The organism is Streptomyces sp. NPDC020490 (assembly GCF_044335305.1).
Taxonomy (GTDB): Bacteria; Actinomycetota; Actinomycetes; order Streptomycetales; family Streptomycetaceae; genus Streptomyces.
This window is the reverse complement of sequence record NZ_JBIRUY010000019.1, coordinates 5,230-109,445: the sequence shown is the minus strand read 5'-3', so window position 1 is coordinate 109,445 and position 104,216 is coordinate 5,230. Positions and strand designations below refer to the sequence as shown.

General features: G+C 71.8%; 85 protein-coding genes, 2 tRNA genes and 5 pseudogenes. 48 read left to right on the top strand and 44 right to left on the bottom strand.

The window, feature by feature from the left end:
- Positions 1–168 precede the first annotated feature (168 nt).
- Positions 169–501, bottom strand: a pseudogene (locus ACH4ZX_RS21005) (SsgA family sporulation/cell division regulator); the annotation flags it as partial.
- A gap of 196 nt (positions 502–697) precedes the next feature.
- Between ACH4ZX_RS21005 and ACH4ZX_RS21000 the strand changes: the two are divergent.
- The 4 genes from ACH4ZX_RS21000 to ACH4ZX_RS20985 all read left to right on the top strand — a co-directional run bounded on the left by ACH4ZX_RS21000 (position 698) and on the right by ACH4ZX_RS20985 (position 4,646).
- Positions 698–1,753, top strand: a complete 1,056-nt coding sequence (locus tag ACH4ZX_RS21000; RefSeq protein WP_398274656.1) for an energy-coupling factor ABC transporter permease — start codon at positions 698–700, stop codon at positions 1,751–1,753.
- Between the two features lies 1 nt (position 1,754).
- The gene (cbiQ, locus tag ACH4ZX_RS20995; RefSeq protein ID WP_398274653.1) at positions 1,755–2,516 is read left to right on the top strand and encodes a cobalt ECF transporter T component CbiQ; all 762 of its coding nucleotides are present in this window, start codon (positions 1,755–1,757) and stop codon (positions 2,514–2,516) included.
- Positions 2,504–3,271 (top strand): energy-coupling factor ABC transporter ATP-binding protein, encoded by a 768-nt coding sequence (locus ACH4ZX_RS20990; RefSeq protein WP_398274650.1) that lies wholly within the window; start codon positions 2,504–2,506, stop codon positions 3,269–3,271. The genes cbiQ and ACH4ZX_RS20990 overlap by 13 nt, the downstream gene beginning before the upstream one ends.
- Positions 3,272–3,479: 208 nt before the next feature.
- Positions 3,480–4,646 carry a serine hydrolase domain-containing protein gene (locus ACH4ZX_RS20985; protein ID WP_398274647.1) on the top strand — a complete coding sequence of 389 codons (1,167 nt, stop codon included), beginning with the start codon at positions 3,480–3,482 and terminating at the stop codon, positions 4,644–4,646.
- A 57-nt stretch (positions 4,647–4,703) separates the two neighbouring features.
- Here ACH4ZX_RS20985 and ACH4ZX_RS20980 read toward each other — a convergent pair whose 3' ends face one another.
- From ACH4ZX_RS20980 to ACH4ZX_RS20955, 6 genes and pseudogenes are all read right to left on the bottom strand, one after another.
- Positions 4,704–4,979 (bottom strand): DUF1876 domain-containing protein, encoded by a 276-nt coding sequence (locus tag ACH4ZX_RS20980; protein WP_360743599.1) that lies wholly within the window; start codon positions 4,977–4,979, stop codon positions 4,704–4,706.
- Positions 4,980–5,091: 112 nt separating this feature from the next.
- Positions 5,092–5,673 carry a hypothetical protein gene (locus ACH4ZX_RS20975; RefSeq protein ID WP_398274644.1) on the bottom strand — a complete coding sequence of 194 codons (582 nt, stop codon included), beginning with the start codon at positions 5,671–5,673 and terminating at the stop codon, positions 5,092–5,094.
- A 9-nt stretch (positions 5,674–5,682) separates the two neighbouring features.
- Positions 5,683–6,528 (bottom strand): EamA family transporter, encoded by an 846-nt coding sequence (locus tag ACH4ZX_RS20970; RefSeq protein ID WP_398274641.1) that lies wholly within the window; start codon positions 6,526–6,528, stop codon positions 5,683–5,685.
- Positions 6,525–7,033: pseudogene (locus tag ACH4ZX_RS20965) on the bottom strand (YbaK/EbsC family protein). The gene ACH4ZX_RS20970 and the pseudogene ACH4ZX_RS20965 overlap by 4 nt, the downstream one beginning before the upstream one ends.
- A 128-nt stretch (positions 7,034–7,161) precedes the next feature.
- Entirely contained in the window at positions 7,162–9,414 is a 2,253-nt protein-coding gene (locus ACH4ZX_RS20960) for an MMPL family transporter (protein ID WP_398274638.1), read from the bottom strand.
- Positions 9,415–9,623: 209 nt separating this feature from the next.
- Positions 9,624–10,226, bottom strand: a complete 603-nt coding sequence (locus ACH4ZX_RS20955; RefSeq protein ID WP_398274635.1) for a TetR/AcrR family transcriptional regulator — start codon at positions 10,224–10,226, stop codon at positions 9,624–9,626.
- Positions 10,227–10,403: 177 nt separating this feature from the next.
- Between ACH4ZX_RS20955 and ACH4ZX_RS20950 the strand changes: the two are divergent.
- Positions 10,404–13,737: pseudogene (locus ACH4ZX_RS20950) on the top strand (S41 family peptidase).
- Positions 13,738–13,872: 135 nt separating this feature from the next.
- On the opposite strand, the gene ACH4ZX_RS20945 reads toward ACH4ZX_RS20950, so the two are convergent.
- The 4 genes from ACH4ZX_RS20945 to ACH4ZX_RS20930 all read right to left on the bottom strand — a co-directional run bounded on the left by ACH4ZX_RS20945 (position 13,873) and on the right by ACH4ZX_RS20930 (position 17,527).
- Entirely contained in the window at positions 13,873–14,082 is a 210-nt protein-coding gene (locus tag ACH4ZX_RS20945) for a hypothetical protein (protein WP_398274632.1), read from the bottom strand.
- Between the two features lie 87 nt (positions 14,083–14,169).
- On the bottom strand, positions 14,170–15,054 hold the full coding sequence (locus ACH4ZX_RS20940) for an SDR family oxidoreductase (RefSeq protein WP_398274629.1): 885 nt from the start codon (positions 15,052–15,054) through the stop codon (positions 14,170–14,172).
- Positions 15,051–15,968, bottom strand: a complete 918-nt coding sequence (locus ACH4ZX_RS20935) for an alpha/beta fold hydrolase (protein ID WP_398274626.1) — start codon at positions 15,966–15,968, stop codon at positions 15,051–15,053. Before ACH4ZX_RS20935 ends, ACH4ZX_RS20940 begins: the two co-directional genes overlap by 4 nt.
- Positions 15,965–17,527 (bottom strand): flavin-containing monooxygenase, encoded by a 1,563-nt coding sequence (locus ACH4ZX_RS20930; protein WP_398274622.1) that lies wholly within the window; start codon positions 17,525–17,527, stop codon positions 15,965–15,967. The genes ACH4ZX_RS20935 and ACH4ZX_RS20930 overlap by 4 nt, the downstream gene beginning before the upstream one ends.
- 134 nt (positions 17,528–17,661) lie before the next feature.
- Here ACH4ZX_RS20930 and ACH4ZX_RS20925 point away from each other — a divergent pair, with 134 nt between their 5' ends.
- Positions 17,662–18,312, top strand: coding sequence for a MerR family transcriptional regulator (locus ACH4ZX_RS20925; protein WP_398274619.1), 651 nt, complete (start codon positions 17,662–17,664; stop codon positions 18,310–18,312).
- A gap of 105 nt (positions 18,313–18,417) precedes the next feature.
- On the opposite strand, the gene xth is transcribed toward ACH4ZX_RS20925, so the two are convergent.
- Entirely contained in the window at positions 18,418–19,221 is an 804-nt protein-coding gene (xth, locus tag ACH4ZX_RS20920; protein ID WP_398274616.1) for an exodeoxyribonuclease III, read from the bottom strand.
- A gap of 66 nt (positions 19,222–19,287) precedes the next feature.
- Between xth and ACH4ZX_RS20915 the strand changes: the two genes are divergently transcribed.
- Positions 19,288–19,770, top strand: a complete 483-nt coding sequence (locus ACH4ZX_RS20915) for a GNAT family N-acetyltransferase (RefSeq protein ID WP_398274613.1) — start codon at positions 19,288–19,290, stop codon at positions 19,768–19,770.
- On the opposite strand, the gene ACH4ZX_RS20910 is transcribed toward ACH4ZX_RS20915, so the two are convergent.
- A complete protein-coding gene (locus ACH4ZX_RS20910; RefSeq protein ID WP_398274610.1) occupies positions 19,760–20,989 on the bottom strand; it encodes an MFS transporter in 1,230 nt (409 codons plus the stop codon). The genes ACH4ZX_RS20915 and ACH4ZX_RS20910 overlap by 11 nt on opposite strands.
- Positions 20,990–21,298: 309 nt before the next feature.
- On the opposite strand from ACH4ZX_RS20910, the gene ACH4ZX_RS20905 reads away from it, so the two are divergent.
- Entirely contained in the window at positions 21,299–21,637 is a 339-nt protein-coding gene (locus ACH4ZX_RS20905) for a hypothetical protein (RefSeq protein ID WP_398274607.1), read from the top strand.
- Positions 21,638–21,750: 113 nt separating this feature from the next.
- Here the strand turns inward: ACH4ZX_RS20905 and ACH4ZX_RS20900 are convergent.
- The 7 genes from ACH4ZX_RS20900 to galU form a co-directional block, all read right to left on the bottom strand.
- Positions 21,751–21,824: transfer RNA gene (locus tag ACH4ZX_RS20900), tRNA-Ala, on the bottom strand.
- A 112-nt stretch (positions 21,825–21,936) separates the two neighbouring features.
- On the bottom strand, positions 21,937–23,229 hold the full coding sequence (gene glpR, locus ACH4ZX_RS20895) for a gephyrin-like molybdotransferase receptor GlpR (RefSeq protein WP_398274604.1): 1,293 nt from the start codon (positions 23,227–23,229) through the stop codon (positions 21,937–21,939).
- 187 nt (positions 23,230–23,416) lie between these two features.
- Positions 23,417–24,010, bottom strand: a complete 594-nt coding sequence (locus tag ACH4ZX_RS20890; RefSeq protein ID WP_398274601.1) for a GNAT family N-acetyltransferase — start codon at positions 24,008–24,010, stop codon at positions 23,417–23,419.
- Positions 24,011–24,030: 20 nt separating this feature from the next.
- Positions 24,031–24,573, bottom strand: a complete 543-nt coding sequence (locus ACH4ZX_RS20885) for a molybdenum cofactor biosynthesis protein B (protein WP_398274598.1) — start codon at positions 24,571–24,573, stop codon at positions 24,031–24,033.
- On the bottom strand, positions 24,570–25,049 hold the full coding sequence (moaC, locus tag ACH4ZX_RS20880; RefSeq protein WP_398274595.1) for a cyclic pyranopterin monophosphate synthase MoaC: 480 nt from the start codon (positions 25,047–25,049) through the stop codon (positions 24,570–24,572). Before moaC ends, ACH4ZX_RS20885 begins: the two co-directional genes overlap by 4 nt.
- Positions 25,050–25,180: 131 nt before the next feature.
- On the bottom strand, positions 25,181–26,503 hold the full coding sequence (gene glp / locus ACH4ZX_RS20875) for a gephyrin-like molybdotransferase Glp (protein ID WP_398274592.1): 1,323 nt from the start codon (positions 26,501–26,503) through the stop codon (positions 25,181–25,183).
- Between the two features lie 4 nt (positions 26,504–26,507).
- Complete coding sequence (gene galU, locus ACH4ZX_RS20870; protein ID WP_398274589.1) at positions 26,508–27,410, bottom strand: UTP--glucose-1-phosphate uridylyltransferase GalU; 903 nt, start codon at positions 27,408–27,410, stop codon at positions 26,508–26,510.
- A gap of 133 nt (positions 27,411–27,543) precedes the next feature.
- On the opposite strand from galU, the gene ACH4ZX_RS20865 reads away from it, so the two are divergent.
- Positions 27,544–28,146: a 5-formyltetrahydrofolate cyclo-ligase gene (locus tag ACH4ZX_RS20865; protein ID WP_398274767.1), complete on the top strand. Its 603-nt coding sequence runs from the start codon at positions 27,544–27,546 to the stop codon at positions 28,144–28,146.
- A 180-nt stretch (positions 28,147–28,326) separates the two neighbouring features.
- Here ACH4ZX_RS20865 and ACH4ZX_RS20860 read toward each other — a convergent pair whose 3' ends face one another.
- A complete protein-coding gene (locus ACH4ZX_RS20860; protein ID WP_398274586.1) occupies positions 28,327–31,176 on the bottom strand; it encodes a penicillin acylase family protein in 2,850 nt (949 codons plus the stop codon).
- A 228-nt stretch (positions 31,177–31,404) separates the two neighbouring features.
- Between ACH4ZX_RS20860 and ACH4ZX_RS20855 the strand changes: the two genes are divergently transcribed.
- The 6 genes from ACH4ZX_RS20855 to mscL all read left to right on the top strand — a co-directional run bounded on the left by ACH4ZX_RS20855 (position 31,405) and on the right by mscL (position 37,350).
- Complete coding sequence (locus tag ACH4ZX_RS20855; RefSeq protein WP_398274764.1) at positions 31,405–32,940, top strand: potassium/proton antiporter; 1,536 nt, start codon at positions 31,405–31,407, stop codon at positions 32,938–32,940.
- Positions 32,941–33,404: 464 nt separating this feature from the next.
- On the top strand, positions 33,405–34,697 hold the full coding sequence (locus ACH4ZX_RS20850; protein WP_398274583.1) for an MFS transporter: 1,293 nt from the start codon (positions 33,405–33,407) through the stop codon (positions 34,695–34,697).
- Positions 34,698–34,764: 67 nt separating this feature from the next.
- Positions 34,765–35,058, top strand: a complete 294-nt coding sequence (locus ACH4ZX_RS20845) for an FmdB family zinc ribbon protein (protein WP_398274580.1) — start codon at positions 34,765–34,767, stop codon at positions 35,056–35,058.
- A 79-nt stretch (positions 35,059–35,137) separates the two neighbouring features.
- A complete protein-coding gene (locus ACH4ZX_RS20840) occupies positions 35,138–35,980 on the top strand; it encodes an S-methyl-5'-thioadenosine phosphorylase (RefSeq protein ID WP_398274577.1) in 843 nt (280 codons plus the stop codon).
- 209 nt (positions 35,981–36,189) lie between these two features.
- Complete coding sequence (locus tag ACH4ZX_RS20835; RefSeq protein WP_398274574.1) at positions 36,190–36,729, top strand: hypothetical protein; 540 nt, start codon at positions 36,190–36,192, stop codon at positions 36,727–36,729.
- A 138-nt stretch (positions 36,730–36,867) separates the two neighbouring features.
- Complete coding sequence (mscL, locus tag ACH4ZX_RS20830) at positions 36,868–37,350, top strand: large conductance mechanosensitive channel protein MscL (RefSeq protein ID WP_398274571.1); 483 nt, start codon at positions 36,868–36,870, stop codon at positions 37,348–37,350.
- Between the two features lie 43 nt (positions 37,351–37,393).
- Here mscL and ACH4ZX_RS20825 read toward each other — a convergent pair whose 3' ends face one another.
- Genes ACH4ZX_RS20825 through pflB form a run of 3 tightly spaced genes read right to left on the bottom strand, consistent with a single transcriptional unit; the run spans position 37,394 to position 40,766 of the window.
- Complete coding sequence (locus ACH4ZX_RS20825; RefSeq protein WP_398274568.1) at positions 37,394–37,582, bottom strand: hypothetical protein; 189 nt, start codon at positions 37,580–37,582, stop codon at positions 37,394–37,396.
- Between the two features lie 43 nt (positions 37,583–37,625).
- Entirely contained in the window at positions 37,626–38,453 is an 828-nt protein-coding gene (gene pflA / locus ACH4ZX_RS20820) for a pyruvate formate-lyase-activating protein (RefSeq protein WP_360743514.1), read from the bottom strand.
- A gap of 12 nt (positions 38,454–38,465) precedes the next feature.
- Positions 38,466–40,766: a formate C-acetyltransferase gene (gene pflB, locus ACH4ZX_RS20815; protein ID WP_398274565.1), complete on the bottom strand. Its 2,301-nt coding sequence runs from the start codon at positions 40,764–40,766 to the stop codon at positions 38,466–38,468.
- A gap of 24 nt (positions 40,767–40,790) precedes the next feature.
- On the opposite strand from pflB, the gene ACH4ZX_RS20810 reads away from it, so the two are divergent.
- The 4 genes from ACH4ZX_RS20810 to ACH4ZX_RS20795 all read left to right on the top strand — a co-directional run bounded on the left by ACH4ZX_RS20810 (position 40,791) and on the right by ACH4ZX_RS20795 (position 44,710).
- Positions 40,791–41,282, top strand: coding sequence for a low temperature requirement protein A (locus ACH4ZX_RS20810; RefSeq protein WP_398274562.1), 492 nt, complete (start codon positions 40,791–40,793; stop codon positions 41,280–41,282).
- The gene (locus ACH4ZX_RS20805; RefSeq protein WP_398274559.1) at positions 41,272–42,309 is read left to right on the top strand and encodes a P1 family peptidase; all 1,038 of its coding nucleotides are present in this window, start codon (positions 41,272–41,274) and stop codon (positions 42,307–42,309) included. The genes ACH4ZX_RS20810 and ACH4ZX_RS20805 overlap by 11 nt, the downstream gene beginning before the upstream one ends.
- A gap of 232 nt (positions 42,310–42,541) precedes the next feature.
- The gene (locus tag ACH4ZX_RS20800) at positions 42,542–43,765 is read left to right on the top strand and encodes an Ig-like domain-containing protein (protein WP_398274556.1); all 1,224 of its coding nucleotides are present in this window, start codon (positions 42,542–42,544) and stop codon (positions 43,763–43,765) included.
- 198 nt (positions 43,766–43,963) lie between these two features.
- Positions 43,964–44,710, top strand: coding sequence for a DUF6227 family protein (locus ACH4ZX_RS20795; RefSeq protein WP_398274553.1), 747 nt, complete (start codon positions 43,964–43,966; stop codon positions 44,708–44,710).
- A 46-nt stretch (positions 44,711–44,756) separates the two neighbouring features.
- Here ACH4ZX_RS20795 and ACH4ZX_RS20790 read toward each other — a convergent pair whose 3' ends face one another.
- The 4 genes from ACH4ZX_RS20790 to ACH4ZX_RS20775 all read right to left on the bottom strand — a co-directional run bounded on the left by ACH4ZX_RS20790 (position 44,757) and on the right by ACH4ZX_RS20775 (position 49,507).
- Positions 44,757–45,011, bottom strand: a complete 255-nt coding sequence (locus ACH4ZX_RS20790) for a hypothetical protein (protein WP_398274550.1) — start codon at positions 45,009–45,011, stop codon at positions 44,757–44,759.
- A 167-nt stretch (positions 45,012–45,178) separates the two neighbouring features.
- Positions 45,179–47,320: a fructose-specific PTS transporter subunit EIIC gene (locus ACH4ZX_RS20785; protein WP_398274547.1), complete on the bottom strand. Its 2,142-nt coding sequence runs from the start codon at positions 47,318–47,320 to the stop codon at positions 45,179–45,181.
- A 481-nt stretch (positions 47,321–47,801) separates the two neighbouring features.
- Positions 47,802–48,749 carry a 1-phosphofructokinase gene (gene pfkB, locus ACH4ZX_RS20780; RefSeq protein WP_398274544.1) on the bottom strand — a complete coding sequence of 316 codons (948 nt, stop codon included), beginning with the start codon at positions 48,747–48,749 and terminating at the stop codon, positions 47,802–47,804.
- Complete coding sequence (locus ACH4ZX_RS20775; RefSeq protein WP_324783271.1) at positions 48,746–49,507, bottom strand: DeoR/GlpR family DNA-binding transcription regulator; 762 nt, start codon at positions 49,505–49,507, stop codon at positions 48,746–48,748. Before ACH4ZX_RS20775 ends, pfkB begins: the two co-directional genes overlap by 4 nt.
- Before the next feature lie 213 nt (positions 49,508–49,720).
- Between ACH4ZX_RS20775 and ACH4ZX_RS20770 the strand changes: the two genes are divergently transcribed.
- The 4 genes from ACH4ZX_RS20770 (at position 49,721) to fxsT (ending at position 57,347) form a co-directional block, all read left to right on the top strand.
- Positions 49,721–50,629: a toll/interleukin-1 receptor domain-containing protein gene (locus tag ACH4ZX_RS20770; protein WP_398274541.1), complete on the top strand. Its 909-nt coding sequence runs from the start codon at positions 49,721–49,723 to the stop codon at positions 50,627–50,629.
- Complete coding sequence (locus tag ACH4ZX_RS20765; protein WP_398274538.1) at positions 50,626–52,128, top strand: hypothetical protein; 1,503 nt, start codon at positions 50,626–50,628, stop codon at positions 52,126–52,128. The genes ACH4ZX_RS20770 and ACH4ZX_RS20765 overlap by 4 nt, the downstream gene beginning before the upstream one ends.
- 141 nt (positions 52,129–52,269) lie before the next feature.
- Positions 52,270–53,346, top strand: coding sequence for a MoxR family ATPase (locus ACH4ZX_RS20760; protein WP_398274535.1), 1,077 nt, complete (start codon positions 52,270–52,272; stop codon positions 53,344–53,346).
- Positions 53,322–57,347 (top strand): FxSxx-COOH system tetratricopeptide repeat protein, encoded by a 4,026-nt coding sequence (gene fxsT / locus ACH4ZX_RS20755; protein WP_398274533.1) that lies wholly within the window; start codon positions 53,322–53,324, stop codon positions 57,345–57,347. Before ACH4ZX_RS20760 ends, fxsT begins: the two co-directional genes overlap by 25 nt.
- A 101-nt stretch (positions 57,348–57,448) precedes the next feature.
- Here the strand turns inward: fxsT and ACH4ZX_RS20750 are convergent, their stop codons facing one another.
- The 3 genes and pseudogenes from ACH4ZX_RS20750 to ACH4ZX_RS20740 form a co-directional block, all read right to left on the bottom strand.
- A complete protein-coding gene (locus tag ACH4ZX_RS20750; RefSeq protein ID WP_398274529.1) occupies positions 57,449–59,374 on the bottom strand; it encodes an aKG-HExxH-type peptide beta-hydroxylase in 1,926 nt (641 codons plus the stop codon).
- Between the two features lie 263 nt (positions 59,375–59,637).
- Positions 59,638–59,835, bottom strand: a complete 198-nt coding sequence (locus tag ACH4ZX_RS20745) for a hypothetical protein (RefSeq protein ID WP_360743472.1) — start codon at positions 59,833–59,835, stop codon at positions 59,638–59,640.
- 328 nt (positions 59,836–60,163) lie between these two features.
- Positions 60,164–61,582, bottom strand: a pseudogene (locus ACH4ZX_RS20740) (MFS transporter); the annotation flags it as partial.
- Between the two features lie 257 nt (positions 61,583–61,839).
- Here ACH4ZX_RS20740 and ACH4ZX_RS20735 point away from each other — a divergent pair.
- A complete protein-coding gene (locus ACH4ZX_RS20735) occupies positions 61,840–62,841 on the top strand; it encodes a helix-turn-helix transcriptional regulator (protein ID WP_398274525.1) in 1,002 nt (333 codons plus the stop codon).
- A 475-nt stretch (positions 62,842–63,316) separates the two neighbouring features.
- On the opposite strand, the gene ACH4ZX_RS20730 is transcribed toward ACH4ZX_RS20735, so the two are convergent.
- Positions 63,317–64,315: an RNA polymerase sigma factor RpoD/SigA gene (locus ACH4ZX_RS20730; protein WP_398274522.1), complete on the bottom strand. Its 999-nt coding sequence runs from the start codon at positions 64,313–64,315 to the stop codon at positions 63,317–63,319.
- 229 nt (positions 64,316–64,544) lie between these two features.
- On the opposite strand from ACH4ZX_RS20730, the gene ACH4ZX_RS20725 reads away from it, so the two are divergent.
- The gene (locus tag ACH4ZX_RS20725) at positions 64,545–65,093 is read left to right on the top strand and encodes a GNAT family N-acetyltransferase (protein ID WP_398274519.1); all 549 of its coding nucleotides are present in this window, start codon (positions 64,545–64,547) and stop codon (positions 65,091–65,093) included.
- A gap of 17 nt (positions 65,094–65,110) precedes the next feature.
- On the opposite strand, the gene ACH4ZX_RS20720 is transcribed toward ACH4ZX_RS20725, so the two are convergent.
- On the bottom strand, positions 65,111–65,914 hold the full coding sequence (locus tag ACH4ZX_RS20720; RefSeq protein WP_398274516.1) for a dioxygenase: 804 nt from the start codon (positions 65,912–65,914) through the stop codon (positions 65,111–65,113).
- Positions 65,915–66,013: 99 nt separating this feature from the next.
- Between ACH4ZX_RS20720 and ACH4ZX_RS20715 the strand changes: the two genes are divergently transcribed.
- The gene (locus ACH4ZX_RS20715) at positions 66,014–66,619 is read left to right on the top strand and encodes a MarR family winged helix-turn-helix transcriptional regulator (protein WP_398274513.1); all 606 of its coding nucleotides are present in this window, start codon (positions 66,014–66,016) and stop codon (positions 66,617–66,619) included.
- Between the two features lie 161 nt (positions 66,620–66,780).
- On the opposite strand, the gene ACH4ZX_RS20710 is transcribed toward ACH4ZX_RS20715, so the two are convergent.
- Positions 66,781–68,322 (bottom strand): MFS transporter, encoded by a 1,542-nt coding sequence (locus ACH4ZX_RS20710; RefSeq protein WP_398274510.1) that lies wholly within the window; start codon positions 68,320–68,322, stop codon positions 66,781–66,783.
- Positions 68,323–68,631: 309 nt separating this feature from the next.
- Complete coding sequence (locus ACH4ZX_RS20705; RefSeq protein WP_398274761.1) at positions 68,632–69,276, bottom strand: TetR/AcrR family transcriptional regulator; 645 nt, start codon at positions 69,274–69,276, stop codon at positions 68,632–68,634.
- 335 nt (positions 69,277–69,611) lie between these two features.
- Between ACH4ZX_RS20705 and ACH4ZX_RS20700 the strand changes: the two genes are divergently transcribed.
- Both ACH4ZX_RS20700 and ACH4ZX_RS20695 read left to right on the top strand, forming a co-directional pair.
- Complete coding sequence (locus ACH4ZX_RS20700) at positions 69,612–70,916, top strand: M6 family metalloprotease domain-containing protein (protein ID WP_398274507.1); 1,305 nt, start codon at positions 69,612–69,614, stop codon at positions 70,914–70,916.
- 204 nt (positions 70,917–71,120) lie between these two features.
- Complete coding sequence (locus tag ACH4ZX_RS20695) at positions 71,121–72,887, top strand: IclR family transcriptional regulator C-terminal domain-containing protein (protein WP_398274504.1); 1,767 nt, start codon at positions 71,121–71,123, stop codon at positions 72,885–72,887.
- Between the two features lie 351 nt (positions 72,888–73,238).
- On the opposite strand, the gene ACH4ZX_RS20690 is transcribed toward ACH4ZX_RS20695, so the two are convergent.
- The 6 genes from ACH4ZX_RS20690 to ACH4ZX_RS20665 form a co-directional block, all read right to left on the bottom strand.
- On the bottom strand, positions 73,239–74,885 hold the full coding sequence (locus ACH4ZX_RS20690; RefSeq protein ID WP_398274501.1) for an amidohydrolase: 1,647 nt from the start codon (positions 74,883–74,885) through the stop codon (positions 73,239–73,241).
- A gap of 11 nt (positions 74,886–74,896) precedes the next feature.
- On the bottom strand, positions 74,897–75,757 hold the full coding sequence (locus ACH4ZX_RS20685) for a mycofactocin-coupled SDR family oxidoreductase (RefSeq protein WP_398274498.1): 861 nt from the start codon (positions 75,755–75,757) through the stop codon (positions 74,897–74,899).
- Positions 75,758–75,849: 92 nt separating this feature from the next.
- On the bottom strand, positions 75,850–77,349 hold the full coding sequence (locus ACH4ZX_RS20680) for an APC family permease (protein WP_398274495.1): 1,500 nt from the start codon (positions 77,347–77,349) through the stop codon (positions 75,850–75,852).
- Positions 77,350–77,455: 106 nt separating this feature from the next.
- Positions 77,456–78,319 carry an amidohydrolase family protein gene (locus ACH4ZX_RS20675; RefSeq protein ID WP_398274492.1) on the bottom strand — a complete coding sequence of 288 codons (864 nt, stop codon included), beginning with the start codon at positions 78,317–78,319 and terminating at the stop codon, positions 77,456–77,458.
- 116 nt (positions 78,320–78,435) lie between these two features.
- A complete protein-coding gene (locus ACH4ZX_RS20670; RefSeq protein WP_398274490.1) occupies positions 78,436–79,752 on the bottom strand; it encodes a cytochrome P450 in 1,317 nt (438 codons plus the stop codon).
- A 30-nt stretch (positions 79,753–79,782) separates the two neighbouring features.
- Entirely contained in the window at positions 79,783–81,138 is a 1,356-nt protein-coding gene (locus tag ACH4ZX_RS20665) for a glutamine synthetase family protein (RefSeq protein ID WP_398274487.1), read from the bottom strand.
- A 370-nt stretch (positions 81,139–81,508) separates the two neighbouring features.
- Between ACH4ZX_RS20665 and ACH4ZX_RS20660 the strand changes: the two genes are divergently transcribed.
- The 9 genes from ACH4ZX_RS20660 (at position 81,509) to ACH4ZX_RS20620 (ending at position 89,810) form a co-directional block, all read left to right on the top strand.
- On the top strand, positions 81,509–81,697 hold the full coding sequence (locus tag ACH4ZX_RS20660; RefSeq protein WP_398274484.1) for a ferredoxin: 189 nt from the start codon (positions 81,509–81,511) through the stop codon (positions 81,695–81,697).
- A gap of 5 nt (positions 81,698–81,702) precedes the next feature.
- A complete protein-coding gene (locus tag ACH4ZX_RS20655; RefSeq protein ID WP_398274481.1) occupies positions 81,703–82,935 on the top strand; it encodes an NAD(P)/FAD-dependent oxidoreductase in 1,233 nt (410 codons plus the stop codon).
- Positions 82,936–82,946: 11 nt separating this feature from the next.
- Positions 82,947–83,753, top strand: a complete 807-nt coding sequence (locus ACH4ZX_RS20650) for an acetoacetate decarboxylase family protein (protein WP_398274478.1) — start codon at positions 82,947–82,949, stop codon at positions 83,751–83,753.
- Positions 83,754–83,790: 37 nt separating this feature from the next.
- Complete coding sequence (locus ACH4ZX_RS20645; protein ID WP_398274475.1) at positions 83,791–85,254, top strand: aldehyde dehydrogenase; 1,464 nt, start codon at positions 83,791–83,793, stop codon at positions 85,252–85,254.
- Positions 85,247–86,173: a 3,4-dihydroxyphenylacetate 2,3-dioxygenase gene (locus tag ACH4ZX_RS20640; RefSeq protein ID WP_398274472.1), complete on the top strand. Its 927-nt coding sequence runs from the start codon at positions 85,247–85,249 to the stop codon at positions 86,171–86,173. Before ACH4ZX_RS20645 ends, ACH4ZX_RS20640 begins: the two co-directional genes overlap by 8 nt.
- An 11-nt stretch (positions 86,174–86,184) precedes the next feature.
- Positions 86,185–87,030: a fumarylacetoacetate hydrolase family protein gene (locus tag ACH4ZX_RS20635; RefSeq protein WP_398274469.1), complete on the top strand. Its 846-nt coding sequence runs from the start codon at positions 86,185–86,187 to the stop codon at positions 87,028–87,030.
- Positions 87,031–87,165: 135 nt separating this feature from the next.
- Positions 87,166–87,798 carry a TetR/AcrR family transcriptional regulator gene (locus tag ACH4ZX_RS20630; protein WP_398274466.1) on the top strand — a complete coding sequence of 211 codons (633 nt, stop codon included), beginning with the start codon at positions 87,166–87,168 and terminating at the stop codon, positions 87,796–87,798.
- 330 nt (positions 87,799–88,128) lie between these two features.
- Entirely contained in the window at positions 88,129–89,583 is a 1,455-nt protein-coding gene (locus tag ACH4ZX_RS20625; RefSeq protein WP_398274463.1) for an APC family permease, read from the top strand.
- 74 nt (positions 89,584–89,657) lie between these two features.
- The gene (locus ACH4ZX_RS20620; protein WP_398274461.1) at positions 89,658–89,810 is read left to right on the top strand and encodes a hypothetical protein; all 153 of its coding nucleotides are present in this window, start codon (positions 89,658–89,660) and stop codon (positions 89,808–89,810) included.
- A 25-nt stretch (positions 89,811–89,835) separates the two neighbouring features.
- On the opposite strand, the gene ACH4ZX_RS20615 is transcribed toward ACH4ZX_RS20620, so the two are convergent.
- On the bottom strand, positions 89,836–90,546 hold the full coding sequence (locus ACH4ZX_RS20615) for a type 1 glutamine amidotransferase (RefSeq protein ID WP_398274458.1): 711 nt from the start codon (positions 90,544–90,546) through the stop codon (positions 89,836–89,838).
- 117 nt (positions 90,547–90,663) lie between these two features.
- Here ACH4ZX_RS20615 and ACH4ZX_RS20610 point away from each other — a divergent pair, with 117 nt between their 5' ends.
- The 5 genes from ACH4ZX_RS20610 to ACH4ZX_RS20590 are packed head-to-tail and all read left to right on the top strand — an operon-like array spanning position 90,664 to position 96,914.
- Positions 90,664–92,154, top strand: coding sequence for an aldehyde dehydrogenase (locus tag ACH4ZX_RS20610; protein ID WP_398274455.1), 1,491 nt, complete (start codon positions 90,664–90,666; stop codon positions 92,152–92,154).
- Entirely contained in the window at positions 92,151–92,861 is a 711-nt protein-coding gene (locus ACH4ZX_RS20605) for a gamma-glutamyl-gamma-aminobutyrate hydrolase family protein (protein ID WP_398274452.1), read from the top strand. Before ACH4ZX_RS20610 ends, ACH4ZX_RS20605 begins: the two co-directional genes overlap by 4 nt.
- Positions 92,862–92,868: 7 nt before the next feature.
- Complete coding sequence (locus tag ACH4ZX_RS20600) at positions 92,869–93,771, top strand: hypothetical protein (protein ID WP_398274449.1); 903 nt, start codon at positions 92,869–92,871, stop codon at positions 93,769–93,771.
- Between the two features lie 46 nt (positions 93,772–93,817).
- Complete coding sequence (locus ACH4ZX_RS20595; protein ID WP_398274446.1) at positions 93,818–94,417, top strand: TetR/AcrR family transcriptional regulator; 600 nt, start codon at positions 93,818–93,820, stop codon at positions 94,415–94,417.
- A gap of 28 nt (positions 94,418–94,445) precedes the next feature.
- Complete coding sequence (locus tag ACH4ZX_RS20590) at positions 94,446–96,914, top strand: SpoIIE family protein phosphatase (protein WP_398274443.1); 2,469 nt, start codon at positions 94,446–94,448, stop codon at positions 96,912–96,914.
- 36 nt (positions 96,915–96,950) lie between these two features.
- On the opposite strand, the gene ACH4ZX_RS20585 is transcribed toward ACH4ZX_RS20590, so the two are convergent.
- Both ACH4ZX_RS20585 and ACH4ZX_RS20580 read right to left on the bottom strand, forming a co-directional pair.
- Complete coding sequence (locus ACH4ZX_RS20585; protein ID WP_398274441.1) at positions 96,951–97,523, bottom strand: MarR family winged helix-turn-helix transcriptional regulator; 573 nt, start codon at positions 97,521–97,523, stop codon at positions 96,951–96,953.
- A gap of 463 nt (positions 97,524–97,986) precedes the next feature.
- Entirely contained in the window at positions 97,987–98,574 is a 588-nt protein-coding gene (locus ACH4ZX_RS20580) for a CGNR zinc finger domain-containing protein (RefSeq protein ID WP_398274438.1), read from the bottom strand.
- 92 nt (positions 98,575–98,666) lie between these two features.
- Here ACH4ZX_RS20580 and ACH4ZX_RS20575 point away from each other — a divergent pair.
- The 6 genes and pseudogenes from ACH4ZX_RS20575 (at position 98,667) to ACH4ZX_RS20550 (ending at position 103,972) form a co-directional block, all read left to right on the top strand.
- A pseudogene (locus tag ACH4ZX_RS20575) lies at positions 98,667–99,426 on the top strand (MBL fold metallo-hydrolase).
- A gap of 724 nt (positions 99,427–100,150) precedes the next feature.
- A tRNA-Arg gene (locus ACH4ZX_RS20570) sits at positions 100,151–100,226 on the top strand.
- A 335-nt stretch (positions 100,227–100,561) separates the two neighbouring features.
- Positions 100,562–100,702 carry a hypothetical protein gene (locus tag ACH4ZX_RS20565; protein ID WP_398274435.1) on the top strand — a complete coding sequence of 47 codons (141 nt, stop codon included), beginning with the start codon at positions 100,562–100,564 and terminating at the stop codon, positions 100,700–100,702.
- Positions 100,703–100,856: 154 nt separating this feature from the next.
- Entirely contained in the window at positions 100,857–101,135 is a 279-nt protein-coding gene (locus ACH4ZX_RS20560) for a hypothetical protein (RefSeq protein WP_360759593.1), read from the top strand.
- Between the two features lie 414 nt (positions 101,136–101,549).
- Positions 101,550–103,181 (top strand): molybdopterin-dependent oxidoreductase, encoded by a 1,632-nt coding sequence (locus tag ACH4ZX_RS20555; protein ID WP_398274432.1) that lies wholly within the window; start codon positions 101,550–101,552, stop codon positions 103,179–103,181.
- Positions 103,182–103,297: 116 nt separating this feature from the next.
- Complete coding sequence (locus ACH4ZX_RS20550) at positions 103,298–103,972, top strand: fasciclin domain-containing protein (protein ID WP_398274429.1); 675 nt, start codon at positions 103,298–103,300, stop codon at positions 103,970–103,972.
- The last annotated feature ends 244 nt before the right edge of the window (positions 103,973–104,216 follow it).

Sequence of the window (104,216 nt, the reverse complement as noted above, 5' to 3'; positions counted from 1 at the left end):
TTTCCGGCGGGGGGGGGGGGGGGGGGGGGGGGGGGGGGGGGGGGGGGGGGGGGGGGGGGGGGGGGGGGGGGGGGGGCGGGGGGGGGGGGGGGGGGGGGGGGGGGGGGGGGGGGCGGCGGGGCCCGCGGGGGGGGGGGGGCGCCCCGCCCCCCCCCCCCCCCCCCCCCCGGCCAGGTACGTGCGGCGCAGGAACCGCAACAGGGCCTTCGTCTCGAACTGCACCACCGAGACGCCCTGGTCGGAGTGGAGTTCCACCACAGCCTGCACCCGGCCGCACGGCCACACCCGGACGTCCCCGCTGCCGGCGGGGGCGCGCAGGCCCTGTTCGAGCAGCGAGCGCGAGAAGGTCCATTCGTGGGTCCCGGGCAGTCCGACCCGGACCGCGCGCGGGTCGGCCTCGGGGTCGTAGCGCAGGCGGACCGGCACGGCGTCGCGCTCCTCTTCCGGGGGGTCCGCGCCGGTGACGATATGGGCTCGTGCGTACTGCTCGACTACGGACATCGGTCGGCCCTCTCACGCAGCGTGACCTATGCGGAAGCTGTGCGTCCACCCCTCTTCAATGTCGCACATTTTCCGGACAACGCCCCGCGGGGAACGGGAACGCCCCTGCTCCCCGGCGCCCTCGGTACAGGAACCGTTCCTGTTCTCCTCTCTCCGCTCTTGCAAAGCGTTCGCAACAAGCCACTATCATCGAACGGTGCACGTACCTGACGGATTCATTGACGCCCCCACGTCCGCCGCGGCCGGCGCGGTCGCAGCGACCGCCGTCGCGGTGAGCCTGCGCGGTGCGCGGCGTGAGCTCGACGAGCGGACGGCGCCGCTGGCCGGTCTGGTGGCGGCGTTCATCTTCGCCGTGCAGATGCTGAACTTCCCCGTCGCGGCGGGCACCAGCGGCCATCTGCTGGGCGGTGCGCTGGCCGCGATCCTCGTCGGCCCGTTCACCGGGGTGCTGTGCGTGTCCGTGGTCCTGCTCATGCAGGGCATCCTCTTCGCGGACGGCGGCCTGACCGCGCTCGGCGTGAACATCACCGACATGGCCATCGTCACGACGGTCGTCGCGTACGCCCTCTTCCGGTTCCTGGTGAAGGTGCTGCCGCGGCGCCGGCGCTCGGTCACCGTCGCCTCGTTCGTCGCCGCGCTCGTCTCGGTCCCGGCCGCCGCCGTCGCCTTCACGTGCGTCTACGCCGTCGGCGGCACCACCGACGTCTCGATCGGCAAGATCGCCACCGCGATGGTCGGCGTGCACGTACTGATCGGCGTCGGCGAGGCGGCGATCACCGCGCTGACGGTGGGCGCCGTGATCGCCGTACGCCCGGACCTCGTGTACGGCGCACGCGGCCTGCAGCAGCGCCTGAAGCTGCGCGTGAACGGCGTGCTGGTCGACGCGCCGGCGCCCGGCGGGGCGCGCACGGCGCCCGTGGCGGCGCGCACGTCCCGCCGCGCGCTGTGGATCACCGGCCTCACCACCTCGCTGGTCCTCGCCGGGTTCGTCAGCTTCTACGCCTCCTCCAACCCGGACGGCCTGGAGAAGGTCGCCCACGACAAGGGCATCGACCAGAAGACCGGGCGGCACGCCACGGAGGACTCCCCGCTCGCCGGCTACGGCGTGAAGGACATCGCGGACGCCCGGCTGTCCGGTGGCCTGGCGGGCGTGATCGGCGTGGGCGCCACCGTCGTCGCGGGCAGCACGGTGTTCTGGGTTGTGCGCCGGCGTCGCGTCGACGACGCCTCCCCCGTGAGCACGGGGGTCTGACGTGGGCGCCGGTCACGCACACAGGCTCTACGTGCACGGGCACTCGCCCGTGCACGCCCTGCCGCCGCACACCAAGCTCGCCGCCGCGTTCGCGTTCGTCGTGGTCGTGGTGTCGACCCCGCGGGAGGCGATGTGGGCGTTCGGGCTGTACGCCCTGCTGCTCGCGGCCGTCGCGCGGCACGCGTGCGTGCCCGCCGCCTTCCTGCTCAAACGGCTGCTGATCGAGGTGCCGTTCGTCGCGTTCGCCGTGCTGATGCCGTTCGTCGCGGAGGGCGACCGGGTGGACGTCCTGGGCCTGTCGCTGAGCGTGAACGGCCTGTGGGGCGCGTGGAACGTGCTCGCCAAGGGCACCCTCGGCGTCGCCGCGTCCGTGCTGCTGGCCGCCACCACCGAGCTGCGCGAACTGCTGCTCGGCCTGCAGCGGCTGAAGCTCCCGCCGCTGCTCGTGCAGATCGCGTCCTTCATGATCCGCTACGGCGACGTCATCACCGACGAGATGCGGCGCATGCGCATCGCGCGGGAGTCGCGGGGCTTCGAGGCGCGCGGGGTGCGGCACTGGGGGGTGCTCGCCAAGTCCGCGGGCGCCCTGTTCATCCGCTCCTACGAGCGCGGCGAGCGCGTGCACCTGGCCATGGTCAGCCGCGGGTACGCCGGTTCCATGCCGGTCATCGACGAGGTGACCGCCTCCCGGGCGCAGTGGTCGTCCGCCCTCGCCCTCCCCTTCGCCGCCCTCGTCGTCTGCCTGCTGGGATGGATGCTGTGACCGACTCTCTCGAGGTCTCCGGCCTCGCCTTCGCCTACCCGGACGGCCACCAGGCCCTGTTCGGCGTGGACTTCCGCATCTCTCGCGGCGAGCGGGTCGCCCTGCTCGGCCCGAACGGCGCCGGCAAGACGACCCTCGTCCTGCACCTCAACGGCATCCTGGCCGGCGGCGCGGGCACGGTGAAGGTCGCCGGGCTGCCCGTCGGCAAGGAGCACATGGCCGAGATCCGGCGCCGGGTCGGCATCGTCTTCCAGGACCCCGACGACCAGCTGTTCATGCCGACGGTCCGCGAGGACGTGGCGTTCGGACCCGCGGCGGCCGGGCTGAAGGGCGCGGAGCTGGAGGAGCGCGTGGACCGGGCGCTCACGCGGGTGGGCATGGCGGAGTTCAAGGACCGTCCCCCGCACCACCTGTCCTTCGGACAGCGGCGCCGGGTGGCCGTGGCGACCGTGCTGGCCATGGAGCCGGAGATCCTCGTCCTGGACGAGCCGTCCTCCAACCTCGACCCCGCCTCCCGCCGTGAGCTGGCCGACATCCTGCGCTCGCTCGACGTGACCGTCCTGATGGTCACGCACGACCTGCCGTACGCGCTGGAGCTGTGCCCGCGTTCCCTGATCCTGAGCGAGGGCGTGATCGCGGCGGACGGGAAGACGGCCGAGCTGCTGTCGGACGAGGAGCTGATGCGCGCCCACCGTCTGGAGCTGCCCTTCGGCTTCGACCCGCGTTCCGTGGCGGCCCCCGCCGGCCGTCCGTGACACGGGTCCGCCGGTGACGCCGGGCACGTGACGACAGCGCGCGGCGCGCATGCCGACCGCTTTGGGCGCGCACACGGCGCCCGTGATCGACGGCGGCGCGCGGCCACGCCGCCGTAACGATCGCGTCCGGGCCGCGCCGCCGGGGAATCGCACGCCGTGTGCGCGTGTTGGTCCGACCGTCGCAGGTGAGCCGGAGGAGGGCGCGGACGTGGACGTGAACGGCACGGTGGCCGAGGGGTTCGAGCCGGTCGGGGAAGCGTTCGTGCGCAACTTCGAGGTGCTCGGCGAGCGGGGCGCGGCCGTCGCCGTCTACCGGGGCGGCCACAAGGTCGTCGACCTGTGGGGCGGCACGAAGGACGTCGACGGGACCGAGCCGTGGCAGCGGGGCACCGCCCAGATCGTGCGCTCGGCGACCAAGGGCGTCGTCGCCGCCGCGCTCCTGCTGCTGCACCAGCGCGGGGCGCTGGACCTGGACGCGCCGGTGGGCGAGTACTGGCCGCAGTACAAGGCGGCCGGCAAGGAGCGGACGCGGGTGTGGCACCTGCTCGCGCACCGGGCGGGCGTACCCGTGCTGGACCGGCCGCTGACGCCCGCGCAGGCCCTGGACCCGGTGACGGTCGCCGAGGCGGTCGCGGCGCAGGCACCCGTCTGGGAGCCAGGCACGGACCACGGCTACCACGCGCAGACGTACGGCTGGCTGACCGGCGAGCTGGTGCGACGGGTCACCGGCCGGGAGATCGGCGACTGGATCGCCGACGAGATCGCGGGCCCGGTCGGGGCCGAGCTGTGGCTGGGGCTGCCGGCCGGCGAGACGGCGCGGGTGGGCCGGGTGGCGCAAGTCGATCCTCCGGCGGACCCGGCGGCCGCGCTCAGGATCCGCCCCAAGCGCGCGGTCGCCGACGCCTACGCCGACCCGGCCTCGCTCACCCGCCGCGCCTTCGCCGCGATCACCCCGCAGCCCGACGAGAACGACCCGGCGTACCGGGCCGCCGTCCTGCCCGCCTCCAACGGCATCGCCACCGCCGACGGCCTGGCCCGCGTCTACGCGTCGCTGATCGGCGAGGTGGACGGCGGCACCCGGCTGTTCACCCCGGAGACCGCGGAGCTGGCCCGCGCCGAGCGCAGCGCCGGACCGGACCGCGTGCTCGTGGTCAACACCCGGTTCGGCCTCGGCCACATGCTGCACGGGGCGACCTCCCCGCTGCTGTCACCCGCCTCCTTCGGCCACCCGGGCCGCGGCGGGTCCCTCGGCTTCGCCGACCCCGACGCCGGCGTCGCCTTCGGCTACGTGACCAACGGCTTCCGCAAGAGCGTGACGGCGGACCCGCGGGCGCAGGCACTGCTGCGGGCGGTACGGAACGCCGTACTGCCGTAGGCACGTCGTACTGCCGTAGGCACGTCGTACTGCCGTAGGCACGTCGTACTGCCGGTCTCAGACGTGGATCGGGTGCGACGTCCGCCCGGACGCGGAGTCGATCTCGCCGTGCGCCTTGGTGAGCAGTTCCATGGCGAGTTCGTTCAACGCCCGAGCGCCGGCGATCTCCTCGCCGACGCGCGGCTGATTGGAGTCGCTGTAGTGGCGGCTGGCGTGACCGTGCGCCCGCACCTCGCTCCCGTCGGGCAGGCGCAGCAGCGCGACCGCCCGCGTGTGCTGGTCGTCCTCCTGGAACTCCATCTCGACGTGCCATCCCACTGGGGCGTGCATCATGAGGATCACCTCCGGAACTCCTCCTCCCAGAGTGCGCCTGTCCACCCCAGAACGCACCCGCCGCCTGCGCGGCGCAGCGCCCCGGCCCCCCTGCGCGCGCCGGTGCCGGGCCTCAGCCGTCACCGGGCGGTTCCTCCCGCACGGGCGCGCCGCGGCCGACGGTCAGAGACCAGTGGACGGTCGACGGCGCTTCGACGGAGACCACTCCGCTTCGGTCCACCCCCCTCACCGCCACTTGGTGGTAAGTGGTGCTGACTTCGCCCGCGAGGCACTCCAGCGGGAACGAGACGTGCACCGGACGCAGTGCGACATCGATTTCCCCCTTGCCCTGGCACCGCACCGCGACGATCAGCGCGTCGCCCTTCTTCCCCGCGTGGAACTCGATGACGGCGTTCCCGGTGGTCGCCCTCCCCCGCCCGGCGAGCGTCTCGTCATCGTCCAGTTCCGGGGGCGTTCGCACAGAGGGCTGGGAATCTCCGGGGGACACGGCCGCCGTCCGTGGTGCGTCGTCGGAGGAGGCCGCACTGTGGTGTTCCGGCCGCCCGGCACTCTGGTCGTCCGACGCGCAGGCAGCGACTGCCACTGACAGCAGCACGGCAGCGCACGCGATGCTCAATCCCCTGAGGGTCCGGCCGGACATGGTCACGTTCTCCTTGCTGCCCTTGCCGCACGTGACGTACACGTACTGCCGCATCCGCCGCCGCTACGCCGCGTGCAGCATGAGGCCGATGCCGGCCACCAGCAGCCCCGCCGCGACGACGCGCGGCACGCCGAACCGTTCCCTGAAGAAGACGGCGCCGATGGCCGCTCCCACGATGATCGAGGATTCGCGCAGGGCCGCCACCGGGGCCAGTTCCGCCTTCGTCTGCGCCCACAGGACCAGCCCGTAGGCCAGCACGGACAGGGCGGCGCCCAGGAGTCCGACGCCGGCGAAGGGCCGCAGGACGGCAATGAACCGTCCGCGCAGGCGGTACAGCGCGTACGCCGGGATCGCCACGCCCTCGACCGCCATCAGCCAGGCGACGTATCCGAGGGACGAGCCGGAGGCGCGTACGCCCAGCCCGTCGAGGACCGTGTACGCCGCGATGGTCAGGCCGGTTGCCAGGGCCGCGCCGATGGCCGCCCGGTCGGGCCGGTGCCCGTGCAGTCCCCACAGCGCCACTCCGGTCAGGCCCGCGCAGGACAGGGCGATGCCGGCGGCGGCCCAGCCGTCGGGCACCTCGTGCGCGAAGACGGCGGCGAGCAGCGTGACGACCAGGGGCGCGGTGCCGCGCGCGATGGGGTACGCCTGCCCGAAGTCCCCCAGCCGGAAGGACCGCATCAGCAGCACGTAGTAGGCGGCGTGGACGACCGCGGAGGCGATCAGGTACGGCCAGGCGTCCGCCCGCGGGACCGCCGTGAACGGCGTCAGGGCGAGCCCGATCAGCAGGCCGCCGCCCGCGATCAGGGTGAAGCCGGCCAGCTTGTCGGTGATGCGGTGGGCGAGGGCGTTCCAGCCGGCGTGCGTCACCGCGGCCAGCAGTACGGCCACGGTGACCAGCGGGGTCACGAAGACCGCTCGCGCACGTCCGTCACCGTGGCGCCGGCGTGGGCGATCAGCGCCTGCGGCGCCATCGGGAAGACGGTGTAGGGGGTTCCCGCGGCGGCCCACACCGTGTCGTGGACGAGCAGCGAGCGGTCGGCGAGCACCCGGGTCCTGGTGCGGTGCCCGAAGGGCGGCACGCCGCCGATGGCGTACCCGGTGGTCTCCCGTACGACGTCGGCGCTCGCCGGGTCACCTTCGTGGCGCCGAGTTCCGCGCGGACCCGCTCCGGGTCCACCCGCGACGCGCCGTCCATGAGGACGAGCACCGGTTCCCCGTCCGCCGCGAAGACCAGCGACTTGCAGATCTGGCTCAGCTCGCAGCCGATCGCGGCGGCGGCCTCGGCCGCGGTGCGGGTGGCGTCGGGGAAGCGGCGGATGCGCGGAGGCAGGTCGTCGAGGCCCAGCGCGCGCAGGGCCTCGGCGAACCGGGGGTGGGCGGCGGAGTCACCGGTGGTGTCGGCGGTCGTCATGCACGGCACGCTAGCGTCGCGGGCCGGGGGCGGACGACCGGGTTTCCGGTGTCCGCCCCCGGCTGCCCGAGGGCCGGTGCGCGCCGTCGGCCCCGCGAGGGCCGGCCTCCGCCCCCGCCCGCCAGGGCTCAGGCCCTGACCAGTTCCCGGTCCTCGTCGGCGTCCGGGTCCTCGTCCGCGCCCTCGTCCGCGCCCGTGCCCGCGTCGCGGCCGCCTGCCGGGGTGCGCAGGCCCTCGCCCTCGACGTCGACGTTCGGCAGTGCCCGGTCCAGCCACCTCGGCAGCCACCAGGCCCTGCGGCCGAGCAGGACGAGTACCGCCGGCACGATCGCCATGCGCACGAGGAACGCGTCGAAGAAGACAGCGATCGCGAGGCCGAAGCCGATCATCTTCACCATCGACTCGCTGGAGCCGATGAAGCCCGAGAAGACCGCCATCATGATCACCGCGGCGGCCGTGACCACCCGGGCACCGTGCCGGAAGCCCGTCACCACGGCCTGGCTGGGCCTCTCGCCGTGGACGTACGCCTCCCGCATCCGCGTCACGAGGAACACCTCGTAGTCCATCGCGAGGCCGAAGACCACGCCGATCATGAAGATCGGCATCATCGACATCACCGGGCCGGTCTCCTCGACCCCCATCAGGCCGGCCAGCCAGCCCCACTGGAAGACCGCGACGACCGCGCCCAGGGCGGCCGTGACGCTCAGCAGGAAGCCGAGGGCCGCCTTCAGCGGGACCAGGACCGACCGGAAGACCACGATCAGCAGCAGGAAGGCGAGGCCGACCACGAGGGCCAGGTAGGGCAGCAGCGCGTCGTTCAGCTTCTGCGAGACGTCGACGTTCATCGCGGTCGAGCCGGTGACCAGCACCGTCGCGCCGGTGTCGGCCCGCACGCCGGCGCCCGCGCCGCGGATGCCGTGCACCAGGTCCTCGGTGCTGACCGACGACGGCTTGGAGCCTGGGATCACGGTGATCGTGGCGGTGTCGCCGGCCGTGTTGTAGGTCGCGGGGGTGACGGTGACGACGTCCTTCAGGCCCTTGATGCCGTCGGTGACCGCGGCCACCGCGCCCTCGGGGTCGTCGGCGGCAGTGGCGTCGACGACGACCAGCAGGGGGCCGTTGAAGCCCGGGCCGAAGCCCTCGGAGAGCAGGTCGTAGGCGCGGCGCTGCGTCGTCGACGTCGGCTGGGAGCCGTCGTCCGGCAGGCCCAGTTCCAGCGAGGCGGCGGGCACGGCGGCCGCCCCGAGGCCGACCACGCCGAGCAGCAGGACGGCGACCGGCCGCCGTACGACGAAGCTCGCCCAGCGGGTGCCCAGGTTGGGCTTGCCGGAGGCGTTCTTCCGCGCGCCGCCCCGCAGCCCGCGCTGCTCGCCGGCGGGCTTGATCCTGCGGCCCGCGTACCCGAGCAGGGCCGGGATCATGGTCAGCGCGATCAGCACCGCGACGGCCACCGTGCCCGCGGCGGCGACGCCCATCTTCGTCAGCATCGGGATGTCGACCACCGACAGGCCGACCAGCGCGATCACGACCGTCAGGCCCGCGAAGACCACCGCGGACCCGGCCGTTCCGGCGGCCCGGCCGGCCGCCTCCTCGCGCTCGCGGCCCTCGGCGAGTTCGGCGCGGTAGCGCGAGACGATGAACAGGGCGTAGTCGATACCGACCGCCAGGCCGATCATCGTGGCCAGGGTGGAGGTGGTGGAGCCCAGGTCGAGCGTGCTCGCCAGCGCGGTGATCGCCGACACGCCGATGCCGACGCCGATGATCGCCGTCAGCAGCGGCAGGCCGGCCGCGACGAGCGAGCCGAAGGTGATGACGAGGACGACCGCGGCGACCGCGATGCCGATGACCTCGGTGGCGCCGGTCTCCGGTGTGCTCTGCAACGCGTCACCGCCGACCTCGACGGTCAGCCCGGCGTCGCGGGCGTCCTGCGCGGCCTGCTCGAGGGCGTCCCGGGAGGCGTCCTTCACCTCCATGCCGGAGACGTCGTACTTCACCGACGCGTAGGCGATCGTGCCGTCCTTGCTGACGGCGTGGGCCTTGAACGGGTCGGCGACGGAGGCGACCTCGGAGCCGTCGGCGAGTTCCCGCACCGTCTTCTCCACGGTCGCCTTGTTGCCGGGGTCGGTGGTCTTCTCGCCGGCCGGCGCCTTGAAGACGACGCGGGCCGTCGCGCCGTCGGCACTCATGCCGGGGAAGCGCTGTTCCAGCAGGTCGAAAGCTTTCTGCGCCTCGGTTCCGGGGATCGAGAAGGCGGTACTGCCGGCGGCGGGCGCGCTCGCCGCGGCGACTCCCGCCAGTGTCAGCAGGGCCACCCAGAACAGGGCGACGAAGTGCCGTCGCCTGAAGGCGAACCGGCCGAGTCGGTAGAGGAATGTGGCCACGGGGGCGTACTCCCGGTCAGGTCGTGGGGTGTTTCGGGGCAGGGGTCATCGGCCCGACGACGTGAGCGGTCGCGTCAGGTGGTGCGGTGTTTACTGGTGCCTTGCAGGGGATCTCAGGCGGTGCGGATGCCCGGCGGGGATGCCCGGGCGGCGCAGGTGCCCGGCGGGGATGCCCAGACCGCGCAGGTGCCAGTGCCTGGCGGGGAGGTTCAGGCGGTGGGCGCGCCGAGGGCGGGGAGGACCACGGCGTCGATGTACGACAGGAGGAAGGCCTGCGTCGGAGGCTGCTCGTCGATGAGCGTGCGGGCGGCGAACGCGCCGACCATCATGTGCACGATGTAGTCCATCGCGGGACTGTCGGCACGGACCTCGCCGCGGGCCACCGCCCGGTGCAGGATCCGGCGGAACTCCGCCATCTCCGGCTCGATCAGGTGCTCCCGGAACGCCTGGAGGAGATCGGGGTTGCCGTGGACGGCCATGGCCAGACCCCGCATCAGGGCGGAGCTCTGCTCCATCTCGCAGTCGTCCGAGCGCAGCACGATCGCGTGCAGGTCGCCTCTGAGGGACCCGGTGTCGACCTCGTCCGCGGAGCCGCCCGGCTTGCTGTGCCGGACCGCCTTGGCCACCAGCTCGGCCTTGCCGCCCCACTGGCGGTAGAGCGTCGCCTTGCTGGACCGGGTGCGGGCTGCCACGGCGTCCATGGTGAGGGCGTCGTAGCCGACTTCCCGGAGCAGGTCGAGCACGGCCTCGTACAGCTCGGCCGCGCGCTCGGGCGTGATCCGACTGCGACGTGCCGTGGTGGCCGCGGTCATGTCTGTCACCTTCCCGCTTTCCGTTCCGTCCGTCCGGTTGTCGTCCGGCTGTTCCCCGTACTCCATGAAGATACCCCGAGCAGTAGCGAAACGAAACTGTTTCGTACGTGGGGTGGCTCACGTCCGTCAGGGACGCATGAGTTGCCGCCCCCCATTCGGGGGAAAAGCATGGAAAAAGTGAGCTATCTGCGCCTGCCGCATCTGCGCGGCGACCTGTTGTGCTTCGTGGCCGAGGACGACCTGTGGCTCGCCTCCCTCGACGGCGCGGACCGCGCCTGGCGCCTGACCGTGGACCGCACCAAGGCCGGCCACCCCCGCGTCTCCCCCGACGGCCGCCACATCGCCTACACGAGCTGGCGCAGCCTGACGCCGGAGATCCACCTCATGCCGGTGGACGGCGGGCCGGGCCGGCGGCTGACGTACTGGGGCTCGCCGGACACGCGGGTGTGCGGCTGGACCCCCGAGGGGCAGATCCTCGCCGTCGCCTCCCACGGCGAGCCGTTCTCGTACTTCACCTGGGCCTACAAGGTCTCCCCCGACGGCGACCCCGGCCGCAAGCTACCCTGGGGACCCGTCTCCGACATCCAGGTCGGCGAGATCGCCGGGGAGCGCCGCACACTGCTGCTCACCGGCACCCCGCCGCACGAGCCCGCGGCCTGGAAGCGCTACCGCGGCGGCGCCACGGGCCGCCTCTGGCTGCACGGCGAACGCCTGCTCGCCGGCCTGGACGGCCACCTCCACTCGCCCCTGCTCGTCGGCGGCCGGATCGCCTTCCTCTCCGACCACGAGGGCATCGGCAACCTCTACTCCTGCGCCCCCGACGGCTCCGACCTGCGCCGCCACACCGACCACGACGACTTCTACGCCCGCCACGCCGCGAGCGACGGGGTCCGGGTGGTCTACCAGTGCGCGGGCGTCCTGTGGATCGTCGACGACCTGGCCGCGGGCTCCGTCCCGCGCCGGCTGGACGTACGGCTGAGCGGTCCGCGCGCGGGCCGGCGCCCGTACGAGGTGCCGGCCGCCCAGCACGTGGACGGTGTGTCGGTGGACGAGACGGGCCGCGCGAGCGCCGTCGTCGTACGTGGCAGCCTGCACTGGCTGACCCACCGCGACGGCCCGGCCCGCACGATCACCGACACGCCCGGCGTCCGCGTCCGGCTCCCGGAGATGCTCGGCCCGGCCGGCCGGATCGCGTACGTGACGGACGCGGAGGGCGAGGACGCGATCGGGATCGCCGGCCTGCCACGCGCCGGCGGCGGCCGTGAGCCGCGCAGGCTCGCGGCCGGCCGGCTCGGCCGGGTCCTGGAGATGGTGGCCGACCCGCAGGGCGAACGCCTCGCCGTCGCCTCGCACGACGGACGGCTGCTGCTCGTCGACGTGAGCGAGGACGCGAGCGAGAGCGCGGGGGAAGGCACGAGCGAGGGCGCCGGGGAGGCCGGCGGGGACGGAGACGAGGCCGACGGAGTCGCGGACGCGGCCGGTGCGGTCACCGACCGGGTCCGGGAGCTGGTCCTGTCGGCCAACGGGCCGGTGCGGGACCTGGCGTTCTCCCCGGACGGGGGCTGGCTGACCTGGTCGCACCCGGTCATCGGCCGCTCGCTGCGGCAGATCAAGCTGGCCCGGATGAAGGACGGGCTGATCGTCGACGTCACCGACGGCCGCTTCGAGGACGAGAACCCGGTCTTCACGCGGGACGGCCGCTACCTCGCCTTCCTCTCCGGGCGCGGCTTCGACCCGGTGTACGACGTCCACACCGGCGACCTGTCCTTCCCGCTCGGCTGCCGCCCCTACCTCGTCCCCCTCTCCTCGGCGACCCCCTCCCCCTTCGCCCTCAGCCCCGAGGGCCGCCCGGCCGCGGGGGGCCTGGACCCGCTGCCGGACGGCGAGGGCGGCGACGGCACGGTGACCGTGGAGGCGGAGGGACTGGCGAGCCGGGTCACGCCCTTCCCGGTCATCGCCTCCAAGTACTCGGCGCTGCGCCCGGTGGCGGGCGGCGGGCTGGTCTGGCTGCGCTGGCCGATATCGGGCGCGCTCGGCGAGACCTTCGCCAACCCCGACGACACCACCGGCCGTCCGACGCTGGAGCACTTCACCATCGGCAAGGCGAGGAAGTCCGAACTCGTCGGCCACCTCGACTGGTTCGCGGTCAGCGGCGACGGCACCCGGCTGGTCGTGGCCGACGAGGGCGAGCTGCGGGCCGTACCGTCCGACGAGCCCGGCAACGGCGACACGACCGTCTGGATCGACCTGCGCCGCATCCTGCACGAGGCCGACCCGGCCGCCGAGTGGCGCCAGGCGTACGCGGAGGCCGGCCGCCTCATCCGCGCCTACTTCTGGGAGCCGGGGATGTGCGGCATCGACTGGGACGCGGTGCTGGAGCAGTACCGGCCGCTGGTCGAACGGGTCGCCTCCCCCGACGACTTCGCCGACCTGCTGCGCGAGGTCCTCGGCGAGCTCGGCACCTCGCACGCCTACGTCACCCCGGCCCGCCGCAACGAGGGCCCGCCCCACTACCAGCGTCGGCAGGGGCTGCTGGGCGCCAACTTCACACACCGGGACGAGGGATGGACGGTCCGGCGGATCCTGCCCGGCGACTCCTCGGACTCCAGGGCCCGTTCGCCCCTGGCCGGCACGGGCATCCGGGAGGGGGCGGTGCTCACCCACGTCGACGGACGCCCCGTGGACCCGTCGACCGGCCCCTACCCGCTGCTCGCGGGCGCGGGCGGCACGACGGTGGAGCTGACGTTCGCCCCGGCGCCGGGCGGGGCGGGACGGCCCCGGCGGGTGGCCGTCGTCCCGCTGATCGACGAACGGCCGCTGCGCTACCAGGACTGGGTGGCCAAACGGCGCGCCGTGGTAAGGGAGTTGAGCAGCGGCCGGTGCGGCTACCTGCACATCCCCGACATGGGCGGCTCGGGCTGGGCGCAGTTCAACCGGGACCTGCGCATGGAGATGTCCAGGCCCGCCCTGATCGTGGACGTGCGCGGCAACGCGGGCGGCCACATCAGCGAGTTGGTGGTCGAGAAGCTGACGCGCACCGTCCTGGGCTGGGACCTGACCCGCGACGCCCAGCCGGTGTCGTACGCCTCGAACGCGCCGAGGGGCCCGGTCGTGGCGCTGGCGGACGAGGCGACCTCCTCCGACGGCGACATGATCACGGCCGCGTTCAAACTGCTGAAGCTGGGCCCGGTGGTCGGCCGGCGCACCTGGGGCGGAGTGGTCGGCATGACCGGCCGCCACCGGCTCGTGGACGGCACGGTGATCACGGTGCCGATGAACGCGGCCTGGTTCGACGCCTACGGCTGGGGCGTGGAGAACCACGGCGTCGCCCCCCGACCTGGAGGTCCTGCGCACCCCTCTCGACTGGGCGGAGGGCCGCCACGCCCAACTCGACGACGCGGTCCGCCTGGCCCTCGACCTGCTGGAGACCCACCCCCCGGCGGCCCCGCCGGACTACTCCGACACCCCCGACCGCACCCGCCCGAGACTCCCGCCCCGCCCAACTCGCTGAAGGGGGAACTCCCGCCCCGCCCAACTCACTGAAGGGGGCACCAAAGGAACGCGCGCAACCGCGCACCGGGCAGAAGCGCGGGGCGCCCTCCGAAGGAAGGACGCCCCGCGTCACAGCCCAAGCCGAGCGCAGCGGCTACGCGTCGAAGTCCGCCTCGAGGCGGTCCTCCTCCTCGCGCATCCGCTCCGGCTCGTCGCGCATGCGGTCGCGGCCCTGACCCTGCGGTGCCCGCTGCTGGGACTGCGGTCCGCGCTGCTGAGCCTGCTCGCGGCCCTGCTGCGCCTTCCGCCTGGTCTGCTCCTGCCGCTGCTCCGGCTTGTTCTGGAACTGGTCCTTCATACCCATGTGGGTTCACTCCCGTTGTGGGTGGGGAAGCGGCCCGTTACCGGGCCTCGACCAGATTCACACGAGCCGTCACCCTGCGCATGTCGATCAACTACCGTGCGTAGCGCGCGACTCCTCGTCCGCCGCCCCGCCCGCGCCGACGAGCCCGTTGCGCATCCCGTCGAGCCGGGGCCCGAACCGCTTCATCTCCCGCTGCCCGGCCGTGCCGATGAGGGCCGGCAGGTAGCCGCGCACGCTCTGCATCCCGCGCAGCCACCACTGCCCGTACACATGGCTCGACCGCCGCTCGATGCCGGCCACGATCCGGTCGACCGCGGGGCCCAGCGGATAGGTCTTGTTGCACGGCCACGGCAGCCGCTGCCGCAACTCCCGCAGCACGTCGTCCTGGTCGGCCCCGCGCACCATGTCGGTGTCGGTCCACGACAGGTAGCCGACCCCGACCCGGACGCCCCGGTAGCCGACCTCGGCGCGCAGGCTGTGCGCGTACGCCTCCACGCCGGCCTTGGACGCGCAGTACGCGGTCATCATGGGCGCGGGGGTGATGGCCGCGAGGGAGGCGATCTGCAGCAGGTAGCCCCGGCTCTCCATCAGCAGCGGCAGGAAGGCGCGGGCGGTGACCGCCGACCCGACGAGGTTGACCTCGATCACCCGCCGCCAGGCCTCCGGGTCGGAGTCGACGAGGGGCCCACCGGTCGCGACGCCGGCGTTGGCGACCACGATGTCGACCTTCCCGAACCGCTCCTTGACCTCGCGCGCCACCCGGGCCATCGCCTCGTGGTCGGTGACGTCGGCGTACCAGTGGGCGCTGTCGGTGTGCAGCCGTTCGGACACCTGCTTGAGGGCGTCCGGCTCCAGCCCGACCAGCGCCACCTTGACGCCGCGCGCGGACAGCTTGCGTGCGAGCAGCTCCCCGACGCCGCGCGCCGCTCCGGTGACGACGGCGACCTGTCCGTCGAGGCTGACCCTGCTCATGCGCCCTCCTTGATCGTTGCGTACGTGGTCACGAGCTCCCGGATCCGGGCGGTGACCAGCTCGGGTGCCTCGATGGGCGTCATGTGGCCGATCCCCGGCAGTTCGGTGAGGCCGACGCAGTTCGGCAGCGCGGCCACCAGCGCCGCCGCGTGCACGGGCGGCGTCAGACGGTCCGCGGTGCCGACGACCACCGCCGTGGGCACCCGCAGCTCGCGGACGCCGTGGTCGAGGTCGAGCAGGTCCAGCACCTGCGACCAGGCGTGCCGCACCTTGGTCGGACAGGCGTGCACGATGCGCGCGCACGCCTCCACCATGTGCGGCGCCGAACCCGGGCCCATGGTCCCGTACTGCAGGATCTTCCGGGCGAGCGGTGTGACCGGCCCGAGCGGTGCCCGTGACCCGAGGATGTGCTTGGTCAGCCAGGTCCGCAACCGGCCGGCCCGCAGGGGGACGACGGTGGACTCGGCGACCAGCCGCGAGGAGCCGGTGCTGCACAGCAGGACGGCGGCCGCGTGCTCCCGGAAGCCGGGCCGCTCGGCGGCGGCCATCACCGTCATGCCGCCCATCGAGTGACCGGCGACGACGGCCTTCTCGCCGGGCGCCAGGGTCGCCTTCAGCACGGCCTCGAGATCGTCGGCGAGGGCGTCGGTGCCGCAGGCGGCGCTGTGCGGGCTGCGTCCGTGGCCGCGCTGGTCGTAGGCGACGACCCGGTGGTCGACGGCGAGATCGCGGATCTGCGCGGCCCAGAAGGCGGTGGAGCAGGTCCAGCCGTGGGCGAGGATCACGGCGGGCGCCTCGTCGGGTCCGTGCACCTCGACGTGCAGGCGGGCGCCGTCGGCGGAGACGGCGGTGAGTTCCCGGGTGGGGACGGGCGGGGCGTACGGGCCGGAGGCCACGGCGGTCAGCCGGCTCACGCGGTCACCTCCGCGGCCTGCCCGGCCTGCTCGCCCTGTTGCGCCTGATCGCTCTGCTGGGCCTGCTTGTCGGCTGCGGCGGCCGGCGGCCGCAGGACCTGGTACTCCGCCAGGTCCACGCGCCGGGTCGCCCGCCGGAACTCGGAGGTCGTGCCCGGCCAGACGGTGGTGTTGCGGCCGCTCGCGTCGAGGTACCAGCTGGTGCAGCCGCCGGTGTTCCACACCGTGCGCTTCATGCGCTCCTGCACCCGGCGGTTCCAGGTGGAGACCGCGCTCGGGCGGGCGTCGAGGGCGACCCGGCCGCCGAGGACGTCGAGCTGGCGCACGTAGTCGGCCAGGTAGTTCAGCTGGGACTCGATCATGAGGATCATGGAGGAGTTCCCGAGGCCGGTGTTGGGGCCGATGATCGACACCCAGTTGGGGAAGCCGGCCGCGGACGCGCCCCGCAGTGCCTGCATCCCGTCCTTCCAGCTCTCCGCGAGCGTCCTGCCGTCGGCGCCGACGACCCGCTCGGCTATCGGCATGTCCGTGACGTGGAAGCCGGTGCCGAAGACGATCGCGTCGACCTCCGCCTCGGTGCCGTCGGCGGCGACGACGGTCGAGCCGCGGACCTCGCTCAGTCCGCTCGCGACGACGTCCACGTTGGGCTGTGCGAGGGCCGGGTAGTACGCGTTGGACAGCAGGATCCGCTTGCAGCCGATGCGGTAGTCGGGGGTCAGCTTGGCGCGCAGGACCGGGTCCTTGATCGCGCGGGCGATGTTCCGCCTGGCCAGCTGCTCCACGAAGCCGAGCTCGTTCGGGTGCTTGGTGAACGCCTGCACCTGCAGCTCCCGGATGCCCCACAGCAGTCCGCGGCGGGCCTGGGCGGTGAAGGGCAGCGCCCGGTGCAGCGCCCGCTCGACGCCGCTGATGGCCCGGTCCACACGGGGCATCACCCACGCCGGGGTGCGCTGGAAGAGGGTGAGCCTGCCGACCTGCGGCTGGATGCTCGGCACGATCTGGATGGCGGAGGCGCCGGTGCCGACCATCGCCACGCGCTTGCCGCGCAGGTCGTAGTCGTGGTCCCAGCGGGCGGAGTGGAAGACCTTGCCGGGGAAGGAGTCCAGGCCCGGGATGTCGGGGACCTTCGGGTCGGACAGCGGCCCGGTGGCGGACACGACCAGGTCGGCCGACAGGTTCCCGGCGGTGGTCTCGAGGTCCCAGCACAGCCGGTCGCCGTTCCACGTCATCCGCTTCACCTCCGAGTCGAAGCGGATGTGCGGGCGCAGCCGGAAGACGTCCGTGACGTGCTCCAGGTAGGCGCGGATGTGCTCCTGGCCGGAGAAGGTGCGCGGCCAGTCGGGGTTGGGCGCGAAGGAGAACGAGTACAGGTGGCTCGGCACGTCGCAGGCGCACCCCGGATAGCTGTTGTCCCGCCAGGTGCCGCCGACACTGCCGGCCCGCTCCAGGACCACGAAGTCGGTGACGCCTTCGCGCCGCAGCCGTACGGCGGCCCCGAGCCCGCCGAATCCGGACCCGATCACCGCCACCCGCACATGCTCGTGTTCGTGCTCGGCCATCCCGAAGCCTCCACGCATCGCCCGATGGATCCCGCCAGTGAACACTGGCGCAATGGGACTGTAGGGCACTTCCGTACCGATCGGTAGGGGGCCGGGCCGGGAAAGTTACCCCGAGTACGACATAGGGTCGGGGCGTGGCAGACAAGCGTGAATACCGCATGGAGGAGCTGGCCAGGGAGGCCGGGATCACGGTGCGCACCCTGCGCTTCTACCGCGAGCGCAAGCTGATCGGGCCACCGCGCCGCGAGGGCCGCATCGCCTGGTACGACGAGAGCCACCTCAACCGCCTGCGCACCATCGCCGCTCTGCTGGAACGCGGACACACGCTCAGCGGCATCGCCGAACTGGCCGAGGCCTTCGAACACGGCCGTGGCGTCGGCGACGTCCTCGGCCTGGGCACCCCCACCGAGGAGGAACCGGTCCGCCTCACCCCCGAGGAACTCGCCGCCCGCTTCGAGGGCGAGGTCACGCCCGAGAACCTCGCCTCGGCGATGGAACTCGGTTACGTGGGCGCCGACGGCGACGAGATCGTCCACATCAGCCGCCGTCTGCTCGACGTCTCCTCCGCCCTGGTCCGCGAGGGCATCCCGCTGGCCGAGGTGCTCGCCACGGGCGCCCGGGTCCGCGAGCACGCGGAGGCGCTGGCGGACCTCTTCGCCGACCTGGTACTGCGCCACGCGGGCCGGGACGACCTCACCCGGCTGCGACCGCTGGCCCGCAGCGTCGTGGAGGCGGAACTGTCCCTGGCGCTGGACCGGCGGCTGCAGCAGGCGCAGAGGCCGTAAGTTCAGAGCGCGCAGGCTCAGCGGCCGCAGATACAGAGCTCGCAGGCTCAGAGACGTAGATGCAGAGGCCCCGGATACAGAGGCGCAGGCTCAGCGGCCGTAGGCTCAGAGGTCGTAGACGACCGTCACCGGAGCGTGGTCCGACCACCGCTCGGCGTGCGTGGCCGCGCGCTCGACGAACCCCTTGACCGCCCGGCCGGCCAGTCCCGGCGTGGCGACATGGTAGTCGATGCGCCATCCGGTGTCGTTGTCGAAGGCCCGCCCGCGGTAGGACCACCACGAGTACGGCCCCTCCACGTCCGGATGCAGGGCCCGTACGACGTCGACGTAGCCGCCGTCCGCCGGGTCGAGGACCCGTCCGAGCCACTCCCGCTCCTCGGGCAGGAAGCCGGAGTTCTTGACGTTGCCGCGCCAGTTCTTCAGGTCGGCGCGCTGGTGGGCGATGTTCCAGTCGCCGCAGACGACCACCTCACGGCCGTCGGCGGCGGCCCGCTCGCGCAGTTCCTTCAGGTACGCGAGGAACTCGCCCATGAAGCGGACCTTCTCCTCCTGCCGCTCGGTGCCCGCCTCGCCGGAGGGGAGGTAGAGGGAGGCGACCGTGACGCCGGGCAGGTCGGCCTCGACGTACCGCCCGCTCGCGTCGAACTCCGCCGACCCGAAGCCGACCCGGACCCGGTCGGGCTCACGGCGGGCGTAGAGGGAGACGCCGGCGCGCCCCTTGGCGGCGGCGGGCGCGTGCACCGTGTACCAGCCCTCGGGCGCGCGGACCTGCTCGGGCAGCTGCTCCGGCTCGGCCCGCACCTCCTGCAGGCACAGCACATCGGCGGAGGTGCCGGAGAGCCACTCCACGAAGCCCTTCTTCGCGGCGGCGCGCAGTCCATTGACGTTGGCGGAGGTCACAGTGAGCACGCCGGAACGATACCGGCACACTGGACGGCGTCCTGTCCCCTCATGAATTCACATACGGTGTATGACATGCATATTCGCCGCGTCCCGTTCGACCACCCCGACGCCGTCAAGCTCAACGACCAGGTCCAGGCCGAGTACCACGTCCGCTACGGCGACGGCGGCGACGCCACCGAGCTGGCCCCGGAGGACTTCGAGCCGCCGAACGGCGTCTACCTGATCGCCTACGACGCCGGCGACAGCCCCGTCGCCACCGGCGGCTGGCGCGCCCGGGACACCAACGGCGAGGGCAACCGCGACGGGGACGCCGAGCTGAAGCGGATGTACGTGATCGACGGCATGCGCGGCCGCGGCCTCGCCCGCCGCATCCTGGCCGCCCTGGAGGAGGACGCGCGCGCCGCCGGCCGCCTGCGCATGGTCCTGGAGACCGGCACGAAGCAGCCGGAGGCCGTCGCCCTGTACACGTCCTCCGGCTACGAGCCCTGCGAGAAGTTCGGCTACTACCGCTTCCACCCGGAGAGCCTGTGCTACGCCAAGCCGCTCAACCCCTGAGCCGGCCGGCCACGGCCCGGACCTGCCTGTTCTTCGAGCGGTTCGCGCGCGTCACACCGATCGCCCACGCGAGCGCGTAGACAACGGCGAGCCCCGCCGACAGCCGGGTGGTGCCGGGCATGCCGATGGACGCGGCCAGGGGTGCCACCGCGAGAGACGACACGCCCTGGAAAGCTGAGGACAGGCCGAAGACGAGGACCATGACACGGCCGCGGATGTGGTCCGGGGTCGCGAGTTGCAGGCCGTTGACGGCGAGGATGGCGCACGCGCCCACTCCGAGGTGGCCGATCAGTGCCGCGGCCATGGCCGGGCCCAGGGCCGTGACCTGGGCCAGGGCAAGGTAGCCGAACCCGAAGAGCGCCAGGGCGGCGCCGACCGTGTGCAGTCTCCGGCACGTCGACCCGGCGACGAGCCGTCGGCCGAGGAAGGGACCGAGCACGGCGCCGAGTCCCTGGGCGAGATACAGCGCCCCGACGCCGGCGTCACCGGCGTGGAAGCGGTCGAGGGCGTACACCGGCAGCAGGCCCACGATGCCGTAGCAGAGGCGCAGTCCTACAGTCAGCCACAGGAACGCGGACACCACCGGGGTGGCCCGGACGAAGTTCCGGAGTTCGGCCGTATCGGCCCGCATCCGGATCCGACGAGTCGTCATCGTCGCGGACAGCGGCCGCCTGATCCTCGCGACGAGGAGCGCGGAGACGGCGAAGGACACACCGTCGATGACGAGGGTGGCCGTGGCGCCCCATGCCGCACAGACCACGCCTCCGAGGCCGGCTCCCACCAGCAGGCCCGCCGAGTACAGGCTTCCGAGCACGGTCTGGGCCAGGGGGAGTTCGCGCGCGGTGACGAGGTTCGGCAGGGCGGCCTCAGGGATGGGGCTCGCGACGGCGGCGGCGAGGGAGAGCCCCGCCAGACAGCCGAGAGCCAGCGGGACGGACCGGGTGTGAAAGGCGATCAGCAAGCCGACGACCGGGACGACCGCGCCCAGGTCGCACGTGATGCGCAGGCGGCGCCGGTCGAAACGGTCGGTGAGCGGACCGATCAGCGGCAGCAGCACCACCCCGGGCAGCGAGTTGACGGCGAACAGCAGTGCCGTCCAGCCGGGCGAGCCCGTGTGGCGGTAGACAAAGCCGCTGAGGGCGACGAAGGTGAACCAGTCACCCGTCAGGCTGAGAGCGGAAGCGCAGAAGAGGCGCCGGAAGTCGGCGTTGTCACGCATGAGCGCGACAACGCCTCCATGAGAGCGCGGTCGAGCGAAGAACACCAGTGACTCCAGCGGTGCGACGTCCCGGTCGACGGCCGGGACGAACGACGGAAATGACGTCGTGTGCTCCGTGGTTTGAGCAAGGGACCACGGAACGACGGCTGGTCAGTCACAGAGGTGATGCACGACAGGCATCGTACCCGGCAGGCGCCCGCCAACTGCCGGACGTGATCCGGTCGTTCAGCAGGGACGACCGGGATGGCAGGGACGACCGGGATGGCAGGGTTCTCGATCGGGACCCCGGATGGAGGTGTCCGCACAACGATGAGCACTGAGCCGGTGGGACTGCTGCGCGTGTTGATCGTCTACGAGCGTCCTTCGGCGCACCGCGTGCTCTGCCACGCTCGCAGCGTCAGTCGGGAGCGCGGAGTCCTCATCGGCGATTCGGTGCTCCCGGTGGACAGCCCATCGAGAGCCGTGATTTCCCCGGCCCGGGTGGTCCGTATGCACCGGCAGCCGTACGGGGAGTTCACCGAGTTGCCGGCCGCCTGGAGTGCTGTCGTCGAGCTCGAGGGCCCGGACCTGTCCTGGGTAGAGGTCGGGGCGAAACTCCGGGCGGTCCCGTCGGCGACCGGCACGGAGCGGGGACAGGGGCAGGGGTAGGGGCAGGGGCAGGCGGGCTGGGTACCGCCTGCGGCGGCAGCCGAACTTCACTGCCGTACAACGTGCAGGAGCCCCGGTCGGTATTCACCGACCGGGGCTCCGAGCTGCGTGCGTGGACCTGAGGGGATTTGAACCCCTGGCCCCCTCGATGCGAACGAGGTGCGCTACCGGACTGCGCCACAGGCCCTTGCAACGAGTGAAACTCTAGCATCCCGATCGCGGTGCTTGGAAATCCGTTCCCGGGCCCGCCGGCGAAGGCGGCGCAGGTGGGCGTGGTGGGCATGGTGGCCGGTGGCGCGCTACTCGTTGGCGGCACGCGGCCGCTCGCCGTCCTCGTACTGGTCGAACAACGGCGTACGCCCCCGCTCCCGCGCCCGCCGGGCCGAGGCCGCCCGACGGGCGTCACTGCGCACGTCGTCGTCGGCCCGGTCCTCCTCGGCGGCGTCCGCGTGCGAGTCCGCGTCCGGGTGCGCGTGCTCCTGCGCGTGCGTGGCGGCGGGGTCCCCGGGCCGCTCGGTGCCGGGCGCGGCCGCCGCCTCCTGCTCCCGGCCGACGGAACTCGACCGCGCCGAACTCCACGTGTCCGGCGCCCCGAGGTCCACGTCCGTGGCGGCCCGCGGAGCGACCGGCGCGGTCACGTACGTCGGCAACGGCACCGGCACCGGGTCCCAGCTCTCCCCGTGCCCGGGCAGTCGCTGCCGCTCCCGCTGCTGGTCGACCCACTCGGCGTGGTCGGTCTGCTCGACGAGCGCACGCCGGTCGGCGGCCAGCGCGGACAAACCGGGGTCGGTCTCCGGCTCAGGCCCTTCCTCCGGTTCGTCGGCGTCCGCCTCGACTGAGGGACGCCGACGCGGCTGGCGCTGCTGGCGCTCCCGCAGCCGCTGCGCGGCGGCCTCGGCGCGGCGCCGGTCCATCTGGAAGGCGAAGCGACGGCGCTCCTGGGAGCGCAGATAGGCGATGTACCCGCTGAGCAGTATCGCGGGCACGCCGGGTGCCCACAGCAGAGCGAGTCCGCCGACGGCCGCGACGATCGCGCCGAGGGTGAAGGCGAGGAACAGCACGACGGTCGTGCGCCGACGGCGCGCGAGCACCTTCGTGCGCCGGGCGCGCGCCGCAGCCGCTTCCGCCGAGGGCGTACGCCTGGCCGCGGGAACGCGCTTGCGCGCCGGAGCGGAATTCTGTGCGGGCGCCGGCGCGGAACCGGAAGCGCGCGCCGGTGCGGAACCGGATGCCGGCGCCGGCGCGTCCGAGGGTTCGTGCGCCGGTTGCGCACGCCCGGCCGCCCGCGCCTGCACCTCTGCGCGGGCCTGCGGGCGGGTCGGAGGCATGGCGAAGGCCCGGACGTCCACCGAGTCGGTGACGACGTCCGGAGCGTCGGCGTCGGGCTCCCCCTCGTCGGCGGAGCGCGCGCGCAGGTCCTTGGCGTACCGGCGCTCCATCCCCGCCCGTCCGGACAGCAACCGGATGGCTGTGCTGAAGCGTTCCGTCGGACGGGCCTCGTTCAGCTCGTCCTGCCTACGGAGCCACATCGGCACCAAGTAGGCGGCCCAGGCCCCGACAATGACTGCGTAGATGAGGCCGCTGCTGCTCACGCCTCACACGGTAGAGGGGTTTGCGTGAGGCCATCCGCCAATTGAGCCGGTGTGTCGCACGATCCGGCTGATATTTCGAACTTTTTTTGTGACCGAAGCGATCAGCGGTCCGCCACCCGACCGGAGAATTAATGCCCGGAGACGGTCGACGCACGACCGAATTCGAACATTTATTCAATTCCCGGGGCTATGCGGGATTGCGTGCCCGGTGCCAGCGGTTCAGCAGTCCGTCCGGGACCTCTTCCGCGGTGAGCGCGAAGACGAGGTGGTCGCGCCACGCTCCGTCGATGTGGAGATAACGCGGCCGCAGGCCCTCCTCACGGAATCCGAGTTTTTCCACGACCCGGCGGCTGGGCCCGTTCTCGGGGCGAATGCAGACCTCGATGCGGTGCAGACCGACGGTCCGGAAACAGTGGTCCACGGCGAGCGCCACGGCCGTCGGCATCACACCGCGCCCGGCGACCGCCTCGTCGACCCAGTAGCCGACGTGTCCCGAGCACATCGAGCCCCAGGTGATCCCGGCGACCGTCAACTGCCCGACCAGCCGTCCCTGGTACTCGATGACGAAGGGCAGCATCCGGTGCGCGTTGGCCTCCGAGCGCAGATGACGGACCATCTGGCGGTAGGTCGGCCGGTGCGTGACGGGCCCGCTGGGCGTGGGCGGCGGGATGGTCGCCTCCCAGGGGCGCAGCCAGTCCCGGTTGCGCCGGTTGACCTCGCGCCAGGCCCGCTGGTCGCGCATTCTTATCGGCCGGAGGACGACGTCGCCGTCCGCCAGCACGACGGGCCAGGATGGGCTGTTCAGCTCGCACCCCCAGGGGTGGGGCCGGGTCTCGGGTGGTCACCGCCACGGACCTGGTCGACGGCGTGGATCAGCAGGGGCTCGAGGACGGCCAGCCCGTCCTTCACCCCGCCGGCCGAACCCGGCAGATTGACGATCAGCGTCCGCCCCGCCACTCCCGACAGGCCCCGGGAGAGCGCGGCGGTCGGCACCTTCTCCCGTCCGAACGCCCTGATGGCCTCGGCAATGCCCGGCACCTCGAAGTCGATCACCCTGCGCGTCGCCTCGGGCGTCCGGTCGGTCGGCGAGATGCCGGTGCCGCCGGTCGTGACGACGACGTCGTACCCGGCCTCGACCGCGGCACGCAGCGCGGCCTCCACGGGATCCCCGTCGGGCACGATCTGCGGCCCCTCGACGGCGAAGCCGAAGCCCGCGAGGCCCTCGGCGATCAGCGGGCCGCCCCGGTCCTCGTAGACACCGGCAGCGGCACGGTTGGAGGCGGTCACGACGAGCGCGCGGTACGGCGCGGGCGTGCCGCTCCCGGCGTGCGCCCCGGCGCTCACGCCCGGCTCCAGTGGCCCGACTTGCCGCCCGTCTTCTCCTCCACCCGTACGTCCGTGATGACCGCGCCCTTGTCGACGGCCTTGACCATGTCGATCACGGTGAGCGCGGCGACGGAGACCGCGGTGAGGGCCTCCATCTCGACGCCCGTGCGGTCCGTCGTCTTCACCGTGGCGCGGATCTCCACGGCGTCGTCCGCGACCGACAGATCCAGCTTCACACCGGACAGCGACAAGGGGTGACACAGCGGGATGAGGTCCGGTGTGCGCTTGGCGCCCATGATGCCCGCGATCCGCGCCGTTGCCAGCGCGTCGCCCTTGGGGACTCCCTCGCCGCGCAGCAACTCGACCACGTTCGGTGAGACGAGGACGCGTCCGCTGGCGCGGGCGGTGCGCGCGGTGACGTCCTTGTCCGAGACGTCGACCATGCGGGCGGCGCCGGCGTCGTCGATGTGCGTCAGGCGGTCCTGCGTACTCATGCTGTGTGGCACTCCCGGTCCGGGCCCGCCGCGGTACCGCGCGCAGGCCTGCTGTGCGCGACACGGTACCGCCAAGACGGCGCGGACAGCGGACCAGGACCCGTCCCGCGGACCGCCACGAGCGTGTGCGCTCAGCTGAGCAGGACGACCTCGACCTCGGCGCCGGGTTCGACGGACTCCACGTCCTCCGGAACGACGATCAGCGCGTTCGCGCGCGCGAGGGCGGCGACCAGGTGCGAGCCGGCCCCGCCGACCGGGGTCACGGAACCATCGGCGTACTCGCCCCGCAGGAACTGCCTGCGCCCCTTCGGCGAGGTCAGCGCCTTGCCGGTGGTCAGGGTGGCGCGGGTCCTCGGCCGGTGGACGTCGTCGAGTCCCATGAGAGTGCGGATCGCGGGACGGACGAAGAGTTCGAAGGAGACGTACGACGAGACGGGGTTGCCCGGCAGGGCGAGCAGCGGGATGTGGTCGGGGCCGACGGAGCCGAAGCCCTGGGGCTTGCCGGGCTGCATGGCGAGCTTGCGGAACTCGACGCCGCTGCCGGCCTCGTCCTCGTCGCCGACGTGCGACAGCGCCTCCTTGACGACGTCGTACGCCCCGACGCTGACGCCGCCCGTGGTGACCATCAGGTCGGCGCGGACGAGCTGGTCCTCGATGGTGGAGCGCAGGATCTCGGCGTCGTCGACGACGGCGCCCACCCGGTAGGCGATGGCGCCGGCGTCGCGGGCGGCGGCGGTGAGGGCGAAGCTGTTGGAGTCGTAGATCTGGCCGCTGCCCAGTTCCTCGTCGGGCTGGACGAGTTCGCTGCCGGTGGACAGGACGACCACGCGCGGGCGCGGGCGTACGCGTACCGTTCCCCGGCCGATGGACGCCAGCAGAGCGATCTGCGGGGGCCCGAGGACGGTGCCGGCGTCGAGCGCGCGATCGCCGGCCTTGACGTCGCTGCCCATCGCGCGCACGTGCGCGCGTGCTTCCGCGGGCCGGTACACGTGCACCTGTCCCTCGGCGCCCTCGGGTGCCAGGCTGCGGGCACGCATGCCCGTGACCGGGCCCTCGCCGAGGCCCCCGTCGGTCCACTCGACGGGGACGACGGTCTCGGCGCCGGGCGGCAGCGGGGCGCCGGTCATGATGCGGGCGGCCTGGCCTGGACCCACGTGGATCAGATCGGCCTGGCCCGCCGCGACGTCCCCGACGACGTCCAGGACGGCGGGGAACTCCTCGCTCGCGCCCGCGACATCCGCGACCCGCACCGCGTACCCGTCCATGGAGCTGTTGTCGAACGGCGGCAGCGAGACCGGCACCGTGACGTCCTCGACCAGGACGCAGCCCTGTGCGTCCAGCAGGTTCAGCTCGATGGGTTCGAGAGGACGGACGGTCGCGAGGATGTCCTCCAGGTGCTCGTCCACCGACCACAGGTGGTCCTGGCCGGCGGTGCGGGGCGCGGCGCTGTTCAAATCGCTACATCTCCTCGGCTACGTAACTGCGAAGCCAGGCCCGGAAGTCCGGGCCCAGGTCTTCACGTTCGCACGCGAGTCTGACAATGGCACGCAAGTAGTCGCCACGGTCACCAGTGTCATAGCGGCGGCCCTTGAAGACGACGCCGTGCACCGGGCCGCCGGCCTTGTCGCCCTCCGCGAGCTGCTGAAGGGCGTCGGTGAGCTGGATCTCGCCGCCACGGCCCGGCTCGGTCTTGCGCAGTATGTCGAAGATGTGCGGGTCCAGCACATATCGTCCGATGACCGCGTAGTTGGACGGCGCGTCGGCCGTGTCGGGCTTCTCGACCATGCCGGTCACCCTGACGACGTCGCTGTCCTCGGTGGGCTCGACGGCCGCGCACCCGTAGAGGTGGATCTGCTCCGGCGCGACCTCCATCAGTGCGATGACGCTGCCGCCGCGCTGCTCCTGCACCTCGACCATGCGCGCGAGGAGCGGGTCGCGCGGGTCGATCAGGTCGTCACCGAGCAGGACGGCGAAGGGCTCCTGGCCGACGTGCGGGGCCGCGCACAGGACGGCGTGACCGAGGCCCTTGGGGTCGCCCTGTCGCACATAGTGCATGGTCGCCAGGTCGCTCGACTCCTGGACCTTGGCGAGCCGGCCGGCGTCGCCCTTCTTCTGGAGAGCCGACTCGAGCTCGTAGTTGCGGTCGAAGTGGTCCTCCAGGGGGCGCTTGTTGCGGCCCGTGATCATGAGGACGTCGTCGAGGCCCGCGGACACGGCCTCCTCGACCACATACTGGATCGCCGGCTTGTCGACGACCGGCAGCATCTCCTTGGGAGTGGCTTTGGTGGCCGGCAGGAACCGGGTGCCGAGGCCTGCTGCGGGAATGACAGCCTTGCTGATCCTGAGGTGCGACTGGGTCATGCCCGCAACCTTATCCGGTGCCTTTGCAAGGAATCTGTAGCTCCGGTTAATTGGCCCTTATTTGAGCGCATTAGGAAAGGTACAGGTACGACCTGTGAGTCACATCGGACGTGCTGCCGAGCCTGGCAAGCGGATGTTGCGGCGAGAGATCCTGACGGTGAGAAGCAGGTTGACCGCGGATGACGTGCAGGAGGCGGCGAACGCGCTGGCCGGGCGCGCCCTCGAACTGCCGGAGTTGGCGCACGCGCGCACGGTGGCGGCGTACGTCTCGGTGGGCAGCGAGCCGGGAACTGTCGCCCTGTTGGACGCGCTGCGCGCGCGGGGCGTGCGCGTACTGCTCCCGGTGCTCCTCCCGGACAACGATCTGGACTGGGGTGCGTACGCCGGCGAGGGCTCCCTTGCGCGGGTGCGGCACGGCGGGAAGATGGCGCTCTTCGAGCCGGTCGGCGACCGGCTGGGGCCGGATGCCGTGGCCGAGGCGGACGTGGTGCTGCTGCCGGGGCTGGCGGTCGACACGCGCGGGCTGCGGCTGGGGCGCGGCGGAGGATCGTACGACCGTGTGCTCGCCCGGCTGGAACGCGCGGGCGCACGCCCCGCGCTCTTGGTGCTGCTCTACGACTCGGAAGTCGTCGCACGCGTGCCGGAGGAGGCGCACGACCGTCCGGTGCACGCGGTGGTGACGCCGTCGGGCGTGCGTCGCTTCGGTGGTGATGAGGACGGCAGCGGCGGCGCGTGACCGTCCGGCGGGCGCGCGCCGCCCGTCGAGCACCTCGCGCACACCTACCGCGCCCGGCGCGCACTCCCACGCACGCGCCCCGGCGCGCGAAAGGGCCCTCCACTCGTGTGTGGAAGGCCCTTTCGCGCGCCTCGCGGCCTCAGCCCGGGGGCGGCTCACGGCTTCAGCCCCGGGGACGGCTCACGGTTTCAGTACCAGCGTGTCGCTCGTGTCCTTGTCGACCGCGTCGCCCGAGAAGGACCACGGCAGCAGTTCGCCCTTGGCCCACTTGCCGGTCTGGTCGGTGTAGTGGGCGCTGTAGGCGTGCCCGGACGCTCCGGTGAGGTTGATCCACTTCGACTTGTCGAGGTCGCCGAGGTTGACCACCATCCGCATCGACGGCACCCACACGACGCCGTAGCCTCCGGCGGCGTTCCATCCGCTGGCGTTGACCGTGGCCTCGCCACCGCTGAGCTTCCAGGGTCCGCGGTTGAGGACGTACTGCAGGAAGCCGGGGCCCTCGGTGCCGAGCGTCTGGTTCTTCAGGAACAGGCGGTGCAGCCGGCCCCAGCTCCAGGTGTCGGTGTCCTTGCCGAGCTTGGCGGTCAGCTCCCAGCGAGCGTCGATCATGGCGCGCTTGAACAGCTGGTCGCGGTTCTCGGCCTTCGGGCGGTCACCGACCCCGCCCGGGGTCCTCCACCAGTCGCTGTTCTCGTCGTCCATGAGGTTGCGGACCACCTCGAACCAGCGGTCGCCGCCGTCGGGCTGCGCCTGGTCGGCGTCGCGCTGGCCGCACTCCCGCACCTTCTCGGTGTCGTCCACCGGGCCGGTGGTGTTGACCGGGTCGACCCACAGGCACTGCCCCTTGACCCGCAGCTCCTTGGGGAGCTTGTTGCCGAAGGCGAGCTTGAGGATGTTGCGCCAGACGGCGTTGAAGTAGGCGGCCGCGGCCGAGTCGGCGTCCTGGGTGTAGTCCCAGCCCTCGAGCAGCTCCTGCGCGTCGCGGACCGCCTTGTCATCGATGTCGATCTTGAGCAGCTTGGGCACGAGCAGCCTGGCGATCTGGCTGCTGTTGTCCATCTGCATCTGGCGCATGTCGTCGGTGGAGATCTTGCCGCCACCCTTGATCTTCGACTCGATCAGGTCGGTGATGCGCTGGCTGCGAGTGCCGTAGCCCCAGTCCGTGGTGAGCGTGTAGGGGTACTTGTCCTCGTCGACGACGGCCTGATTGGCGGTGACGATGTAGCCGCGCTCCGGATCGAACTCGTAGGGCAGCGCGTCCTGCGGGATGTACCCGGTCCAGTCGTACTTGGAGTCCCAGCCGGGCGCCGGGATGGAGCCGTCGTGGCCCTGCGCACGCAGGGGGATCTTCCCGGGCAGCGTGTAGCCGATGTGGTTCTTGGTGTCGGCGTAGATCAGGTTCTGCGAGGGCACGTCGAACAGGGTGGCGGCGGCCCGGAAGCCGCTCCAGTCGGCCGCCCTGTCCATCGCGAAGACGGCGTCCATGGTGGTGCCCGCGTCGAGGGCGGTCCAGCGCAGGGCGATGCCGTAGCCGTCGCCGCGGTCGGGCGCCGCGGTGTCGACGGTGGCCTTCTTGCCCACCTTCACGAGCTCGTTGTCGCGGTCGGACAGCAGGGGCCCGTTGTTGGTCTCCCGGACGACGATCTTCTTCGACTGGCCGCCGGCGACCTTGATGGTCTCCTCGCGGGTGGTGAAGGGCTTCACCTTGCCGTCGTACAGGTAGCCGTCGCCGCTGAGCTTCTCCAGGTACAGGTCGGTGACGTCGACGCCGGAGTTCGTCATGCCCCAGGCGATGTTCTGGTTGTGGCCTATGACCACGCCGGGCATGCCGGCGAAGGTGTAACCGGTGACGTCGTACCGGCACTTGCTGGAGACGGTCCGGCAGTGCAGGCCCATCTGGTACCACACGGACGGCAGCGAGGCCGACAGGTGCGGGTCATTGGCCAGCAGGGGCTTGCCGGTGATGGTGTACTTCCCCGCCACGACCCAGGAGTTCGAGCCGATGCCCTGGCCGTTCACCCCGACCGCGGCGGGCACGTCGTCCAGGACGTCGTAGAGGCCCGACAGCTGGCTCTCCAGGGCGGAGGACCCGGTCGCCGAGGCGGGCGAGGCCGTGCCCGTCGTACCGGTCGTGCCCGTCGTACCGGTCGTACCCGTCGTGCCGGTGGTGCCGGTCGTACCCGTCGTGCCGGTCGTGCCCGTCGTACCGCTCGTGGACGTCCCGGCGGTCGACGTGCTGCCGGCCTTCTGGAACGTCTTCGTCAGCTCGTCGTACTGGCCTTCCTGGACGATCGCCTTGTTGCGGCTGTACGGGTAGTCCGGGTACAGGTCCTTGATCTGCTTGGGGCCGAGCCTGCTGGTCATCAGGGCGCGGTCGATCTCGTCCTGCATGTTGCCGCGCAGGTCCCAGGCCATCGCCTTCAGCCAGGAGACCGAGTCGACCGGGGTCCACTTCTCGGGCTTGTAGTCGTTGGTGAAGCCCAGGGCGGCGTATTCGAGGGAGATCTCCTTGCCGTCCCTGCCCTTGAGGTAGGCGTTGACTCCCTTGGCGTACGCCTGGAGGTACTTCTTCGTGGAGGCCGACAGCTTGGTGTCGTACTCCTTCTTCGCCACCCGGTCCCAGCCGAGCGTGCGCAGGAACTCGTCGTTGCCGACCTGGCTCTTGCCGAACATCTCCGACAGGCGCCCGGAGGTCATGTGACGGCGCACGTCCATCTCGTAGAACCGGTCCTGCGCCTGCACGTAGCCCTGCGCCATGAACAGGTCCTCTTCGGAGGAGGCGTAGATCTGCGGGATGCCGTAGCCGTCGCGTTTGACGTCCACGGGGCCCGACAGGCCCTCGATGGTGACCGAGCCCTTCGTCTGCGGGAAGGAGGCCCGGACCGTACTGACTGACCAGTACGCCCCGTACGCGACGCCTCCGACGACGGCCAGCACGAGGACGAGGACGAGCAGGCGGGCTCTGCGCCCCTTCTTCCTGCCGGACTTGCCGGGCTGCTGACCCGTTGAGGCGGTGGTGTTGGGGGGCATCGCTGTCCTTGCTGTCCTAACGCGAGCGGCAGGCGGTCCTGGAGTGCTGGAGCAACCATAGGCGCAGGGCCCGACACGACTTGACGCGGAGTCGCGAACCGGCCCGGATGAGCGTTCGATCTTGCCGTGCGAGCGTCAAGAGATCGTCAAGAGTTAGGTAAGGTAACGAAGTACTTGGGTGCGGAGTTACCCCGCTTCGTGTCCTATGTACGAGAGCTCCCGCGCGGGATGCGCGCGAGCCGTCGAAGGGAACGGCCGCTGACTGTCCACCACCTCAACCAGCTTCTGCTCGTCTGCTCGCTCGTCCTGCTCGTCGCCGTGGCAGCGGTCCGGATCTCCTCGCGCAGCGGGCTCCCCAGCCTGCTCGTGTACCTGGGGATCGGGGTCCTCATGGGCCAGGACGGAATCGGCCACGTCCACTTCGACAACGCCGAACTGACCCAGGTCATCGGATACGCCGCCCTTGTCGTGATCCTCGCCGAAGGCGGTCTGGGCACGAAGTGGAAGGAGGTCAGGCCGGCCCTGCCTGCCGCCTCCGCGCTGGCGCTGGTCGGGGTCGCGGTCAGCGTGGGAGTCACCGCGACGGGGGCGCACTACCTCACGGGGCTGCCGTGGCGGCAGGCGCTCATCATCGGGGCGGTCGTGTCCTCCACGGACGCGGCGGCGGTCTTCTCGGTGCTGCGGAAAATACCTCTCCCCGCGCGCGTGACGGGCACCCTGGAGGCCGAGTCCGGCTTCAACGACGCACCCGTGGTCATCCTGGTCGTCGCCTTCTCCACCGCCGGCCCGATCGACCACTGGTACGCGCTGCTGGGCGAGATAGCCCTCGAGCTGGCCATCGGCGCCGCCGTCGGCCTCGCGGTGGGCCTGCTCGGCTCCTGGGGCCTTCGGCACGTGGCCCTGCCCGCCTCCGGCCTGTACCCCATCGCCGTCATGGCCATCGCCGTCACAGCGTACGCGGCGGGCGCGCTGGCGCACGGCAGCGGCTTCCTCGCCGTCTACCTCGCCTCGATGGTGCTGGGCAACGCGAAGCTGCCGCACTGGCCCGCCACGCGCGGGTTCGCCGAAGGGCTCGGCTGGATCGCCCAGATCGGCATGTTCGTCCTGCTCGGCCTGCTGGTCACCCCGCACGACCTGGGCGACGACGTCTGGCCCGCCCTCGTCATCGGGCTGGTGCTGACCATGGTGGCGCGTCCGCTCAGCGTCGTGGCGTGTCTCACACCCTTCCGGGTGCCCCGGTCGGAGCAGGTCTTGCTGTCCTGGGCCGGACTGCGCGGCGCCGTGCCCATCATCCTGGCGACGATCCCCATGGTGGAGGGCGTCGACACCAGCCGCCGGATCTTCAACATCGTCTTCGTCCTGGTCGTCGTCTACACCCTCATCCAGGGGCCGACGCTGCCCTGGGTCGCCCGCACCCTCGGCCTGGGCAAGAGCGGTGAGGCGGCCGACCTGGGCATCGAGTCGGCGCCCCTGGAGCGGCTGCGCGGACATCTGCTGTCCGTCACCATCCCCGAGGGGTCGAAGATGCACGGCGTCGAGATCAACGAACTGCGCCTGCCGGCCGGATCCGCCGTCACGCTCGTCGTACGTGACGGAAAATCGTTCGTCCCGCTTCCCGCGACGGTGCTGCGGCGCGGGGACGAACTCCTCGTCGTCGCCACCGACCCGGTGCGGGACGCGGCGGAGCGCCGACTGCGCGCCGTGGGGCGCGGCGGAAAGCTGGCCGGATGGCTGGGGGCGAACGGCGCGGAGGCGAGGAGCTGAGGGCGGGGGGCGTCGCGCTCGCGCCGGGCGTGCGCGGCGCGGCGGCCATTCGCGGGCGCGTGTGCGGGCGTCGGCCGTATTGGTCCGCGCGGGGGCCTGAGGGACGTGCGCGGGCCTGAGGGGCGTGCACGGGCCTGAGGGGCGTGCACGGGCCTGAGGGGCGTGCACGGCGCGCAGAACGGCGCAGCCTTCCGTTAAGGGCGTGTTTCATACGGTTCACCACCCCGGCAATCGCAGGCTGATGGGTTCATGGTGCTCGCTTTCACAGGCCCATCGACCGTGATCCTTGTATGATGAAGGCGCACCCTGATCGAACCAACTCTGCCTGACGCAGAGCTGGCGCGACCGTATGGCGGCCGGGACGCTCCTCGCATCAGCGCCGGCATCTACCGCAGTCCGCGCATGAGGACAGCTCTCGGCGCTTCCGCAACGGCGCGCTACCAGGCGGCGGAAAGGCACGGGCCGTGGCATCCACGGTCACCAGCGAGTCGTCGAAGGACTCGTCGGAATCCTCCCGTCCGGGATACGGGCAACTGCTGCGCACCCGCGGCGCCTGGACGTTCCTGATCCCGGGCTTCGCGGCGCGGCAGCCGTTCGCGATGCTCACCATCTCCATCGTGCTGCTCGTGCAGCACACCACCGGCTCGTACGGCGCGGCGGGCGCCGCCGCGGCGGCCACCGGCGTCTCCATGGCGCTGTTCGCGCCCTTCAGCGGCCGGCTCGCCGACCGGTACGGGCAGCGCGCCGTACTCGTGCCGGGCGTGGCGCTGCACGCGCTGTCGGGCCTGACGCTGACGGCGCTCGCACTGGGACACGCGCCCTTGTGGGCGCTGTTCGCGGCGGCCGTGCCCACCGGCGCCTCGGTGCCGCAGATCGGGCCGATGGTGCGCGCCCGCTGGGGCATGAGGCTCCAGGACTCGCCCCTGATGACCACTGCAGCGGCGTTCGAGTCGGTCACGGACGAACTGACCTTCGTCGTCGGCCCGCTGCTGGCCACCGCCCTGTGCACCGCCGTGGACCCGGCCGCGGGCCTGGTGACGGAAGCCGGGCTCACACTGCTCGGCGGCCTGCTGTTCGCGGCGCAGAAGAACACGGAGCCCGCGGTGACCGGCGCCGGGCACGCGCGCGTGAAGTACGAGTCGGCTCTGCGTGTGCCCGGCGTGCGCGTGCTCGTCGTCGCCTTCCTGGGCATCGGCTCCGTCTTCGGGGGCATGCAGGTCTCGCTGGCGGCGTTCACCGAGTCGATCGGCGAGCCCGGCTTGAACGGCGTGCTGTACGGGATCTTCGCCGCGGGCAACATGCTCTCCGGCGTCGTCTGCGGTGCGATCGCCTGGAAGGCGGCTCCGCGGCAACGTCTCGTCGTCGGGTACGGCGCGCTGGCGCTGGCGGCCTCCGGTCTGTGGGCCGCGCACTCGGTGCCGCTCCTCGCGGGGCTCGGCCTGCTCGTCGGCATGTGCATCGCGCCGACGCTGATCACCGGCTACACACTGGTCGACGGCCTGGTGCCGGCCGGCGCCCGCACGGAGGCCTTCACCTGGCTGACGGGGGCGGTGGCGCTCGGCCAGGCGGCCGCCGTCACGGTCGCCGGACAGCTGGAGGACCGTCTCCGCGACGGCGCCGGATTCCTCGTCCCGATGGGCGGCACGATGCTCGCCCTCGTGACCCTTCTCACCCTCCGCTCGCGGCTCGCGGCCCGGCCCAGGCAGGTGACCGTCGCACGTGGCGTCGGTCACCGCGAGGCCGTCGCAGTGGACTGATCCTCAGGAATGCGTCACTATGGAGCCTCGTTAGCACTCATTGAGTGAGAGTGCCAGGAGGAAGACAGTGCCCACCTACCAGTACCAGTGCACCGAGTGTGGCGAGGGCCTCGAGGCGGTGCAGAAGTTCACCGACGACGCCCTGACCGAGTGCCCCAATTGCGGTGGCCGCCTCAAGAAGGTGTTCTCCGCGGTCGGCATTGTCTTCAAGGGTTCCGGCTTCTACCGGAACGACAGCCGCGGCTCGTCGTCCAGCAGCTCGCCGGCGTCCTCGAAGCCTTCGACGTCCACGTCTTCTTCGTCGTCCTCGGACGCGAAGCCGTCCAGCACCGGCTCCACCTCCAGCAGCTCCGCCGCGTAGGCAACCATTTCTTGCGGAACCCTGTCGTCATCCGACGGCAGGGTCTTCGGCGCTTCCTGTGGCGGCTAGGGTGCGGAGCATGGCGAACAAGGCGAACGCCGAGATCGGCGTGATCGGCGGCTCCGGTTTCTACTCGTTCCTCGACGACGTGACCGAGATACAGGTGGACACCCCCTACGGACCGCCCAGCGACTCCCTGTTCCTCGGCGAGGTCGCGGGCCGACGGGTCGCCTTCCTGCCCCGGCACGGACGCGGCCACCACCTGCCGCCGCACCGCATCAACTACCGGGCCAACCTCTGGGCGCTGTGGTCGGTCGGGGTGCGCCAGGTCCTCGGCCCGTGCGCGGTGGGCGGTCTGCGCCCCGAGTACGGACCGGGCACGCTGCTCGTGCCGGACCAGCTCGTCGACCGTACGAAATCCAGGGCGGGGACGTACTTCGACGGGCTGCCGCTTCCCGACGGGACCGTCCCGAACGTCGTGCACGTCTCCCTGGCCGACCCCTACTGCCCCGCGGGGCGCACGGCAGCGCTGAAGGCCGCACGCGGCCGGGACTGGGAGCCGGTGGACGGCGGCACACTCGTCGTGGTCGAGGGGCCCCGCTTCTCGTCCCGCGCCGAATCCTTGTGGCACCAGGCGCAGGGCTGGTCCATTGTCGGCATGACCGGTCATCCCGAGGCGGCGCTCGCCCGTGAACTCGAACTCTGCTACACGTCCATGACGCTGGTCACCGACCTCGACGCGGGCGCCGAGACCGGCGAGGGCGTCTCGCACGAAGAGGTGCTGCGAGTGTTCGCGGCCAACGTCGACCGGCTGCGCGGCGTGCTGTTCGACGTGGTGGCCGGCCTGCCCGCGAACGAGGAGCGGGACTGCCTGTGCAGGAACGCGCTGGGCGGGATGGATCCGGGCTTCGGTCTGCCGTAGGGAGCGGAAACGGGGAACCGGGGGAGGTTACGGCGGGACTCTGACAGCGCGCATGCGCTCGTTCACTCGTCCAATCGTCCACTCGTTCCCTCGTGCGGGTGGGCAGGTTGTCCACAACCCGTCGGTAATCCACCGGCTCCGGCGAGCGGCGGCGCGAAGCCTCATCGTGGGCCCGTCAGCCGATTCCTCTTCGCAGGTGGTGATCCGCGATGTCCCTGCCCCCTCCGTCCCCCTCCCCGTCCCCTCCGCGCCCGCCCGGCGCGGACGCTCCCGCCACGTGTGAGGTTCCGCACTTCGCTCCCGTGCGGGTGCGCGGCGGGCGGTACCAGCTGCGCCGGCTCCTGGGGCACCGGAGGCGGGCACTGGCGGCCGGCCTCGCCGTGACCGCGGCCGCGCTGGTGGCGGCCGTGCCGCGGGACGCCGACCGGGCGCGCGGGCATCCGGTGGCGGATCCCGTCCGCAGGCATCGTGCCGTCGAGACGGTGTCCGCTCCGGTGCGGATCGCCGACGCGGCCACGGTCCGCCTGCTGCGGCCGGGCGACCGGGTGGACGTCATCGCCGCGCAGGAGACGGCGACGGGCGGCGATGCCCGTGTGGTCGCGCGCGGGGCTCGGGTCGTACAGGTGCCGGAACCCCTGGACGGTGCGGCCGACAGCGGCGCGCTGGTCGTGCTCTCGGTGCCCCGGTCGACCGCGGCGCGCCTCGCGGGTGCGGGCGCGGCGGCCCGGTTGGCGGTGACGCTGTGCTGAACAGGATCTTCCGCATCCTGCGTGAAATGCCGTCAAGTCCCTCTTGGAAGCCACCCGGCCGTACCGGCGCGCCTCGCCTTGACGTAGGTTGCGGAGCTGTTTGTTCCACACCCTGTGCGTGCGAGGAGAGGCCCCGCGGTGAGCGAGAAGAAGAAACCGAGCGTCTGGCAGGGCTTCAAGGCCTTCCTGATGCGCGGGAACGTCGTCGACCTGGCAGTGGCGGTGGTCATCGGCGCCGCGTTCACCAACATCGTCAACTCGGTGGTGAAGGGGATCATCAATCCGCTCGTCGGTGCGATCGGGACGAAGAGCCTGGACGGCTACAGCTCGTGCCTGGAGGATCCGTGCCAGGTGGCCGCGGACGGCACGGTGAAGAGCGGAATACCGATCATGTGGGGCTCCGTGCTCGGTGCGACGCTCAGCTTCGTGACGACCGCGGCGGTGGTCTACTTCCTGATGGTCCTGCCGATGTCGAAGTACCTGGCACGGCAGGAGGCCCGCCGGAAGGCGCGGGAGGGCACGCACGAGGTCATCGAGGTGACCGAGCTGGAGGTGCTGAAGGAGATCCGCGACGCCCTGGTCGCCCAGCGCGGACGCGGGACAGTGCCCGACGAGCGGTAGGGACAGCGGCCCGCCGTGCATGGCGGACCGTGGCCCGCGTGGCTCAGAGGTGGTGGGGCGGCTTCTCGTCGAGGAAGCGCTTCAGGTCCGAGGCGTCACCGCCGTCAGGGCCGGGCCGCTCGCCCCACCCGCGGTCCGTGTCGTCCGAGGACTGCTGGTCCAACGGGTCGTCGAAGATCAGCGAGGCCTTCGGCTCGCGCGGCTCGGACTCGGGCTCGGGGGCGGTGCTCATGCGTCCAGAGTACGGCTCCGAGCGCGGGCCGGGTCCCGGCGGCTCAGACGGCGTTGAGGCCGTGGGCCGCGAAGATGCTCCTGGCCACAGCGGTCTGCTCGGCGGTCGGGGAGGGCGTGTCGTGCAGGACGAACGGCCGCCCGAGCGCCTGCCACTTGGCCTCGCCCAGCTTGTGGAAGGGCAGGACGTCGACGCGCGTGACGTTGCCGAGGGAGGCGGCGAAGGCGGCGACTCCGTCGATGTTGTCGGGGGCGTCGGTCAGTCCGGGCACGAGCACGAAGCGAACGTGGACCTCCTGGCCCAGGTCGGCGAGACGCCGGGCGAAGTCGAGGGTGGGGCGCAGGGGGCGACCGGTGACCTTGCGGTAGGTGGCGGGGTCCCAGGACTTGATGTCGAGCAGGACCAGGTCGGTGTCGCGCAGGAGGGCGTCGGTGGCGCGAACGCCGAGGAAGCCCGAGGTGTCGAGGGCGGTGTGCAGGCCGAGTTCGTTCTTGAAGCGGTGCAGCAGTTCGCCGGTGAACACGGGTTGCAGCAGCGGTTCTCCTCCGCTGATGGTGGCGCCGCCGCCGGCGGCCGCGATGAACCGCGTGTACTTGCGGGCTTCGGCGACGATCTCGTCGGCGGTGGTGCGCTTTCCGTCGCGCATCCGCCAGGTGTCGGGGTTGTGGCAGTACAGGCAGGACAGCGGGCAGCCCGACAGGAAGGTGACGAAGCGGGTGCCCGGACCGTCGACGCCGGTCGACAGGTCCCACGAGTGGACGGTTCCGACGACCGGGCGGCGGGTCGCCGCGGCGGCCGGGGTGGCCGCCGCGGAAACGGGCCCGCCGGCCGGCGTCGGCAGAGCCGACGCCGGCGGATGAAGCGTGGTCATCGCCATGCTCCCTTACAGCGAACCGTGGAAGGTGCGGTTGATGACGTCGAGCTGCTGCTCGCGCGTGAGGCGGATGAAGTTGACCGCGTAGCCGGAGACCCGGATGGTCAGCTGCGGGTACTTCTCGGGGTGCTCCATCGCGTCCTCGAGGGTCGCCTTGTCGAGCACGTTGACGTTCATGTGGAAGCCGTCGCTGGCGATGAACCCGTCCAGGACGCCGGAGAGGTTGGCGACGCGCTCCTCGGGAGTGCGGCCGAGGGCGTCCGGGGTGATCGTGTTGGTCAGCGAGATGCCGTCCTCCGCGTCGTCGTACGGGAGCTTGGCGACGGAGAGCGCCGAAGCGATGTATCCGTGCTCGTCACGCCCGTTCATCGGGTTTGCGCCGGGCGCGAAGGGGGTGCCCGCGCGGCGGCCGTCGGGCGTGTTGCCGGTCTTCTTGCCGTAGACGACGTTCGAGGTGATCGTCAGGACCGACTGGGTGTGCACCGCGTTGCGGTACGTCGGGTACCGGCGGACCTTCTCCATGAACTCGTGGACGATCCACTGGGCGATGGAGTCGGCCCGGTCGTCGTTGTTGCCGTAGGCCGGGTAGCTGCCCTCGATGACGTAGTCGACGGCGAGGCCGGTCTCGTCCCGGATCACCTTCACGCGTGCGTGCTTGATGGCGGACAGCGAGTCGGCGGCAACCGACAGGCCGGCGATGCCGCATGCCATGGTGCGCAGGATCGCCCGGTCGTGCAGAGCCATCTCGAGGCGCTCGTAGGCGTACTTGTCGTGCATGTAGTGGATGACGTTGAGCGCGTGGACGTAGGTCTTCGCGAGCCAGCCGAGCATGGCGTCGTAGCGTGCGAGGACCGTGTCGTAGTCGAGGTACTCGTCGGTGATCGGCTCGAAGCCCTCGACGACCGTCTTGCCGGACTTCTCGTCGCGGCCGCCGTTGATGGCGTACAGCAGGGCCTTGGCGACGTTGACGCGGGCGCCGAAGAACTGCATCTGCTTGCCCATGGCCATCGCGGAGACGCAGCAGGCGATGGCGGTGTCGTCACCGTACTTGGGGCGCATCAGCTCGTCGGACTCGAACTGCAGGGCGCTGGTGTCGATGGCGACCCGGGCGGCGTACTTCTTGAAGCCCTCGGGCAGGCGCGGGGACCAGAAGACGGTGAGGTTGGGCTCGGGCGCCGGGCCGAGGTTGTAGAGGGTGTTCAGGGCGCGGAAGGTGGTGCGGGTGACCAGCGGCCGTCCGTCGTCCCCGATGCCGCCCATGGACCAGGTGACCCAGGTGGGGTCGCCGGAGTAGAGCTCGTTGTACTCGGGGGTGCGCAGGAAGCGGACGATGCGCAGCTTGACCACGAAGTCGTCGATGAGCTCCTGGGCAGCGGCCTCGGTGAGCACGCCGGCCTCGATGTCCCGTTGCAGGTAGATGTCGAGGAAGGCGTCGATGCGGCCGATCGACATGGCGGCGCCGTTCTGCTCCTTGACGGCGGCGAGGTAGGCGAAGTACAGCCACTGGATGGCCTCACGGCCGGTCCGGGCGGGGCCGGAGATGTCGTAGCCGTAGGAGAGAGCCATCGCCTTGAGTTCCTGGAGGGCGCGGATCTGCTCGGCGACTTCCTCGCGTTCCTGGATCACCTCCGCACTCGGCCACTCGACTTCGAGGGCGAGCTTGTCCGCTCGCTTTGCCGCGATGAGCCGGTCCACACCGTAGAGGGCTACGCGACGGTAGTCGCCGATGATGCGGCCGCGGCCGTAGGCGTCCGGGAGGCCGGTGATGATGCCGGAGGAGCGGCAGGCGCGGATCTCGGGGGTGTAGGCGTCGAAGACACCGTCGTTGTGGGTCTTGCGGAGCTTGGTGTAGATCTCCCGCACGGTGGGGTCGGCCTCGTACCCGTAGGCGTTGAGGGCACCCTCGACCATGCGCCAGCCGCCGTTGGGCATGATGGCGCGCTTGAGCGGGGCGTCGGTCTGGAGGCCGACGATGAGGTCGAGGTCGCGGTCGACGTAGCCGGGGGCGAAAGCGTCGATGCGGGAGGGCGTCTTGGCGTCGACGTCGTAGATGCCGCGCTCGATCTCGGTCGGGAACATGGCGAGGAGCTTGTTCCAGACCTTGGTGGTGCGCTCGGTGGGTCCGGCGAGGAAGGCGCCGTCGCCCTCGTAGGGGGTGTAGTTGTGCTGCACGAAGTCCCGGACGTCGATGGCGTCGCGCCACAGGCCGCCTCGGAAGCCGGCCCAGGCGCCTCCCTGCGCCGACGGCTCCGGCGCCGTCCGGGGCGCGGCGGGAGTGACGTTGGTGGTCTCCGCAGGAGTGGCAGTCATGGCCCGCACCTTCCACATCGCTTCATGGGGTCGATTCCATTGCACGTCAGTGAGGGCGCGTCCGGGAGTCGCGTTGGTCCCCTATCGGGGTCCAAAGGTCCTATCGATAATCGATCAGTCTCCGGCGCGAAGGGTCTGACCTGGCCTATTCGCCGGAGAAGCGACAGGCCGACGTCTTGTGAAATGCTTCACAAGACACTCGGCCGGTCGGCCGCGGCGCTTGGACGCTCGACGCGCGGCGCACTCGAACTGTTTCTCGATCTCTGTTTCGCCGTGACTCTCGCCCAGGCGGGCGTCTCACTGTTGGACACCGCCGCAGCCGGGCACGCGGGTGCGGCGGCGCTGAGATCCGCAGGAGTCCTGCTCGCCGTCTGGTGGGCGTGGATGGACTTCGGGCTTCCCGCGAAGGGGCGGGCGGCGCGGGGAGAGGTGCGGCGAGCGGGGGGTGGGGCCGGACGGCGCATGAGACGGCCGTCCGCGCGGCGGGCCGGGCCAGACTGGGGCCATGACAGTTGACGCTTTGACGGACGTCGCAGGCGTGCGAGTGGGCCATGCGACGCGTATCGGCGCCGGTTGGCTCACCGGCACCACGGTCGTGCTCGCGCCGGAGGGCGGGGCCGTCGCCGCCGTGGACGTACGGGGCGGCGGCCCCGGGACGAAGGAGACCGACGCCCTCGACCCGCGCAATCTCGTGCAGAAGGTCGACGCGATCGTGCTGACGGGCGGGAGCGCCTACGGGCTCGACTCGGCGTCCGGGGTGATGGCCTGGCTGGAAGAACAGCGGCGTGGCGTTCGCGTCGGGACCGATCCCGCCCATGTCGTGCCGGTGGTGCCCACCGCGTGCGTCTTCGATCTGGGGCGGGGCGGCGACTTCTCCGCCCGGCCGGACGCGTCCACCGGCCGCGCCGCGGTCGAGGCGGCGGCGGAGAGCGGCTCGGGCGCGCGAGTGCCGGAAGGGTGCGTGGGTGCCGGTGCCGGAGCCGCCGTGGGCGCGCTGAAGGGCGGGGTCGGCAGCGCCAGCGTCGTACTGGAGTCCGGGATCACGGTGGCCGCGCTGGTGGTGGCCAATGCGGCCGGGTCGGCGATGGATCCCGAGACGGGCGTGCTGTACGGGGAGTTGTTCCAGGGGCGCGTGAACTATCCGGAAGCGCGCGTCCATGCGGCCGCGCGCCGGCGCCTCACCGACATCGCGGCGGCGAACGGGCGCCCCCCGCTCAACACCACACTCGCCGTGGTCGCCACCGACGCCGACCTGTCGAAGGCGCAGGCGCAGAAGCTGGCCGGCACGGCGCACGACGGCATCGCGCGCGCCGTACGACCGGTGCACCTGCTCAACGACGGGGACACGGTGTTCGCGCTGGCGACAGGGGCGCGCCCCCTGCGCCCCCTCGACGCCGAGAACCTCCTCGCGCTGAACGAGATCCTCGCGGCCGGCGCGGACGTGGTGACCCGCGCCATCGTGCGCGCCGTGCGAGCCGCGGAGTCGGTGGACGGGCCGGGTGGAGTGTGGCCGTCGTACGCGGAGTTGTACGGGAGGGCGTGACACGGCGGGGGCGCGCTCGCTCGCACGCCGTCCGGGGCGGGGGCGGGCAGGTGGGCGGGGAGCCGCGGCTCGCAGCACCGGCGTGTGCGGACGCGCCGCACGCCTGCGATTGTCCCGGTTCTGTCACGTGTCGCCGTTCCGGGCGAGCGGCGGGAACCTCTCCGGCCGCTGCCGCCCTCTTTCTCCACGCACTGGAGCGGATCACGCACATCACACGAACCTGGAGCAGCCCGTGACAACGCCGGACATAGCAGCGCGGCGCGCACTGGGGGCCTGTGCCGCCCTGATGGTCGGCGCCCTCACCCTGACCGCCTGCGGCGGGAACGCCAAAGCCGATTCCAAGACCGACGGCAAGGGCGGCAGGAGTGCTTCCAAGACGTCGGCAGCGAAGATCGTCATCTCGGCGAAGGACGGATCGACCGGCGCGTCGATCAACACGACCGGGGTGAAGGTCAGCGGAGGCAAGCTGACCGAGGTGAAGATGACGGTGGCGGGCACGGGACAGACCGTGCCGGGCTCGTTGTCCGCGGACGGCACCAGCTGGAAGCCGAAGGAGCAGCTGGAGCGCGGGACCAAGTACCAGATATCGGCGACCGCCAAGAATGCGGGCGGCCACACGTCCGCGGCCAACTCCATCTTCACGACCGTCTCTTCGGGGAACAGCTTCATCGGCACGTACACGCCGGACAACGGCACGACGGTCGGTGTCGGGATGCCGGTGTCGTTCACCTTCGACAAGGCGATCAGCGACAAGAAGGCCGTGCAGTCGCACATCGACGTCACCTCGAGCAGCGGGCAGGAGGTGGTGGGGCACTGGTTCGGGTCGCAGCGGCTCGACTTCCGGCCCGAGGAGTACTGGAAGGCCGGCTCCAAGGTCACGATGAAGATCGACCTGGACGGCGTTGAGGGCGCGAACGGCGTCTACGGGGTGCAGAAGAAGACCGTCACCTTCACCATCGGGCGCTCGCAGGTCTCCACCGTCGACACCGCCACGCAGACGATGACGGTGGTGCGGGACGGCAAGACCCTGAAGACGGTGCCCGTCTCGACGGGCGACCCTCAGCACACCACGTACAACGGGCAGATGGTGATCTCCGAGAAGTTCTTGCAGACCCGCATGAACAGCCAGACCGTCGGCCTGGGCTCCGAGTACGACATCGCGAACGTGCCGCACGCGATGCGCCTGACGTCGTCGGGCACGTTCATCCACGGCAACTACTGGTACAACAGGGGCAACCCGCCGTTCGGCAGGGTGGGTTCCAGCCACGGCTGCGTCGGGCTCGCGGACGTGGAGGGCGCGCAGGGCGCCACGCCGTCGAAGTGGTTCTACGACAACTCGCTCATCGGTGACGTCGTGATCGTCAAGAACTCTCCCGACAAGACGGTGGCGCCGGACAACGGGCTCAACGGCTGGAACTTGTCGTGGAGCGAGTGGACCGCGGCCAGCGCGGCGTAGTCACGGCACTGCGCGCCTGATCGGCCCAAGTGCCGGGCGCACAGCGGTTTTTGGCGGATCCACGGGCCGCGCGGGGAACAACTCGCGCGGCCCGGGCGTTTTCCGGGCGTACGTTTTCTCGGTTCCCGGACACGATGTCCGACCGAGGGGCTACGGTATGCACCCACAAGGTGACATGCAGCAACGCCGGGAGAGACCTTGAGCGTTCCGTACGAGACGGCAGCGTACGAACCACACGAGTCGCCGGAGTCTCCGGAGGAGCACCTCGCGCGACTGCTCGGCCGTGCTCTGAACTCCTTCGAGCTTCCGGACGAGACGATACGACGACTCGACAGTGCGCTGGCGCACGACAGCTCGCTGCACTCGGCGCACCACAGCGCGGGGCTGCACCGGGAGACGTACCGGCACACGTGGCTGCTCGTCGACGGCTCGGCGCTCACGCTCTGGGAGCTCGTGCACAACACCGCGCCGGGCGGCGCCCCGCAGCACGAGGTGTACGTCGACGAGGAGGAGCTGCGCGTCGCCACCGCGCGGCTGCCGATGCCGCCGGACGCCGCCGACTTCGAGCTGCCGGTGACGGTGCAGTGGTCGTCGGTCCCTGTGCCTCGACACGCGTACGTGCCGGACGACTCGGCGGACCACGCGCGCCGGCTCCTGCGTCGCGCGGAGAACCCGGACCGGCCGGGTGCGGAGACCGCCGCGCTGCTGAGGACGGCGTTCGCGCACCAGATCGTGCAGGCCTTCGGGCGTCCGTGCCGAGCGGGTCGCAGCGGGCTGTGCTTCTCGCTGTACGAGCACGCGTTCCTGCTGCGCGACGGCGAGGAGGTGTCCCTGTGGGAGGTCGAGCACACGGCGACGCCGGACGGACGGCACATGTGCGAGGTGTACACGACGGAGGACGCGGCGCGGGACGCGATGGAACGGCGGGCGGCGCAGGTCTCCTGACCGGAAGAGCGCGCCGGACATGCTCCTCAGCAGCCCGGCGCGCGCCTCAGTGGCCGTCGCTGAGCTGCCGCACCAGGCCGGCGAAGGCGTCTCGCTCCGCAGGGGTCAGTTCCACGGACTCCAGGTGGGGTCCGGCCTGAGCCTGGTACGGGAGGGCGTCCAGTGTGGGGGCGGCGGGCCGCCTGCCCGCCCGGGTGCGGCCGCGGCGCAGGATGCGGGTCAGGAGGATCACCCAGACGACGGCCGTCAGGGCGAGGACGGCGACGCCCAGCGACCGGAGGATCGAGACGTGCTCAGACATGCGTTCCAGTAGACACCACGGTCCGGGACTTCCGTCCCGGACCGTGACGTATCTCGCATGACACGCAGGCGTCGCACTTGCCCCAGGTGCCGTGAACAACTCACAGCATCCGAAAAGGACATGCGGAGGGGGGCGGTTTCCGTGGGCGCCGCCCCCTCCGGCCGGTGTCAGGCAGCCACCGGCTGCTTCGCACCGGCCTTCGCGGTGACCGAGCCGTCGGCCGCCTGCCCGGCCGCCGTGCCGGGAGCCGGCTTGCGTATGCCCTTCAGGACGACCACCAGTGCCGCGGTGACGCACACGCCCGCCGCGATGGCGACCAGGTAGAGGAACGGGTTGCCGATCAGCGGGACCACGAAGATGCCGCCGTGCGGGGCTCGCAGAGTGGCGCCGAAGGCCATCGACAGCGCTCCGGTGATCGCGCCGCCCACCATCGAGGAGGGGATGACGCGCAGCGGGTCGGCCGCCGCGAACGGGATCGCGCCCTCGGAGATGAAGGAGGCGCCCAGGACCCAGGCGGCCTTGCCGTTCTCGCGCTCGGTCTCGGTGAAGAGCTTGCCGCGCACGGTCGTGGCCAGGGCCATCGCCAGCGGCGGGACCATGCCGGCCGCCATGACCGCGGCCATGATCTTCATCGCGGAGTCACTCGGGTCGGAGACCGCGATGCCGGCGGTGGCGAAGGTGTAGGCGACCTTGTTGACGGGGCCGCCGAGGTCGAAGCACATCATCAGGCCGAGCAGCATGCCGAGCAGGATGGCGTTGGCGCCGGAGAGGCCGTTCAGCCAGTCGGTCATGCCCTTCTGGGCGGAGGCGATGGGCTTGCCGATCACGACGAACATCAGGAACCCGACGATCGCCGAGGAGATCAGCGGGATCACCACCACCGGCATGATGCCGCGCAGCGCAGCCGGAATGTTGACCTTCTGGATCGCCATCACCACGCTACCGGCGATCAGACCGGCCGCCAGGCCGCCGAGGAAACCGGCGTTGATGGTGAGGGCGATCGCGCCGCCGACGAAGCCGGGGACGAGACCGGGACGGTCCGCCATGCCGTAGGCGATGTAGCCGGCCAGCACCGGGACGAGGAAGCCGAAGGCGACGGCGCCGATCTGGAACAGCAGCGCCGCCCAGCTGTCCGCCTGGCCCCACACGAAGTGGTCCATGACCGACGGCGCCTTGTTGATCTTGTATCCGCCGATCGCGAAGCCGAGGGCGATCAGCAGACCACCCGCCGCGACGAACGGGACCATGTAGCTCACGCCCGACATCAGCCACTTGCGCAGCTTGGTGCCGTAGCCCTCGCCGGATTCACCGGCGCGCTCGACCGGCGTACCGGCCCCGGCGGGCGCCCCCGCGTTCACCTCACCGCGCGCGGCCTTGTCGCGCACCTCGGAGATCAGCTCGGCGGGGCGGTTGATGCCCGCCTTCACGCCGACGTCGACGGTCGGCTTCCCGGCGAAGCGTTCCTTCTCCCGCACGGGCACGTCGTGCGCGAAGATCACGCCGTCCGCCGCAGCGATGACGGCCGGGTCGAGCCGGGTGAAGCCGGCCGAGCCCTGCGTCTCGACGACGACCTCGATGCCCGCCTCGCGTCCGGCGTTCTCCAGCGATTCGGCAGCCATGTAGGTGTGGGCGATGCCGGTCGGGCAGGAGGTGACCGCGACGATACGGAAGGCAGGGGCGTCGGCGGACTCCTTGGCGCCCGGCGCCGGAGCGGTGGCGCCCGGCGCCGGGGCCGCGCTGCCCGTGGCGGCGTCGACGGAGGCCGCCCCCGACGCCGCCACGGAGTCTTCGGAGGCGCCCTCAGCTGCGCCCTCGGGCCGCGCGCCCTGGGTCTCGGCCGTCGCCGACGGCCCGGCCTCCGCCGTCGGCTCCTCGCCGCGGATGAGCGCCGCCGCGGCCGCCGCGTCGCCCACCGAGCGCAGCGCGCCGGTGAACTCGGCGTTCATCAGCTGCCGGGCCAGTGACGACAGGATCGTCAGGTGGGCATCGTCGGCGCCTGCGGGCGCCGCGATCAGGAAGATCAGGTCTGCGGGGCCGTCCGGGGCGCCGAAGTCGATCCCGGCACGGCTGCGCCCGAAGGCGAGCGTCGGCTCGGTGACGTGTGCGCTGCGGCAGTGCGGGATCCCGATGCCGCCGTCCAGGCCGGTCGGCATCTGGGCCTCACGGGCGGCCACGTCGGCGAGGAAGCCCTCCAGGTCGGTCACCCGGCCCTGGGCCACCATGCGCTCGGCGAGGGCACGCGCCGCCGCTTCCTTGGTATCGGCGGACAGGTCGAGATCGACCAGGTCCGCGGTGATCATCTTGCTCATCGCGGGCTCCTTCGCACGCGTATCGCCCGAGACGTGGGGTGGGCGGAGGTGGGGACGGGGGTGCTGTGGGGGATGGCGGCGCGGGCGGGGAGACCCGCGCGGCAGGGGGCGGAGCCGGGGAAACCCCACCCCCTGGGGGCGGCAGAACGGCTCAGGCGGCCCTGCCTCCCGTCGGTGGCGGCGAGCAGCGGGGAGCCTCGCCGTTCGAGACCCGGAGCGGTAACCAGATCGGTGGCCGGATCGATGGTCGGTTCGGTGTTCGGTTCGGTGGTCGGTTCGGTGTTCGGTGCGCTGCTCGGTTCGGTAGTCGATTTGGTAGTCGGCTCGATGGTCGGTCCGAAGGCCCGTTCCGGTGGTCCTTCGGGGAGCACGGCGGTCGGCGCCCCCGCGGTCGTGGCAGCGGTCACCGGCGTGGGGGCCGTCGTAGGGTCCGTCGCAGGGTCCGTCGTGGGGGCCATCGCGGCGGGTGTCGTGAGGGGGGTCATGACACCGGCTCCCTCAGAGCACGGTCCACCGGCACTTCGGCGGTGACGGTCACGGCCGAGGGATCCAGATCGGCCGGCGCCGGCATCACGCTGCCCGGCAGCTGGACGGCCGCCGCTCCGTGCGCGACCGCGGAGGCGAGGGCCTCCGGGCCGCTGCCGCCCGCGATCAGGAAGCCGGCGAGCGAGGAGTCTCCGGCGCCGACGTTGCTGCGTACGGCCTCCACGCGTGCGCTGCCGAACCAGGCGCCCGTGCCGTCCACGAGCAACTGCCCGTCGGCGCCCAGGCTCGCGAGCACGGCGCCCGCGCCCATCTCGCGCAACTCCTCGGCCGCCTTCAGCGCGTCGCCCACGGTGGCCAGGGGGCGCCCGACGGCTTCCGCGAGCTCCTCGGCGTTCGGCTTCACCACATCGGGCCGCTCGGCCAGCGCCTCAAGGAGCGCGCGCCCCGAGGTGTCCAGCGCGATCCGCGCGCCCCCGGCGTGCGCCCGCGCCACGACATCGGCGTACCACGCCGGCGCGAGTCCCCTCGGCAGGCTCCCGCAGCACGCGATCCAGTCCGCGTCGCGCGACTGCTCGCGCACCGTCTCCAGCAGGAGTTCCTGTTCCGCCGCGGACAGCTCGGGCCCCGGCGCATTGATCTTGGTGAGCACGCCGTTCGCCTCGGCCAGCGCGATGTTGGAGCGGGTGTCGCCGGCGACCGGAACCGGCGCGACCTCGATGCCCTGCGCGTCGAGCAGGGTGGCCACGAGCGCCCCCGGCGCACCACCGAGGGGCAGAACGGCGACCGTGCGCCGCCCGGCGGCCGCGACGGCACGTGAGACGTTGACGCCCTTGCCGCCCGGGTCCATGCGTTCGCCGGTGGCGCGGATGACTTCACCGCGCTCCAGTGACGGAACCTCGTAGGTGCGGTCCAGGGACGGATTCGGGGTGACGGTGAGGATCATGCGCGCACTACTTCCGTGCCGCCGCGCTCGATGGCGGTGGTGTCTTCTTGGCTCAGCCCGCTGTCGGTGATCAGCAGGTCCACGTCGCCGAGGTCCCCGAAGCGGGCGAAGTGCTCCTGGCCGCACTTGGAGGAGTCGGCGAGCAGTACCACGCGCCGGGCCGCGGCCATCGCGGCCCGCTTGACCGCGGCCTCGGCGAGGTCGGGGGTGGTCAGGCCGTGGTCGACGGAGAAGCCGTTGGCCGCGAGGACGAGGACGTCGGCCCGGATCTCGCCGTACGCCCGCAGCGCCCAGGCGTCGACGGCGGCGCGCGTACGGTGCCGTACGCGCCCTCCGACGAGGTGGAGCTGGATGCCGGGGTGGTCCGCGAGGCGGGCCGCGATCGGCAGGCTGTGGGTGACGACGGTGAGCGAGGACTCCAGCGGGACGGCGGCCGCGAACCGCGCCACGGTCGTACCGGCGTCGAGGATCATCGTGCCCTCGCCCGGCAGTTCCGCGACGGCCGCCTTCGCGATGCGGTCCTTCTCGTCGGCCGCCGTGCCCTCGCGCTCGGCGAGGTCCGGCTCGAAGTCGAGGCGTCCGACCGGAATGGCACCGCCGTGCACCCGGCGCACGAGGCCGGCGCGGTCGAGGGCCTTCAGGTCGCGTCGGATCGTCTCCGCCGTCACCTGGAACTCCTCGGCCAGCGAGACCACATCCACCCGGCCGCCGTCACGGGCCAGCCGGAGGATCTCCTGCTGGCGCTCCGGTGCGTACATGTCCGTTCGCCTCCGACTTATGCCCGAACGTGTGGTTTCCTTGGGAGGCTACGCCCGCTTTTCCGGAATGTAAACAGGTTCGGATGCGAGACGGACACAAACAGGCATCGGGCGAATGGTCGCCGCCCTCTCGCTCCCGCCCCGCAGAACTCCTGACGCCGTGTCACCGCGTCCGTATCCTGGACTCTCGGACACAACTTCTCGGGGGGTGTTGTGGACAGGGACGGTCTCCGTACCCACCCGGACCAGGACTGGCTGCGCGCCGCGGTGCAGGCGCTGTGCGCCTCCCCGGCCCTCGGCGACCGCGGTGCCCGGGCCACGCTGGTCGAGCTGGTGGGCGACGCACTGGGGCGTCCGGTGATCGTGCGGGAACAGCCCACGGCGCGGGGGCAACTGCTCGAGCTCGTACGGTTCTGCCTGCGCGCGGGTGAGGACGGACCGCCCGCATTGGCCGAAGCGGTGTCGCTCCTCGAAGGGCACAGCTGCACCGCCGAGGCCATCGGTGACCTGGTGCGGAGCATGCGGCACCCCCCGGCGGGGCATCCCACGGGCGGAACCGTCGGCGCGGCGGCACCCGCGGACCGCGTCCACTTCTTCGTGTCGTACGCCGCGACCGACCGCCGGTGGGCGTCCTGGATCGCCTGGCAGCTGGAGAACGCCGGCTGCCGCGTCCTCGTACGGGAACGGCACGTCGCGGCCCCCGGCGGCGACGGCCCCGTCGACGCCGGTCACCCTGACGTGCGCAGTGGCGTGGAGCGGAGCGAACGCACCGTCCCCGTGCTGTCCGCGGGCTACCTCTCGGGCCCGTACCCCGGCCTGGTGTGGCGGGCGGTGCGCGCGAGGGATCCGCAGGGCGGCAGCGGTGCGCTGCTGCCGGTCCTGGTCGAGCAGTGCCGTCCCCCGTGGCCCCTGCCGGACACGGCGTACGTCGACCTCACGGGCGGCCTGACCGAGGGCGAGGCCCGTGCCCGGCTGCTCGCAGCCGCCGGCAGCTCCCTCACCGGCCACCCGCTGACCAGCCGTCCCCTCACCGGCCACCCACTGACCGGCCGCCGTCCCCCAACCACCGTCGGTCCCGCCTTCCCCGGCGCCGGCTCCCCCGACCCGGCGGGTCGGCGTTGACGGGAGACGGCGGCTCGGGCCGCGGCACCCCGGCGTTACGGATACGGGAGCGGATCGGTGAGGAGACGCAGGCCGCGCTGCTCCAGGTGCCCGCCCTGCACGACCGCTCCGCGCGCGCTCTGCTGGTCGAGATGGTCGGCGAGGCGCTCGGGCGCCGAGCCGACCTGCGGGAGCAGCCGACGCTGCCGCTGCAGCTCGTGGAGCTGTTCCGGTTCTGCACCCGCCACCAGGACGGCCTGTCCGCCCTGGCGCGCACCCTGGCGCTGGTGGAGCCAGGCTGCCCCCAGGCGCCCGCGGTGCAACGGCTCGCCGACGAGTGGACCGCCGTCGACTCGCTGCACGGGCTGCCGCAGGTCACCGGCTCCTGGGACTTCCTGAGCGGCGCCCTGGGCGGACTGACGATGTCGTACGCGATGCGCACTGCCGTGGTCCGGGCGGCCACCGAATCCAGGGTCGTCGTACCGCCGCCGCACGCCGTGAGCTGCTGGCACGACTTCCTGCACATGGCGGGCCAGGGCGCCACGCGGAACGGGCTGCCGCCGTGGATGGTGTACCTCGACCGCAGTGCCGAGGCGATGGAGCCGGCCACGGCCCGTGAGCTGCTGGCCCGCAACCGGCAGTGGGCTCTGAGCTGCGGTCTGGCGGAGCTGCTCGACCGCGACCGCGCCGCGAGTCCGGCCGCGCCGCCGGTGGCCCGGCCGCACCAGGAGTACCTGGCGATCCACATCGCGCCCGATCCGCTGGAGGACGGTCACTACACCGTCTCCTACTCCCTCATGTCGGACGCGCGCGGCCGGATCTGGGAACTGGGCGACACGGTGGTGCGGGTGCCGACCGACCGGCTGCAGCAGACGGTGACGGACGTCATCAGGAGGGTCGAGGAGACGGGCGGCGATCGGCTGGCCGAGGTGTCGCTGGAGTTCGTGCTCCCCTTCGAGCTGCTCAACCTGCCCGTCGACCGCTGGCCCCGGGACACCTCCGAGGTACCCGGCGTGCCGCTCGCGGTGGACTACCCGGTGGTCGTGCGCAGCCTGGACCGGCTGCAGAACCGTGACTGGTACCGCTTCTGGCGCTCCCGCTGGCAGCAGCTGGCCCGGGACGAGCACCCGTCGAAGTCGGTGTACGTCAACGTCGCGCGGACGAACGGCGACCACCTGCGCGGCCTGGAGGCACGCCTGAGCGACGACGAGCACTGCGTCGCCCTGGTGCTGAGCGAGCCGCCCGTGCCCACCCGGGCGCACAGCCGGCGGGAACTGCAGGCGGCGTTGCGCAGCGGGCTGCCGGTGGTGATCTGGCACCGCGAGGGCCGTTCGCCGCAGGAGTTCCGGGATGTCATCGACGGACTGCTCGCGGAGGGCCTGCGGCGGTTTCCGGCCAAGGTGGCGGCCTTCCGCCGCCGTGCGGCCATCGAGGACGAGGACGCGACGCACATCGGCCGGCACCTCGCGGTGCTGTGGGACGACCCCGACCGCAAGCCCGTACTCCCCGAAGCGCCATGACCACATTCGGCGCGCCCGCGCCTGCCCCGGCCCTCCGCACACCAGCACCGGTTCCAGCACCGGTTCCAGCACCGGATCAAGGACCGTACGTGGACCGTACGTGTCAGGCCATCATCCGAAGGGACGCCGTCGATGCCGTCGATGCCCAACAGCGTGTCGTGGGGGCCGTACCGGGGCACGGGCCTGCCCGGTACGGCGCACCAGCCGTGGCCCGAGGCGCCGCCCTGGCGCAGTTTCGGCGGCGGCCCCGACCTTCCCCCGCCGCCCGCCTCCGACCCGTACGCCCGCATCATGCTGGGTGCCCCGCGGCAGCACCTGCCGGCGCCGCCGGAGGAGGTCGACCGGGTGAACGCGGCCCTGCGCCTGAGCCGCCCCCTGCTCGTCACCGGCGAGCCGGGCACCGGAAAATCGACGCTGGCCTACCGCATCAGCCGGGAACTGGGGCTCGGCCGCGTCCTTCGCTGGCGCATCACGTCGCTGAGCACACTCCGGGAGGGACTGTACGAGACCGGGGACGGAGGACGGATCGGGCTGGGCCCCCTGGGTACCGCGTTCCTGCCGTACGCCAGGCCCCGGGTGCTGCTGATCGATCGGCTCGACCGCGCCGAGATCGCCCTGCCCGACGACCTGTGCACGGTCCTGGCCGCCGGAGGCTTCCGTCTGCCCGGCACGGCGTCCGTGCCGTCCCTGGGATCCGCGGCGTCTCCGGCGTCCGCGGTGTCCGACGCGCCCGACATGCCCGACACGCCCGCCGAGACGCAGGTGGCCACCGACGACGATCCGGCGGCCACGGTGGTGCTGCGGGACCGGGCGGTGCGGTGCCACGCCTTCCCGGTGATCGTCATCACGACCACGGGCGAGCGTGACCTGTCCACGGATCTCGTACGACGTTGCGTCACCCTGCGCACGAGGCGGCCCGGCCCCGAACTGCTGCGCGCCATCGCCGCGAACCACTTCCCGTCCGGGCCCGGAATCCCCGTCCCGCCCGCCGGCCCCACACCCGCCTCCGCCTCACCCGCATCCGCACCCGACCCCGCGCCGGACGTCGTGGACGCCTTCCTGGACCGGGCCGTCCGCAGCGAGGGACCGGTAGTCGACCGGTTCCTGGACGCCCTGCGGCTGGCCGCCGACGGCGTCCTGACGACGCTGGCCGAGAACGGCGGCTGGCAGGAGGCCGTGGACGCCGTCTGGGAGTGGACCGCGCCGGAGGAGCCGTGACGGGACCTCGGCGGGTGCCGCTCCCGGACGGGCCCCCGACCGGCCGACCGCCCTCCTGGCCGGCCTCCCGGAGCAGCGGCGGCTTTCCCCCCGCCCTGCCCCCCGGCGTCCCGGCCGCCCTGCGGCGCCTGGGCGGCAGGCTCCGACGCGCCGGCGTCCGGGAGGTGGCGGTGGTGGCCGACACCGGTCCGACGATGGGCCTGTGGCTGCCGACAGTCGGTGAGTTCGCGACCGTCCTGCAACACGCCGGCGCGGCCCGCCGCGTCACCGTGCACCGGCTCCCGCTCACCCGCAGCGCGGGGCCGGCGACGCTGCCGCGCCGGCCCGCGGCGTCGCGGCTGACCCTGCTCCTCACCGACGGTGCGGGCCCGCGCTGGCGCACGCACGAGGTGGAACCTCTGCTGCGCCGCTGGGGACAGTCCGGGCCGACCGCCTTGATCCACCTACTACCGCACGCGGTGTGGCGGGCGACGGGACTGCGCGGCTGGCAGGTGCTGCTGCGCTCCCCCGGGCCGGGCGCGCCCAACCACCGGACACGCTGGCGGCCTCGCGGCCTCGGTCCGGACGTGCGGGACATGCCGCCCGACCGTCGGCCCGATGTGCCGGTCCCGGTGCTCGAACTGGCCCCACGCTGGCTGGACGCCTGGTCCGGGCTGCTGAGCGCGGCCCCGCCCGCATGGCTGCCGCTGACGGTGATGTTCCCCCACGCGCGCGTGCCCGTCGACGCCGCCGACAACGACAGCGGCAACGGCAACGGCAACGGCAACAGCAACAGCAGCGACAGCCAGTCGACGGTCACGGCGGCGGCGCGGGTGGCGCATTTCCGGTCGTCCGTGCCGCGCGACGTGTTCACGCTCGCCACCATGCTCGCCGCCCTCCCCCTCACCGCCGGACTGATCACCGAGATCCAGCAGGCGCTGCTGCCCGGCACCTCCCTCACCGACTTCGCCCAACTGCTCGTGTACGGCCTTGTCGTGCCGGTGGGCCGGGAGGCGGGGACGTTCGAGTTCGGCGCCGGCGTGCGGGACGAGTTGCTGGCCGCGGCACGGCGACCGGATCTGGTGCGGGTCGTCGAGTTCGTGGGGGATCGCAGGGGATCCGGCGGGGAACACTTGTGGCGACTGCCCCGGTTGCTGCGCGGCGCCGCCGAGCACCGGCTCCCCCCGGTCGACGAGGAGTCCGGGCCGTGGCTCATGGCCGAGAGCGCCGTGCTCCACGCCCTGTCCGGACCGTTCCTGAAGCCGGCGAGAGAAGTGGACGAGGTCCTCGCGGCCCGCACGACCCTCGCGGCCCACCGGGACGACGCTCAGCGGGCACGGCAGCACGGCACCACCGCTCACGGAACCACCGCTCACGCACCCACCGCTCACGGAACCACCGTTCACGGAACCACCGCTCACGGAACCACCGCTCACGGAACCCCCGTTCACGAGACGACCCTTCACGGGAAGAGGAGGCCGGTGATGCCGCAGCAGGCCCCGGCGGACACGACAGACGACGGACGCGCCGGTTCCACGCCGACGATCTGGGGCAACATCCCGCCCCGGAACCCGAACTTCACCGGCCGTGAAGCGCTCCTCGACGCGCTCCACCAGCGGTTGCTGCGGGAGCGGGCGACCGCCGTACTCCCCCATGCCCTGCACGGCATGGGCGGCGTCGGCAAGAGCCTGCTGGCGGTCGAGTACCTGTACCGCAGGATGAGTGAGTACGACGTGGTCTGGTGGATCTCCGCGGAGCGGACCGCGCAGATCTCCTTGTCCCTGGTGGAACTGGCCCCGAGACTCGGCCTGCCGACCGGCTCCGACGCCTCCTCGACCGTGGCCGCGGTCCTGGAGGCGCTGCGCACCGGTGTGCCGTACTCGCGCTGGATCCTGGTCTTCGACAATGCCGAAAGCCCCGAGTCCGTACGGCAGTTCTTCCCCGCGGGCGGGCCGGGCAACATCCTGGTCACCTCGCGCAACCCTCAATGGGCTTCACTGGCACGTCCGTTGGAGGTCGACGTCTTCCTGCGGGAGGAGAGCAAGCAGCTGATACGGGCCCGGGGCCCGGAGATCGAGGACGCGGACGCCGACCGGCTCGCGGAGGCGCTGGGCGATCTGCCGCTCGCCATAGAGCAGGCCGCCGCGTGGCATGCGGAGACCGGCATGCCGGTGGAAGAGTACCTGCGGCTGCTCGACGAGAAACGCGTCGACCTGCTGCGCGGCACCGCGCCGCTGGGCAACCAGCATCCGGTGATCGCGGCCTGGAACATCTCCCTGGACCAGTTGGAGGCGAAGAACCCGGCCGCCTACCAGCTGCTGCAGGTGTGCTCCTTCTACGCGCCGGAGCCGATCGCGCGAAGCATGCTCTCGCGGGTGCCGCCGGGTCCCGTCACGCCCGAGCTGGATGCGGCGCTGGACGACCCGATCCGCCTCGGTCAGGCCATCCGCGACATCGGCCGGTACTCCCTGGCCCGCTTCAACCACCGCACCAACTCCCTCCAGATGCACCGGCTGGTGCAGGCGGCGCTGCAGTTCCGCATGACCGAGGAGGACCGGGCCACGATGCGGCGCGGCGCCCACCTGCTGCTGGTGGCCAGCGACCCCAACGATCCCAACGACGCCCTGCGCTGGGACCGTTACGGCGCCCTGTACCCCCACGTCGTCGTCTCGGAGGCGGTGCGTTCCGACTCGGCCTGGGTGCGCCGCCTGGTGGTGAACGAGGTCAAGTACCTGCTGCGCTGGGGTGATTACGAGTCCTGTCTGGAGCTGGCCCGCTCGGCCTACGAGACCTGGACCCGCGACATCGGCGAGGAACATGCGCACACGCTGCAGGTCGCCCGCTGGCTGGGCTTCCTACAGTTCAGCATGGGCCGTTACAAGGAGGCCGCCGATCTCAACGCGGCGACGCTGGAGGCCCACACCCGGGCGCTCGGCCCCGGTCACCAGGACACGCTGGACGCCCTCGGCAACGTCGCCATCGACCACCGGGTGCGCGGGGCCTTCACGGAAGCCCTCGAACTCGCCGAGTCGGTACACCGGCAGTATCTGGAGCTCCTGGGCCCCGACGACCCCGAGACCCTGCGGGCCGCGCACAACCTCGGGGTGAGCCTGCGGCTGGTCGGCCGCTTCGCCCGGGCCCTGGAACTGGACGAGCAGACCTGGCGCAGCCGCACCCAGATCTTCGGCCAGGACCACATCGACTCGTTGCGCACCTGGCTCGGCATGATCGTCGACCTGCGTGAACTGGGCCACTACCAGAAGGCGTTGGCCTATCACCACCAGATCACGCAGCACTCCACGACGCTGCTGGGCAACAGCAACCCGTTCACACTGTCCTGCGTCCGCCTCCTCGCCGTCGCACTGCGCAAGGCCGGAGAGCACGAGGAGGCCGCGGCGACCGCGGAGCGGATCCACGCCGAACTGGTGCGCCGGTACGGCGACCACAACCCCGAGTCGATGGCCGCCAGCCTCGAGATGGCCATCCATCTGCGTCACCGGGGCCGTCTGCGGGAGGCGTCGGTCCTCGGTACGGAGATCTGCCGCCGGTACGAGGAGACGTACGGCGCGTATCATCCGCACGCCCTGTCCGCCGCGGTGAACCTCGCGGTCATCCACCGTCTGCTGGGCGACGCGCCGACCGCGCACTACATCGACACCGTGGCCCTGCAACGGCTCACCGGGCAGCTCGGCGAGAACCACCCCTCCACCCTGATCTGCCGCACCAACCTCGCCAGCGACTGCTACACGCTGGGCGACGCGGCGGCGGCTCTGGAACTGGACACCGAGACATTGCGCCGGTCGCGGGAGGTCTTCGACGACGACCACCCCTCCACCCTGGCCTGCGCCGCGAACCTCGCCATGGACCTGCGGGCGGTGGGGCGGGAGGAGGAGGCGCAGGCCCTGCGCCAGGACACCCGCGAACGCCTGCGCCGCACCCTGGGCGGCGATCACCCGGCCGTGGCCCAGGCCGCCGACTGGAGTCATCGCGCGGACTGCGACATGGACCCGCTGCCCCTGTGACAAACAGCCGCCGCTTGCTGCCTGTTCGCGTGCTCGGCCGTCGGGTGCGTCGACCGTCAGGGCGGTCAGCGGACCGACCGGCGTGTCAGTCAGCGCGCCAGTCAGTGGGCCAGCCAGCGCGCCAGCCAGTGGGCCAGTGCAAGCGGGTCCGGCGGGACGGGCAGCGCACGGCTGACCGCCACGGCCAGTTCCGGGTGGTCGGTCAGCGCGGTTCCCGCTGCCGGCTCGCCGCACTCGATCAGCGCCAGGCCGAGTCCCGCCCAGGCCGCGGGCCGGGCGTCGGGGCCGCGCAGTTCCTCGCCGTACAGCTGCGCCGCGGTCACCGGGTCGCCGTCCACCAGTGCCAGGTCGGCGGGGAGGGCACTGGGGACACTGCTCGCCGGGTCGTCCGCGGCGCGCAGAGCGCGGAACTCCGCGGGTGCGATGAGGCGCAGGCGTGCCAGCAGCGCGAGGGTGTCGAGCCGGCAGGCGTGCGGGTCGGCGCGCAGGCCGGCCTCGGGGCGCGGGGCGGCCTCGACGCGCGGGAGCGCCTCCGGACACGCGGGGGCTTCCGGACACGCGGGGGCTTCCGGGTGCGGGACAGCTCCGGCGCGCGGGACGGCGTCGGGGCGCGCGGTGTCGTCTGGGCGCCCCACGGCGCGCTCTGCGGCGCGCCAGGCGTGCGCCAGGTGCGCGGCGTGTGCCGTGGGCGGGTGCATGTGGTGTGCGCGCCAGGCGGCACGGTGGTGCGCCGCCGCGAGCGACGCGAGACGCTGCTCGCGCGCCCCCACCGGCTCCGCCTGCCAGCCCGCGGTCTGCTCGTCCAGCGCGTCGATCAGCGCGCGCCCCGGCGCGGTGAGCGCCGGGTGCCCGCGCAGCGTCCCGATGACCTCGCGCACGGCGCTGCGCCACAGCGCGAACTCGAATCCCGCGAGCCCCTTCGGGCCGCGCGTACGCCAGTAGTGCACGACCCCCGAGAAGGCGTACGCGCCGTGCACCAGGCCTCCGAGCGGGCGCGGGTCGTCGCGCCAGGGGGCGTGGAAGAGGTCGCCGCTCTCTTCGAAGAGCGGCGTGAGGAAGATGACGCCGTTGAGGAGGGTGTGCCGGAACTCGTGCAGAACGGTGACGCCTACCTGGGCGGGAAGGACCTCCGCGTCCTCGTCGGGCTCCGACAGCAGCACGCACCCGAAGGCGTCGCTCGAGGACGCCGCGCGGGCCCGCAGCCGTTCCCCGCGCGGGAGCGGGACGATGGAGCGCAGCCCCAATGCCAGCGCGCGGGCGCCCGCGGGACGGTCGTCCACCATGACCGGCCACATGCGCTCGAACCAGCGCTGCCAGGCGGCGTGGCGAGCGGGAGAGAGCCGGCCGGCCCCGGGCAGCGCCGGAACCGGCGCATACGGTCCCAGGTCGTCCAGCACCAGGTCCAGGGTCGTCCCGGCGTGCTCCGCGCGCAGTCGGCGCTGCCCCTCCCATCCGGGGCCGTCCTTCTCCGGGTCGACGGGCAGCGTGACGGTCACCCCGCCCGCTGCTACGCGCACCACCCCGTCCTGCGCCCACACCCGGGCGGTGCCCCAGGGATCGCCGCCGACGGTCGCCCGGCCGAGCCCGGGGAGGAAGACCCGGCCCTCCCGTACGGGCACGCACACCTCGAAGTCGCCGCCCGCGGCGACGTGCACGACCGCCGCCAACTGTCCGAGAAAGCCGAGCTCCACGCCCAGCGGCGCCTCGTCCGGCGTCGACCGCGGATCCGGCCGGGTCAGTCTGCGTACCAGGGCCGCTGACCACACGCCGACCTGGGGGTCGAGCAGCACGGTGCGGAAGGCCGCGGGAGCCGCGCGTTCGGCGGCCTCCAGCAGTTGCCAGTGCACCCGCACGGCGGCGGTGTCGCAGTGCGGAGTCTCGGTCGCGGCGTCCAGGAGCGCCCGCAGCAGCAGGAGCCGTCGGCTCACCTCCGCCTCCAGCAGAAAGGCGACGGCCTCCTCGTCCTCGGTGACGGAGCTGAGCGACCGCAGGACGGGGTCCGAGAGGTGGTGAAGGCGGATGGGCACGACGTTTCCTCGTTCACAAGGGCCGTGACGTGGGGTGCACGCCGCGTCGGATCGGGGCGTCGGCCCCGGGGCCTGTCCGGCGGGTCGGGCCGGCTCCGGGCGACGGGGGCTTGCGGTGGCGTGCGCCGGAATGCAGGCCGCAAGGCCGGGACGCAGGCCGGCCGGAAAGAGGGCACGGAACCTGGAACCCGCATCCTTGACGACAGGTCGGCGGTCGGTCGAGCGTGGCGGGCGCCGCGGTTCCAGCAGGTTCGCCGGACGGGCTAGCTGCCGTCGCTGCCGGCGATCGTGGACAGCGGACGGTCGACACGCCGGCGCAGCCGTTCGACCGACGGGCGCAGAACGGCGTCGTCGAGGGCCGCGATCTCCGCGAGCGACAGTCCTGACAGGGCCGGCAGCCAGGGTCGCGGCGCCTCGGACTGCGTCACTTCACAGGAGGTGGCGTGTTCCGTCGATGACATGGCGTCACCGTATAGCAAAAAGTGCCCGCCGCCGAGCCTGCGCAGGTCGAACGGGTTGCTCGCCCCCGCCCCGACGCCGTGCCAGCGCTGACACCCCGCAGCTCCCGGCCGCCGCAGGCAGCTGCGGCGGCCGGGAGGCCGCGGATCACCGGGAGCCGTGGGGTGTCAGCGCTGCCGCACCCGCCTCCGCACGGTCTGCCTCGGGGCTCACGCCCTCCGCGTCCCTGGCCGACGTGCCCTCCGCGCCCGTCGCGCTCGCCCCGCTCGCCGCGCCCCCTGCGGACGCACCCCCAGCGGACGCAGTCTCCGCACCCCCAGCGGACGCAGCCTCCGCACCCCCGGCCGGCGCTGCCTCCGCACCCCCGGCCGACGCGGCCCCCGCACGCCTGGGCAGGGCGAACATCAGCAGGAAGATCACGGCCATCACCGCGGCCACCCACCCCATCGCGTGCCGGAAGGCGTCCACGAAGGCAGGGCCCACGGCCTGACGGCTCAGCCGGTCAGGGATCTCGCCGAAGAAGACCACCGACACCAGCCCGAGCCCCAGCGCGTTGCCCATCTGCCGCACGGTGTTGATCAGCCCGGACGCCGAACCGGCGTGCTCGCGCGGCACCTCGGACAGGTTCGCGTCCGTCAGCGGAGCGATGATCAGGCCCATGCCGGCGCCCATGACGACGAGAGGCGGCGCCATCTGCCAGGGGGCGATGCCGAGGCCGTAGCGGCCGGACTCCCCGATGTAGAGCAGCACGCCCGCCCCCATCGCCAGCGCGCCCGCCTGCAGCACCTTGCGCCCGAAGCGCGGAACGAGCTTCTGCACGGACAGCCCGGCCGCAACGGACACCGCGATCGAGAAGGGCACGCCCGTCAGCCCCGCCCGCAGCGGGCTCCAGCCCAGGCCGGTCTGCATGTACAGCGTCCACACCAGGAAGAAGACGCCGAGCCCGGTACCGAACACGGTCTGCACGGCGATCCCGGCCGCGAAGCTCTTGACCTTGAACAGTGACAGTTCGACCAGCGGGGAGCCGTCCCGCGCCGCCTTCCGCCGCTCGTAGGCCACCAGCGCCGCGAAGACGCCGACCGAACCGGCCATCGACACGTGTCCCCACAGCGGCCAGCCCAGCTCGAGGCCGCGGGTGAGCGGGTAGAGCAGCATCAGCAGCGCGAGTGTCGCCAGCGCGACACCCACCAGGTCCAGCTTCAGCGCCCGCGGCGCCTTCGACTCGGTGATGAAACGGCCGCCGAGGAACAGTCCCGCGATGCCGACGGGCAGATTGATGAGGAAGATCGGCCGCCATTCCAGACCGAACAGGTTCCACTCGGTCAGCAGCGCGCCCAGCAGCGGACCGGAGACCGCGCCCAGCCCGACGACGGCGCCGAACATGCCGAAGACCTTGCCGCGTTCGTGCGCCGGGAAGGTGGCGTGCACGATCGACAGGACCTGCGGGACCATCATCGCCGCCATGCCGCCCTGCAGGATCCGGGAGGCGACCAGCATCTCCGGGTTCGCGGCGAAGCCGCACAGCGCCGACGCGAGCGTGAAGCCGCCGATGCCGACGAGGAACAGCCGCTTGCGGCCGTGGATGTCACCGAGCCGGCCGCCCGTGATCAGGCCCGCCGCGAAGGCCAGCGCGTAGCCTGCCGTTATCCACTGGATCTGGCTGAAGGAAGCGCCGGACTCCTGCCGGATCGACGGGATCGCGATGTTGACGATCGTGACGTCGACGAGGTCCATGAAGGCCGCCGTCATCACGATGGCGAGCGCGAACCAGCGGCGACGGTCCGCGGGCGACTCAGCAGTCGACTCCACTGCTGCCTCCGGCGTCGGCTCCACGGTTGCCTCCGGCGTCGGCTCCACGGTTGCCTGAGCGGTCGGCTCCGCGACGCGTTCCGGTGTGACGAGGGCGGTGTCGGGCGTGTCCCCACGGGATTCGGTTGAGGTCATGTGCCGAAGCTATGGCCGCAATAGGTCAGATCATGTCCTAGTTCTCCGGTATCCTCGAACGCATGACGACGGACACCCCGGCCCGGCTCCTGCAGCTCCTGTCCCTCCTCCAGACGCCTCGTGAATGGCCCGGCGGCGAGCTCGCCGACCGGCTCGGCGTCTCCCGGCGCACGGTCCGGCGCGACGTCGACCGGTTGCGCGAGCTGGGTTACCCGGTGCGGGCCACGAAGGGGGCCGACGGCGGCTACCGGCTGGTCGCGGGCAAGGCGATGCCGCCGCTGCTGCTCGACGACGAGGAGGCGGTGGCGATCGCGGTCGGCCTCAGGGCCGGCGCGGGGCACGCGGTCGAGGGTGTCGAGGAGGCGTCCGTACGGGCCCTGGCGAAGCTGGAACAGGTGCTGCCCTCCCGCCTGCGCCCCCGCGTCACCGCCCTCCAGTCCGCGACGACGCCGTTGACCAGCGGGGACGGGCCGAGCATCGCGTCGGAGACGCTCACCGCCATAGCGTCCGCGGTGGCGGGGCGGGAGCGGCTGCGGTTCGCCTACCGGGCCAAGGACGGCACCGAGTCGCGGCGCGTCACCGAGCCGCACCGGCTGGTGTCGACGGGACGGCGCTGGTATCTCGTCGCCTACGACCTCGACCGCGCCGACTGGCGCACGTTCCGCGTCGACCGGGTGAGCCGGCCGTTCGCGACCGGTGCGCGGTTCGCTCCGCGGGAGTTGCCGACGGGGAGCGCGGCGGAGTACCTGCGGCAGTCGATGCAGCGACGGCACGAGTCGTACGGCTACGACTTCGAGGTCACGTTCGCCGCGCCCGTCGAGGCCGTCGCGGCGCGCGTGCCGTCCTGGCTGGGGACTCCGGAACCCCTCGGCGCCACCGGCTGCCGCCTGCGGGCCACGGTCGGCGACTCGGTCGAGTGGCTGGCAGCCCGGCTCGCCATCCTGGGGTTCGACTTCATCGTCCGGGAGCCGGAGGAACTGGTCGCCGCCGTGCGGGAGATGGGCGGGCGGCTGACGCGGGCCGGAAGCGGAGGCGCTCCCGAGCCGGACCGGAAGGCGGGATAGGCCGCCCCAGCGGCCTCGGCCTCGGTCCCGGTCGCCCCCTTCGCTCCGGTCGCGCCGGACGCCCCGGACGCCCCGGACGCCCCGGACGCCCCGGACGCCCCGGACGCCCCGGCAAACCCTGCCCGTATGGAACAATCTGCCGTCCGGCGGGCCACCCCGGGGTTCAGGTCCGGGGTGACCCGCCACCGAACGCGGGGCGAAAGAGGAGCCGGGCCCCGGCGCCCTGGGGGGAAGGGTGCCGAAGCCCGGCTCAGGGAGAGTCCCGGCGCCGGGGGGTTGCGTCGGGACCGGGTGTGGTCTGTGGGGGTGGAGGGTGTGTCCCTCCGACCCCGGTTCACGGGTCCAGAGGGCCCGAACTCTAGTGCCCTGAGGTCTTTTTCCCAGGGCTCAGCCGCTTGAAGCAGCGTCCTGTGGCCATTGTTTGCGCGGTCTTGCGCCACCCGGCATACCGGGAATCGCGCCCACGTCGCGCCGGCTAGGCCACCGCTTCGAAGCCGGTGTCGCGGGCCAGCTTCTTCAGTTCCAGCAGGGCGTGCTTCTCGATCTGGCGGATGCGCTCGCGCGTCAGACCGTGCTCCTTGCCGACCTCCGTCAGCGTGCGCTCGCGGCCGTCCTCGATGCCGTACCGCATCTTGATGATGGAGGCCGTGCGCGGGTCGAGGCGGCCGATGAGGTGGTCCAGTTCCTCGCTGCGCAGCAGGGTGAGGACCGACTGCTCCGGGGAGACCGCCGAGGTGTCCTCGAGCAGGTCGCCGAACTGGGTCTCGCCCTCGTCGTCCACCGACATGTTCAGCGACACCGGGTCGCGGGCCCAGTCGAGGACGTCGGTGACGCGATCCGGGTTCGAGCCGAGCTCGGCGGCGATCTCGGTGGGCTCCGGGTCCCGGCCGTGCTCCCGGTTGAACTCGCGCTGCACGCGGCGGATGCGGCCCAGTTCCTCCACGAGGTGGACGGGCAGGCGGATGGTGCGGGACTGATCGGCTATCGAGCGGGTGATGGCCTGGCGGATCCACCACGTCGCGTACGTCGAGAACTTGAAGCCCTTGCGGTAGTCGAACTTCTCCACCGCGCGCACCAGACCGGCGTTGCCCTCCTGGATCAGGTCGAGCAGGGGCAGCCCGCTGCGCGGGTAGCGGCGGGCCACGGCCACGACCAGGCGCAGGTTGGAGCGGATGAAGATGTCCTTGGCGCGCTCGCCCTGGGCGACCAGGGCCGCCAGCTCCTCGCGGGTCGCGTCGGCCTTGGACTCCTCGTATCCGTCGAGTACCTGCTGTGCGAAGACACCCGCCTCGATGATCTGGGACAACTCGACTTCCTTGGCGGCGTCGAGCAGCGGCGTGCGCGCGATCTCGTCGAGGTACATGCCGACCAGGTCGCGGTCCGCGATCTCGCCGCCGTGTGCGCGAACACTGCTGGCCTTGTCGACGGTCCCGCCGGAGGCGGACTGACGACGGGCGACGGCACGGGTTGCCATGCGTGCTCCCTTTGCGTTGCGGGTCCCCCGCTCGACCGAGGTCGAGAGTGGGGAGGGCTGGCGGGTGTTTCTTCAGATGCCCGGTACTCGCCTTCGAGTACGTCTCGGCACTTTCCTCGGGTGCCCGGCATCTGATGGGCACAACGACTGGAATCAGGACAGAATTCCCAACCCGCCCCCCGATTTTTCTGATCATGCAGTACCCTGTGCCGCTCCGGGAGGAGGCGCAGTGCCGTCAGAGCGTGCAGAGATGCAGGTCAGGCCGGGTGCCGAGGGGGACCTCGAGGCCCTCACCGACATCTACAACCACTATGTGCGTGAGACGCCCATCACATTCGACACCGCCACCTTCACCCCTTCGGAGCGACGCCCCTGGCTGCTCTCCCACCCCGAAGACGGACCGCACCGCCTGATGGTTGCCGCGGACCCGGACACACAGAAGATTCTGGGCTACGCCACATCCAGCCCGTTCCGCGCCAAACCCGCGTACGAGACCTCCGTCGAGACGACGGTCTACGTGGCCCCGCACGCGGGCCGCAGGGGCATAGGCACGCTGCTGTACCAGGCCCTCTTCGAGGCCTTGGCGGGTGAGGACCTGCACCGCGCCTACGCCGGCATCGCCCAGCCCAACGAGGCGTCCACCCGGCTGCACGAGCGCTTCGGGTTCCGCCACCTCGGCACGTACCGGGAAGTGGGCCGCAAGTTCGGCCGCTACTGGGACGTCGCCTGGTACGAGAAGGAGCTGTGGAAGGATCTACGGCCGTCGGCCAGCCGATAGCCGTGGCCGCCCGGGCGTCAGCCGAACTGCACCGACCGCTTGGCCAGCCCCATCCAGAACCCCTCGATCACCGACTTCTGCGCGTCCAGCTCGCCGGCCGCGTCGGCGGCGCCCATCGTCACGAACAGCGGGGCGAAGTGCTCGGTGCGCGGGTGGGCGAGGCGCCCGGCCGGGGACTTGCGGAGGAAGTCGAGCAGCGCGTCCACGTCACCCGTCTCCAGCATGCGGTGGCCCCAGTCGTCGAACTCGGCCGACCAGGCGGGCACTCCCACGCCGATGTGCCGCAGTGCCGCCAGGTTGTGGGTGAAGAAGCCGGAGCCGACGATCAGCACGCCCTCGTCGCGCAGCGGGGCCAGCCGGCGGCCGATCTCCATGAGCTTCACCGGGTCCAGGGTCGGCATGGAGACCTGGAGGACCGGGATGTCGGCGGCCGGGAACATCTCGACGAGCGGCACGTAGGCGCCGTGGTCGAGGCCGCGGTCCGGGATGTCCTGCACGGGCATGCCGGGCGCGCGCAGCAACGCACGGACGGACGCGGCGAGTTCGGGGGCGCCGGGAGCCTCGTACCGGACCCGGTAGTAGTGCTCGGGGAAGCCCCAGAAGTCGTAGACGAGCGGGACCGTCTCGGTGGCGCCGATGGCGAGCGGCGCCTCCTCCCAGTGGGCGGAGACCATGAGGATCGCCTTGGGGCGCGGCAGGGCGGCGGACCACGCGGCGAGTTCGCCGGGCCAGACGGGGTCGTCCGCGAGCGGCGGGGCGCCGTGGCTGAGGTAGAGGGCGGGCATGCGCTCCGGCGTGCGCTCCTGGGTGGCGGCGGACATGGCGGAGACTCCCTGCTTTTACTTTAACTCTCAATGTCTTCGGCCACCGTACGCCCGATTTATTTAAGCTTCAAGGAGATCCCTCGTACAGTGGAATGCATGAACGCTTCCGCACCCGCCGACGAGCCCACCGCGCCCCGCAGGCACCCCGAGGCACCTGAGTCCCGCGAGCCCCGCGAGCCCCGCGAGCCCAGCGAGCCCCACGAGCCCCACGAGCCCCGCGAGCCCCGCTGGCTCACCGACGAGGAGCAGCGCATCTGGCGCTCCTACCTGCACGCCACCACGCTCCTGGAGGACCACCTCGACCGCCAGCTCCAGCGGGACGCGGGCATGCCGCACATCTACTACGGCCTCCTCGTCGGCCTCGCCGAGTCCCCGGACGGCCGACTGCGGATGACGGAGCTGGCCATGCGGGCCAAGATCACCCGTTCCCGCCTGTCCCACGCGGTCGCCCGCCTGGAGAAGAACGGCTGGGTACGGCGCGAGGACTGCCCCTCCGACAAGCGGGGCCAGTTCGCGGTGCTGACGGATGCGGGGTACGAGGTGCTGCGGCGCACCGCACCGGGCCATGTGGCGGCCGTGCGGCAGGCGGTGTTCGATCGGCTCACCCCGGAACAGCAGAAGTCCCTCGGCGAGATCATGCAGATCGTCGCCGAGGGACTCCAGCCCGACGAAGCGGGCGCGGACCTGCCCTGGCTGCGCTGAGCCGCTCACCCGGCGAGCAGCCGGGCAGGTCCCGGGGCCCGTGCGTACGAGGCGTCCCCTTCCTCGTTCCGCACGGGTAGTACCGAGTAGTGCCGATTGAGCACCAAGTGGCACCAAAGGGTACCGAGTGGCACCGAAGGGGGTACGACCGGCGGTCGCCGTCAGTGGACGACCACCGGGACGGCCACCTCGTCCTCGACGCCCTCCGCCGCCCCGGACACGGTGGTGGCACCGGGACGGCCGGCGTTGACGAAGGTCACCACGATCACCGCGGCGAGCACCAGCATGCCGACGGCGAACCAGATGGCGTTGGTGTAGCCGTGCACCGCGCCCTGCATCTGGACCAGCTGCGCCTGCTGCTTGGAGGTCGCGGTCGCGATGTGGTCCTTGATGTACGCGGTCGTCGCGGACGCGGCGATCGTGTTCAGCAGGGCCGTGCCGATCGCGCCGCCCACCTGCTGCGAGGTGTTGACCATCGCGGAGGCGACACCGGCGTCCCGGGGTTCGACACCCAGGGTGGCCAGGGACATGGCCGGCATGAACGCCGTACCCATGCCGAGGCCGAGCAGCAGCATCGCCGGCAGGATCGTCGAGGCGTACGAGGAGCCGATCTCGAGCTGCGTCATCAGCAGCATGCCGGTCGCGGCGACCAGGAAGCCGGGGCCCATCAGCATCCGGGCCGGGACCCGGGTCATCAGGCGGGTGCCGATCTGGGTGGAGCCGGTCATCATGCCCGCGATCATCGGCAGGAAGGCGAAGCCGGTCTTGATCGGCGAGAAGCCCTTGATGACCTGCAGGTAGTAGGTGAGGAAGAGGAAGGTGCCGAACATCGCGATGACGGCGATGCCGAGCGAGAGGTAGATGCCGCCGCGGTTGCGGTCGGTCACCACGCGCAGCGGCAGCAGCGGCGCCTTGACCTTGGCCTCGGTGACGACGAAGGCCAGCAGCAGCACCGCGGAGGCGACGAACAGGCCGACCGTCAGGGAGTCGCCCCAGCCGTCGGACTCGGCGCGGGTGAAGCCGTAGACGAGCGAGACCAGGCCGAGGGTGGACAGCAGGACGCCGGGGATGTCGAGCGGGTTGCGGTTGCGGCCGCCCTCCGGCTCACGGATGACGAAGTACGCGCCGAGCGCGGCGACGACGGCGAAGGGGATGTTGACGAAGAACGTCCAGCGCCAGTCCAGGTACTCGGTGAGCACGCCGCCGAGGATGAGGCCGACGGCGCCGCCGCCACCGGCGATCGCGCCGTAGATGCCGAACGCCTTGGCGCGTTCCCTGACGTCCGTGAACGTCACGGCGAGCAGGGAGAGCGCGGCGGGCGCGAGCATCGCGCCGAACACGCCCTGCAGCGCGCGGGCGCCGAACATCATCGCGCCGGTGGTGGCGGCACCGCCGAGCGCGGAGGCGCCGGCGAAGCCGATCAGGCCGATGACGAAGGCCCGCTTACGGCCCCACAGGTCGGCGATGCGGCCGCCGAAGAGGAGCAGTCCTCCGAAGGCGAGGGCGTAGGCCGTGATGACCCACTGCTTGTTGCCGTCGGATATGCCCAGGTCCTGCTGCGCGGACGGCAGTGCGATGTTCACGATGGTCGCGTCGAGAACGACCATCAGCTGGGCGAGCGCGATGAAGACGAGCGCCTTCCAGCGGTTGGAATCGGGGGCCTTCTCGAGAGCGCCGGGAGCGCTCCGGGCTGTTTCAGACATGGAGGTACCCACTTCGGGACTTCGGAACTTCGGAACTTCGGGACTTCGGGACTTAGAGAACTTCGGGACTTGGAGACTTCGGGACTCAGGGACTTCTGACGGATGTGAGAACGGGACGGCGTGACAGGTGTCGTCGTAACGGAAGGACTCTGAGGACGTCGCGAGGGCGTAGTGAGGGAACGACCCGTCCACGGCTCGTCTGCGGCTCATCCACAGCGACGGCCGACGAGGCGCTTCCCGGTCTGGTGACTAACGCTCAGGCGCTTGGTGCTTCAGTGTGTTCGGTGCGTTCAGTGCTGAACTCATCGGTCAGGGCCGGCGCAGATCCTCCATGGTGGCCGCCGCCCCCGGCAGGACAGAACGGGCCGGGGCCCGCAGTCCGTCCAGGAACAGCTGCAGATGACGGTGGACGAAGCGGTCGACGCTGAGACAGTCGGTGCCGGCCGGCGGCCGGCTGAGCTGGGCCACGGCGACCATCAGGTCACCGACGCCGACGTCGGGGCGGAGCTGGCCGGCCTTCCTGGCCCGCTCCATCACACTCGCGATGATCTGCTCGCAGCGCTCGCGCGCCGCTTCCAGATCGGGATGGTTCTCGTCGAAGGCGGCGGCCACCATCGGGCACAGCGCGCTGATCCGTTCGTCGGCAGCGGCGTGCACGAAGCGCTCCAGCGCCTCGAAGGCGTCCCCGGTCTCCGCCAGCGCCTGCTCGCCCGCCTCGGACGTCCGGTCCAGCACGGAACAGACGACCTCACGGACCAGCGCGTCGCGGTCGGGGAAATTGCGGTACACCGTGGCGTTGCCGACGCCGGCCCGGCGGGCGATCTCGTCCAGCGGCACGTCCGGTCCGTGCTCGGTGAACATCTCCCGGGCGGCGGTGACGATCCGCTCGCGGTTGCGCAGGGCGTCGGCGCGCGACCGGCTCACCTTCCGCTGCACGCGGGTCGCGGTCGTCATGGCCTGCACGGCGGACTCCTCAGCTCGATCGGGTGACTGCGGGTTCTGCAAGTTCTACGAGTTCCACGAGAACTGCAGGTACTGCGGCGGTGCGGTACTGCGGGGTGGGGTACTGCGGCGATCCGGGGACCGAGTCCCCGTTTCGGTCGGACACACGTCTAAACGGGGAAACGCTCCCCGGTTATTTCCCGTCCGGAAGGAGATTTCGTGTGACCTGAGCCACACAAAAACACACGTTCGGACCATTTCAGCGCGCGTCCGCACATCACCGGACACAGGGTGATCAGAAAGGAGCAGTCCGTGACCGTCGGCTGCCGTGGACGAAGGACCCGTGCATGCAGCATGAGCGCCCCCGCCCCCAGGCGCCGCTCCGCCGTCGGATACGCCCGCGCCGTGCGGCCGCCTTCACGGCCGTGACCGCGCTGACCCTGACGGTCGCCACCTCGGCCGGCACGGCCGACCTCACGTCCCGCTCCACCACGGCCGGGGCCGGCCCGGTCTCCCTGGCCCGCGGCTCCGCGCTCAGCCCCTGCCTGATCAGCGGCAGCCGCTCCGTCCAGATGTCGGAGGGGGTGCCGACCGTCACCGGCTACTCACGCTCGACCGGCACCGTACGGGCCCTGAACCTGATGATCGACTTCCCCGACGCGCACGGGAAGGGCGACGCCCTCGACCGCTTCCGCGAGTTCTTCCCCCAGACCCAGGAGTGGTTCCGCACCGCCTCCTACGGACGGCTCGTCTACCGCCCGGAGACGCCCGTCCCGCACTGGCTGCGCATGCCGAAGCCCTTCCGGTCGTACGGCATAGAACGCGGCGCCCCCTTCGACCCCGGTTACCGCCAACTGGTCCAGGACATCGTCACCGCGGCCGATCCGCAGGTCGACTTCCGCGCCTACGACTTCCTGAACGTGCTGATCACCCCGAACGCCGGCCCGTCCGCCCTGGACACGGTCCTGTCGGTGACCTTCGCCGGCAACAAGGAGGCCCCCATCGCCGACGGCGTCCCCGTGGCCAACGCCTCCTTCGTCTACTCCCGCCAGGACGACGGCTCCGGTTCCTACGGGCGCACCGGCTACCGCGTGCTGCCGCACGAGAACGGCCACGTCTTCGGCCTGCCCGACCTCTACACCCAGGAAGGCGGGGGCGCCGTCGGGCACTGGGACATCATGAGCGAGGACTGGGGGGCCAACAACGACACGCTCGGCTGGCACAAGTGGAAACTGGGCTGGCTGGACCCCGGCCAGGTGACCTGCGCGGCGACGCACGGCACCGTGCGGTACACGCTGACGCCGCTCGCCCGCACCGGTGGCCCGAAGCTGATCTTCGTTCCCATCGACGGCCGCCGCGGCTACGCCGTCGAAGTGCGCACCCGCGAGGGCAACGACGAGGCCGTGTGCCGGCCGGGCGTGCTCATCTACCGGGTCGACGCCGGCGTGGACACCGGCATGGGCCCGGTCACGGTCTACGACGCCCAGCCCGACTCCGGCGGCTGCACCCACGCCCCGAACGTCCACGCGGAACTCTCCGACGCCCCCTTCACTCCGGGCGAGGAGTTCCGCGCCCCGGACGGCGACATCCGGATCACGGTGACGAGCAGGGACGGGGAAGGGGACTACCGGGTGGCGGTGACCCGGGGGTGAGCGGCCGGGCAGGGCGGGGAGCCGCCCCTTCGATCGCCCCGGCTCAGCGGTGACGGACGCGCGCATTACGGTAGGCGTGCCGAACCGACGTACCAGAAACCGAAATCCGATGCTCCCGCTCCCGCTCCCGCTCCCGCCCTCGCCCTCGCCCTCGTCCTCGTCCTCTTCCTCGCTCCCGTCCCGGCTCCCGCCCCCGATGCCGCGATGAACGCCGTCGACCCCGCCGACGCCTCCCGTGCGTCCGCCGGCGCCTCCCCCGCACCGACCGAGCCAGTCCCACCGACCAAGCCGGTCCCACCGACCAAGCCGGTCCCACCGACCGAGCCGGTCCCACCGACCGAGGCGGTCACGCCGCTGATCCGGGGAATCGCCGTGCTGCAGCGGCTGACGGAGGCGGGCGGCACGCTGAGCCTGAGCGGCCTGGAACGGGCCACCGGCCTGGCCCGCTCCACGGTCGACCGCATCACCCTGACGCTGGGCCGCATGGGCTACGTCCGTCTGGACGGCCGCGACGCGGTGCTGGCCCCCCGCCTGATGGAACTGGGCAACGCCTACCTGGCCGCCCTGCGCCTGCCCGCGCTGCTGGGCGGACACGCCGACGCGTTGGCCGACGAACTGGACGAGTCGGTGTCCCTGGCGGTCACCGACCGCGACGGCATCCGCTTCATCCACCAGGCCACCCGCCGCCGCGCGATGTCGCTGAGCTTCCGCATCGGCGACCTGCTGCCGGCCGAACGCACCGCGCCGGGACCGCTGTTCGCGACGGAGTGGACGGAGGCTGATTGGCAGAGGTGGCGCGCGCGCCGCGCGGCGGACCCGCACGACCACGCCTTCCCGGCCGTACCCCCGCGCGAACACCCCTCGGCCGACGCCGACTTCGAGCGCCGTACGGCGCGGGCGGCAGCGAACGGCTGGGCGTCGGACGACCAGTTGATCGAACCGGGGCTGGTCGCCGTCTCCGTACCCGTACGAGATCCCCGCAGCGGCCGGATCGCCTGCGTGGCGAACGTGGTGAGCCACACCAGCCGGCACACGGCGGCGGACCTGCGGGACACGCTGCTGGAGCGCCTGCGCGCGGCGGTGTCCCGGATGGAGGACGACCTGCGCACCGCGCCCCCGCCCGAGCCCGCGCGCGCTCCCTCTGCCCTGGCGGCCTGGACGGGCGCGTCGAAGCAGCGGCTGGGCCGCGAGTTCGTGGAGTCGCTGGCGCGGGGCCTGACGGTCCTGACGGCGTTCGGCGAGGGCCGCTCCGCGCTGACCCTGACGGACGTGGCGAAGGCGACGGGCCTGGCGCGGGCGACGGCCCGCCGGGCCCTGATCACCTACGCACACCTCGGCCTGGTGACGCCGGGCGACGATCCGCGCACCTTCACCCTGACCCCCCGGGTCCTCTCCCTGGGCTTCCCCCCGCTCTCCCGCACGACACTCCCCGAGATCGCGACCCCGCACCTGGCGGAGCTGTCGGCGCGGGTCCACGAGTCGGCGTCCCTGGCGGTGCTGACGGACTCGGGATCCGGCCCGGAGATCCAGTACACGGCCCGGGTGGGCACGACCCGCGTGATGAGCGTGAACATCACGGTGGGCACCCGACTGCCGGCGTACGCGACATCACTGGGACGCGTGATGCTGGCGGACGCACCGCCGCCGCCCCCCGCCCTGGGCACCCCGCCCCCGCCGGCTCCCCGCACGGTCACGGACCCGCAGACCCTGACCCGCCTCCTGGCCCGGATCCGGACCCAGGGCTACGCCCTGACCGACGAGGAGCTGGAGGAGGGCCTGCGCTCGATCGCGGTCCCGGTCCGCGACCGGACCGGCCACGCGGTGGCCGCCGTGAACGTCGCGATGCACGCGGCCCGGCGCACGGTGGAGGAATGCGTCCGGGACATCCTCCCCGAACTGCGCCGCACGGCGGACCGCATCGAGGCCGACCTGTCGGTGGCAGGCCGCTTCACCCGCGTCCCACCCTCCTGACCCCCGTCGCCCACACCGGATCCGGCACGCTGACGCCTGTGACCTGCCCCTCGAGGCCACTGATCCCGTGACCGCGAGCGGTACCTGCTCGACGCCCTCATCCACTCCCGCCGCACCGCGCACAGCACTGCGTCGCCGCCGTCGCCGGCACGCGGGCCATCCGGGCCGGACCTCGCCGGCGACCGAAGAGACAGGGAACCGTGGAACCATCAGCGACGGACGGACGGCAGCGCCGCGCCGGCCGGCAGGAACGGCCGGGCCGGGGAGAGGCCGCCGCAGACAGGACGGGTGACAGGACCTCTCCCGGTCCGGCGCACCGAGGTCCGGCGCGCCGGACCTGCGGCCACGAGCTCAGGCCGGGCGCCGGCTGAACACGATCTCGCCCTCGATGATCGTCAGCTGCACCTCCGTCGCGTGGACCCGGGTGATGGGTACGTCGAACGGGTTCTGGTCGACCACGATGACGTCGGCGAGCAGGCCGGGTTCGATCGCCCCGACGCGGTCGACCGCCCCTTCCTGCCGGGCGGCGTTGACGGTGAAGATGTCCAGCGCCTCCTGGAGGGTGATCGCCTGCGACTCTCCGAACGACTCGGAGCTGCCGCCCGGCTCCTGCCGGGTGACGAGCGATTCGATGGCCGCCCACGGATTGACCGACGGCACGACGGACCAGTCGGAGCCCGGAACCACCAGCGCACGAGCGTCGAGCATCTCGCGGATCGGCCAGACGCGTCCGACGGTTTCCGGTCCGACCGCGGAGGCGATGTCGGAGCAGATGGGAGCGGGCCGCCACAGGTACGGCGAGACCTCGAACGTCGCCCCGATCCGGGAGGCACGTTCGATGTCCGCCTTGGCGACGAACGTGCAGTGGCCGACGTTGTGCATCTGCGGACCGAACCCGTTCCGTTCACGGGCAGCGCCGATGGCGTCGAGGGCCGCCCGCACGGCGGCGTCGCCGGCCGCGTGGAACTTCACCGTCAGGCCCATGCGATCGAATCGGATGACGGCCTCGTTCAGGACCTCGGCGGGGATCTGCAGCATTCCGTGCCGGCCGGCGTGGTCGTCACGGCCTTCCACGGTGTCGGCGTACGGCTCGAGCATCGCGGCGGTGTGGCCGTCGGTGGGCACGCCGTCCAGGAAGATCTTGACGCCGTCCGGCACGAGGCGCCCGTAGGCGTGGAAGTTACGCCTCTCGATCACCTCATTGCTCTCGGGGTCGTCCGGCGTCCAGGTCGTACAGACACGTACGCGTTGCTTGAGCTCGCCCCGGCGGGCGAGCGCCGCGTAGGCTGCCATCTCGGTCCGTGAACCCGCGGTGAAACCGAGCGCGGCCTCGGTGAACGAGGTGATGCCGAAGGACAGCATCTCCTCGAGCGACCACGCGAGAGCCGACTCGACATCCGTCCCGGTCGGCTTCGGAGCCGCCTCGGCGAGAAGGTAGGCGGCGTTCTCCCGCTGGATCCCGGTCGGCTCACCGTTCGCGTCCCGCTCGAAGATGCCGCCCTCGGGGTCGGGGGTGCTCGCGGAGATGCCGGCCATCGCGAGCGCGGCGCTGTTGGCCCAGGAACTGTGCCCGCTGGTGTCCTCCAGATGCACCGGGACGTCCGGTGCCACGGAGTCGAGCATCGTCCGGTTCGGCACGCATCCGAGGGCGTACGCGTCCCACTGCCCCCCGAGAACCCATTCGCCGGGCTGGACACCCTCCGCGTACGCCTTGACGATGCGCAGGGTCTCGTCCAGGTTCGAGCCCTGCGGGATCCGGCATCGCCGCTGCCTGATGCCCGCGTAGATCGGGTGCACGTGGAGATCGTGCAGACCGGGCAGGACGACGTCTCCGGCCAGATCGATCACCTGGGTGCCGGGGCCGCGGTCGGGGAGAACGTCCTCGTCGCGTCCGACCCGGTCGATCACCCCGCGGGTGACGGACATCGCCTGCGACCAGCCCGAGGGGGTCTTGACCTGCCCCGAGTGCAGGATCAGATCAGGGTGGCTTCGAGTCATGCGGTATCTCCTCACCTGCGGTTGATGAAGCCGGCGTCGACAGGGAGGGTCACGCCGGTCACATAGCGTGCCTCCTCGGAAGCGAGCCACAGAACCGCGTTCGAGACGTCGACCGGTTCGATCGTGTCGACGTCCAGCGCGTTCGGAGCCTCCTTCGACAGGACCGGATCCTGCGCCACGAACTCCAGGATGGCCGGGTCGGCGATCATCCTGGTGGACACACCCGTCGGATGCACCGAGTTGACCCGGATGCCGTGGGGCGCCAGGTTGTTCGCGTAGGACCGCATCAGGCCCACGACCCCGTGCTTGGAAGCCACGTATCCGAGGCCGCCGTTGCTGCCTCCCCCGATCCCGACCAGACCCGCGGTCGAGCTGATGACGACGATGGAGCCGCCCCGCCCGGCCGACACCATGCTGGGGATCGCCACCTCGACGGTGTTGAACGTGCCGGTCAGGTTGACGTCGATCACGTCCTGCCACGCCTGGGGGCGGTCCTGGACCAGCATCGGGGCGATCCCGGCGTTCGCCACCACGACATCGATGTACCCGAACTCGGCCACACCGGCGTCGAAGGCGGCCTGCAGGGCCGCCCGGTCCCGGACATCCGCCTGCCTCGCGACGACGCGGCGTCCCAGTGCCTCGATCTCGCCGACGGCCTCATCCAGTTCGGCGGGGGTCGAGAGCGGATACGGCACGGTGCCGATCGGCTTGCAGATGTCGACGATGACCAGGTCGGCGCCTTCCTCCGCCAGCCGTCGGATGTGGCTTCGGCCGAGTCCTCCTGCCGCGCCGGTGACGAAGGCCACCTTGCCGTCGAGGCGTCCCTTCGCGCTTCCGGTCTCCCCACCGCGCACTTCGTTTCTCCTTGCCATGTCACAACTCCCTGCCGCCACGTACGTCGCCACGGCGGCTGTCGACGTTCTCGGACGGCCGGAGCGTCCCGTTCATCCGGCAGAGGACCGGGTCACCCGACCGTCTGCCGGCCGATGCGCGCGTACACGTCCCGCCGCCTGGAGCGGTACAGCAGCGCCAGAGCCATACCACTGAGGAAGACGGCCCCCATGAGCACCTGATAGACGATCGAGGAGGCTGCGGATCCGCCTGTCATGGTCGTGAAGTTCGTCAGGCAGAGCCACAGGATCGCGCCGAGACCGAGGCCGCTCAGCACAGGAGCGACCACCGTGTGCCAGACCGACACGTCAGCGACATCCCGGTTCCGCCGGAAGAAGAAGACGACGGACACAGTCGTCAGGAACATGAGTGCGACCACGGCGAAGGCGGCCGCACCTGCCAGCTGGCTGAAGGTCGCCGCCACGTCGCTGGTCGTGAACGCGAGGACCGACACCGCGACGAGGATCACTGCCGAGACCGTGAGCGAACTGATGTGGGGAGATCCGTGTCGGGGATGCACCTTGCCCAGCCTCATGGGGAGTACCCGGTCGACGCCCAGGGAGTGGCAGTACCGGGCCAGGATGTTCTGCCCCGCCAGGAGGGCCGCGAAGGCCGACGTGACCACCAGCACCGTGACGGCATCGCCCGCCCACGTCCCGAGGAAGGTTCCGGCCGCACTCGAGAACATGCCGGCGAAGTTGGACTCCGCCACCTTCTGGGCGCTCTCCGTACCGTAGGCGAGAATGAGACACCACGCGGAGACGACGTAGAACACGCCGATGGCCGTCACCGACAGGTAGGTGGCACGGGGGACCGTGCGCTCCGGGTCCTTGGTCTCCTCCCGGAAGACCGCGGTCGCCTCGAAGCCCACGAAGCACATGACGGCGAACAGCACGGCCAGCCCCACCGACCCTGACCCGAGCGCGTGCCACGTGAAGGGGGTCAGCGATGTCCCGCGGGCGCCCCCGTCCCAGAGAACCGCGGCGTCGAAGGCTCCGACGAGGAGGACCTCGCACGCCATCACGGCGGACAGCACCTTCGCCGACAGGTCGATGCGGAAGTAGCCCAGGATGCCGGTCGCGGCGACCCCCGCCAGCGCGTAGACGTACCACGGGAGGTCCGGTCCGCCGAGAACGAGCGACACGAGAGCATTGGCGACGACCGCGAAGAAGGCATAGGTGCTCACGGCGAACGCGAGGTAGGCGAACAAGGCGAGGAAGCTGGAGCCGAGACCGGTGATCTTGCCGAGCCCCGCTGTGATGTAGGCGTAGAACGCCCCCGGGTTGGGCAGGTAACGGGTCATGGCGGTGTAGCCGACCGCGAACAGCAGCAGCACGGCCATGGCGAGCACGAAGGCCAGGGGCGCGCCGGCGCCTCCGAAGATGATGACGAACGGCGTGGGGCCGGTGACGACCACCATGGGCGCCGAGAACGCCAGCACCGTCAGCGTCAGCTCCAGCACGCCGATCCGTCCGCGAAGCCCGCCGCCCTCCCTCGCGTCGGCAGGGGCAGGGGGCGTACCCCCGTCGGCGAGCCCTGGGCTTTGAGCTGTGAAGCCCTGCTGCTTGCTCATCAGGTCCTCCTTGATCATCGAGTGTGGAGCCCGATACGGGACCGGTTTTCCGATGCCGTCGACGGGATGTTCGCCGCGAAGGCGTGAACGGGAAGGCGTGGATCGGTCAGCGTGCTGCATCACCGGAGCCGGCGAAGAACAGCCGCTCGGCGTTGTCGTGCAGCACCTTGGTGAGCAGGTCGTCGGAAAGGCCGAAGCCGTGATAGCGCTCGACGATCTCGTCCAACGGGCAGTACGGGTAGTTGCTGGCGAACAGGAACCGGTCCTGCAGAAACGTCTTCATCGCCAGCAGGTAGTCCTGTTCACCGGGGAGTCCGGGAAAGTACACGTCCGGCATCATCCAGACGTTGGGCCGGCGGAAGGCGACCCCCAGAGCCGCCTGCACGAACGGCCATCCCCCGTGCATGTAGACGATCTGCAGCCGGGGAAAGCGGATGGCCACCCGCTCGTGCCGCAGCGGGTCGCTGTAGCTCAGATCGGGTCCCGTCTCGCCCCCGCCCATCAGCAGCAGCGGCAGCCCGACGGACTGGCAGGCGTCGTAGACGGGGTCGAGCGACCGGTCGTCGATGTGCAGGACAGTGCGCGCGAGGCCGGGCTCGACGACCACACCGCGCGCACCGCGGTCCTTGAGCTGCTGCGCCGCCGCTCCGGGATCGGCTTCCAGCGCGTCGACCGCCCCGCAGGCGAAGAAGAAGTCCGGCCTCTGGGCGACCGCGTCGAACACCGGATCGTTCCCCTGGCCGCCCCACAGGTCGTTCGGCACGCGCGCGGTGAGGCCCGCGCGGGAGATCCCGAGCCGCCGGCACTCGTCGAGATACGCGCTCAGACCGGGCGGGTCCGTCGACCGGCCGACGGTCCAGCCGCGTGCCGCCACGCCCTCGAGGGTGCCCGCGAACCGGGCCCAGGTCCGATCCTGCAGAAACGCCGGGATCGGCGGGCAGGCCCGCGCGTCGATGATCGCACCGGTCATCGCCGTCCTCTCCTCTCCTGGTTCGCTGGGGGAATGTCGGTCCGGAGTCCTGGGCCGCCGGACCGGCCGTGCACGACGTCGCGCGCAGGCGTGCACGGCCGGATGTCGCCGGCCGCTCAGGCGAGAGTCACCTCGACCGGCAGCTTCTTGATGCCGTTGACGAAGTTGGAGCGGACCCGGGGGACGTCGCCGGCCAGCTTGATGTCCGCGATGCGCGGGATGAGCTCCTCGAACATGATGCGGATCTCGGTGCGGGCGAGGAGGTTGCCCAGGCACAGGTGGGGGCTGCCCTTGCCGAAGGTGACGTGGTCGTTGTGCTGCCGGGTGACGTCGAAGTCGTAGGGGTTGCCGAAGACCTCCTCGTCGCGGTTGCCGGAGGCGTACCACATGACGACCTTGTCGCCCTCCTTGATCCGCTTGCCGCCCAGCTCCACGTCCCGGGTCGCGGTACGGCGGAAGTGGTACACGGGGGAGGCCCAGCGCAGGAACTCCTCGACCGCCGTGGGGATCAGCGACGGGTCGTCCTTGAGGCGGGCGAGCTGCTCGGGGTGCTGGAGGAGGGCGAGCATGGCGTGCGACATGGTGTGGCGGGTGGTCTCGTTGCCGGCCACGACCAGGAGCAGGAAGTAGTTGTCGAAGTCCTGGGCGGAGAGCGGTACACCGTCGCGCGGGGTGGTGTTGACGAGCTTGGAGACGATGTCGGTGCCGTCCTTGCCCCGCCGCCGGCTGGCCAGGTCGCGGCCGTACTCGAAGACCTCGAGCGCGGCGGGGGAACGGAAGGGCAGGTCCTTGTACTGCTCGCTCTCGGCGCTCTCCAGCAGGACGTCGGCGTAGTCGGGGTCGGTGTTGCCGACCATGCGGTTGCCCCAGTCGATGAGCTTCTGGTTGTCCTCCGGCGGGACGTCGAGCAGGCGGGCGAGGACGTTGATGGGGAAGTCGGCGGAGACCTCGCGGACGAAGTCGAAGGTGCCCTTGGGCAGGGCGGCGTCCAGGGTCTGGGCGGTCAGCCCGCGCAGGAAGTCGCTGTAGCCGTTGATGACGCTCGCGCCGAACTGGCGCTGGATGACGCTGCGCAGGGCGCGGTGGCGCACACCGTCCATCTCCAGGATGGAGGCGCGCTTCTTGATCTGGTCGTCTTCGAGCTCTTCGAGGTTGACGAATTTCGTCGAGGTGAAGGTGTCCGGGTCGCGGTCGACGGTGGCGATGTCGGCGTGCCGGGTCACCGCCCAGAATCCGGAGTTGGGAGCCTCTTCAGGGGTCCAGTGGACCGGGTCCTCGTGACGCAGGGTGTGGAACATGCGCCAGGGCTTGGTGGGGTCGGTGAAGTTGTCGAGGTCGGCGAGGTTCACCTCGTCCAGCGGAATCGGCTCAGCGAGACGTTCGCGCAGTTCTGCCTGGGTGGTGGGGGTGGCGGGGACGGTGGGGCTGGTCATGGTGGTCTCCTGGGAGGGGCTTGTGCGGGCTCAGAGGTGGTAGGCGTACTCGGTGAACTCCCAGTCGGTGACGTGCCGGCCGAAGCGTTCGAGCTCGTCGCGCTTGTAGGTGAGGAAAGAAGTGGTGAAGTCCTTGCCGAGCAGGTCGGTGAGGTCGGTGTCCGCCTCCAGCGCGTCCAGCGCGGCGGACAGCGTCTGGGGCAGCAGGGCGGAGCGGGCGGTGTCGTAGCCGTAGCCCTCCAGCGGGGCCGGGGGCTCCTCCCCCGCCCGGACACCGAGCAGGGCGGCGGCGATCGTGCCGGCGATCAGCAGGTAGGGGTTGGCGCTGGCGTCGCCGAGGCGGAGTTCGAGCCGGGCGCCGGCGCCGCGCTCGGGCGGGATGCGGATCATGGCGCTGCGGTTGTCGAGCCCCCAGTCGATCAGCCAGGGCGCGAGGGTGTCGGGGCCGAAGCGCTTGTACGAGTTCACGGTCGGGTTGGCCAGCGCGGCGAGCGCCGGGGCGTGGGCGAGGATGCCGGCGATCGCGTGCCGGGCCGTGGCGGAGAGGCCGTGGGCGCCGGCCGGGTCGTCGAAGGCGTTGCGTCCCTCGGCGTCGTCGCAGGACAGGTGGAGATGGAAGCCGCTGCCGCCGGCGTCGCCGAAGGGCTTGGCCATGAAGGTGGCCATGCTGCCCTCCTTGCGGGCGAGCTCCTTGACCGCGGCCTTGAAGCGGAAGGCGCGGTCGGCGGCGTCCAGGGCGTCGGAGTGGGTCAGGTTGATCTCGTACTGACCGCCGTCGAACTCGTGGTTGCCGCTGGTGACGCCGATGCGCAGGTCGCGGAGCAGACGCAGGACGCGCAGCAGGTGGTTGTCCGGGTCGGAGCGCAGACCGGCGGTGTAGACGGCACCGGTGATCTCCGGCGAACGGCGCCAGCCGGTGGGTGTGCCGGGCGCGGGCTCCAGCAGGAAGTACTCCAGCTCGGGGCCGACGACGGGGCGCAGGCCCTGCTCCGAACACCGGGCCAGGACGGCGCGCAGCAGGTCGCGCGGTGACTCGGGGGCGGGGGCCGAGGTCGCCGGGTCGGTGACCTCGCCGAGACAGGTCGCGACGCCGGGCTCCCAGGGCAGCACGGTCAGCGTCGACAGGTCCGGCCGCACGTGCACGTCCGGCAGACCGGCGTCCAGGCCACCCGCGACCGGTACCACGTTGCCCTGCGGGGTGGTGTGGTAGACGGCGCGGCAGAAGGCCAGGCCGTGCCCGCAGGCCGACGGCAGATGGTCCAGCAGGACGTCACGGGCGCGGTCGGTGCCGATCAGGTCGGGGTAGACCACCCGGACCACGTCGACGCCCTCGGCGGCGAGCCGCTCCATGTGCCGGCGGATGTCTGGGGTGTCGGATGCGCTCACTGACGTCTCCTTGACGGGAGGGCGGGATTCCCTCGTGCCGTGTCTGCGGGTATGGGGAGGGAGCAGAAGACGGGAGCCGAGGGCCGGAAGGAGGAAGAGGAGGCAGACCCTCGACCCCGTCATTTGACCCCGAACGGTATGGAGGGGAGTCCCGATCCCGCAAGGGGTCGGTTCGAATAATTTATCCACCCGGACAGGTGTTGACCGGGGGCGAGCGCGCTTCCTATCTTGTTTGAGGCCAAACGAGTAAAGGGGTGCGGATTTCCGCACCCCTTTGGCCGAGGGGCCCGGCCGCACCCGGGCCGGGCCCCTCCTTCGCTTTCCACTCCCCCTCTGCTCCGACGCGTCGCTCGCCCCTAGGAGGACCGCCATGAAGGTCGTCGTCGACATGAACAAGTGCCAGGATCACGGCCAGTGCGTTTTCGCGGCCCCCGACGTCTTCTCGATGGACGACGAAGGTCACCTGGTCTACGTCTCCGACGTGGACGAGGCGCTGCGCGACGAGGTCGAGGAAGCCGCCGACGTGTGTCCGCTGCAGGCCATCCGGATCGAGGCCTGATCCCGATGCCCGGCACCACGACCGGAGCCGTCACCGGACGCGTAGTGGTCGCGGGTGGCTCGATGGGCGGCCTGCGGGCCGCCGAGCAGCTGCGCGCGGCGGGCTGGACCGGGGCTGTCACCGTCGTCGGCGACGAGCCCCACATGCCCTACAACCGGCCTCCCCTCTCCAAGGAGGTCCTGGCCGGCAAGGCGCCCTTCGAGTCGCTGGCCTTCACCCCCAAGGCGGCCGTCGCCGACGTGGAATGGCGCCTCGGCACCAGGATCGTCGCGGCCCGGCTCGACGAGCGGATCGTCGAGCTCGACGACGGAGGGACGATTCGGTACGACGGCCTGGTCGTCGCCACCGGCATGCGGCCCCGGCGGCTGCGCTGCCCGGGACCCCTGACCGGCCGCCACACGGTGCGCACCCTCGCCGATGCCCAGGCCCTGCGCGAGGAACTCATCCGCCCCGGCGCCCGCGTGGTCGTCGTCGGCGCCGGGTTCATCGGCTGCGAGGTCGCCGCCACCGCCGTAGGACTCGGTGTCCGCGAGGTGACCGTCGTCGACCCGCTGCCGCTGCCCATGGTCGGGCCGCTCGGCGAACTGCTCGGCAGGGCCCTGCTGAAGCGGCACGAGGAGCGCGGGGTGCGCTTCCGGCTCGGCACCGGGGTCGACGGGTTCGAGGGGGACGACCGGGTCACGGGCGTGGTGCTGAGCGACGGCACCGTGCTGCCCGCCGACGTCGTCGTCGAGTCGGTCGGCTCCGTCGCCAACGTCGAGTGGCTGGAAGGCAACGGCCTCGATCTGTCCGACGGCGTGCTCACCGACGGGCAGCTGCGGGTCGGGGGACGGCCGGAGGTCGTCGCGGTCGGTGACGTCGCCCGCTTCCCCAACGCCCGCTACGACGGCGCGCCCCGCCGGGTCGAGCACTGGTCCATCCCCACGGACACCGCCAAGCACGCCGCCAGGGTCCTGGTCGCCCATCTCGACGGCGCCGAGGCCGGGACCGCGTCGTTCGCACCGCTGCCGACGTTCTGGAGCGACCAGCACGAGTTCCGGCTGCAGTCCTTCGGGGCGCCGGCCCTCGGCAAGGACGACGTGCGGATCCTGGACGGCGACCCCGAGGGCGACGTCCTGGTCGGTTATCACGTCGGCGGACAGCTCGTCGGCGTCGTCGCGCTCGGCGGTCAGGCCGCCGCCATGGGTGCCGCCCGCTACCGCGCGCAGTTGCTCAAGCAGCCCGCCCTCACCGCGTAAGGAACCCCTCCATGTCCAGTGTCCGTGGTTACTTCCACCCCAAGACGGCGAGCGGCGCGTCCTCGCTCATTCCGTCCCCGCCGTGGCGCTACTCGGGTGACCTGCTCACCGTCGAGTACCGCACGGATCCCGCGCGCGTGCGTGAACTGCTGCCCGAACCGCTGGAGCCGGCCGACGAGGATCCGGGTGCGGTCGCCTTGATCTGGGCCGACTGGCAGTCGTGCTCCGAGGCCGGTGACGAGCTGCTGGACCCGGTCCGCGCCCAGTACAAGGAGGCGTTCGCGGTCGTCCGCTGCAAGTACCGGGGGCAGACCTACACCCGCTGCGTCTACATCTGGGTCGACAAGGACTTCGCCATAGCCCGTGGCCTCCACCAGGGGTATCCGAAGAAGCTCGGCTCCATCCACCAGACGCGCCCGCACCCCTACGGCCCCGCTCCGCGGATCGAGGCCGGCGCCCGCTTCGGGGCGACCCTGGCCGCCGCCGACCGGCGGCTCGCCCAGGCCGTGGTCACGCTGCGGGAGCCGTCCGAGACGAACGGCTTCGTCAACGGCCATCCCATGGCCCACCACCGCTGGCTGCCCTCGATCGAGAAGGGCAAGGGTCTCGCCCTCGACGAGCTGATCAAGTCGGGAGCCGCTTCCTTCGAGGGCGGTCAGCCGTGGGTCGGCGAGGCGGACCTGGAGTTGTTCGAGGCGCCCACCGAGGAGCTGGCCCGGCTGGAGATCCGCGAGCCGATCGCCGCGTACTACCGCCAGGTCGGCGTGGTCTGGGACGGCGGACGGCTGCTGGAGTCCGGCACGTCCGGTGCCGAGTGACTCCCCTACCCATCAGAGGACTTGGAGACCGGACAACATGACCGAGCACACCATCACGGTGGCCGGGGTCGCCGTCGACACCCGGCACTGGATCGGCGGCGAACGCGTCGCCTCCGCCGAAACGTTCACCGATGTCTCGCCGATCGACGGCAGCACGATCGGCGAGATCTCCCGCGGTACGGCGACGGAGGTCGCCGCGGCCGTTGCCGCCGCCAAGGCGGCCTTCCCGGGCTGGGCCGCCACCCCCCGCGCCGAGCGTGCGCGCATCCTGCACGCCGTCGCCGACGGGGTGGAGAAGCGGATCGAAGAGCTCGCCATCGTCGAGACCACCGACAACGGCGCACTGCTGCGCTCCCACCGCCGCGGCGTCATGCCGCGCGTCGCCCACAACTTCCGCTTCTTCGCCGACTGGCTGCTGAAGCTGGAGCACGAGGACTTCGAGACCCGGGGACACACGAACCACGTGAGCTGGGACCCGGCGGGTCCGTCCGTACTGATCACGCCGTGGAACGCACCCCTGATGCTGGCCACCTGGAAGGTCGCCCCGGCCCTCGCCGCCGGGAACACCGTGATCCTCAAGCCCGCCGAATGGACCCCGCTGACCGCGTCCCTGCTCGCCGACATCGCCGCCCGGGCCGGGCTGCCCGCCGGGGTGCTGAACGTCGTCCAGGGCTACGGCTCCGAGATCGGCGACGCCCTCACCTCGCACCCGGACGTGCGGCGGATCAGCTTCACCGGGTCGGTTCCGACGGCCAAGCGGATCAGCGCGTCGGCGGCCTCGAACCTGGTCCCGCTCAGCCTCGAACTCGGCGGCAAGTCACCCCTGCTGGTGTTCGCCGACGCCGACCTCGACCTCGCCGTGGACCTCGCGGTGGAGCAGTACGACAACGCCGGGCAGGTCTGCCTGGCCGCGACGCGCCTCCTGGTCGAGGAGTCGGTCGCCGAGGAGTTCACGCGCCGGTTCGTGGAGAAGGCCGGGGCCCTGAAGCAGGGCGACCCACGTGACGAGGCCACCGACATCGGCCCGAACATCCACCCCCGCCAGCTGGAGAAGATCGACGGCTTCGTGCAGCGGGCGCTCGCGGCCGGCGCCCGCGCGGTCATCGGCGGCCACCGCAAGGACGGTCAGTACTACGCGCCGACCCTCCTGACCGACGTCGCCCAGGACTCGGAGATCGTCCAGGAGGAGGTCTTCGGCCCGGTCCTGACCCTCCAGACCTTCACCACCGAGGAAGAGGCCGTCCGCCTCGCCAACGGCACCCGCTTCGGGCTGGCCGCCACCCTCGCCACCGGTGACCGGGAGCGCGCCGAACGTGTCACCGCGCAGCTGGTGGCCGGCACGGTCTGGGTGAACTGCTTCTTCGTACGCGACCTGCAGGCGCCCTTCGGCGGCTCCCGCCACTCCGGCGTCGGCCGGGAGGGCGGCACCTGGAGCTTCGACTTCTACTGCGACCTGAAGAACACCGTCACCGCGCCGAAGGGATGGAACGGCCATGGGTGAGATCGTCGGGGCGGGCCTCCTCGCCCATGTCCCCACCATCATGCTTCCGGAGGAGGACCGGCTGGCGCTCAACGAGGGCAAGGAGATCACCCTCGTCACCGGCCTGGAGCAGCTGCGCAAGGACGTCTTCGAACGCGACGACTACGACACCGTAGTCGTCCTCGACTCGCACTGGGCCACCACCGTCGAGTTCGTCGTCACCGCCCAGCAGCGCCGGGCCGGGCTCTTCACCTCCGAGGAGCTGCCGCGCGGCATGTGCCGGATGCCGTACGACTTCCCGGGCGACCCCGAACTCGCCCGTAACGTCGCGAGGTTCGCCGACAAGCACGGCACCTGGATCACCGCGATCGACGACGACTACCTGCCGATCTACTACGCCACCATCAACCTCTGGAAGTTCCTCGGGGAGAGGCTGCCCGACAAGCGGTGGGTGACCATCGGGGTCTGCCAGACCGGGGACATGGAGGACCATCTGCGGCTCGGCCGCGCGCTCGCCGACGGCATCGCCGCCACACCCGGCCGTCGCGTTCTGCTCATCGCCTCCGGCGCCCTCTCGCACACCTTCTGGCCGCTGCGCGAACTGCGCGACCACGAGGCCAGCGACCCGGCGCACATCTTCACCCCGGAGGCCCGGGAGGCGGACCACGAGCGCATCGCCTGGTTCAAGGAAGGCCGCCACGACAAGGTCCTCGAGACCATGGACACGTTCTGGAAGTACAAGCCCGAGGCGAAGTTCTTCCACTACCTGATGATGGCCGGCGCCCTGGGCGAGCAGGCCTGCACCGCCAGGGCACGCCAGTACGGCGAGTACGAGAACTCCATCGGCACCGGTCAGGTGCACCTCTGGTTCGACCGTCCCGACGACGGCTGGACCGGTACCGGACAGCCCACTCCGAGCAATCCCCACAGCCGTATCTAGGAGCCCGCGCCATGCCTGAATACCGCCGCATCCTGCTCGACGGCGCCGCCGTCGAGGTCACCGTCGACGGAGACGAACTCGTCGCCGGAGACGGCCGCCGCGTCAAGATCGAGGAGGCGCACCACCTGCCGCCGGTCGTCCCCTCCAAGGTGATCGCCGTCCACCTCAACCACCGCAGCCGCGTCGACGAGTTCCAGATCGCCCTGCCCGACACGCCGACCTACTTCCACAAGCCGACCTCCTCCCTCAACTCCCACAAGGGCGCGATCGTCCGCCCCGAGGGCTGCAAGTGGCTCAACTACGAGGGCGAGGTCGCCATCGTGATCGGCAGGACCGCGCGCAACATCTCCCCGGCGGAGGCCGGTGAGTACATCGCGGGCTACACGATCGCCAACGACTACGGGCTGCACGACTTCCGCGACACCGACGCCGGGTCGATGCTCCGGGTGAAGGGCTCCGACACCCTCTGCCCGCTCGGCCCGGGTCTCGTCACCGACTGGGACTTCCAGGGCAAGAGCCTGCGGACGTACGTCAACGGCGAGGTCGTGCAGGACGGTTCGACCGACGAGATGAAGTGGGACATGCACTACCTCGTCGCCGACATCGCCCGCACCATCACCCTGTACCCCGGCGACGTGCTGCTCTCGGGCACCCCGGCCAACTCCCGTCCCGTGAAGCCGGGTGACGTCGTCGAGGTCGAGGTCGAGGGTCTCGGCCGGCTCACCAACCACATCGTCACCGGCCCCACCCCGGTCCGCACCGACGTCGGCGCGCAGCCCACCGAGTCCGAGGAGGTCCTCTCCACCGCCCTGGGCGGCGACTGGGAGTTCCGCGGCATCCGGCCGCCCAGGCGCTGACGCCGCCCGAAGACGGCGCCGCGCCGGGTCCGACACGGAAAGTCGCCCGGTGCGGTGCTGCCGGCCCGCGCCGGCCGGGACGGGGCGCGACCCGGCCTCCTCCGGATGCGCCGGCGGACGGATAGGGTCGCAGCCATGACCCATTCCGACTCGTCCACGGGCCGACAGCCGCGCAAGCGCCTGAACTACGGCGAGGGACGCGAGGCCCTGCTGAGCGCCGCCGTGAGAGTGGTGGCGAGAGGCGGGCTGCGCAGGCTCACCTACCGGGCCGTGGCGGAGGAGGCGGGGGTCACCCACGGGCTCGTCGTGCACCACTTCGGCTCACGTGACGCGCTGATCGAGGAGACCCTCACCCACACGATCCGCACCTCGCTGAGCACGAGCGCCCTGGAACCGGGCACCGGCGAGGTCGCGGACTTCGCGGCGGGCGTGTCCGACATGGTCACGGCGGATCCGGACATACAGGCCTTCCAGTACGAGCTGCTGCTCGAGTCCCGGCGTCGCCCCGAACTGCTGCCGCACCTGCGTGCGCTGTACGACGAGTACTTCGACGCCACCCGGCGCGAGCTGACCCGCATGCTGCCGGCCGGCGCGGACGAAGCGCTGACCCGGCTGGTCTTCGCCGCACTCGACGGCCTCGTCCTGCACCAGCTCGTCTTCGGCAGGCCCGAGGTCACCGACGCCGCCATCGGGGAGCTGCGCGGCCTGCTCCGGCTGCTCGCGGCCGGGCATGCCGACCCGGACACCGAGGGCGGGCCGCCTGCCTGAGACATCGCCGACCTGCGCACCCCGGGGCCCTGGACGTTCATCGTCCAGGGCCTCCTCCGTATCCGCCGTCCCTGTCCGCCGTTCCTGTCGGCCGTTCCTGTCGGCCGTCCCTGTCGGCCGTCCCTGTCGGCCGTCCGTGTCCGCCGTCCGTGTGCCATGTCCTTCTGCGCCGCACAAGACACGGCCCCGGCTTCCGCAGCGGTCGCGGCGTCCGCAGGTCCGGGAGAAAATATCTCCGCGGCCCCTTGTCAAAAGGATAGTTCCAGCCCACCATGAGGCAACTCGTTTGGCCTGAAACGATTCCCTCTTCCCTCCTGGCAGGTGATCCGAGTGGACAGTCAGACGGCGGTCGAGAACCAGACCGCGCCCGACGCCTCCACCGCAGGCAAGCTCAAACCCAATTCGCTCGGCGTTCTGGGCATCCTCTTCTTCGTCCTCTCCGCCCAGGCACCGCTCACCGGTGTCGCGGGCGCGGTGCCCATCGCCGTCGCCATCGGCAACGGCGCCGGCGCCCCTGCCGCCTATCTGGCGGCCGGTGTGATCACCCTGCTGTTCTCGGTCGGCTTCGTGGCCATGGGCCGGCACGTCGTGGACGCCGGCGCCTTCTACACGTACATCGGCAAGGGGCTCGGCCGGGATCTCGGTACCGGCAGTGCCGGGATCGCGCTGTTCGCCTACTGCGCGATCCAGGCCGCGATGTACGGCCTGTACGGCGCGACCGTGAGCGGGCTGCTGGGGCAGTACACCGGGGCGGACGTGCCCTGGTGGACGTGTGCCGTGGTCACCATGGCGATCGTCCAGGTGCTGGGCGCCTCGGGCATCGAGATGGGGGCGAAGGTGCTGGCGGTCTTCGTCCTGGCCGAGTTCAGCATCCTCGCGGTCTTCGCGCTGGTCACCCTCTTCAAGGGCGGCGGGCCCGAGGGACTCGGCGTCGCCCAGTCGTTCTCGCCGGGTGCGGCCCTGGACGGGGCACCGGGCGTGGCGCTGATGTTCGCCGTGGCGTCGATGGTGGGCTTCGAGGCGACCGCGATCTACGGCGAGGAGGCGCGCGAACCGCGCAAGACCGTGCCGCGGGCCACGTATCTGGCCGTCGCCCTCGTGACCGGCTTCTTCGCCTTCGCCTCCTGGATGCTGGTGTCGGCGTACGGGGCCTCGAAGGCGGCCCAGGCCGCGGGCGCGGCGCTGCAGAACGGTGACTCCACGGCCTTCGTCTTCGCGCCGATCGCCGACCTGTTCGGCGCCTGGGTCAACGATGTCCTGCCCGTCCTGCTGGCCACCTCCCTGTTCGCCGGCATCCTCGCCTTCCACAACTCCGCCAACCGCTACCTGTTCTCCCTCAGCCGCGACGGGCTGCTGCCCCGCAGGCTGTCGACCATCAACCGCCGCCACTCGCCCGCCGTGTCCGGCTGGGTCCAGACGGCCATCTCCTTCCTGCTGGTCGTCCCGTTCGCGCTGGCCGGCAAGGACCCGGTCCTCTCGCTCTTCTCCTGGGGCAGCGGGGTGGCCGTCCTCGGGATCATGCTGCTGTACCTGCTCACCTCGGTCTCCGTGGTCGCCTTCTTCCGCCGCGGGCGCCTGGACGCGCGGCCGTGGAACACCCTGATCGCCCCGACCCTGGGGGCGCTCGGCATCACTGGTGCGATCTGGCTGATCCTGGAGAACTTCACCACTCTCATCGGAGGCGAGAGAAGCACCGCCCTCTGGCTGGTCCTCACCGTCCCGGTCGTCCTGGTCCTGGGCGTCGTCGTGGCCCGGCTGACCCACAGAACCGTGGCCGACGGGTGAGGCCACCGCCCGGCGGCGGGCCCCGGGCGCCCTCGCCGTTCCGCGGGCACGCGGTGCCCGAGACGCTCGCCGGGGTGCAGGTGCCCCAGGTGGACGGGGTGACGGCGCACCGGAAGGTGCCCGGGGCGACGGCGCACCGGAAGGCACACCGGGCGACGGCGCACCGGAAGGTGCCCGTCGGCGAGGTCGCCGCACGTGACCTGCCCGGGCCCGGCGAGGCGGCCTGAGCACCTGCCGGTGGACGCGGAGACGTCAGCCGGCCGCGCCCGCCGCCCGGTCGAGGAACTCGTCGACCAGGCGGCGGGCGTTCGCCCGGGCCACCGGCTCCAGGTCCCGGGTCCGGTCCAGCAGCTCGCCGGGATCCACGCCGTGCCGCAGGCACTGCTCGGCACCACCGAGTTCGAGGTACCGGCGCACCACGCCGGTCGTCGTCTCCGGATGGAACTGCACCCCCAGGCTCCGTCCGAGCCGGAACGCCTGCGGGCACACGGAGTTGCGGGCCACCTCCTCCGCCCCGGGCGGCAGCAGGCAGCGGTCGAAGTGCCACTGGAACCAGGGACCGGGGCCGATCAGGGAGGGCTCGTCGGTGTCGACCTCGACCCAGCCGATCTCGGGGCGCGATGCCGCCGCGACCGAGCCGCCGAGCGCGGTGGCCAGCGCCTGCGCGCCGAAGCAGACGCCGAGCACCGGGACACCGAGGTGGTGGGCCTTGCGCAGCAGGGCCAGCTCGCCCTCGATCCAGGGGCCGACGGCCGTCTCGTCGTACACCGACCAGGGAGCGCCGAGCGACACGATCAGGTCCCAGCCGTCGGCGTCGGGGAAGTCGAAGGTCACGTCCGGCGCGTGGTGGTGCTCCTCGGGTACGACGGTGACGGCGGTGAGGTCGTATCCACGCTCCACGAGCCGGGCTCCGATCAGACCCGGCTCCGTCACGTGGTCGTGCTGGACGACGAGTGCGCGCACGGTGGTTGCTCCCTTCCCCGAGGGCCCGCAGGCCTGCCGGAACGATCCCTGAGCCCTTGTGACGGCTCACCGCACACCTTATCGTTTGGGTACAAATAATCTTCCTGGAGGTCCCGCATGCTGGACGTCACCCACGAGGAGTGGCAGCGCCGCGCCAAGTCCCTCGACATCTCCGGCGCCCATCACATCGACGGCGCCGACGAGGGCGGTGGCGGGTCGGCCTTCGGTGCCGTCTCCCCCCGGGACGGGCATGTGCTGACCCAGGTCGCCGACGGTGGCACCGCCGAGGTGGACGCGGCCGTGGCCGCCGCCCGCCGTGCCTTCGACACCGGCCCGTGGCCGTGGCTGGCGCCGGCCGAGCGGGGCCGCGTGCTGGTGCGCATCGCCGACCTGCTCCAGGAACGACGCGAGGAGATCGCCCTCACCGTCAGCCTGGAGATGGGCAAGCCCGTCACCGACGCGTACGGGATCGAGCTCCGCGCGGTCATCAACACCTTCCGCTGGTACGGGCAGCTGGCGGACAAACTCACCGACGAGTCGCCGCACACCTCCCCCGACGCCCTCGCCCTGGTCACCCGGGAGCCGGCCGGTGTCGTGGGTGCCGTCGTTCCGTGGAACTTCCCGCTGACCCTGGCCGGCTGGAAGGTGGCTCCGGCTCTGGCGGCCGGCTGCACGGTCGTGCTGAAGCCGTCGGAGAACTCGCCGCTGTCCGCGCTGCTGCTGGGCCGGATCGCCACCGAGGCCGGACTGCCGCCGGGGGTGCTCAACGTCGTCAACGGCAAGGGACCGGTGGCCGGGCGGGCACTGGGGTCGCACCCCGATGTGGACGTGCTGGCGTTCACCGGTTCCACCGCCGTCGGCCGCCACTTCCTGCGCTATGCGGCCGACTCCAACCTGAAGCGGGTGTGGCTGGAGCTGGGCGGCAAGTCACCCAACATCATCCTCCCGGACGCCCCTGACCTGGATGCGGCGGCCGCCACGGCCGCCTGGGGCATCTTCTTCAACCAGGGCGAGATGTGCACCGCGCCCTCCCGGCTGCTCGTGCACTCCTCCGTCGCCGCTCGCGTCACCGAGGCGATCGTCCGGCGGGCACGCGAGCTGCGCGTCGGCGACCCCCTCGACCCCGCCACCGAGATGGGCGCCCTGGTCGGCGAGGCCCACCTCAAGCGCGTCCAGGACCACATCGGCACCGGCCTGGCCGAGGGCGCCCGGCTGCTCACCGGCGGCTCCCGCACCCTCACCGACACGGGTGGCAGCTTCCTGGAGCCGACCGTCTTCGATCACGTGGACCCCGGCATGCGACTGGCCCGCGAGGAGATCTTCGGCCCGGTCCTGTCCGTCCTCGCCTTCGACGACCTGGACGAGGCGGTGCGCCTGGCCAACGCCACCGAGTACGGCCTCGCCGCCGGCCTGTGGACCTCCGACCTGTCCACCGCCCACAAGGTCTCCCGCGCGCTCAAGGCCGGCACGGTGTGGGTCAACTGCTACGAGGAGGGCGACCTGACCGTGCCCTTCGGCGGCATGAAGCAGTCGGGCAACGGGCGGGACAAGTCCGTCCACGCCATCGAGAAGTACACCGAACTCAAGACGACCTGGATCCAGCTGTGACCCGACCTCTGATCGCGATCCCCGCCCGCTTCTCCGCGACGACCTCCGCGCTCAGGTACGCCGCCGAGGTCAACGCCCGCGCCCTGATCGAGGCCGTGTGGCGGGCGGGTGGCGAACCGGCGACCATCCACCCGGCCGATCCCGCCGAGCACGACGTGGCGGCCCGCCTCGCACGCTTCGACGGCGTCCTGCTCCCCGGCGGCGGCGACCTCGCCCCGCACCGCTACGGCGCCACCGACACCCACGGCAGCGTGTACGACGTGGACGAACTCCAGGACCTCTTCGACCTCGAAGTCGCCCGTACCGCACTGGACCGCGGCCTGTCCCTGCTGGCGGTCTGCCGAGGCCTGCAGGTCGTCAACGTGGCCCTCGGCGGCACCCTGGAACAGGACATGGGCGGCCCCGAGCGTGAGCACCGGCACGTCGTGCACCCGGTGGCGATACAGCACGGCACCCTCCTGGAGCGAGCCGCGGGCGCGCAGAAGGTCGAGGTCTCCTGCTACCACCACCAGCGGGTGGACCGGCCCGGGTTCGGACTGACGATCACCGCGCGGGCCGCCGACGGCACCGTGGAGGGGCTCGAACTGCCCCGCTTCCCGGGCTGGTTCACCGCCGTCCAGTGGCACCCGGAGGACACCGCCCACGAAGACCCCGCCCAGCAGGGCATCTTCGACGCCCTGGTCCGAGCCGCTCACGACAGACGGTGACCCCGCCATGGCGTTCTTCCGCCGCGGACAGCAGGCGCCCCGCCTCGCTCCGGAACTCGACGACACCGCCCTCGGCCGCGTCCTGAAGGCCGTCGGCTCCGCTCGGGGGCCGGGGCCCCAGGACCTTGTCATCGCCCAGGTGGAGCGGCTGCTGCAGGACACCCGTGACGACTGGGACCGCCGCTGCCATCGCGTGCGGGTACTCGCCGCAGCCGCGCCCGCCCTCGCCCGCGGCTGGCGGCTGCGGCGGCCCCGGGACCCGGACGCGCTGCTCCTGCACGGCTGGTCCGAACTGCCCGCCGATCCGAGGGCTGCGACGGCGGCCTTCCGGCTCGCCGCCGATGCGCTCCCGGGCGATCCGACCCCATGGGTCGGGGCGCTGGCGGCGCTGCGGCTGCTGGCCCGCCCCAGCACCGAACTCACCCCGGTCTGGCGGGAGATCCACGCCCGCGACCCCTGGCACCGCGAAGCCCACCTCCAGATGCTGGGGTACCTCTCGCCGGAGGAGCAGGGCAGCCAGATGGCGCTGCGCGACTTCGTGGAGGACGTCATCGCCGTCATGCCGTACGGGGTACCGGCGGCCTGCCTGCCACTGACCGCCGCGGTACGGCAGTACCACCGCGACCTCGACAGCGGCGGCATCCGGGCGATCGGACTCGGCCGCTACTGGTCCCAGCCGCACGTGGCACCCCTGCTGGACCAGGCCCTGGACCACTGGCTCCGCCCCTCCCATCCGCGCCACGCGGCCGTGGTCGCCGACCTCGGGCTGCTCGCGTACGCCCTGGCGCGGGCGTTACGCCCCGGGGACGCGGCCCCGGTCTTCGACGCCATCGGCGGCCTGGTCACCGCTTGGCCGTGGGGGCACGACGGGGATCCGGTGGAGCGCTACACCTACTGGAGCCGCAGGTAACCGATCACCTCGTGCATGCCGAGAAAGCATACGGAAGGGGATGGACGTGACGGCCCATGTCGAGATCGACCGGCGTCACCCGGAACACGGCGGAGGCCGCGACGCGCTGCTCGCGGCGGCGATCAGGGTCGTGGCCCGGGGCGGCCCGCGGAAACTGACCTACCGGTCCGTCGCCGCCGAGGCGGGCGTGACCCATGGTCTGGTCGTCCACCACTTCGGCTCGCGCGACGCCCTGCTCGAGCAGGCCCTGTGCCGGGCGGTCAGGCGCAGCATCGAGACGTCGTCGCTGGTGCCCGCCAGCGGCAGGCTGGAGGACTTCGCAGGGACGCTGGCCGACTTCATCGGAGCGGATCCGGACCTGCAGGCGTTCCAGTACGAGCTGAAACTGGAAGCGGGCCGCAGGCCCGAACTGCAGCGGCATGTCGACGCCCTCTACGGGGCCTACCGCGACGCCGTCCGCGAGGCGCTGGACTGCTTCGGTGTGTCCCCGGATCTGGCGGAGATCGTCTTCGCAGCCCTGGAGGGGCTGGTCTTCCACCAGGTCACCTCGGGAGACGCGCGGCGCACGGAGGAAGGAGTCGCGGCCCTGCGCCGGCTCCTCGCGGCGCACTGCGCGCAGCAGCCGTCCGGCAGTACATTGAACTGATTGAAAGCCCGTACGACTGGTATCAGCCATGACAGGTCACATCAGCCCGCAGCGAGCGGGACCGCAATCGCCGGAGCCGGAACGGTCCGGGCCCGGCCGGGGACCGGGCCCCGGCTCGCTGACCGCCGGGCGGGCGACCGCGGTACTGGACGAACGGATGCGGTTCATCGGGTGGAGCCCCGAGGCGGAGGCCCTGTTCGGATACCGGCCGGACGAGGTGCTGGGCCGTTCCGCCGACGCCGTCCTGGCGGACACCCTGACGGACACCGGACCCGCCCCGGCCACGGGCAGCCCCGGTTCGTACGGCATCCGGTCGGTGCGCCACCGCAGGGGACACCTCGTGCCCGTGGCCCTGACCCTCGATCCGCTCGCCCACGGCACGGGCGGGGCGGCCTGGCTCATGGTGGCGATGTGCCTGGACAGGCTGCGGCAGCGCGCCATCGACCGGGCCGTGCTCGCGGGTCTCTACGACCAGTCACCGGTGCAGCTGGTCATCTACGACACCGACGCCCGGGTCCGGTGGATCAATACGGCCATCGAAAAGCAGTTCGGCGTGACGTTGGAGGAGGTCACGGGACGCCTCGTCCGCGACATCCTCCCGGAGGGCGTGCTGCTCACCGAGTACGGTCGCACGGACGAGGACATCGAGCAGCCGATATTCCAGGTGCTGCGCACCGGTGAGCCGGTGATCGACGTCCACTACCGCAGCCCGACCCTTCTCGACCCCCACCACCAGCGCGTCTGGTCCCTCTCCTACTTCCTGCTGCGGGACGAGGCCGACCGGGCGGTCGGCGTCTGCGAGGTCGGCCTCGACATCACCGACCGTTACGTGGCACGGCAGCGCCTGGCCCTGCTGAGCCGGGCGAGCGGCAGCATCGGGCGGACCCTGGACATCAGGGGTACCGCGGAGGAACTGGCCCGGCTCGTGGTCCCCGAGTTCGCCGACGCGCTCCGCGTGGACCTGCTCGAACCGGTCCTGAACGGTCTTGAACCCCCGCCCGTCGGCCTAGAGAGCGTGCCGGCTCCCGATCTGCGCCGGATGGCGAGGCAGGCGCGCGACGAGGTGTCCGGCGCGGTCGTGGACGCCCCCGGCACGGTGGACGCCGCACGGCTGCGCTGCCTGGCGGACGGCGCCCCGGTCACCGATCCGGCCACGGGCGCGCTCGCCGTGCCGCTGACAGCCCGGGGCGCTGTGCTGGGTGCGGTGGTCTTCGCACGTACCGCGCCGCGCGATCCCTTCGACGACGAGGAGACGGCGCTCGCCGGGGAACTGGTGTCCCGAACCGCCGTCTGCCTGGACAACGCCCGCCGCTACACCCGCGAGCACATGACCGCGCTGACCCTGCAGCGCGAACTGCTGCCGCGTGTCCTGCCCCGGCCGGCCGGCGTCGAGGTCGCCCACAGCTATCTGCCCGCGGCGGGACCGGCCGGCGTCGGCGGGGACTGGTACGACGTGATCCCGCTCTCCGGAGCCCGGGTGGGCCTGGTCGTAGGAGACGTGGCGGGCCATGGTCTCGGCGCGGCCGCCACGATGGGGCGACTGCGCACCACCGTCGCCGCCCTCGCGGCGCTCGACCTGCCACCGGAGGAGCTGCTGGCCCGCCTGGACGATCTGGTGGCACGCCCCGGCGCGCCGCAGCCGACGGGCGCCGGAAGCGAGGTGGAGGACCAGGCGCTCGGCGTGACCTGCCTGTACGCCGTCTACGACCCGGTTTCCAGGACCTGTGTCATGGCCCGCGCGGGCCATCTGCCCCCGGTGCTGGCCACCCCCGACGGGCACGCCGAGCTTGTGGACCTGCCCGCTGGGCCACCACTGGGCCTGGGCGGCCTGCCCTTCGAAAGCCTCACCCTCGAAATGCCGGAGGGCAGCACGCTGGCCCTGTTCACCGACGGCCTCGTCGAGAGCCGCGAACGGGACATCGACGTCGGCGTCCGCGCACTGTGCGACCGGCTCGCCGGTCCGGGGTCCGGCCCGCTGGACGAGACCTGCGGCGCAGTCGTCGGAGGCATGCCCCAGCTTCCCGAGGACGACGCGACCCTGCTCCTGGTCCGGGTGCACGCCCTGCCCGGGCACCTGGTGGCGACCTGGGACATCTCCGCCGACCCGGGAGAGGTGGCCCACGCTCGGGCACTCGCCCGCGGCCGGCTGACCGAGTGGGACGTGCCGGACGACGTGGCCTTCGTCGTCGAACTCGTCGTCAGCGAACTGGTCACCAACGCCGTCCGGTACGGCGGCGCGCCGGTCCGCCTGCGGCTCATCCGCGAGCGCGGGCTGATCGTCGAGGTCTCGGACGGCGGCCACACCTCCCCGCACCTGCGGCGGGCCGCGACGGAGGACGAGGGCGGCCGGGGCCTGTTCCTGGTGGCACAGCTGACCGAACGCTGGGGAACCCGCTACACGCCGGCCGGCAAGACGATCTGGACCGAGGTACCGCTGACCACCTCCGAGTCGCCCGGGGCGTTCCGGGGCGACGCGATCGAGGAGGTCGCTTTCTGAATCCGGGGGACCGAAGCGCAGAGGCGACCGGTTCTCTCAGGCTTTCGGGCGCCGTCCGCTGCGGCGCGGTGCCGGCTCGGCGCCGTCGAGGAGGGCGAGCCGGCGTTCGTCGCCGTTCTCCTCGACCTGGAGCACGACCTGGCGCAGGCCGTCGGCGAGACTGCGGCACTCCCCGTCGCTGAGCCGGGAGGCGACGAAGGCCTCCTCCTCGTTGAAACGGGGGAACAGCCGCCGCATCAGCGCCTCGCCCTCCTCGGTGAGGCTGAGCAGCACCAGTCTGCCGTCGGTGGGGTGACCGGCCCGCCTGACCAGACCCCGCCCCTCCAGCGTCCGGGAGACCCCGGTGAGCGTCCCCTTGGAGATGCCCGCCTCCTCGGCGACGTGCCGGGTCTCCGACTCGCCCCAGACCCAGACCACCCAGAGCACGACGAACGCCGTCCAGGTCAGGTCGGCGCCACGCAGCACCGAGTTCTCCAGGTGCTGCCGGACGGCCGAGGCGGCGCGGTAGATGTTGGCGACCACGGCCATCGGTTCGCGACGGATCGGTATCCCGCCGAGCTTCGCCGCTGCCAGCTTCTCCGCTTCGGTGATGGACCGGTGGCCTGGCACAGTCACGCTCCTTCGGTCGTTCGGAGTCAAATTGTATGCGCGCGGAGTGCCGGTACATCACGTTCCGAGCACGAGACCACGGAGGCGAGCTCACCTCGCGCGACGACGAGAGCGCTGTGGCGGACTCCTCGGGCAGCACCGGCCGCCGATCGGCGCGCAGCCGGAGCGGCCCGAGACGTTGCAGGCTCGGGGTGCTGTCCGTGCCGCTGGAGCGCGGCCTGTCCCGGCCGCTGCCGGTCACCGGGGCCGCCGTGACAAACCCGCGGCGACCGGCGTCATGGCCAGGGCGAGGGCGAGGGCGCCGGGCATCGGGGTGCGCGCGCCGGGGTGCGCGCGTCGGGCAGGCCCCCGGTACACCCACCGGCGAGAGCATTGCCACCGGCGCGTCCCAGCCCCGGGAGTCGTCGCGCGCCGGGCCCCGCGGAGGTATGCGGCTGCTCGCCCCCAGGGGGCCGTCAACGGGTCAGGCAGGGCCCTTTCGCCGGTAGGCCCGGGCCGCGCGCACGCGGTCCCCGCAGCGTACCGAGCACCACTGCCGCGCTCCGTGCGTGCGCAGGTAGAAGCGGCTGCAGGGACTCGCGCCGCACGCCGCGAGCTTCGGTGCGTCCGGGCCGCACAGCAGCTCCACCGCGTCGCGGGCGACCGCGGCCAACAGGTAGTCGGTCAGCTCGTCCAGCGGGTGCGACACGACCCGATGCATTCCCCGCTCGGCATCCCAGGCCAGCTGTGAGTTGCTGGGGGCCGACCTGATCGCGGAATTGACGGCGTCGATGGACGCTGCGGGCGGCTCCGTCCGCGCAACCGCCGCCGTGAACAGTTGCCGGACGTGGTGCCTCAGCGTCCGCAGGCGGCCCGTGCACGGGTCGCCGAGCAGCGTCCCTTGTCCGGCGAGGCCGCTCTCGACCGCCCACAGGGAGGCGCCCCTGTGGTCGGCGAGGAGGTCATACGTCCCCTGCGAGAAGACCTGCAGGGTGTTGGCCAGTCCGATCCCCGGGTGATCAACGCTTCCCGGTGCGGGTGGCAGGGGCCGCCACTGTTCCTGTGCCTTCATCACCTCATGGTAGCCACTTGTTTCTTCCGTGAGAGAGGGCCTACAGTCATCTCACGCCTAATGATTCATTTTCCCGTGAGGAGAAACCTGTCATGTCTGACGCCGGCAGCCTGGTCCACGTCCGTGTCTTCGGCGGCCCCACCGTGCTCATCGAGTACGGGGGACTGCGCCTGCTGACCGACCCGACCTTCGACGACCCCCAGGAGTACGAGGTCGGCCCCGGCCAGTTCCTGGCGAAAACCGCGGCCTCGGCCGTCGCCCCCTCCGCTGTTCGGAGCCCTGGACGCCGTCCTCCTCTCGCACGACGAACACCCGGACAACCTCGACCACTCGGGTCGCGCACTGCTTCCGACAGCGCCCGTGGTGTTCACCACCACCAGTGGCGCCGCACGTCTGGGCGGCAACGCCATCGGCCTCAGCCCCTGGCAGACCCGGCACCTCGAGCGCCCGGAAGGCGGCACGGTGACCGTCACTGCGGTGCCTGCCCTGCACGGCCCCGAGGGCTGCGAGCCCTTCACCGGCGAGGTGGTGGGCTTCGTGCTCACCGGCTCCGGCCTGCCCACCGTCTACATCAGCGGGGACAACGCCTCACTGGACGTCGTTGGCGAGATCGCGGCACGATTCGCCCCGATCGACACGGCGATCCTGTTCGCCGGCGCCGCCCGCACCCCCCTGTTCGACGGCGCACTGCTCACCCTGGACGCCGCGCAGGCCGCCCAGGCCGCACAGATCCTGAAGGCACGCGAGGTCATCCCGGCGCATGTCGACAGCTGGGGACACTTCACCGAAGGCCGGGAGGAGTTCGTCGCCGCCTTCGCCGAGGCCGGCCTGACGTCGCTCCTGGAGCGCTGAGCGTTCTCCAGCGGCGAGATCCACGCGGACGAGAAGAAGGAGCCCGCCACCGGCTTCCGGCAGCGGGCCCACGCCTTCTTCGCCCAGGCCGCGATCACCGTCGAGCGGGCATCGACCGATATCGCCCCTGCCACCGCTCACGCGACCGGCACGACGCCCTGGCAGCGGCCGGGATCGCCCAACAACGGTCCCGGCCCTACCGGCCGCAGGCGAACGGCAAGGTCGACGCCTCAGCCGCACCCTGCTCGACGAGTGGGCCCATGCCCGCCCCTACAGGTCAGAAGCAGAGCGCCGCGAAGCCTTCCCACAGTGGCTGCACACCCGCAACCACCACCGCGGACACACCGCGCTCAAGGGCCGACCACCCGTCGGCCGCGTTCCTGACCTCACAGGGCAATGCAGCCAGCCCGCCCCCACCGCGGCACGATCAACCTACGCCTCGAAGACGGCGCGGCGTGGACAGGCCGCCGCCTCCTGTCCGACCTTCGCCCGCCGGACGCGGCAGCCACAAGGCCGGTCGGCGCACGTCACGGCACGACACGCTCCAGCGGCCTGTACAGGGGCGGCCGCACAACAGCACCACACCTCGGCGCCGCACTGCCGCAACCGCTAGACTGTGCGCGGCGCACCACTCCGGTGGGGTGCCCTGTGGATGTCTGGGCCCTCAGGGGTCAGGGTCCGTCCGATGCGGGCGGGTCTGCAACACCTTCGCCCTCACATCCCCGCCTTCGTAGCTCAGGGGATAGAGCACCGCTCTCCTAAAGCGGGTGTCGCAGGTTCGAATCCTGCCGGGGGCACCATGCCTGAACAGGCACGATGCATGAGAAAGGCCCCTCGGAAGTGATCCCCGAGGGGCTTTTTGGCCTTCCATGGGAACGAATGGGAACGCGCCATCGGGCAAGATCCTCCCTGGGCGCTGGGCGTCTCCGCCGGTTTCGCCCCGGCCTTCGCGCAGTCGGCGTAGGGGTGGGCGCCTCCGGCCCCGAGATCTGGGGCCGGCACGGCCGCGCTCTCCGCACCGCAGGACGCAGCTGCGTAAAAACCTGGGAGGGCAACCGACGGGCAGCCGCACTGCTCGACGGGCGCTTCCGCCAGCCCCAGCCCTACGACACCACGGGGTCAGGCAACGACGGCTATGCGTACCGGGCTGAGCTACACCACCTGGAACGAGAGCGCGAAACCGTTCACCTGGACCGCAACCGCCGGCGAGGTCCTCGCGAAGGTCAGGCTCGTCGCGACCAACATGAAGAAACTCGTCAATAACAACTTGAACTGACATGAACAGGATCACGAGACACCAGCCCCTAGCCTCACCAGCCTACGAGCGGCACAGGAAGCAGGCAGCGGCTAAAGTGTGATAAATCGACGCATAAGAGTCACGCAGGCAGGGGACTCGCTTCAGGGAACCCGACAGAACGGAGACCCATCGAATGATCATCAAGAAGATGCACGAAATGGGCATCCGCAGCGAACACGCCTACACGGCGGGCCTCGCCTCCATCGGCTTCAGCATCGCCGCCTGGGCCGGCAGCCTCAAAGCCGAATCCGGCAGAGGCCTCGACCGAGCCGACCGATGGGGCATCTTCGTCGGCGAATGGGCACCCACCTTCTTCGGCCTCGGCCTCGCCCTCTCGCACTACGAACTGCAAGACGGCACCCTCACCGCCGCCAACGTCCACGAAATGCGAGAAAAGCAGAAGGCCAGCTGAGCCAGTAGCGCGCGCCCGCCCTCGGGCCATGGGGGCGGGCGTGCCGCTGCTCAGGCATCTGGGTGCGCAGGGCTCTCACCAGCGTCCGTGGAAGACACTGTCCGACGTCGAACTCGCCACCGCCGGGCGTCGGCCTGCTGAACCCCGGCCTTCGGTAAAGCCTGCGTCAGCGCGGGGGCGGGCGGTGGCATGTGGCGCAGTCGCAGCATTGGCGGGTCCGTCCTGGGGACTGGGTTCCATCTCAGGTACCCCAGCGCGTCTGCGGCTGGCCGCAGTGCGTCGCGGCGTCCCGCATGCCGCCGCGAGACGACCAGGTAATCCGTTGCGGAGAGCGGGGCGGATTGGTGTGAGATCTCTTTTCACCTGATCGGGTGTGGGACCAATCCGCTCGGGTGGCGGAGACGGATTCCCCGCGTGAGGGATGAGGAGAAGGAACCGCGGGTGAGGCCGGGGCCGCCGCGCCTGGTGCTGGGTGCGCTGAGCGGGGCTCTGGCCGGCGTCGCCGCGCTGGCTGTCGCCGAGTTGGTGGCGGCAGCCGTGCGTCCGCAGTCCAGTCCGGTCGTCGCGGTGGGGGGCGCGGTGATCGACCGCACTCCCGCGCCGGTGAAGGACTGGGCGATCCGCCGCTTCGGCACCGACGACAAGCTCGTGCTGCAGTTGGGCATCCTCGCCGTGCTGGCGGTGCTGGCCCTGGCGCTGGGTGTGCTGGCGGTGCGGTTCAGGCGGGTCGGAGCGGCCGGGGTCCTTCTCTTCGGGGTCGTCGGGGCCGGTGCCGCCATCAGCCGGCCCGACTCCGGCGGCGTCACCGACGCCTTGCCCTCCGTCGTGGGTGCCGTTGCCGGAGCGCTTCTGCTGCATGTCCTGGTGGGACGGTTGGCGGCGGGGAGGCGGTCGGCTGCGCCGGTGGCCGGGGCGGCCCCGGCCCGCACGACGGAAGACGGTTCTCGCTTCCAGGCGTGGGATCGTCGGGGGTTCGTCCTCGCGGCCGCATCCACCGCCGCCGCTTCCGCCGTGGCGGGCACGGTCGGCCGTTCGCTGAACGGTGCGCGCGGGCAAGACGCGATCGCCTCGCGCGAGCGGCTCGTTCTGCCGCTTCCCGGGTCACCGGCGCTGCCGGTACCCGGGAGGGCCGGGCTGCGGATCGCCGGAATCAGCCCCTTCGTCACCGCGAACGAGGACTTCTACCGCGTGGACACCGCTCTCGTGGTGCCGAAGGTGGATGCCACGAGGTGGCGGCTGCGGGTCCACGGCAAGGGGGTGCGGCTGCCCGTCACCTACTCCTTCGACGACCTGCTGCGCAGGGAGTTGATCGAACGGGACATCACCTTGACGTGCGTGTCGAACGAGGTCGGCGGGCCGTATGTGGGCAACGCCCGCTGGATCGGCGTACCCCTGGCCGACCTGCTCGCCGAATGCGGCGTCGAACCGCCCTCCCGGGGCGGGCCGGCGGATCAACTGGTGGCCCGGTCGGTGGACGGCATGACGCTCGGCAGCCCGCTCGAGGAGGTGATGGACGGCCGCGACGCGATGCTCGCCCTCGGCATGAACGGCGAGCCGCTGCCCTTCGAGCACGGCTTTCCCGTCCGGATGGTCGTCCCCGGCCTGTACGGGTACGTCTCCGCCTGCAAGTGGATCGAGGACATCGAGCTCACCACCTTCGATGCCTACGACCCGTACTGGGTCAAGCGGGGCTGGGCGCGCCGGGCTCCGGTCAAGACCGGGTCACGGATCGACACCCCCAAGCCGTTCGCCCGGCCCCGGTCCGGCACGGTGATGGTGGCCGGTGTCGCCTGGGCACAGCACCGCGGCATCGACAGGGTCGAGGTCCGCGTCGACGACGGGCCCTGGCAGGAGGCTCGGCTGGCCGCCGAGGACTCCCGCGACACCTGGCGCCAGTGGTCCTTTCCCTGGCAGGCCGCCAAGGGCGGTCACACCCTCACCGTGCGCGCCACCGACCGCACCGGCAGCGTGCAGACGGAGAAACGCACCCGGACCGTCCCCGACGGCGCCAGCGGATGGCACTCCGTGGTCGTGACCGTCGAGTGATCGTCGAGTCGCCACCGCGTGGCCACCTCCGACAGCGCCTTGCGGCCGTCTGAACCACCTTTCCATTCCCCCCGAACGCAGCCGTACCGCGCTGCGCCCTTCAACAGGAGAAGATGATGAACATCCGTTTCCGCCTCGCCACCGGCCTCCTCGCCGCCGTCACCGTGCTCCCCCTGACCCTGACCGCCTGCTCCGGCAGCAGTGACTCGGGCACGTCCGACTCCGCCGGCTCCTCCGACAAGGCGCCGGCGTCGGCCTCGGCCTCCAAGAGCAGCGAGGACATGGGCGGTTCGGGCAGCGGCGCGACCGGCATGGACCAGCCCTTCGGTCCCGCCTGTTCCGCGGTGCCGGAGGACGGTGCGGGTTCCTTCGACGGCATGGCCAAGGACCCGGTGGCCACCGCGGCGTCCAACAACCCCGCTCTGTCCACGCTGGTCTCGGCGGTGAAGAAGGCCGGGCTGGTCGACACCCTCAACAACGCCCAGAACATCACCGTGTTCGCGCCGACCAACGACGCCTTCAAGAAGATCCCGAAGGCGACCCTGGACAAGGTCCTCAACGACAAGGCCCAGCTGACGAAGATCCTCACCTACCACGTCGTCGGCCAGAAGCTGACCCCGAAGGACCTGGAGAACGGCTCCTTCGACACGCTGGAGAAGTCGAAGGTGACGACCTCCGGCTCGGGCGAGTCCTACACCGTGAACGACTCCGCGAAGGTCGTCTGCGGCAACGTCAAGACCGCCAACGCCAACGTCTACATCATCGACAGCGTCCTCATGCCCGCGAGCTGACCTACCTGCCGGCCGGGGGAGGCGGGCCTCGCGCGGTCGACCTGACGGGAGCGGCCGGCCGGTGCGCCCCTCGTGCCGGGGTGTCCGCCGACCGCCCGACCGGCGGGACCCGGCGGATACCCCTCCTCTGCGGGGCCGGGGGGGGGGGGGCCCCCCCCCCCCCCCCCCCGCCCCCCCCCCCCGCCGGGGCCCCCCCCGCCCCCCCCCCGCCCAGCAAACGGAGCGCGGCCGCGCGGCGGCCCGC

Bases quoted from the DNA above. Each gene is read 5' to 3' on its own strand.
- pflA (WP_360743514.1), bottom strand. From the start codon at position 38,453: ATGACCACGCTTCATCCGCCGGCGTCGGCTCTGCCGACGCCGGCCGGC.
- ACH4ZX_RS20975 (WP_398274644.1), bottom strand. From the start codon at position 5,673: ATGCGGCAGTACGTGTACGTCACGTGCGGCAAGGGCAGCAAGGAGAAC.
- ACH4ZX_RS20905 (WP_398274607.1), top strand. From the start codon at position 21,299: ATGAGCACTGAGCCGGTGGGACTGCTGCGCGTGTTGATCGTCTACGAG.
- ACH4ZX_RS20775 (WP_324783271.1), bottom strand. From the start codon at position 49,507: ATGTACGCACCGGAGCGCCAGCAGGAGATCCTCCGGCTGGCCCGTGAC.
- ACH4ZX_RS20955 (WP_398274635.1), bottom strand. From the start codon at position 10,226: ATGACCGCGGCCACCACGGCACGTCGCAGTCGGATCACGCCCGAGCGC.
- ACH4ZX_RS20660 (WP_398274484.1), top strand. From the start codon at position 81,509: ATGAAGGTCGTCGTCGACATGAACAAGTGCCAGGATCACGGCCAGTGC.
- ACH4ZX_RS20760 (WP_398274535.1), top strand. From the start codon at position 52,270: ATGCCCAACAGCGTGTCGTGGGGGCCGTACCGGGGCACGGGCCTGCCC.
- ACH4ZX_RS20650 (WP_398274478.1), top strand. From the start codon at position 82,947: ATGTCCAGTGTCCGTGGTTACTTCCACCCCAAGACGGCGAGCGGCGCG.
- ACH4ZX_RS20790 (WP_398274550.1), bottom strand. From the start codon at position 45,011: ATGTCTGAGCACGTCTCGATCCTCCGGTCGCTGGGCGTCGCCGTCCTC.
- ACH4ZX_RS20710 (WP_398274510.1), bottom strand. From the start codon at position 68,322: ATGTCTGAAACAGCCCGGAGCGCTCCCGGCGCTCTCGAGAAGGCCCCC.
- ACH4ZX_RS20565 (WP_398274435.1), top strand. From the start codon at position 100,562: ATGCGTACCGGGCTGAGCTACACCACCTGGAACGAGAGCGCGAAACCG.
- ACH4ZX_RS20690 (WP_398274501.1), bottom strand. From the start codon at position 74,885: ATGACTCGAAGCCACCCTGATCTGATCCTGCACTCGGGGCAGGTCAAG.
- ACH4ZX_RS20610 (WP_398274455.1), top strand. From the start codon at position 90,664: ATGCTGGACGTCACCCACGAGGAGTGGCAGCGCCGCGCCAAGTCCCTC.
- ACH4ZX_RS20675 (WP_398274492.1), bottom strand. From the start codon at position 78,319: ATGACCGGTGCGATCATCGACGCGCGGGCCTGCCCGCCGATCCCGGCG.
- ACH4ZX_RS20835 (WP_398274574.1), top strand. From the start codon at position 36,190: ATGTCCCTGCCCCCTCCGTCCCCCTCCCCGTCCCCTCCGCGCCCGCCC.
- ACH4ZX_RS20730 (WP_398274522.1), bottom strand. From the start codon at position 64,315: ATGGCAACCCGTGCCGTCGCCCGTCGTCAGTCCGCCTCCGGCGGGACC.
- ACH4ZX_RS20695 (WP_398274504.1), top strand. From the start codon at position 71,121: ATGAACGCCGTCGACCCCGCCGACGCCTCCCGTGCGTCCGCCGGCGCC.
- ACH4ZX_RS20550 (WP_398274429.1), top strand. From the start codon at position 103,298: ATGAACATCCGTTTCCGCCTCGCCACCGGCCTCCTCGCCGCCGTCACC.
- ACH4ZX_RS20855 (WP_398274764.1), top strand. From the start codon at position 31,405: ATGCGCGCGAGCCGTCGAAGGGAACGGCCGCTGACTGTCCACCACCTC.
- ACH4ZX_RS20700 (WP_398274507.1), top strand. From the start codon at position 69,612: ATGCAGCATGAGCGCCCCCGCCCCCAGGCGCCGCTCCGCCGTCGGATA.
- ACH4ZX_RS20635 (WP_398274469.1), top strand. From the start codon at position 86,185: ATGCCTGAATACCGCCGCATCCTGCTCGACGGCGCCGCCGTCGAGGTC.
- ACH4ZX_RS20840 (WP_398274577.1), top strand. From the start codon at position 35,138: ATGGCGAACAAGGCGAACGCCGAGATCGGCGTGATCGGCGGCTCCGGT.
- ACH4ZX_RS20655 (WP_398274481.1), top strand. From the start codon at position 81,703: ATGCCCGGCACCACGACCGGAGCCGTCACCGGACGCGTAGTGGTCGCG.
- ACH4ZX_RS20990 (WP_398274650.1), top strand. From the start codon at position 2,504: ATGGATGCTGTGACCGACTCTCTCGAGGTCTCCGGCCTCGCCTTCGCC.
- ACH4ZX_RS20785 (WP_398274547.1), bottom strand. From the start codon at position 47,320: ATGAGCAAGATGATCACCGCGGACCTGGTCGATCTCGACCTGTCCGCC.
- ACH4ZX_RS20685 (WP_398274498.1), bottom strand. From the start codon at position 75,757: ATGGCAAGGAGAAACGAAGTGCGCGGTGGGGAGACCGGAAGCGCGAAG.
- ACH4ZX_RS20680 (WP_398274495.1), bottom strand. From the start codon at position 77,349: ATGAGCAAGCAGCAGGGCTTCACAGCTCAAAGCCCAGGGCTCGCCGAC.
- ACH4ZX_RS20980 (WP_360743599.1), bottom strand. From the start codon at position 4,979: ATGATGCACGCCCCAGTGGGATGGCACGTCGAGATGGAGTTCCAGGAG.
- pflB (WP_398274565.1), bottom strand. From the start codon at position 40,766: ATGACTGCCACTCCTGCGGAGACCACCAACGTCACTCCCGCCGCGCCC.
- ACH4ZX_RS20590 (WP_398274443.1), top strand. From the start codon at position 94,446: ATGACAGGTCACATCAGCCCGCAGCGAGCGGGACCGCAATCGCCGGAG.
- moaC (WP_398274595.1), bottom strand. From the start codon at position 25,049: ATGAGTACGCAGGACCGCCTGACGCACATCGACGACGCCGGCGCCGCC.
- ACH4ZX_RS20720 (WP_398274516.1), bottom strand. From the start codon at position 65,914: ATGTCCGCCGCCACCCAGGAGCGCACGCCGGAGCGCATGCCCGCCCTC.
- ACH4ZX_RS20630 (WP_398274466.1), top strand. From the start codon at position 87,166: ATGACCCATTCCGACTCGTCCACGGGCCGACAGCCGCGCAAGCGCCTG.
- ACH4ZX_RS20910 (WP_398274610.1), bottom strand. From the start codon at position 20,989: ATGCGTGACAACGCCGACTTCCGGCGCCTCTTCTGCGCTTCCGCTCTC.
- ACH4ZX_RS20945 (WP_398274632.1), bottom strand. From the start codon at position 14,082: ATGGGTATGAAGGACCAGTTCCAGAACAAGCCGGAGCAGCGGCAGGAG.
- ACH4ZX_RS20930 (WP_398274622.1), bottom strand. From the start codon at position 17,527: ATGGCCGAGCACGAACACGAGCATGTGCGGGTGGCGGTGATCGGGTCC.
- ACH4ZX_RS20735 (WP_398274525.1), top strand. From the start codon at position 61,840: ATGACGACGGACACCCCGGCCCGGCTCCTGCAGCTCCTGTCCCTCCTC.
- ACH4ZX_RS20865 (WP_398274767.1), top strand. From the start codon at position 27,544: ATGTTGCGGCGAGAGATCCTGACGGTGAGAAGCAGGTTGACCGCGGAT.
- ACH4ZX_RS20915 (WP_398274613.1), top strand. From the start codon at position 19,288: ATGCATATTCGCCGCGTCCCGTTCGACCACCCCGACGCCGTCAAGCTC.
- ACH4ZX_RS20560 (WP_360759593.1), top strand. From the start codon at position 100,857: ATGATCATCAAGAAGATGCACGAAATGGGCATCCGCAGCGAACACGCC.
- ACH4ZX_RS20580 (WP_398274438.1), bottom strand. From the start codon at position 98,574: ATGAAGGCACAGGAACAGTGGCGGCCCCTGCCACCCGCACCGGGAAGC.
- ACH4ZX_RS20745 (WP_360743472.1), bottom strand. From the start codon at position 59,835: ATGTCATCGACGGAACACGCCACCTCCTGTGAAGTGACGCAGTCCGAG.
- ACH4ZX_RS20860 (WP_398274586.1), bottom strand. From the start codon at position 31,176: ATGCCCCCCAACACCACCGCCTCAACGGGTCAGCAGCCCGGCAAGTCC.
- ACH4ZX_RS20670 (WP_398274490.1), bottom strand. From the start codon at position 79,752: ATGACCAGCCCCACCGTCCCCGCCACCCCCACCACCCAGGCAGAACTG.
- ACH4ZX_RS20825 (WP_398274568.1), bottom strand. From the start codon at position 37,582: ATGAGCACCGCCCCCGAGCCCGAGTCCGAGCCGCGCGAGCCGAAGGCC.
- pfkB (WP_398274544.1), bottom strand. From the start codon at position 48,749: ATGATCCTCACCGTCACCCCGAATCCGTCCCTGGACCGCACCTACGAG.
- ACH4ZX_RS20640 (WP_398274472.1), top strand. From the start codon at position 85,247: ATGGGTGAGATCGTCGGGGCGGGCCTCCTCGCCCATGTCCCCACCATC.
- ACH4ZX_RS20940 (WP_398274629.1), bottom strand. From the start codon at position 15,054: ATGAGCAGGGTCAGCCTCGACGGACAGGTCGCCGTCGTCACCGGAGCG.
- ACH4ZX_RS20805 (WP_398274559.1), top strand. From the start codon at position 41,272: ATGACAGTTGACGCTTTGACGGACGTCGCAGGCGTGCGAGTGGGCCAT.
- ACH4ZX_RS20715 (WP_398274513.1), top strand. From the start codon at position 66,014: ATGAACGCTTCCGCACCCGCCGACGAGCCCACCGCGCCCCGCAGGCAC.
- ACH4ZX_RS20645 (WP_398274475.1), top strand. From the start codon at position 83,791: ATGACCGAGCACACCATCACGGTGGCCGGGGTCGCCGTCGACACCCGG.
- ACH4ZX_RS20705 (WP_398274761.1), bottom strand. From the start codon at position 69,276: ATGACGACCGCGACCCGCGTGCAGCGGAAGGTGAGCCGGTCGCGCGCC.
- ACH4ZX_RS20600 (WP_398274449.1), top strand. From the start codon at position 92,869: ATGGCGTTCTTCCGCCGCGGACAGCAGGCGCCCCGCCTCGCTCCGGAA.
- galU (WP_398274589.1), bottom strand. From the start codon at position 27,410: ATGACCCAGTCGCACCTCAGGATCAGCAAGGCTGTCATTCCCGCAGCA.
- ACH4ZX_RS20810 (WP_398274562.1), top strand. From the start codon at position 40,791: ATGGGGTCGATTCCATTGCACGTCAGTGAGGGCGCGTCCGGGAGTCGC.